The sequence below is a fragment of the Streptomyces sp. NBC_00076 genome (genome assembly GCF_045041235.1).
Taxonomy (GTDB): domain Bacteria; phylum Actinomycetota; class Actinomycetes; order Streptomycetales; family Streptomycetaceae; genus Streptomyces.
In genome coordinates, this window is record NZ_CP108242.1 from 8,560,715 (window position 1) to 8,674,914 (window position 114,200).

The 114,200-nt window shown below is 70.2% G+C and carries 102 protein-coding genes and 5 pseudogenes (1 of these 107 cut by a window edge); 68 read left to right on the plus strand and 39 right to left on the minus strand.

The features are described 5' to 3' along the window. Positions 1-160 precede the first annotated feature (160 nt). The 10 genes from OHA64_RS38415 to OHA64_RS38460 all read left to right on the plus strand — a co-directional run bounded on the left by OHA64_RS38415 (position 161) and on the right by OHA64_RS38460 (position 11,414). Positions 161-1,264 (plus strand): sensor histidine kinase, encoded by a 1,104-nt coding sequence (locus OHA64_RS38415; RefSeq protein ID WP_405621284.1) that lies wholly within the window; start codon positions 161-163, stop codon positions 1,262-1,264. Next, positions 1,261-1,923, plus strand: a complete 663-nt coding sequence (locus OHA64_RS38420) for a response regulator (protein WP_405621286.1) — start codon at positions 1,261-1,263, stop codon at positions 1,921-1,923. Before OHA64_RS38415 ends, OHA64_RS38420 begins: the two co-directional genes overlap by 4 nt. Positions 1,924-1,975: 52 nt before the next feature. After that, a complete protein-coding gene (locus tag OHA64_RS38425; protein WP_405621288.1) occupies positions 1,976-2,821 on the plus strand; it encodes a class I SAM-dependent methyltransferase in 846 nt (281 codons plus the stop codon). Positions 2,822-3,720: 899 nt separating this feature from the next. Beyond that, on the plus strand, positions 3,721-5,280 hold the full coding sequence (locus tag OHA64_RS38430) for an MFS transporter (protein ID WP_405609814.1): 1,560 nt from the start codon (positions 3,721-3,723) through the stop codon (positions 5,278-5,280). A 53-nt stretch (positions 5,281-5,333) separates the two neighbouring features. Beyond that, positions 5,334-5,831, plus strand: coding sequence for an FBP domain-containing protein (locus tag OHA64_RS38435; RefSeq protein ID WP_405621290.1), 498 nt, complete (start codon positions 5,334-5,336; stop codon positions 5,829-5,831). A gap of 90 nt (positions 5,832-5,921) precedes the next feature. Then, complete coding sequence (locus OHA64_RS38440) at positions 5,922-6,278, plus strand: hypothetical protein (RefSeq protein ID WP_405621292.1); 357 nt, start codon at positions 5,922-5,924, stop codon at positions 6,276-6,278. Between the two features lie 144 nt (positions 6,279-6,422). After that, positions 6,423-8,306, plus strand: coding sequence for a gamma-glutamyltransferase family protein (locus tag OHA64_RS38445; RefSeq protein WP_405621294.1), 1,884 nt, complete (start codon positions 6,423-6,425; stop codon positions 8,304-8,306). A 158-nt stretch (positions 8,307-8,464) separates the two neighbouring features. Further along, positions 8,465-9,307, plus strand: coding sequence for an inositol monophosphatase family protein (locus OHA64_RS38450; protein ID WP_405621296.1), 843 nt, complete (start codon positions 8,465-8,467; stop codon positions 9,305-9,307). A 188-nt stretch (positions 9,308-9,495) separates the two neighbouring features. Further along, entirely contained in the window at positions 9,496-10,905 is a 1,410-nt protein-coding gene (locus tag OHA64_RS38455) for a phytoene desaturase family protein (protein ID WP_405621298.1), read from the plus strand. Continuing rightward, a complete protein-coding gene (locus OHA64_RS38460) occupies positions 10,902-11,414 on the plus strand; it encodes an O-acetyl-ADP-ribose deacetylase (protein WP_405621300.1) in 513 nt (170 codons plus the stop codon). Before OHA64_RS38455 ends, OHA64_RS38460 begins: the two co-directional genes overlap by 4 nt. 181 nt (positions 11,415-11,595) lie before the next feature. Here the strand turns inward: OHA64_RS38460 and OHA64_RS38465 are convergent, their stop codons facing one another. Then, complete coding sequence (locus OHA64_RS38465; RefSeq protein ID WP_405621302.1) at positions 11,596-12,288, minus strand: LuxR C-terminal-related transcriptional regulator; 693 nt, start codon at positions 12,286-12,288, stop codon at positions 11,596-11,598. A gap of 247 nt (positions 12,289-12,535) precedes the next feature. Between OHA64_RS38465 and OHA64_RS38470 the strand changes: the two genes are divergently transcribed. The 3 genes from OHA64_RS38470 to OHA64_RS38480 all read left to right on the plus strand — a co-directional run bounded on the left by OHA64_RS38470 (position 12,536) and on the right by OHA64_RS38480 (position 18,589). Then, positions 12,536-16,432, plus strand: coding sequence for a glycoside hydrolase family 2 TIM barrel-domain containing protein (locus OHA64_RS38470; RefSeq protein ID WP_405621304.1), 3,897 nt, complete (start codon positions 12,536-12,538; stop codon positions 16,430-16,432). A gap of 172 nt (positions 16,433-16,604) precedes the next feature. Then, complete coding sequence (locus tag OHA64_RS38475; protein WP_405621306.1) at positions 16,605-18,101, plus strand: AlkA N-terminal domain-containing protein; 1,497 nt, start codon at positions 16,605-16,607, stop codon at positions 18,099-18,101. Beyond that, the gene (locus OHA64_RS38480; protein ID WP_405621308.1) at positions 18,098-18,589 is read left to right on the plus strand and encodes a methylated-DNA--[protein]-cysteine S-methyltransferase; all 492 of its coding nucleotides are present in this window, start codon (positions 18,098-18,100) and stop codon (positions 18,587-18,589) included. The genes OHA64_RS38475 and OHA64_RS38480 overlap by 4 nt, the downstream gene beginning before the upstream one ends. A 62-nt stretch (positions 18,590-18,651) precedes the next feature. On the opposite strand, the gene OHA64_RS38485 is transcribed toward OHA64_RS38480, so the two are convergent. Together OHA64_RS38485 and OHA64_RS38490 are read right to left on the minus strand one after the other, a co-directional pair. Then, positions 18,652-19,146, minus strand: coding sequence for an NUDIX domain-containing protein (locus tag OHA64_RS38485; protein WP_405621310.1), 495 nt, complete (start codon positions 19,144-19,146; stop codon positions 18,652-18,654). Between the two features lie 63 nt (positions 19,147-19,209). After that, a complete protein-coding gene (locus tag OHA64_RS38490) occupies positions 19,210-20,283 on the minus strand; it encodes an ADP-ribosylglycohydrolase family protein (RefSeq protein WP_405621312.1) in 1,074 nt (357 codons plus the stop codon). Between the two features lie 201 nt (positions 20,284-20,484). On the opposite strand from OHA64_RS38490, the gene OHA64_RS38495 reads away from it, so the two are divergent. Beyond that, positions 20,485-21,645: a glycerate kinase gene (locus OHA64_RS38495; protein ID WP_405621314.1), complete on the plus strand. Its 1,161-nt coding sequence runs from the start codon at positions 20,485-20,487 to the stop codon at positions 21,643-21,645. Between the two features lie 60 nt (positions 21,646-21,705). Here OHA64_RS38495 and pssA read toward each other — a convergent pair whose 3' ends face one another. The 9 genes from pssA to OHA64_RS38540 all read right to left on the minus strand — a co-directional run bounded on the left by pssA (position 21,706) and on the right by OHA64_RS38540 (position 32,733). Next, a complete protein-coding gene (pssA, locus tag OHA64_RS38500) occupies positions 21,706-22,518 on the minus strand; it encodes a CDP-diacylglycerol--serine O-phosphatidyltransferase (RefSeq protein ID WP_405624288.1) in 813 nt (270 codons plus the stop codon). Positions 22,519-22,540: 22 nt separating this feature from the next. Continuing rightward, on the minus strand, positions 22,541-23,197 hold the full coding sequence (locus OHA64_RS38505; RefSeq protein WP_405621316.1) for a phosphatidylserine decarboxylase: 657 nt from the start codon (positions 23,195-23,197) through the stop codon (positions 22,541-22,543). Positions 23,198-23,367: 170 nt separating this feature from the next. Continuing rightward, complete coding sequence (locus tag OHA64_RS38510; RefSeq protein WP_405621318.1) at positions 23,368-24,573, minus strand: acyl-CoA dehydrogenase family protein; 1,206 nt, start codon at positions 24,571-24,573, stop codon at positions 23,368-23,370. A gap of 2 nt (positions 24,574-24,575) precedes the next feature. Beyond that, positions 24,576-25,145: a MaoC family dehydratase gene (locus tag OHA64_RS38515; protein WP_405621320.1), complete on the minus strand. Its 570-nt coding sequence runs from the start codon at positions 25,143-25,145 to the stop codon at positions 24,576-24,578. 16 nt (positions 25,146-25,161) lie between these two features. After that, a complete protein-coding gene (locus OHA64_RS38520; protein ID WP_405621322.1) occupies positions 25,162-26,121 on the minus strand; it encodes an HpcH/HpaI aldolase/citrate lyase family protein in 960 nt (319 codons plus the stop codon). Beyond that, positions 26,118-28,145, minus strand: coding sequence for a protein meaA (locus tag OHA64_RS38525; protein WP_405621324.1), 2,028 nt, complete (start codon positions 28,143-28,145; stop codon positions 26,118-26,120). The genes OHA64_RS38520 and OHA64_RS38525 overlap by 4 nt, the downstream gene beginning before the upstream one ends. Positions 28,146-28,164: 19 nt before the next feature. Further along, positions 28,165-29,508, minus strand: coding sequence for a crotonyl-CoA carboxylase/reductase (gene ccrA, locus OHA64_RS38530; RefSeq protein ID WP_405621326.1), 1,344 nt, complete (start codon positions 29,506-29,508; stop codon positions 28,165-28,167). Between the two features lie 431 nt (positions 29,509-29,939). After that, positions 29,940-30,749, minus strand: a complete 810-nt coding sequence (locus tag OHA64_RS38535; protein ID WP_405621328.1) for a TetR family transcriptional regulator — start codon at positions 30,747-30,749, stop codon at positions 29,940-29,942. 178 nt (positions 30,750-30,927) lie between these two features. Further along, the gene (locus OHA64_RS38540) at positions 30,928-32,733 is read right to left on the minus strand and encodes a 3-hydroxyacyl-CoA dehydrogenase family protein (protein WP_405621330.1); all 1,806 of its coding nucleotides are present in this window, start codon (positions 32,731-32,733) and stop codon (positions 30,928-30,930) included. Between the two features lie 394 nt (positions 32,734-33,127). Between OHA64_RS38540 and OHA64_RS38545 the strand changes: the two genes are divergently transcribed. Further along, positions 33,128-33,706 (plus strand): adenylosuccinate lyase, encoded by a 579-nt coding sequence (locus OHA64_RS38545; RefSeq protein WP_405621332.1) that lies wholly within the window; start codon positions 33,128-33,130, stop codon positions 33,704-33,706. A 305-nt stretch (positions 33,707-34,011) separates the two neighbouring features. Here the strand turns inward: OHA64_RS38545 and OHA64_RS38550 are convergent, their stop codons facing one another. Beyond that, on the minus strand, positions 34,012-35,592 hold the full coding sequence (locus tag OHA64_RS38550; protein WP_405621334.1) for an alpha/beta hydrolase: 1,581 nt from the start codon (positions 35,590-35,592) through the stop codon (positions 34,012-34,014). Positions 35,593-35,738: 146 nt separating this feature from the next. Next, positions 35,739-36,776 (minus strand): Rv2578c family radical SAM protein, encoded by a 1,038-nt coding sequence (locus OHA64_RS38555; protein WP_405621336.1) that lies wholly within the window; start codon positions 36,774-36,776, stop codon positions 35,739-35,741. Between the two features lie 158 nt (positions 36,777-36,934). Between OHA64_RS38555 and OHA64_RS38560 the strand changes: the two genes are divergently transcribed. The 9 genes from OHA64_RS38560 to OHA64_RS38600 all read left to right on the plus strand — a co-directional run bounded on the left by OHA64_RS38560 (position 36,935) and on the right by OHA64_RS38600 (position 49,389). Further along, the gene (locus OHA64_RS38560) at positions 36,935-37,378 is read left to right on the plus strand and encodes an SRPBCC family protein (RefSeq protein ID WP_405621338.1); all 444 of its coding nucleotides are present in this window, start codon (positions 36,935-36,937) and stop codon (positions 37,376-37,378) included. Between the two features lie 151 nt (positions 37,379-37,529). Further along, positions 37,530-39,962, plus strand: a complete 2,433-nt coding sequence (locus OHA64_RS38565) for an MFS transporter (RefSeq protein WP_405621340.1) — start codon at positions 37,530-37,532, stop codon at positions 39,960-39,962. Positions 39,963-40,148: 186 nt separating this feature from the next. Then, positions 40,149-42,674, plus strand: coding sequence for a SpoIIE family protein phosphatase (locus OHA64_RS38570; RefSeq protein ID WP_405621342.1), 2,526 nt, complete (start codon positions 40,149-40,151; stop codon positions 42,672-42,674). A 199-nt stretch (positions 42,675-42,873) separates the two neighbouring features. Continuing rightward, a complete protein-coding gene (locus tag OHA64_RS38575) occupies positions 42,874-43,599 on the plus strand; it encodes a class I SAM-dependent methyltransferase (RefSeq protein WP_405621344.1) in 726 nt (241 codons plus the stop codon). Positions 43,600-43,725: 126 nt separating this feature from the next. After that, positions 43,726-44,559 (plus strand): M55 family metallopeptidase, encoded by an 834-nt coding sequence (locus tag OHA64_RS38580; protein ID WP_405621346.1) that lies wholly within the window; start codon positions 43,726-43,728, stop codon positions 44,557-44,559. Then, positions 44,552-45,856 (plus strand): M20/M25/M40 family metallo-hydrolase, encoded by a 1,305-nt coding sequence (locus OHA64_RS38585; protein WP_405621347.1) that lies wholly within the window; start codon positions 44,552-44,554, stop codon positions 45,854-45,856. Before OHA64_RS38580 ends, OHA64_RS38585 begins: the two co-directional genes overlap by 8 nt. Before the next feature lie 16 nt (positions 45,857-45,872). Next, entirely contained in the window at positions 45,873-47,825 is a 1,953-nt protein-coding gene (locus tag OHA64_RS38590; protein WP_405621349.1) for a prolyl oligopeptidase family serine peptidase, read from the plus strand. After that, positions 47,822-48,745: an LD-carboxypeptidase gene (locus tag OHA64_RS38595; protein WP_405621351.1), complete on the plus strand. Its 924-nt coding sequence runs from the start codon at positions 47,822-47,824 to the stop codon at positions 48,743-48,745. The genes OHA64_RS38590 and OHA64_RS38595 overlap by 4 nt, the downstream gene beginning before the upstream one ends. A gap of 77 nt (positions 48,746-48,822) precedes the next feature. After that, a complete protein-coding gene (locus OHA64_RS38600) occupies positions 48,823-49,389 on the plus strand; it encodes a GNAT family N-acetyltransferase (protein WP_405621353.1) in 567 nt (188 codons plus the stop codon). Positions 49,390-49,503: 114 nt separating this feature from the next. Here the strand turns inward: OHA64_RS38600 and OHA64_RS38605 are convergent, their stop codons facing one another. Further along, on the minus strand, positions 49,504-49,854 hold the full coding sequence (locus OHA64_RS38605) for a VOC family protein (RefSeq protein ID WP_405621355.1): 351 nt from the start codon (positions 49,852-49,854) through the stop codon (positions 49,504-49,506). A gap of 124 nt (positions 49,855-49,978) precedes the next feature. On the opposite strand from OHA64_RS38605, the gene OHA64_RS38610 reads away from it, so the two are divergent. From OHA64_RS38610 to OHA64_RS38620, 3 genes and pseudogenes are all read left to right on the plus strand, one after another. After that, the gene (locus OHA64_RS38610) at positions 49,979-50,509 is read left to right on the plus strand and encodes a phage holin family protein (RefSeq protein WP_405621357.1); all 531 of its coding nucleotides are present in this window, start codon (positions 49,979-49,981) and stop codon (positions 50,507-50,509) included. Positions 50,510-50,632: 123 nt separating this feature from the next. Continuing rightward, a pseudogene (locus tag OHA64_RS38615) lies at positions 50,633-50,944 on the plus strand (SDR family NAD(P)-dependent oxidoreductase); the annotation flags it as partial. Between the two features lie 193 nt (positions 50,945-51,137). Next, positions 51,138-51,581: a hypothetical protein gene (locus OHA64_RS38620; protein WP_405621359.1), complete on the plus strand. Its 444-nt coding sequence runs from the start codon at positions 51,138-51,140 to the stop codon at positions 51,579-51,581. A 27-nt stretch (positions 51,582-51,608) separates the two neighbouring features. Here the strand turns inward: OHA64_RS38620 and OHA64_RS38625 are convergent, their stop codons facing one another. Both OHA64_RS38625 and OHA64_RS38630 read right to left on the minus strand, forming a co-directional pair. Then, positions 51,609-52,700 carry an enolase C-terminal domain-like protein gene (locus tag OHA64_RS38625; protein ID WP_405621361.1) on the minus strand — a complete coding sequence of 364 codons (1,092 nt, stop codon included), beginning with the start codon at positions 52,698-52,700 and terminating at the stop codon, positions 51,609-51,611. Positions 52,701-52,716: 16 nt separating this feature from the next. Then, the gene (locus tag OHA64_RS38630; protein WP_405621363.1) at positions 52,717-53,679 is read right to left on the minus strand and encodes an LLM class F420-dependent oxidoreductase; all 963 of its coding nucleotides are present in this window, start codon (positions 53,677-53,679) and stop codon (positions 52,717-52,719) included. Between the two features lie 187 nt (positions 53,680-53,866). Between OHA64_RS38630 and OHA64_RS38635 the strand changes: the two genes are divergently transcribed. The 13 genes from OHA64_RS38635 to OHA64_RS38695 are packed head-to-tail and all read left to right on the plus strand — an operon-like array spanning position 53,867 to position 63,813. After that, positions 53,867-55,594, plus strand: a complete 1,728-nt coding sequence (locus OHA64_RS38635; RefSeq protein ID WP_405624290.1) for an FAD-dependent oxidoreductase — start codon at positions 53,867-53,869, stop codon at positions 55,592-55,594. Beyond that, positions 55,591-57,441, plus strand: coding sequence for a transketolase (locus OHA64_RS38640; protein WP_405621365.1), 1,851 nt, complete (start codon positions 55,591-55,593; stop codon positions 57,439-57,441). The genes OHA64_RS38635 and OHA64_RS38640 overlap by 4 nt, the downstream gene beginning before the upstream one ends. Continuing rightward, positions 57,438-58,367, plus strand: coding sequence for a non-homologous end-joining DNA ligase (gene ligD, locus OHA64_RS38645; protein WP_405621367.1), 930 nt, complete (start codon positions 57,438-57,440; stop codon positions 58,365-58,367). The genes OHA64_RS38640 and ligD overlap by 4 nt, the downstream gene beginning before the upstream one ends. Before the next feature lie 45 nt (positions 58,368-58,412). Further along, on the plus strand, positions 58,413-58,856 hold the full coding sequence (locus tag OHA64_RS38650) for a gas vesicle protein (RefSeq protein WP_405621369.1): 444 nt from the start codon (positions 58,413-58,415) through the stop codon (positions 58,854-58,856). Positions 58,857-58,914: 58 nt separating this feature from the next. Then, positions 58,915-59,349: a gas vesicle structural protein GvpA gene (locus OHA64_RS38655; protein ID WP_405621371.1), complete on the plus strand. Its 435-nt coding sequence runs from the start codon at positions 58,915-58,917 to the stop codon at positions 59,347-59,349. Continuing rightward, the gene (locus OHA64_RS38660; RefSeq protein ID WP_405621373.1) at positions 59,346-60,116 is read left to right on the plus strand and encodes a GvpL/GvpF family gas vesicle protein; all 771 of its coding nucleotides are present in this window, start codon (positions 59,346-59,348) and stop codon (positions 60,114-60,116) included. The genes OHA64_RS38655 and OHA64_RS38660 overlap by 4 nt, the downstream gene beginning before the upstream one ends. Before the next feature lie 7 nt (positions 60,117-60,123). Beyond that, positions 60,124-60,387 (plus strand): gas vesicle protein GvpG, encoded by a 264-nt coding sequence (locus OHA64_RS38665; RefSeq protein WP_405621375.1) that lies wholly within the window; start codon positions 60,124-60,126, stop codon positions 60,385-60,387. After that, on the plus strand, positions 60,384-61,085 hold the full coding sequence (locus tag OHA64_RS38670) for a DNA primase (protein ID WP_405621377.1): 702 nt from the start codon (positions 60,384-60,386) through the stop codon (positions 61,083-61,085). Before OHA64_RS38665 ends, OHA64_RS38670 begins: the two co-directional genes overlap by 4 nt. Beyond that, positions 61,082-62,227 (plus strand): SRPBCC family protein, encoded by a 1,146-nt coding sequence (locus OHA64_RS38675; protein WP_405621379.1) that lies wholly within the window; start codon positions 61,082-61,084, stop codon positions 62,225-62,227. Before OHA64_RS38670 ends, OHA64_RS38675 begins: the two co-directional genes overlap by 4 nt. Next, positions 62,227-62,562, plus strand: coding sequence for a gas vesicle protein (locus OHA64_RS38680; protein ID WP_405621381.1), 336 nt, complete (start codon positions 62,227-62,229; stop codon positions 62,560-62,562). The genes OHA64_RS38675 and OHA64_RS38680 overlap by 1 nt, the downstream gene beginning before the upstream one ends. Then, on the plus strand, positions 62,559-63,347 hold the full coding sequence (locus tag OHA64_RS38685) for a GvpL/GvpF family gas vesicle protein (protein ID WP_405621383.1): 789 nt from the start codon (positions 62,559-62,561) through the stop codon (positions 63,345-63,347). Before OHA64_RS38680 ends, OHA64_RS38685 begins: the two co-directional genes overlap by 4 nt. Further along, complete coding sequence (locus OHA64_RS38690; protein ID WP_356769898.1) at positions 63,344-63,532, plus strand: gas vesicle protein; 189 nt, start codon at positions 63,344-63,346, stop codon at positions 63,530-63,532. The genes OHA64_RS38685 and OHA64_RS38690 overlap by 4 nt, the downstream gene beginning before the upstream one ends. Continuing rightward, positions 63,529-63,813, plus strand: coding sequence for a gas vesicle protein K (locus OHA64_RS38695; RefSeq protein ID WP_405621387.1), 285 nt, complete (start codon positions 63,529-63,531; stop codon positions 63,811-63,813). Before OHA64_RS38690 ends, OHA64_RS38695 begins: the two co-directional genes overlap by 4 nt. Positions 63,814-63,924: 111 nt before the next feature. On the opposite strand, the gene OHA64_RS38700 is transcribed toward OHA64_RS38695, so the two are convergent. From OHA64_RS38700 to OHA64_RS38710, 3 genes are all read right to left on the minus strand, one after another. Further along, positions 63,925-64,095: a hydrophobic protein gene (locus OHA64_RS38700; protein WP_405621389.1), complete on the minus strand. Its 171-nt coding sequence runs from the start codon at positions 64,093-64,095 to the stop codon at positions 63,925-63,927. Between the two features lie 42 nt (positions 64,096-64,137). Next, positions 64,138-64,959 (minus strand): class I SAM-dependent methyltransferase, encoded by an 822-nt coding sequence (locus tag OHA64_RS38705; RefSeq protein WP_405621391.1) that lies wholly within the window; start codon positions 64,957-64,959, stop codon positions 64,138-64,140. A gap of 126 nt (positions 64,960-65,085) precedes the next feature. Continuing rightward, positions 65,086-66,615: a bifunctional phosphatase PAP2/diacylglycerol kinase family protein gene (locus tag OHA64_RS38710; RefSeq protein ID WP_405621393.1), complete on the minus strand. Its 1,530-nt coding sequence runs from the start codon at positions 66,613-66,615 to the stop codon at positions 65,086-65,088. 155 nt (positions 66,616-66,770) lie between these two features. Here OHA64_RS38710 and OHA64_RS38715 point away from each other — a divergent pair, with 155 nt between their 5' ends. Then, a complete protein-coding gene (locus tag OHA64_RS38715) occupies positions 66,771-68,390 on the plus strand; it encodes an ABC-F family ATP-binding cassette domain-containing protein (protein WP_405621395.1) in 1,620 nt (539 codons plus the stop codon). Positions 68,391-68,472: 82 nt separating this feature from the next. Here the strand turns inward: OHA64_RS38715 and OHA64_RS38720 are convergent, their stop codons facing one another. Then, positions 68,473-69,588 carry a Vms1/Ankzf1 family peptidyl-tRNA hydrolase gene (locus OHA64_RS38720; RefSeq protein ID WP_405621397.1) on the minus strand — a complete coding sequence of 372 codons (1,116 nt, stop codon included), beginning with the start codon at positions 69,586-69,588 and terminating at the stop codon, positions 68,473-68,475. A 57-nt stretch (positions 69,589-69,645) separates the two neighbouring features. On the opposite strand from OHA64_RS38720, the gene OHA64_RS38725 reads away from it, so the two are divergent. Continuing rightward, entirely contained in the window at positions 69,646-69,924 is a 279-nt protein-coding gene (locus OHA64_RS38725; RefSeq protein WP_405621399.1) for a DUF6158 family protein, read from the plus strand. Between the two features lie 61 nt (positions 69,925-69,985). Here the strand turns inward: OHA64_RS38725 and OHA64_RS38730 are convergent, their stop codons facing one another. From OHA64_RS38730 to OHA64_RS38750, 5 genes are read right to left on the minus strand one after another with little or no spacing between them, the layout of a single operon-like run. Continuing rightward, positions 69,986-72,085 (minus strand): catalase, encoded by a 2,100-nt coding sequence (locus tag OHA64_RS38730; protein ID WP_405621401.1) that lies wholly within the window; start codon positions 72,083-72,085, stop codon positions 69,986-69,988. Then, entirely contained in the window at positions 72,085-72,627 is a 543-nt protein-coding gene (locus OHA64_RS38735; RefSeq protein WP_405621403.1) for a type 1 glutamine amidotransferase domain-containing protein, read from the minus strand. Before OHA64_RS38735 ends, OHA64_RS38730 begins: the two co-directional genes overlap by 1 nt. 6 nt (positions 72,628-72,633) lie before the next feature. After that, positions 72,634-73,314, minus strand: coding sequence for a diguanylate cyclase (locus OHA64_RS38740; protein ID WP_405621405.1), 681 nt, complete (start codon positions 73,312-73,314; stop codon positions 72,634-72,636). Further along, positions 73,311-73,763 carry a CBS domain-containing protein gene (locus OHA64_RS38745; RefSeq protein WP_405621406.1) on the minus strand — a complete coding sequence of 151 codons (453 nt, stop codon included), beginning with the start codon at positions 73,761-73,763 and terminating at the stop codon, positions 73,311-73,313. Before OHA64_RS38745 ends, OHA64_RS38740 begins: the two co-directional genes overlap by 4 nt. Then, entirely contained in the window at positions 73,760-74,161 is a 402-nt protein-coding gene (locus tag OHA64_RS38750; RefSeq protein WP_405621408.1) for a DUF2795 domain-containing protein, read from the minus strand. The genes OHA64_RS38745 and OHA64_RS38750 overlap by 4 nt, the downstream gene beginning before the upstream one ends. 129 nt (positions 74,162-74,290) lie before the next feature. On the opposite strand from OHA64_RS38750, the gene OHA64_RS38755 reads away from it, so the two are divergent. Together OHA64_RS38755 and OHA64_RS38760 are read left to right on the plus strand one after the other, a co-directional pair. Then, positions 74,291-74,467, plus strand: coding sequence for a hypothetical protein (locus OHA64_RS38755; protein WP_405621410.1), 177 nt, complete (start codon positions 74,291-74,293; stop codon positions 74,465-74,467). Positions 74,468-75,415: 948 nt separating this feature from the next. Continuing rightward, complete coding sequence (locus OHA64_RS38760; RefSeq protein ID WP_405621412.1) at positions 75,416-75,604, plus strand: hypothetical protein; 189 nt, start codon at positions 75,416-75,418, stop codon at positions 75,602-75,604. Between the two features lie 687 nt (positions 75,605-76,291). On the opposite strand, the gene OHA64_RS38765 is transcribed toward OHA64_RS38760, so the two are convergent. Further along, positions 76,292-76,684 carry a transposase gene (locus tag OHA64_RS38765; RefSeq protein ID WP_405621414.1) on the minus strand — a complete coding sequence of 131 codons (393 nt, stop codon included), beginning with the start codon at positions 76,682-76,684 and terminating at the stop codon, positions 76,292-76,294. A gap of 687 nt (positions 76,685-77,371) precedes the next feature. Between OHA64_RS38765 and OHA64_RS38770 the strand changes: the two genes are divergently transcribed. From OHA64_RS38770 to OHA64_RS38790, 5 genes are all read left to right on the plus strand, one after another. Further along, positions 77,372-78,376, plus strand: coding sequence for a substrate-binding domain-containing protein (locus OHA64_RS38770; RefSeq protein ID WP_405621416.1), 1,005 nt, complete (start codon positions 77,372-77,374; stop codon positions 78,374-78,376). Then, entirely contained in the window at positions 78,376-79,452 is a 1,077-nt protein-coding gene (locus OHA64_RS38775; RefSeq protein ID WP_405621418.1) for an ABC transporter permease, read from the plus strand. The genes OHA64_RS38770 and OHA64_RS38775 overlap by 1 nt, the downstream gene beginning before the upstream one ends. Positions 79,453-79,457: 5 nt before the next feature. After that, on the plus strand, positions 79,458-80,375 hold the full coding sequence (locus tag OHA64_RS38780; protein ID WP_405621420.1) for an ATP-binding cassette domain-containing protein: 918 nt from the start codon (positions 79,458-79,460) through the stop codon (positions 80,373-80,375). Between the two features lie 129 nt (positions 80,376-80,504). Continuing rightward, entirely contained in the window at positions 80,505-81,503 is a 999-nt protein-coding gene (locus OHA64_RS38785) for a Gfo/Idh/MocA family oxidoreductase (RefSeq protein ID WP_405621422.1), read from the plus strand. A gap of 2 nt (positions 81,504-81,505) precedes the next feature. After that, entirely contained in the window at positions 81,506-82,591 is a 1,086-nt protein-coding gene (locus OHA64_RS38790; protein WP_405621424.1) for a Gfo/Idh/MocA family protein, read from the plus strand. 13 nt (positions 82,592-82,604) lie between these two features. Here the strand turns inward: OHA64_RS38790 and OHA64_RS38795 are convergent, their stop codons facing one another. Beyond that, complete coding sequence (locus OHA64_RS38795) at positions 82,605-83,600, minus strand: LacI family DNA-binding transcriptional regulator (RefSeq protein ID WP_405624291.1); 996 nt, start codon at positions 83,598-83,600, stop codon at positions 82,605-82,607. 213 nt (positions 83,601-83,813) lie between these two features. Between OHA64_RS38795 and iolC the strand changes: the two genes are divergently transcribed. The 11 genes and pseudogenes from iolC (at position 83,814) to aspA (ending at position 96,119) form a co-directional block, all read left to right on the plus strand. Continuing rightward, positions 83,814-84,767: a 5-dehydro-2-deoxygluconokinase gene (iolC, locus tag OHA64_RS38800; protein ID WP_405621426.1), complete on the plus strand. Its 954-nt coding sequence runs from the start codon at positions 83,814-83,816 to the stop codon at positions 84,765-84,767. Then, positions 84,757-85,629 (plus strand): aldolase, encoded by an 873-nt coding sequence (locus tag OHA64_RS38805; RefSeq protein WP_405621428.1) that lies wholly within the window; start codon positions 84,757-84,759, stop codon positions 85,627-85,629. Before iolC ends, OHA64_RS38805 begins: the two co-directional genes overlap by 11 nt. Further along, entirely contained in the window at positions 85,626-86,543 is a 918-nt protein-coding gene (gene iolB, locus OHA64_RS38810; protein WP_405621430.1) for a 5-deoxy-glucuronate isomerase, read from the plus strand. Before OHA64_RS38805 ends, iolB begins: the two co-directional genes overlap by 4 nt. Further along, complete coding sequence (gene iolD, locus OHA64_RS38815) at positions 86,540-88,417, plus strand: 3D-(3,5/4)-trihydroxycyclohexane-1,2-dione acylhydrolase (decyclizing) (RefSeq protein ID WP_405621432.1); 1,878 nt, start codon at positions 86,540-86,542, stop codon at positions 88,415-88,417. The genes iolB and iolD overlap by 4 nt, the downstream gene beginning before the upstream one ends. A gap of 29 nt (positions 88,418-88,446) precedes the next feature. Then, positions 88,447-89,943: a CoA-acylating methylmalonate-semialdehyde dehydrogenase gene (locus tag OHA64_RS38820; protein WP_405621434.1), complete on the plus strand. Its 1,497-nt coding sequence runs from the start codon at positions 88,447-88,449 to the stop codon at positions 89,941-89,943. A gap of 29 nt (positions 89,944-89,972) precedes the next feature. Further along, complete coding sequence (locus tag OHA64_RS38825; protein ID WP_405621436.1) at positions 89,973-90,923, plus strand: TIM barrel protein; 951 nt, start codon at positions 89,973-89,975, stop codon at positions 90,921-90,923. 9 nt (positions 90,924-90,932) lie between these two features. Beyond that, entirely contained in the window at positions 90,933-92,354 is a 1,422-nt protein-coding gene (locus OHA64_RS38830; RefSeq protein WP_405621438.1) for a sugar porter family MFS transporter, read from the plus strand. 23 nt (positions 92,355-92,377) lie between these two features. Next, the gene (locus OHA64_RS38835) at positions 92,378-93,394 is read left to right on the plus strand and encodes a Gfo/Idh/MocA family oxidoreductase (protein WP_405621440.1); all 1,017 of its coding nucleotides are present in this window, start codon (positions 92,378-92,380) and stop codon (positions 93,392-93,394) included. After that, positions 93,391-94,257 carry a sugar phosphate isomerase/epimerase family protein gene (locus tag OHA64_RS38840; protein WP_405621442.1) on the plus strand — a complete coding sequence of 289 codons (867 nt, stop codon included), beginning with the start codon at positions 93,391-93,393 and terminating at the stop codon, positions 94,255-94,257. The genes OHA64_RS38835 and OHA64_RS38840 overlap by 4 nt, the downstream gene beginning before the upstream one ends. A gap of 12 nt (positions 94,258-94,269) precedes the next feature. Further along, positions 94,270-94,581, plus strand: a pseudogene (locus OHA64_RS38845) (asparaginase); the annotation flags it as partial. A 41-nt stretch (positions 94,582-94,622) separates the two neighbouring features. Further along, the gene (aspA, locus tag OHA64_RS38850; protein ID WP_405621444.1) at positions 94,623-96,119 is read left to right on the plus strand and encodes an aspartate ammonia-lyase; all 1,497 of its coding nucleotides are present in this window, start codon (positions 94,623-94,625) and stop codon (positions 96,117-96,119) included. Between the two features lie 80 nt (positions 96,120-96,199). Here aspA and OHA64_RS38855 read toward each other — a convergent pair whose 3' ends face one another. Then, positions 96,200-97,660, minus strand: a complete 1,461-nt coding sequence (locus OHA64_RS38855) for an amidase (protein ID WP_405621446.1) — start codon at positions 97,658-97,660, stop codon at positions 96,200-96,202. A gap of 302 nt (positions 97,661-97,962) precedes the next feature. Further along, positions 97,963-98,139, minus strand: coding sequence for a hypothetical protein (locus tag OHA64_RS38860; RefSeq protein ID WP_405621448.1), 177 nt, complete (start codon positions 98,137-98,139; stop codon positions 97,963-97,965). Positions 98,140-98,337: 198 nt separating this feature from the next. Between OHA64_RS38860 and OHA64_RS38865 the strand changes: the two genes are divergently transcribed. Continuing rightward, positions 98,338-99,045 (plus strand): SDR family oxidoreductase, encoded by a 708-nt coding sequence (locus tag OHA64_RS38865; protein WP_405621450.1) that lies wholly within the window; start codon positions 98,338-98,340, stop codon positions 99,043-99,045. A gap of 66 nt (positions 99,046-99,111) precedes the next feature. Here the strand turns inward: OHA64_RS38865 and OHA64_RS38870 are convergent, their stop codons facing one another. Beyond that, a complete protein-coding gene (locus OHA64_RS38870) occupies positions 99,112-99,249 on the minus strand; it encodes a hypothetical protein (RefSeq protein WP_405621452.1) in 138 nt (45 codons plus the stop codon). A gap of 130 nt (positions 99,250-99,379) precedes the next feature. Between OHA64_RS38870 and OHA64_RS38875 the strand changes: the two genes are divergently transcribed. Together OHA64_RS38875 and OHA64_RS38880 are read left to right on the plus strand one after the other, a co-directional pair. Further along, positions 99,380-100,126 (plus strand): alpha/beta hydrolase, encoded by a 747-nt coding sequence (locus tag OHA64_RS38875; RefSeq protein ID WP_405621454.1) that lies wholly within the window; start codon positions 99,380-99,382, stop codon positions 100,124-100,126. A gap of 37 nt (positions 100,127-100,163) precedes the next feature. Further along, entirely contained in the window at positions 100,164-101,159 is a 996-nt protein-coding gene (locus OHA64_RS38880; RefSeq protein ID WP_405621456.1) for an IS630 family transposase, read from the plus strand. Between the two features lie 132 nt (positions 101,160-101,291). On the opposite strand, the gene OHA64_RS38885 is transcribed toward OHA64_RS38880, so the two are convergent. The 3 genes and pseudogenes from OHA64_RS38885 to OHA64_RS38895 form a co-directional block, all read right to left on the minus strand. Then, a complete protein-coding gene (locus OHA64_RS38885; protein ID WP_405624292.1) occupies positions 101,292-101,681 on the minus strand; it encodes a transposase family protein in 390 nt (129 codons plus the stop codon). Positions 101,682-101,702: 21 nt separating this feature from the next. Further along, positions 101,703-101,963: pseudogene (locus tag OHA64_RS38890) on the minus strand (ISAzo13-like element transposase-related protein); the annotation flags it as partial. 174 nt (positions 101,964-102,137) lie between these two features. Beyond that, on the minus strand, positions 102,138-102,518 hold the full coding sequence (locus OHA64_RS38895) for a hypothetical protein (RefSeq protein ID WP_405621458.1): 381 nt from the start codon (positions 102,516-102,518) through the stop codon (positions 102,138-102,140). Positions 102,519-102,592: 74 nt separating this feature from the next. Between OHA64_RS38895 and OHA64_RS38900 the strand changes: the two are divergent. After that, positions 102,593-103,361 (plus strand): annotated as a pseudogene (locus OHA64_RS38900) (transposase). Between the two features lie 108 nt (positions 103,362-103,469). Further along, a pseudogene (locus OHA64_RS38905) lies at positions 103,470-104,209 on the plus strand (IS701 family transposase); the annotation flags it as partial. 242 nt (positions 104,210-104,451) lie between these two features. Here the strand turns inward: OHA64_RS38905 and OHA64_RS38910 are convergent. Then, a complete protein-coding gene (locus OHA64_RS38910; RefSeq protein WP_405621460.1) occupies positions 104,452-106,551 on the minus strand; it encodes an RICIN domain-containing protein in 2,100 nt (699 codons plus the stop codon). Positions 106,552-107,508: 957 nt separating this feature from the next. On the opposite strand from OHA64_RS38910, the gene OHA64_RS38915 reads away from it, so the two are divergent. The 3 genes from OHA64_RS38915 to OHA64_RS38925 all read left to right on the plus strand — a co-directional run bounded on the left by OHA64_RS38915 (position 107,509) and on the right by OHA64_RS38925 (position 109,161). After that, the gene (locus tag OHA64_RS38915) at positions 107,509-108,588 is read left to right on the plus strand and encodes a LacI family DNA-binding transcriptional regulator (protein WP_405624293.1); all 1,080 of its coding nucleotides are present in this window, start codon (positions 107,509-107,511) and stop codon (positions 108,586-108,588) included. Further along, positions 108,548-108,727, plus strand: coding sequence for a hypothetical protein (locus OHA64_RS38920; RefSeq protein WP_405621462.1), 180 nt, complete (start codon positions 108,548-108,550; stop codon positions 108,725-108,727). Before OHA64_RS38915 ends, OHA64_RS38920 begins: the two co-directional genes overlap by 41 nt. 341 nt (positions 108,728-109,068) lie before the next feature. After that, positions 109,069-109,161 (plus strand): hypothetical protein, encoded by a 93-nt coding sequence (locus OHA64_RS38925; protein WP_405624294.1) that lies wholly within the window; start codon positions 109,069-109,071, stop codon positions 109,159-109,161. A 219-nt stretch (positions 109,162-109,380) separates the two neighbouring features. Here the strand turns inward: OHA64_RS38925 and OHA64_RS38930 are convergent, their stop codons facing one another. From OHA64_RS38930 to OHA64_RS38945, 4 genes are all read right to left on the minus strand, one after another. After that, a complete protein-coding gene (locus OHA64_RS38930; protein ID WP_405621464.1) occupies positions 109,381-110,259 on the minus strand; it encodes a hypothetical protein in 879 nt (292 codons plus the stop codon). Between the two features lie 104 nt (positions 110,260-110,363). Then, positions 110,364-113,165: a LamG-like jellyroll fold domain-containing protein gene (locus OHA64_RS38935; protein WP_405621466.1), complete on the minus strand. Its 2,802-nt coding sequence runs from the start codon at positions 113,163-113,165 to the stop codon at positions 110,364-110,366. Positions 113,166-113,317: 152 nt separating this feature from the next. After that, entirely contained in the window at positions 113,318-114,154 is an 837-nt protein-coding gene (locus OHA64_RS38940; protein ID WP_405621468.1) for a carbohydrate ABC transporter permease, read from the minus strand. Continuing rightward, positions 114,151-114,200 carry the end of a carbohydrate ABC transporter permease gene (locus tag OHA64_RS38945; RefSeq protein WP_405621470.1) on the minus strand. 907 nt of this gene lie beyond the right edge of the window, so 50 of the gene's 957 nt are visible here — the last part of the coding sequence; its start codon lies off the right edge, out of view — the gene reads right to left on this strand; the stop codon is at positions 114,151-114,153. Before OHA64_RS38945 ends, OHA64_RS38940 begins: the two co-directional genes overlap by 4 nt.

Genomic DNA, 114,200 nt, shown 5'->3' on the forward strand with positions numbered 1-114,200 from the left:
AGCGTGCGCCACGGGAGCGGGCGCGGTCGTCGTACCGCCGAAGACACCCGGCGCTGCGCCGACGGGGCGGCCCGATGCCCCTGACTACTCCGCCGGGAGTAGTCGGGGAGTTGTCCACAGGGCTGATTCCAGCGTCCGTGCCCGGCGCTACTGTGCGTGCATGAGCGGGCACTTGGTCACACGCAGGGATCTCGCCGACGCCGCCCTTGCGGTCGTGGTCGGCGCGCTGGTCCTGACCACGGCCGCGTACGACGCGGACACGACGGCCGTCGACTACGCGCTGATCGCGCTGGGTTCGGCGGCTCTGGCGTTCTACCGACCCGCCCCCCTGGCGGTGCTGGCCGTGGCCACCGCGACCGGCGTGGCCTACGTCCTGCACGCCCACCCCGGGCTGCTCGCCGCAGTGCCCGTCCTCGCCGCCGTGCACACGGCGTCCCGGGTGGGACACCGGGGCTGGGCCGCCGCCGCGAGCGGGATCTATCTGGCGGCCCATGTGGCGACGGGCCCCACGACGGGGGAGGTCGTGGAGAAGGCCGCGCTGTTCACGGGCTGGTTCCTGTGCGCGGTCGTCACGGGCCTCGCCGACCGGAACTGGCAGGCCTACCTGCGCCAGACGGAACAACGCGCCCTGGAGGCCGAACGCACCAGGGAGGAGGCGGCCCTGCGCCGCGCCGGAGAGGAACGCCTGCGGATCGCCCGGGAGTTGCACGACTCCCTCACCCACAGCATCTCGATCGTCAAGCTCCAGGCCGGTGTCGCCGTGCACCTGGCCCGCAAGCGGGGCGAGGAGGTGCCGCCCGCGCTGCTCGCCATCCAGGAGGCCGGCGGCGAGGCCATGCGTGAGCTGCGGGCCACGCTGGGGGTGCTGCGCACCGATGAACCGACCGGCACACCGGCCCAGCTCGTGGACCGCGCCCGGGCGGCGGGCCTCGCCGTCGAGCTGACGGTGAACGGGGACGAACGCCCCCTGCAGGCCACCCTCGAGAGGGCCGCGTACCGCATCGTCCAGGAGGCCCTCACGAACGCGGCCCGGCACGCGGGACCGGCCAAGGTGCAGGTCCAACTGGATTACGGGGAGCACGAGTTGACGATTCAGGTGGACGATGAGGGGGCGGCCGACCCGGCCTGCCCGCCGAAGCCGGGCACCGGCCTCACCGGCATGCGAGAACGCGTCACGGCCCTCGGCGGCACGTTGCACACCGGCCCGCGCGCAGAGGGCGGCTTCTCGGTGCGGGCCGAACTGCCGCTGGAGGCGGCCGGATGATCCGGGTGGCACTCGTCGACGACCAGGCGCTGATGCGCGCCGGGTTCCGTGCCCTGCTGGACGCCGAGGACGGCATCGAGGTGGTCGGTGAGGCGGCGGACGGTGCACAGGGAGTGGCCCTGGTGCGTGCCCACGCACCCGACATCGCCCTGATCGACGTCCAGATGCCGGTCATGACGGGCATCGAGGCGACCCGCCGTATCGCCACCGACCCCGCCCTCCGCGCTGTCCGCGTCGTGATCCTCACCAACTACGGCCTCGACGAGTATGTCTTCGAGGCCCTGCGGGCGGGGGCGAGCGGCTTCCTGCTGAAGGACACCGAACCCGCGGACCTGCTCCAGGCCATCGACGTGGTGGCCCGGGGCGAGGCACTGCTCTCCCCGTCGGTCACCCGGGCCCTGATCGGGGAGTTCGTCTCCCGCCCCCCGGACCGGACCACCGCCCCCGGCCTGGAACACCTCACCCGCCGCGAACGCGAGGTCACCGCGCTGGCCGCCCGCGGCCTCACCAACGAGGAGATCGCCGCGCACATGGTCATCAGCCCGTTCACGGCCAAGACCCACATCAGCCGCGCGATGACCAAGCTGGGGGCCCGCGACCGGGCCCAACTGGTCGTCTTCGCGTACGAGTCGGGGCTGGTGACGGCGCGCGGCACCTGACGCGGGGCAAAATCCGTTGCGTGCCGTGCACGGCGCTCAGCAATCTGAGGTGATGACGACCGACACGACAGGCGAGCAACAGCCCTCCGTGCACGAGGAGATCCTCGCCTACTACGCCCAGGGCAACGAGGACGCCCGCCTGCGGGAGGGCTCCGGACGGCTGGAGTTCTGGCGCACCCAGGACATCCTGCGGCGTCTGATGCCCGAGGCTCCCGCGCGGGTCCTCGACGTCGGCGGAGGCAGCGGCGTCCACGCCGAGTGGCTCGCCCGGGACGGGTACGAGGTCGATCTCGTCGACCCGGTGCCGCTCCACCTGGAACAGGCCGCCCGGCTGCCCGGCGTCACCGCCCGACCCGGCGACGCCCGGGCCCTGCCCGCCGAGGACGCCTCGTACGACGTGGTGCTGCTCCTCGGCCCGCTGTACCACCTGACCGAACGCGCGGACCGCGTACGGGCGTTGGCCGAAGCGCACCGGGTGGTCCGGCCGGGCGGGCCGGTGGTTGCGGCCACCATCAACCGGTTCGCCGGTCTGCACGACCTGCTGCGCCAGGAGCGCTACTTCACCCCTTGGCAGCGCGAACGCACCGACGCCGTCACGGTGGACGGCCGGAACCGTCACCACGGCGAGAACGACCTGTTCACCGTCGCCTACTTCGCCCGCCCCGAGGAGCCTTCGGCCGAGTTCACCGACGCGGGACTCACCGTGGAGGGCCAGTACGGCGTCGAGGGCCTCGCCTGGCTCATGGGCGGCGTCGAGGACTGGCTGGACGACCCGCAACGCCGCGAGGCCGTCCTCGCGGCGACCCGGCGCATCGAGTCCGAGCCGACACTTCTGGGAGTCAGTGGGCATCTGCTCACCGCGGGGAGGCGGGGGAGCGCCGGGCACCCCCGGTCATGAGGCCGGCCTCTTCGCGTACGCGCTGATCGCGGGCTCCAGCAACGCGGGTCTCGCCTGTGGGTCTCGTCTGCGGGAGCAACGAGAAACCCAGCGGCCGGACGCCCGAACTCCCGCGGGCAGGCCGGGGGTTCGGGATCCCGTCCGCCGAGCTACGCGCCCTGCCGCTTGACGGGGCGGCGGCCAGGCCGCATACGTGTCGGGGCTGCACCAGCAGCTGTCAGACATCGTCAACGGCTTCCCGCCCGTACTCCCGGCTCGGGGTTGGCACCACCTCTGCCCTCTGGGACTTCCACCCTCAAGCAATCACCCATGCTTGGCGCGTGTGCGCGCGGGCGGTCGGTAATTCCGGTCGCGCGGTGGCGTCGATGGGATAACCTGTCCGGAGATTTCGCGCGGCAGGTTCTCTGCCGCCCCGCTCGGCGCGCTCGGCGTCGACACGCACCGCGTGCCCTGCCCGGAAGGAGGCGAGAGACATGGACCGTGCTGAATGCGTTGCGGCCATAGTTGCCTCCGGCCGTGTGTCCTCCCTCCTCTGCGGCGCGCGGTAACTCTTCCCCCTTCTTGTTTCTTGTCTTCGGCATCTTCCTGAGATGCCGCGTCACGAGATGTCCTGGCCTGCGTGGTTCGTCGCCGCGCGGCCTGCGGGGGCGCGTGCCCGAAGACGGGCCCTTCTTTTGCTGGTCACCGTGATCTAGGCACTCTCCGCCTCACGACCAGCAAGAGCGCCGGCGTGAGTGACACGCAGCTGGTGAGGCAGGCCCCGGGTGCTGTCCGCGGTTCCCGCTGCCCCATCGCCATGCCGTGTCCCCGTGCTGCGTACACCGGCCCGTCGTCACCACTGCGACCGTCCCTGGCCGGCTGTCTCGACAGCACTTCGACACGAAACGTGCGTGATCGCCATGAGCAAGAAACGTCCCGGAGGGGAATCCACCCCTTCCACCCCTTCCACGGCCACCGACCGTTCCCCGGACCGCGAGGTTCCCGCCGCGACTCCCGCACCGGATCCGGAACCGGCACCGGATCCGAAGCGCTGGTGGGCGCTGGCCGTCATCGCCCTCGCCCAGCTGATGGTGATCCTTGACGGCACCATCGTGAACATCGCGCTGCCCTCCGCCCAGCACGCTCTCGGCATGTCGGACGCCGACCGGCAGTGGGTGATCACCGCCTACACGCTGGCCTTCGGCGGGCTGCTGCTGCTCGGCGGCCGGATCGCCGATCTGGTGGGCCGCAAGCGCACCTTCGTCATCGGCCTGGCCGGGTTCGCCGCGGCCTCCGCGCTGGGCGGCGCGGCGGCCGGTCCCGGGATGCTGTTCGCGGCGCGGGCCCTGCAAGGTGCGTTCGCGGCGGTCCTGGCGCCCTCGGCCCTGTCCCTTCTGACGACGACGTTCACCGACCCCAAGGAGCGGGCCAGGGCGTTCGGGGTCTACGGTGCGCTGGCCGGCGGCGGCAGCGCGGTCGGGCTGATCGTGGGCGGTCTGCTGACCGAGTACCTGAACTGGCGCTGGTCCCTGTACGTCAACGTGCCCATCGCGCTGGCCGCCCTGCTCGGCGCACCGGCCTTCCTGCGCGACCGCTCCGGCCGCCGGGGCGGGCACCTGGACGTGCCGGGCGCGCTGCTGGGCTGCGGCGGGCTCGTCGCCCTCGTGTACGGCTTCAGCGAGGCCGAACCCCGCGGCTGGACCAGCCCGTCGGTACTCACGCTGCTCGCGGCCGGCGTGATCCTGCTCGCCGCCTTCGTGTGGTGGCAGAGCCGCGCGGCGAGCCCGCTGCTGCCGCTGCGCATCGTCAAGGACCGTGTCCGGGCCGGATCGCTCGCGACGATGGGCTTGGCCACCATCGGCATGTTCGGCGTCTTCCTGTTCCTGACGTACTACCTGCAGGTCGTCCTCGGCTACCCGCCGGTGCGGACGGGCCTGGCCTTCGTGCCGATTTCGGCCGGCATCGTCATCGGCGCGACCCAGATCGCGGCCCGCCTGCTGCCACGCACGGCGCCGCGCACCTTGATGTCGTCCGGCATGGTGCTGGCCGCCGCCGGCATGGTGCTGCTCAGCAGCCTGACCGTGCATGCGCAGTACCTCTCGCACGTGCTGCCCGCCCTGCTGCTGCTCGGTCTGGGCATGGGCCTGACCTTCATGCCGGTCTACGCGACGGCCACCGCCGGCGTGCCCGCGCAGGACGCCGGTGTGGCCTCGGCAGTCCTCAACACCGTTCAGCAGATGGGCGCTTCGCTGGGCACCGTACTGCTCAACACCATCGCCACCGGCGCCACCAGCCGCTACGTCCACTCCCACGTGCACCATCCGGCCCACGGCGGCGCGACCCTCAACGAAGGCATGGTGCACGGCTTCTCCGTCGCCTACCGGTGCTCGGCGGGCGTCCTGCTGCTCGCCGCCCTGGTAGCGGGCCTCACCGTACGGCACAAGACGCCGAAGCACGCCGGAAACGACGCACCGGCCTAGCGAGCCGGGGTCGTGTCCCGCCACCGTCCACCTCACCCCTCGAAGGATCCTCCATGAAACCCCTGACCGAGCACGACATCCGCACCTCGTTCGTCAACTGCTCGAAGGGCGAGGCCAAACGCCTCCCCCTGCCCAAGAACCTGGCGGACCTCGACCACTGGGACGACCTGGACTTCCTGGGCTGGTTCGATCTGTCCGCGCCCGATCGCAGGTATCTCGTCGTCGAACGCGCCGATGAACTCGTCGGCCTGTCCCTGCGCTCCCCTTCCAACAACCGCGGCTTCCTGCGCCGCAGCCTGTGCTCGCTGTGCCTGACCACCCATCCCGGCAGCGGCGTCTCCCTCATGACCGCCCCCAAGGCAGGCCCGGCCGGCCGCGCAGGCAACTCGGTGGGCCTCTACCTCTGCGCCGACCTGGACTGCTCGTTGTACGTACGGGGCAGGAAGAAGGCGGCACCGGGCGGGCGCATGGAGGAGTCCCTCACTGTCGAGCAGCAGATCGAGCGCCTGCGCGACAACCTCGACGCGTTCGTGGAGCGGGTCTTCCACTGAGACCGACAGGGGCTCGACGGCCATCGTCGCCGAGCCCCCGTCCACTCCTTGTACGTGAAGATCGACGACGAGTTGGAGGCGTAGTGATGGATGGGCTGCCCACCGCAGTCGAGCGATGCCGAGCTGGTCACGCGCGCAGTCGCGCAGGCGCTGCTCGGCTTCCGCTCCGAGGCCCGGTGGCTGCGGTTCGCCCGCAAGAACCTCGCCGCGATGTTCCCGTACCCGCCGCAGCAGTCCGGGTACAACAAGCGGCTCAGGGCCGGGTTGCCGCTGTTCAAGAAGGCGATACGGCTGCTCGCAACGGACACGGACTTCTGGTTCGACAACCACTGGATCGTGGACTCCACACCGGTGGAGTGCGGCCGCTCCCGGCCGACGGTGAGACGCTCGGAGATGGTCGGCCGGGCCGGATACGGGTACTGCGCCTCCCGCACCCGCTTCTTCTGAGGGCTGCGCCTGTAGCGATCGATAACCTGCTGGGGGAGCGGGCGGAGGAGCGCTCCGGCCTGAACTCCCCAGATTCTTCACAGAATCGATCCTGAGCGCAGACCAGACCTGCCGACGCCGGTAAACAGCGAGGTGAGAGCCCACATGTTCACCACCCGACCCACCCTCCAGGGCACCTTCGGCATGGTGTCCTCCACCCACTGGCTCGCCTCGCAGTCGGCGATGGCCGTGCTGGAGGACGGCGGCAACGCCTACGACGCCGCCGTGGCGGGGGCGTTCGTGCTGCACGTCGTCGAGCCGCACCTCAACGGCCCCGCCGGCGAGGTACCGATCCTGCTGGCGCCGGCCGGAGGCGAGGTGCGAGTGCTGTGCGGACAGGGCGTCGCGCCGGCCGGGGCGAGCGTCGCGCACTACCGGGGACTCGGTCTGGATCTGGTCCCCGGGACCGGGCCGCTCGCCGCCGCCGTCCCCGGTGCCTTCGACGCCTGGATGCTGCTCCTTCGGGACCACGGCACGAAACCCCTTGCCGACGTCCTCAAGTACGCCATCGGGTACGCCGAAGACGGTCACGCGCCCGTGGAGAACGTCGGCGCGACCGTCGAGACGGTACGGGAGCTGTTCGAGACGGAGTGGACCACCTCGGCCGACGTGTACCTGCCCGGCGGCAAGGCACCCCGGCCCGGGGAGCTCTTCCGCAACCCCGCCCTCGCCGCCACCTGGAAGCGGCTGCTCGCCGAGGTCGCCGAGGCGGGAGGCCGGGAGGCGCAGATCGAGGCCGCGCGGGAGGTGTGGCGCACCGGCTTCATCGCGGAGGCGCTCGTACGGCAGACCTGGCGGCCCACCATGGACACCAGCGGCGAGCGGCACACCGGCACGCTCACGGCCACCGACCTCGCCGGCTGGTCCGCGACATACGAGGCACCGGCGACGTACGACTGGAACGGCTGGACCGTCTGCAAGGCGGGCCCCTGGAGCCAGGGGCCCGTTCTCCTCCAGCAACTCGCGCTGCTGCCGCCCGAACTGCCCCGGTACGGGTCCGCGGACTACGTCCACCTGCTGATCGAGGGCTGCAAGCTGGCCATGGCGGACCGGGAGGCCTGGTACGGGGACGCGGCCGAGGTGCCGCTCGACGCACTGCTGTCGGACGCGTACAACGCGGGGCGGCGGGAGCTCGTCGGAGAGAAGGCGTCGTACGAGGTGCGGCCCGGCAGCCCCGGAGGCCGCACCCCGCGGACGAGTGCCCTCGCGGGCCTGGTGATCGGCGACGAGACCGGGTCCGGTCCGCTGGGCGCGGGGGAGCCGACGGTCGCGGTCCATGACGTGCCCGGCATCGGTGAGCCCACCGTCGCCAAGCACCCCACGTCCCCGGTGCCGGGCGAACCCGAGTCAGAGCCCGAGCACGAGGTCGCCGCCGATGGGCGTACCCGTGGCGACACCTGCCACCTCGACGTCGTCGACCGCTGGGGCAACATGGTCGCCGCCACCCCCAGCGGCGGCTGGCTCCAGGCCAACCCCGTTGTGCCCGAGCTGGGCTTTCCACTGGGCACCCGGTTGCAGATGACCTGGCTGGAGGAGGGCCTGCCGAACTCCCTCGCCCCGGGCCGCCGCCCCCGCACCACCCTCACTCCCTCGATCGCCCTGCGCGACGGCATACCGGTGATGGCGTTCGGGACGCCCGGCGGGGATCAGCAGGACCAGTGGCAGCTGCACTTCTTCCTCGGGGTCGCGCTGCGCGCCCGGGTCCGCGGCGGACTCGATCTCCAGGGGGCGATCGACGCCCCGAACTGGCACAACGACAGCTTCCCCGGCTCCTTCTATCCGCGCGGCATGCGGCCGGGGAGCGTCACCGTGGAGGCCCGCACGGCCCCGGACGTCGTGGCGGAACTCCGCGGGCGCGGGCACGACGTGACCGTGGGCGCCCCCTGGTCGGAAGGACGCCTGTGCGCGGTCGCCAGGGACCCCGAGACCGGCATCCTGTCGGCGGCCGCGAACCCGCGCGGGATGCAGGGGTACGCGGTCGGCCGCTGAACCGGCCGCTGTACCCACCGCTGAATCGGCCGCCGTACCTGCCGCCGTGCCGGCCGCCGATCTCGTCGGCAGTGCCCGCACCTCGCTATTCATGGTGATTCCATCCGTTGTGCACCGGACGGGTGAGGATTGTCAGTGGCGCGTGCTCTCATGGAGCCATGATCGAAGAGACGGAAACCATCGACGAGTTTCTCGCCCGGCACTCCGCAGACGTGGAGGAGACCCTCCGCAAGGCGGCCGCGGCCGAGATCATGCCGCGCTTTTGCCGGCTCGCCGCGCACGAGGTCGACCAGAAGAGCGGCCCGCACGATCTGGTGACGGACGCCGACCGCAATGCGGAGCTGTATCTCGCCGAGGCGCTGGGCGGGCTGCTGCCCGGCTCGGTCGTGGTCGGCGAGGAGGCGGCGCACGCCGACCCCGCGTCCTACGAGGCGATACAGGGCGACACGCCGGTCTGGATCGTCGATCCGGTAGACGGCACACGACAGTTCGTGCACGGAGACCCCGGGTTCTGCACCCTGGTCGCCCTCGCCAGGCGCGGGGTCCTGCTCGCCTCGTGGACCTACGCCCCGGCCCGCGACCAGATGGCCACCGCCGTGCGCGGACAGGGCGCGTTCCTCGACGGCGAGAGGCTGACCTCCGGGGCCCCGGAGCCGGACCGTGACCTGCGCGTGGCCACCTCCCACCCGGACTACACGACCGACGAGGAGAAGCACGCCCTGCTGGGCCTGTGGACCGAGGGCGTGGCACCGCGCGCCTGCGGCTCGGCCGGCCTCGAGTACCTGGCGATCGCCCGGGGCGAGCTGGACGCCACCGCGTTCTCCTGGGAACTGGCCTGGGACCACGCGGCCGGCCTGCTCCTGGTGGAGGAGGCCGGCGGCGCCCACCTGACCCGAGCGGGCGAGCCGTTCCGCATCACCGGCCACAACACCCTCCCCTTCACCGCGGCCCGCGACGCGGCCACGGCCCGCCGGGTGGTGGAGCTGCTGAGGGCGCGGTAGCCGGCGGTCGCCGAAGGAGCGACCGGGGGAGGCGGCGGTGGCCGTCGGTCGCCGGACGAGCGGCAGCGCACGGTCACCGAAGACCCGGTCGCCCCGAGTGGTGCCCCGCGGCCCGGTGCTGTCGGGTCTCCGTCATATCCTGATCCTCACAGGCCACCGGCTGACGAAGGAGTCCGAAGGTGCCGTCGATGCTCGATGCGGTCGTGGTGGGTGCGGGACCGAACGGACTGACCGCTGCCGTGGAACTGGCCCGCCGAGGCTTCTCCGTGGCCGTCTTCGAGGCCCGGGACACCGTCGGCGGGGGAGCCCGCACCGAGGAGCTCACCCTCCCCGGCTTCCGGCACGACCCGTGCTCGGCGGCCCATCCGCTCGGCATCAACTCCCCGGCGTTCCGCGCGATGCCCCTTCAGCGGTACGGCCTGGAGTGGCTGCACGCCGACCTGCCCATGGCGCACCCCTTCACCGACGGCACCGCCGCCGTCCTGGCGCGGTCGGTCGGCGAGACGGCGGCCTCGTTCGGCCCACGCGACGCGGGCACGTACCGCAGGCTGGTCGAGCCCTTCCTGCCCAAGTGGGACACCCTGGCCCGGGACTTCATGTCCCTGCCGCTCACCGCGCTGCCCCGCGACCCGGTCACCCTCGCCCGCTTCGGCCTCGTCGGCCTGCCCCCGTCCACCTGGCTGACCCGCCGCTTCCGCGACGAGCGGGCCAAGACCCTGTTCGCCGGTCTCGTGGCCCACGTCATGGCCCCGCTGGGCGGCTTCGCCACCGGCGCGATCGGCCTGGTCTTCGCCCTCGCCGCGCACGCCCGCGGCTGGCCCGTGGCCCGTGGAGGCTCCCAGTCCATCTCGGACGCGCTCGCCGCCTACCTCGAGGACCTCGGCGGCGCCGTCCACACCGACTACGAGGTCAAGCGGCTCGACGATCTGCCGCCCGCGCGCGCGTACGTCTTCGACACCTCACCCACCGCCCTGGCCCGCATCGCCGGCTTCGGCACGTACTACGCGGGCTATCGGTACGGCCCCGGCGTCTTCAAGGTCGACTACGCGCTGGACGGCCCCGTCCCGTGGACCGCGCCGGAAGCGCGCAGGGCCACCACCGTGCAGATCGGCGCCGACTGTGCCGAGATCGGCAGCGCCCTGCGTGCGGCGTCCCGGGAGGGCCGCGCACCCGACAAGCCGTTCATGATCACCGTGCAGCCCAGTGTCGTCGACCCCGGCCGGGCGCCGGCCGGCAAGCACGTGTTCTGGGCCTACGGTCATGTCCCCAACGGCTGGACCGGAGACCTCACCGACGCCATCGAGCGCCAACTGGAGCGGTTCGCCCCGGGCTTCCGCGATCGCGTCCTCGCCCGCGCGACCGCCGGACCGCCCGAACTCGCCGCCCGCAACGCCAACTACGTCGGCGGCGACATCGCCTCCGGAGCGGTCTCCGGACTCCAGGTCCTGCTGCGGCCCAAGCTCTCCCTGTTCCCGTACGGCACCCCGCACCCGGCCGTCTTCATCTGCTCCTCGGCCACTCCACCCGGACCCGGCGTGCACGGCATGTCGGGCCACAACGCGGCGAAGGCCGTCTGGAGGAGGCTGCGCCAGACATGACCGCCATCACCCTCGTCCAGGGCGACATCACCCGGCAGCACGCCGACGCCATCGTCAACGCGGCGAACTCCTCGCTGCTCGGCGGAGGCGGCGTCGACGGCGCCATCCACCGCCGGGGCGGCCCCGCGGTCCTGGCGGACTGCCGCAAGCTACGCGCCTCGCACTATGGGAGAGGCCTCGCCACCGGCCGGGCGGTCGCGACGACGGCGGGTGAGCTGGACGCGCACTGGGTGATCCACACCGTCGGCCCGCGGTTCAGTCAGGAGGAGGACCGGTCAAAGCTGCTGGCCTCCTGTTACCGCGAATCGCTGCGGGTGGCCGACGAGTTGGGCGCCCGCACGGTCGCCTTCCCGGCTGTCTCCGCCGGCATCTACGGCTGGCCGATGGACGACGCCGCCCGGATCGCCGTCGAGACGGTGCGGACCACTCGGACGGACGTCGAAGAGGTGAGGTTCGTGCTCTTTGACGACCTGGCCTACGAGGCGTTCGCCCGGCAGGCCCAGGTCTGACGCTCGTCCGTATGGGATGCGGGGCACACTCCTCGACATTGACCGGACCGACGCCTGACGGCCCGGCTGCGGCCCACCGGCGCGGACCGGCGCCTCCAGGGCCCCCGCCGACGTGCGCCGTCCACGAAACAGCAGTCCACGAAGCAGCCGTCCACGAAGCCGCCCTCCAAGAAGCGGGCGTTCAGGCGGCGACGGACAGAGGCGGGGCCGCCATCCGCAGGGGCGTCACGGTGGGCTGTACCAGGCCGTTCTCGTAGGCGAAGGGCACCAGTTGGACCCGGGCGCGGGCGCCGATCTTGGTGAGGATGTTGCTGACATGGGACTTCACGGTCGTCGGGGCGATGTGCAGCCGCTCCGCGATCTCGGCGTTCGACCAGCCGGCGGCGACCGCGGTGACGACGTCGCGCTCCCGCCCGGTGAGCGTGCCCAGCCCGTGCGCCTGCTCGGCTGTCCCGACGGGGCGTCGGCTGCGGACGGCGTCGATGAGTTCGCGGGTCAGACCGGGGGAGATGACCACGTCACCGGTGGCCACAGTGTGCACCGCCGAGGCCAGTTCGTCGGGCGTGACGTCCGGGAGGACGAATCCGCCGGCCCCGGCGCGCAGCGCGGCGTAGGCGTCCGCATCGTCGCCGGAGGAGCTCAGGAGGAGCACGCGGGACGCGTGGGAGATACGGCGAACGGTCTCGATCCCGCCGGTGCCGAGACCGGAGCCGTCCATGACGACGACATCCGGGCGGAGCCGGTCGCTCATCCGGACCGCCTCGGCCTCGTCGGCCGTTTCCCCGACGACGGTCAGACCGGGCTGGGCCGACAGGAGCATGCGCAGACCGAGTCGCTGCAGGGACTGCTGATGCAAGACGAAGACGGTGACCATGCTCGCCCCTTCTGAACGAAACGGTTTCGTTCACTCGAGAGAAGAATAACGCTCGGGGTTATCGAAACGGCACCGTTTCTTGTGTGGCCTGCATCACAGTCGAATAGGTGCCGGGCATCGTCAGCCAAACAGGACCGCACAAAGTCCGACAGGATCATTGCTTCGGTTGTGTGCGAGTTCTAGGGTTTCCTGGCTGACGCACCCTCAGTCCGCGCACCCCCACCGTCGCACCGAGGAAGGCCCCGCCATGCCGCACCCGCACGTGCCCCACGCCGACCGACCGCTCGTCAGCCGTCGCCGTCTCCTGGAGGGAGGTGCCGCCGTGTTCGGTGCGCTCGCCCTCTCCGCGTCACCCGGCCTCGCGCACGCGGCCGGCCGACGCGCGGCTGTGGACGGCACCCCGGAGTGGAACGGCAACATCGCCGTCTTCCGGCTGGGCGCCGAGCCGCCGCACAGCACCCTCATGCCGTACCAGGACGTCAGACAGGCGCTGGCCGCCGACCGCACCCGCTCGCCCTACCGTCTCAGCCTCGACGGCAACTGGAAGTTCGCCTACGCCGACCGCCCCGACGACCGCGACGTCGACTTCCACCGCACGGACCTGGACGACGGGGACTGGGACACCATCCCCGTCCCCTCCGCCTGGCAGTTGCACGGCTACGACCGCCCGATCTACGTCAACATCACCTACCCGTGGTGGGGCCCCAACGGCCAGGGCGAGGAGGCGCAGCCACCGGCCGCCCCCACCCGCCACAACCCCGTCGGCCAGTACCGGCGCACCTTCACCGTCCCGCGCGACTGGGACGGGCGGCGGACGTTTCTGCACTTCGAGGGCGTCAAGTCCGCCCACTACGTATGGATCAACGGGCAGTTGGTCGGTTACCACGAGGACTCCTACGACCCCGCCGAGTACGACATCACCAAGCACCTCAAGCCGGGCACCAACCAGATCGCGGTCGAGGTCTACCGCTACTCCGACGGCGACTGGCTCGAGGACCAGGACATGATTCGGCTGAGCGGCATCTTCCGCTCGGTCCACCTCTACTCCACGCCCGCCGTGCACCTGCGCGACTTCAAGCTGGACACCCCGCTGAGCGACGACTACAAGGCGGCCGAGCTGTCGGTCACCGCGAGCGTGCGCGACTACGGCGGCAAGGGTGCCGGTCAGTACTCCGTCGAGACCCAGCTGTACGACGCCGGCGGGCACCCGGTCTGGTCCCGCCCGTTGCAGCAGACCGTCGCACTGGACGCCGGCGACGAGACGACCGTACAGGCCGCGAAGGCCGTGCCCGCGCCGCGCCTGTGGTCCGCCGAGCACCCCAACCTCTACACCGCCGTCCTGCGCCTGCGCGACCCGTCCGGCAAGGTGATCGAGACCCTCTCCCACCGTGTCGGTCTGCGTGAGTTCGCGCTCAAGGACGGGCTGATGCGCATCAACGGCAAGCCGGTGTCCTTCCGGGGTACCAACCGGCACGAGATGCATCCGGAGCACGGCTCGGCGCTCACCCGCGCGGACCTCCTCGAGGACATCGGCATCATCAAACGGCTGAACATCAACAGCGTCCGCACCTCGCACTACCCCAACAATCCGCTGTGGCTGGAACTCGCCGACGAGTACGGCCTGTACCTCGTCGACGAGACCAACCTCGAGACCCACGGCATCCGCGACGAGTACCCCGGCAACCACGCCGACTGGACCGAGGCGTGCGTGGCCCGCGCCCAGAGCATGGTCCACCGCGACAAGAACCACGCCTCGGTGGTCATCTGGTCGCTCGGCAACGAGGCGGGCGGCGGCAGCACCTTCAACGCCATGCACGACTGGATCCGCTCCTACGACACCACCCGCGTCATCCAGTACGAGGGCGACGACCGCCCGGGCATCAGCGACATCCGCTCCGAGATGTACGACAGCCCCTCCCGCGTCGAGGCACGGGCGAAGGACACGAGCGACACCCGGCCGTACGTGATGATCGAGTACTCCCACGCGATGGGGAACTCCAGCGGCAACTTCAAGAAGTACTGGGACCTCGTCCGCCGCCACGACGTGCTCCAGGGCGGCTGGATCTGGGACTTCGTCGACCAGGCCCTGAGCTGGCCCACCCCGACCCGCAAGCTGCTCACCGAGTCCGGCCCAGGCGCCCTGAGAGGCGAGGTCATCGCCCCCAGCGGCACCTTCACCCGCGACAAGGGCGTCTTCGGCGGTACCGTCTTCGCCCGTGACGCGAGCCTCGATCTCACCGGCTCGCTGACCCTGGAGGCCTGGGTCACCCCCCACGTCACCGGCTACCACCAGCCCGTCCTCGCCAAGGGCGACACCCACTACGCCCTCAAACAGACCGACAGGAACCTGGAGTTCTTCATCTACGGCGACGGCCAGTGGGTGACCGCGAGTTGGGCGCTGCCGGACGACTGGACCGGCCGCGAGCACCACATCGCCGGAGTCTTCGACGCGCAGGCCGGCACGCTGACCCTCCACGTCGACGGCTCGGTCCGCGCCACCCGAACCACCACCCGGCGTCCGAGCACCAACACCGCGCCGCTGGCCCTGGCCACCGACGTCGACAACCCGACCCGCGAGTTCAGCGGCACCATCCGGCGGGCGCACGTGTACGCGCGGGCTCTGAGCGCGAGTGAGCTGGCCTCCGGCAGCCGTGGCCCCGGTGACGACGGCGTGCGGTTCTGGTTCGACGCCGCCACCGTCGGCCTCACCGAGAAGCGGCCCCGCGAGAGGACGTTCCTCGCCTACGGCGGCGACTGGGGCGACAACCCCAACGACGGAGCCTTCGCCGGCGACGGCATCATCACCGCCGACCGCGGCCACACCGGCAAGGCCGCCGAGGTCAAGCAGATCTACCAGGAGATCAACGCCGCGCCCACGTCCGGTGAGGCGGTCACCGCGGGACGCGTCACCCTCACCAACGAGTACCTGTTCACCAACCTCCGTGAGTTCGACGGCCGTTGGCGACTCCTGGCCGACGGCAAGGTCGTCCAGCGCGGCAGACTGAGCCGCGATCAGCTGGACGTCCCGCCGCTGTCCAGCAAGGACATCACGGTCCCGGTGCGGGTGCCGGCGCATCCGGCGCCCGGCACGGAGTACTTCCTGCACCTGTCCTTCACCACCAAGGAGCCCACCAAGTGGGCGAAGGCCGGCTTCGAGACGGCGAAGCAGCAACTCCCCGTCACCGCGACCAGCCCCGCCGTGACACCCGTACCGCTGGAACGCGTGCCGACGCTGCGCCACGAGGACGGCGACAAGGCCGTCACCGTCCGGGGCGAGGGATTCTCCGTCACCGTCGACAAGAGCAGCGGAACCATCACGTCGTACGAGGCCCGCGGCGTTCGCCTGATCACCTCGGGACCGGTGCCGAACTTCTGGCGGGCGCCCACCGACAACGACCGGGGCAACGGGCAGCACACCCGCAACCAGACCTGGCGCGACGCGGGCGCTCGGCGCAAGGTCACGGACGTCGGTGTGCGCGCCCTGCGCGACAAGGCCGTCGAGATCAAGGTCAGCGGCACCCTCCCGACGACCGTCGAGTCGACGTACACCACCACCTACACCGTCTTCGGCAACGGCGAGATCAAGGTGGACAACACCCTGCACCCCGGGGCTACTTCACTGCCGTACATACCCGAGGTCGGCACCCTGCTGTTCCTGCCGTCGCGCCTGGACCGCCTGCACTACTACGGCCGCGGTCCCGAGGAGAACATGTGGGACCGCAACAACGGCACCGACGTGGGCCTGTACTCCGGCACCGTCGCCGACCAGCGGACCTCCTACCTGCGCCCGCAGGAGAACGGCAACAAGACCGACGTCCGCTGGGCCGCCCTGACCGGCCGGGACGGCGTCGGACTGCTGGTCAGCGGGGAGCCGCTGATCGAGGTCAGCGCCTCGCACCTGACCCCGGAGGACCTGTCGGTGGGGGCCCGCCACGACTACCAGCTCACACCTCGTGACGAGGTCGTACTCCGCCTGAATTACCGTCAGATGGGCGTCGGCGGCGACAACAGTTGGGGGGCGCACACCCACGACGAGTACAAGCTCTTCGCCAACCGTGACTACGCCTACACCTACCGGCTGCGCCCGACACGGGACGTCGACGGGGCGACGGCGGCCTCGCGGCGGCCGACGGCGACGGAGTGACCACGCGGCGGTCCGGGACACCGACGAGACGGTGTCCCGGAGCGCCGTACGCCCTCCCGGGCCCGGCGGCTGTTCGTGCGGAACACCGCTCGAACCGGCCGGGTCCAGGACAGCCGAGGACCATGTCGGATTCTCGCCAGCGCGCCTCCTTCGTATGTCCGATGCTGGAGGCATGCAGAGGGGAATGCACACCGACACCGAGCGCTGCGTGCGCGCCGTGCAGTCGAAGGACGCACGGTTCGACGGCTGGTTCTTCACCGCCGTCCTGACCACCCGCATCTACTGCCGGCCCAGCTGCCCGGTCGTGCCGCCCAAGCCCGAGAACATGACCTTCCACCCGAGCGCGGCGGCCTGCCAGCAGGCCGGCTTCCGGGCCTGCAAGCGCTGCCGCCCCGACACCAGCCCGGGCTCCCCGGAGTGGAACCAGCGCGCCGACCTGGTGGCCCGGGCGATGCGGCTGGTCGCCGACGGGGTCGTGGACCGCGAGGGCGTGCCCGGACTCGCCGCCCGGCTCGGCTACAGCAGCCGGCAGGTCGAACGTCAGCTGCTCGCCGAACTGGGCGCCGGCCCGCTCGCCCTTGCCCGCGCCCAGCGCGCCCAGACCGCGCGCCTGCTCATCGAGACGACCCCGCTGCCGATGGCTCAGATCGCCTTCGCCGCCGGGTTCTCCTCCATCCGCACCTACAACGACACCGTTCGTGAGGTCTTCGCCCTCTCCCCGACCGAACTGCGCGCCCGGGTTCCGAGGAAGAACGCCCCGGCCGCCCCCGGCGCACTCGCCCTCCGGCTCCCCTTCCGCGCCCCCCTGAACCCCGACAACCTCTTCGGTCACCTCGCGGCGACCGCGGTCCCGGGCGTGGAGGAGTGGCGGGACGGCGCCTACCGGCGCACGCTGCGACTGCCGTACGGCCACGGCATCGTGGCGCTCACCCCACGGCCGGACCACATCGCCTGCCGCCTCACCCTCAGCGACCTGCGGGACCTGACCGTCGCCATCAGCCGCTGCCGCCGAATGCTCGACCTGGACGCCGACCCGGTCGCGGTCGACGACCAGCTGCGCACGGACCCGGTCCTCGCGCCGCTCGTCGACAAGGCCCCCGGCCGACGGGTCCCGCGCACGGTCGACGAGGCGGAGTTCGCCGTTCGCGCGGTGCTCGGCCAGCAGGTCTCGACGGCTGCGGCCCGCACCCACGCGGCCCGCCTGGTCACGGCGTACGGCGAACCGGTGGACGATCCCGAGGGGGGCCTCACCCACCTCTTCCCGTCCCCCGAGGCGCTCGCCGCCCTCGACCCCGAGTCACTCGCGATGCCGCGCACCCGCCGCACCACGTTCACCACCCTGGTGGGCCAACTCTCCGACGGCACCCTCAACCTGGGAGTGGAGAGCGACTGGACCCGGACCCGTGCCCAACTCCTCGCGCTCCCCGGCTTCGGCCCCTGGACGGCCGACGTCATCGCGATGCGCGCCCTCGGCGACCCGGACGCCTTCCTCCCGACCGACCTCGGAATCCGCCGCGCCGCACAGGAGGTGGGCCTGCCCTCGACCCCGGCGGCACTCACGGCCCGCGCGGCGGCCTGGCGGCCCTGGCGGGCGTACGCGGTCCAGTACCTGTGGGCGACCGACAGCCACCCGATCAACTTCCTTCCCGGACAAGGACGTTCGCGATGAGTACGACGAAGCAGCACACCGTGATCGACAGCCCCTACGGCCCATTGACACTCGTCGCCGACGACGGTGTCCTGTGCGGCCTCTACATGACCGACCAGCGCCACCGCCCCGCCGAGGAGACCTTCGGCACCCGCGCCCAGACCCCCTTCGCGGCGGCCGAGGAAGAACTGGAGGCCTATTTCGCGGGCGAGTTGAAGGAGTTCACCCTCGAACTCGGCCTGCACGGCACCCCGTTCCAACGCAGCGTCTGGAACCACCTCAGGAAGATCCCGTACGGCGAGACCCGCACGTACGGTGAACTGGCCGACGCCCTCGGCAACCCCACGGCCTCCCGAGCGGTGGGGCTCGCCAACGGCAGGAACCCGGTCGGCATCATCGTGCCCTGCCACCGCGTCGTCGGCGCGAACGGCGGTCTCACCGGATACGGCGGCGGCCTGGACCGCAAGCAGCGCCTGCTGGACTTCGAGAGCGGGGCGGCGCTGTTCTAGACCGGGTGGGGCGGGCGGGCCCGGCCGTGGGCCGAGGCCCGCCCGTCGTGCGGCTGTCCCGGTCAGCTCACCCGGTGTCCGTTCTCCAGCTCCGCCGTCCCCGAGCCCTCCGTCAGGACGTCCAGCGCGGTCACGACACGGCGGCCCAGGGAGCCCGGCAGGTACTCGGCGAGCTCCTCGCGCGGGACGAGCCGCCAGGACAGCAGTTCCTCCTCCTGGAGCCGGATCGCCTTGAACTCGTCCTCGTCGAGCACTCCGCCGTCGTACAGGTACGCCACCAGCGGTGGCCGGCCCGCCCCGTGCACCCAGTCCACCGCGAGCAGCCGCCCGAGCTCGCGGTCCAGGCCGATCTCCTCCACGGTCTCCCGGCGCGCCCCCTGGCGCGGGGTCTCGCCGTCGTCGGACTCGATCGTGCCGCCCGGCAGCGCCCACCCCTCACGGTAGTTGGGCTCGACGAGCAGCACCCGCCCCTCCGCGTCGCGGAAGAGGGCGGCGGCCCCGGCGAGCACCCGGGGGAGTCCCGCGATGTAGGCGGCGAAGTCTTGAGTGGTGGTCATTGAGGAAGGGTATCCAGCTTCCCCGGCCGCTCCGGTCAGCCGCGGCCCCGTCCTCGGCGCCCGTCATGGCTCCGTCTCCGCCAACTGCACCGTCCGCCGCGCCAGTTCACTGATCCGTACCCCGTCGAAGCCGAACACCGCGCTGCGTACCGTGTCCTCCAGCGGATCCTTCCACTGCTCCGGGATGGCCTGAGCCCCGGCCAGCACCCCGGCCACCGAGCCCGCGGTCGCGCCGTTGGAGTCGGTGTCCAGGCCGCCGCGCACGGTGAGCGTGATGGTGCGGGTGAAATCGCCGTCGCCGTACAGGAGTCCTGCGGTCAGGACGGCGGCGTTCGGGACGGTGTGGATCCAGCCGAGCCCGGCGGTCTCCTCGGCGGCCGTGCTGAGCGTGTCCTCCCAGGTCATCCGGGTGGCGTGGAGCGAGAGGACACGGCGCACGGTACGGGCCAGGCGGCTGCTCGCCGGGACCACGGCGAGTGCCTGATCGACGGCGTGGCGCACCGTGCCGGACGTGAACGCCGCCGCGATCAGCGCCGCCGCCCACATGGCGCCGTACACACCGTTGCCGGTGTGGGACAGCACCGCGTCCCGGCGGGCGAGCGAGGCGGCTCGGCGCGGCGCGCCCGGGCAGGTCCAGCCGTAGATGTCGGCCCGGATGAGGGCCCCGATCCACTCCTGGTACGGATTGTCGTACGTCGCCGTCAGCGGCGGTTTCAGCCCGTTGGCGAGGTTGCGGTACGCCGCCCTTTCGGCGGTGAAGGTCTGCCGGTACGGCAGCCGCAGCAGCCACAGGTCGCCGACCTGCTCGGTGCTGAAGCCGAAGCCGTGGGTCTCCAGCAGGTCCAGGCCGAGGATGGCGTAGTCGATGTCGTCGTCACGGCAGCTGCCGTGGATACGGCCGCGGACGCACTCGCGCCACTCCGGACGCAGCTCGAAGCCGTCGCTCTCGCCGACGGGCTCGGGCAGGTAGTCGGTGAGCGGCAGGGCCGCGGCCTGTCGCAGATAGTGGTCGATCCGGTCCCGCGTCCACAGGTCGCCCTGCTCGACCGGCTTGCCGAGCATGTTGCCCGCGATCCGGCCGAGCCAGCCCCCGAGGACGCGGTCGGGGAGCTGCGGCTCAATGCCCACAGGGGTCATATCTACCGTCTACCCGATTCCGGGGCGCCCGCGCGCGGTTCCGGTGCCGCGCACTGCGTGCCACCCGGCCGGCACAGCGCGCCCCCAGGCCTGTTTCAGGGGCCGGTCGGTGCATGACGCCGGGGTCGTCCTGCGGTTAAGGTCGCAGCGGCGCGACTGGCCTTGACGTGCGTGGGGCCTGAAGAGCAAGGGGAAGACAAGGTGGCGGACGCTGCAGGGAACAAGGCCCGGGCGACAGCGCGGGTACTCATCGCCGCGGACAAGTTCAAGGGCTCGCTGACGGCCGTACAGGTCGCCGAGCGGATCACGGCCGGACTGCGCGGGGTCCTGCCGGACCTCGCGGTGGAGGCGCTGCCCGTCGCCGACGGCGGCGACGGAACGGTGGACGCGGCGGTCGCCGCCGGGTTCGATCGACGCGAGGTCCGGGTCGCGGGGCCGCTGGGCCAGGAGGTGACGGCCGCTTTCGCGCTGCGCGGGGACACGGCCGTCGTGGAGATGGCGGAGGCGAGCGGGCTGCAGCGGCTGCCCGCGGGCGTCTTCGCACCGCTGACGGCGTCCACGTACGGCTCCGGCGAACTGCTGCGGGCCGCGCTGGACGCGGGCGCGCGGACGATCGTCTTCGGGGTCGGCGGCAGTGCCACCACGGACGGCGGCGCCGGCATGCTGTCCGCGCTCGGCGCGCGGTTCGTGGACGCGGACGGGGAGCCGGTGGCGCCGGGCGGCGGCGGTCTCGCCGACCTGGCCTCGGCCGATCTGTCCGACCTGGACCCACGGCTCGCGGCCGTGGAGTTCGTGCTCGCGAGCGACGTCGACAACCCGCTGACCGGTCCGAAGGGCGCGCCGGCCGTCTACGGCCCGCAGAAGGGCGCCTCGCCGGACGACGTGAAGGCGCTGGACGAGGCGCTCGCGCACTACGCGAAGGTACTGGAGCGCGCGGTCGGCGCGAAGGCCGCCGAGTATGCGGGCTCGCCGGGCGCCGGCGCGGCGGGCGGCATCGGCTACGGCGCACTGCTCCTCGGCGCCCGCTTCCGCCCCGGTATCGAGATCATGCTCGACGTCCTGGGCTTCGCGCCCGCGCTGGAGTACGCGACGCTGGTCATCACCGGCGAGGGGTCCCTGGACGAGCAGACGCTCCACGGCAAGGCTCCGGCGGGCGTCGCGGCGGCGGCACGCGCGCAGGGCAAGGAGGTCGTCGCGGTGTGCGGCCGGCTCGCCCTGCAACCGGAGGCGCTCGGCCGGGCCGGTATCCGGCGGGCGTACCCGTTGACCGACGTCGAGCCGGACGTCGCGAAGTGCATCGCGGACGCGGGGCCGATCCTGCAACGGGTCGCGGAACAGATCGCCCGCGACTTCCTGACCTGACCCCGCACCTGCGAAGGGCCCCGAACCGAATGGTCCGGGGCCCTTCGCGAGCGTGAGCGTCTACGACTGGGCCGCCCGCGCCTCACGTCGGTTGCCACGGAAGTTGTTCACCCGGCGAGCCGTGGCGAACAGCGGGATGACCGCCCCCATGACCAGCTGCAGCGCACAGCCCGTCTGCAGCAGCAGCTGTCCGCCCGGCGCGTCGAACGCCCAGGCCGCCAGCAGCCCCATGGACAGCACGATCCACGAGAGCATCGCCACCGCGAGGCGACCCCGCGGCTTCGGGTACTCCACCCGGCTCACCATCAGCCACGCGGTCCCCAGGATCGCGAGGAGCGTCGCCACGAAGGGCAGCTCCAGCAGCACGATCGAGACCACCGTCAGCGCCCCGAACGGCGACGGCATGCCCTGGAACGTGCCGTCCTTCACGGTGACGCACGAGAAGCGGGCAAGCCGCAGCACCACCGCCAACAGCACAACGACCGCGCCCACCGCCGCGACCCGCTCATGCGCGTCCCTCGCGACCATGCCGTACACGAGCACGAAGTACGCGGGCGCCAGACCGAAACTGATCAGATCGGAGAGATTGTCCAGCTCCGCGCCCATCGGCGACGACCGCAGCTTGCGGGCGACGAGACCGTCGAACAGGTCGAAGACAGCCGCGCACAGCATCAGTATGACGGCCGTGGCAGCGCTGTTGCGGGCCATGCCCGAATCGTCACCCGTGAGGTGCGGGATCAGGATGCCGGTGGTGGTGAAGTACACCGCCATGAAGCCGCACGTGGCGTTGCCGAGGGTGAGGGTGTCCGCTATTGAGAGGCGGAGAGAGAGGGGCATCTCCTCTTCGTCGTCCACCTCGTCGGCCTCGGGCACCCAGCCCGCTTGGGTCTCGGGATCAACCACGGTCAATGCGAGTCACCCCAGCCACGGTCTTCTGGCCCACCTCTACCGCGACCTCCACGCCCTCGGGCAGGTAGATGTCGACACGAGAGCCGAAGCGGATCAGCCCGACCCGGTCGCCCTGCTCGACCTTGGTGCCCTGAGGCACGTACGGAACGATACGACGGGCCACCGCGCCGGCGATCTGGATCATCTCGATGTCACCGAGTTCGGTGTCGAAGTGCCAGACGACGCGCTCGTTGTTCTCGCTCTCCTTGTTGAACGCCGGAACGAACCCACCCGGGATGTGCTCGACCGACGTCACCGTGCCGGAGAGCGGCGCCCGGTTGACGTGGACGTTGAGCGGGCTCATGAAGATCGCGACGCGGGTGCGGCCGTCCTTCCACGGCATGATGCTCTGCACCACACCGTCGGCGGGCGAGATGACCCGGCCCTGGGTGATCTCGCGCTCGGGGTCGCGGAAGAACCACAGCATGCCCGCCGCGAGCGCGGTGGCGGGCACGGCCACGGCCTTGGCCGCGCCGGAGCGGCGGGACCTGGCCAGGCTGAGGGCTGCGGTGGCGACGGTCGGGAGAAGCCACGGCGAGGCTCCGCGCGCCAGGCGTACGCCTGCCAGGCTGTCGCGAGGTGCAGAGGTTTGGCTGTGGGGCATGGATGACCTTCGTAGCGGATGATGCCGCACTGCAACGGGGGACGGCGGCTTTCCCGGGATGGTACCGGTCGCGGGCCACAACTGGGCAAGCCAGGAAGCTGAGTCGGCGGCTGAACAGCGTTCACGGGGTGTGATCTTCTTCTCGAAGAAAACACCCCCAACCAGGATATCTAGCCCTGCAGCCGATACTCTTCGAGCAGCCTGCGACCGATGATCATTTTTTGGATCTCGGCGGTACCTTCACCGATCAGCAGCATCGGAGCCTCACGGTAGAGGCGCTCGATCTCGTACTCCTTGGAGAAGCCGTAGCCGCCGTGGATCCGGAATGCGTCCTCGACGACCTCCTTGCAGTACTCGGAGGCGAGGTACTTCGCCATCCCTGCCTCAAGGTCGTTACGTTCGCCGGAGTCCTTTTTGCGAGCCGCGTTCACCATCATCGCATGGGCTGCCTCGACCTTGGTAGCCATCTCGGCCAGTTTGAACTGGATGGCCTGGTGCTGGGCGATCGCCTTGCCGAAGGTGTGTCGCTGCTGGGCGTACGAGACACCCAGCTCGAAGGCACGCTGGGCGACGCCGCAGCCACGTGCCGCCACGTTGACGCGGCCGACCTCCACGCCGTCCATCATTTGGTAAAAACCTCGGCCGGTGGTGCCGCCGAGCACCCGATCGGCCGGAATGCGCAGGCCGTCCATGATGAGCTCGGTGGTGTCGACACCCTTGTAGCCCATCTTGTCGATCTTCCCGGGGATGGTGAGGCCGGGGCGGACCTCTCCGAAGCCGGGCTCCTTCTCGACCAGGAAGGTCGTCATCGACTTGTGGGGCGCGGTCCCCTCCGGGTGTCCTTCGTCACTTCGGACGAGAACGGCGACCAGATTCGACGTACCGCCGTTGGTGAGCCACATCTTCTGACCGTTCAGGACGTACTCGTCGCCGTCCTTGACCGCCTTGGACGTGATCGCCGAGACGTCCGAACCCAGGGCCGGCTCCGACATCGAGAAGGCGCCGCGGATGTCACCGGCCGCCATCCTCGGCAGGAAGTGCTCCTTCTGCTCCTGCGTTCCGTGCTGCTTGAGCATGTACGCCACGATGAAGTGGGTGTTGATGATGCCGGACACCGACATCCAGCCGCGGGCGATCTCCTCCACGCACAGCGCGTACGTCAGGAGCGACTCGCCGAGACCGCCGTACTCCTCGGGGATCATCAGCCCGAACAGGCCCAACTCCTTGAGCCCGTCCACGATCTGCTGCGGGTACTCGTCGCGGTGCTCCAGCTCGGTCGCGACCGGGATGATCTCCTTGTCCACGAAGCCGCGGACGGTGGACAGGATCTCCTGCTGGATGTCGGTCAGACCGGCGGTCTGGGCGAGTCGCGCCATGGCTACTTCTCCTGCTCGCTGAGCTCAGAACCGGGGGTGTCGCCCCGCAGGGGCGTCGTTTGAGGGTGGTGGTGGGAGACGGGCGGGCGGCCGGGCTGCTCGCCGCCGCGCTCCTTGATGTAGGTCTCGGTCGGCACCATCACCTTGCGGCGGAACACGCAGACCAGCGTGCCGTCCTGCTTGTAGCCCTTGGTCTCGACATGGACGATGCCGCGGTCGTTCTTCGACTTCGACGGCCACTTGTCGAGCACGGTCGTCTGGCCGTAGATCGTGTCGCCGTGGAAGGTGGGCGCCACGTGCTTGAGCGACTCGATCTCCAGGTTGGCGATCGCCTTGCCGGAGACGTCCGGCACGGACATGCCGAGCAGCAGCGAGTAGATGTAGTTCCCGACGACGACGTTCTTGCCGAAGTCCGTCGTCTTCTCCGCGTAGTTGGTGTCCATGTGGAGCGGGTGGTGGTTCATGGTGAGGAGACAGAAGAGGTGGTCGTCGTACTCCGTGACCGTCTTTCCCGGCCAGTGCTTGTACGTCGCCCCGACCTCGAACTCCTCGTAGGTGCGCCCGAACTGCATCGCGCTCAGCGCCTTTCTAGTCGGTGGGGATCTCGAACTTGCTGGTGCGCTGCATTCCGGCGGCGCGTCCCTTGCCGGAGATGACCAGGGCCATCTTGCGGCTGGCCTCGTCGATCATCTCGTCGCCGAGCATCGCCGAGCCCTTCTTGCCGCCCGCCTCGGAGGTGTAGTAGTCGTACGCGTCCAGGATCAGCTCGGCGTGGTCGTAGTCCTCCTGCGAGGGCGAGAAGATCTCGTTGGACGCCTCGACCTGGCCCGGGTGCAGCACCCACTTGCCGTCGAAGCCGAGCGCGGCGGCGCGGCCCGCGACCTCGCGGTAGCCGTCGATGTTGCGGATCTGCAGGTAGGGGCCGTCGATCGCCTGGAGGTTGTTGGCGCGGGCGGCCATCAGGATCTTCATCAGGATGTAGTGGTAGGCGTCCGCCGGGTAGCCGGGCGGCTGCTCGCCCACGACGAGGGACTTCATGTTGATCGATGCCATGAAGTCGGCCGGACCGAAGATGATCGTCTCGACGCGCGGCGACGCCTGCGCGATCTCGTTGACGTTGTTGAGGCCCTGCGCGTTCTCGATCTGCGCCTCGATGCCGATCTTCCCGACCTCGAAGCCCATGGTCTTCTCGATCTGGGTCAGCAGGAGGTCGAGGGCCACGACCTGCTGGGCGTCCTGCACCTTCGGCAGCATGATGCAGTCGAGGTTGGGGCCGGCTCCCTCGACGACCGTGACGACATCCCGGTACGTCCACTCGGTCGTCCAGTCGTTGACGCGTACGACCCGCGTCTTGCCCGTCCAGTCGCCCTCGTTGAGGAACTTGACGATGGTGTGCCGCGCCTCGGGCTTGGCGAGCGGCGCGCACGCGTCCTCCAGGTCCAGGAAGACCTGGTCGGCGGGGAGGCCCTGTGCCTTCTCCAGGAAGCGGGGGTTGCTGCCCGGCACGGCGAGGCAGGAGCGCCGTGGACGAAGACGGTTGACTGTCATGCGGGGACCTCCAGGGGGTCGAGCTTGTTCGCTTTCCGGATCTCGTCGACGATGCGGCCGATGATTCCGGTGATGTCGAAGTCCTTCGGGGTGAACACCGCGGCCACTCCGGCTGCCCGCAGTTGTTCGGCGTCACCATTCGGGATGATGCCACCGGCGATCACCGGAATGTCTGTGGCACCGGCCACACGCAGCCGTTCGAGCACGTCCGGGACCAGCTGGGCGTGCGAGCCGGAGAGGATCGACAGGCCCACCGCGTGCACGTCCTCGGCGAGGGCCGCGTCCACGATCTGCTCCGGCGTGAGGCGGATGCCCTGGTAGACCACCTCGAAGCCGGCGTCGCGGGCCCGCACGGCGATCTGCTCGGCCCCGTTGGAGTGCCCGTCCAGGCCGGGCTTGCCGACCAGGAAGCGCAGCTTGCCGACGCCCAGGTCCTTGGCCGTCACGTCCACCTTTCGGCGCACCTCGGACAGGGCCGAGCCCTCTTCGGCGGGAACCGCGACCGGCGCCGACGAGACACCGGTCGGTGCCCGGAACTCGCCGAACACCTCCCGCAGCGCCCCGGTCCACTCACCGGTCGTGACGCCCGCGCGGGCGCACTCCAGGGTGGCCTCCATGAGGTTGTCGGTGCCCTTGGCGGCCTCCTTCAGCTTCTCCAGCGCCTTGCAGGGGCGCGGGTGGTTGAAGGGCGGCTGATAGCGGGTGTCGCGCCAGTTCTGGAGCGAGGCGATGACCCGGGCCTCGACGGCCGGATCGACCGTCTGGATGGCCGTGTCGAGGTCGGCGGTCAGCGGATTGGGTTCGGTCGTCTCGAAGATGTTGACACCGATGATCTTCTCCTGGCCCGACTCGATACGGCCCCGGCGCTCGGCGTGCGAGGAGACCAGCTGCGACTTGAGGTAGCCGGACTCCACGGCGGCCATCGCGCCGCCCATCTCCTGGATCCGCTCGATCTCCGTGAGCGACTCCTCGACCAGCTCGCCCACCTTGGCCTCGATGACCTTCGAGCCCTCGAAGATGTCGTCGTACTCCAGCAGATCGCTTTCGTGGGCGAGTACCTGCTGGATGCGCAGCGACCACTGCTGGTCCCAGGGCCGGGGCAGACCCAGCGCCTCGTTCCAGGCGGGGAGCTGGACGGCACGCGCGCGGGCGTCCTTCGACAGGGTCACCGCGAGCATCTCCAGCACGATCCGCTGGACGTTGTTCTCCGGCTGCGCCTCGGTCAGGCCGAGCGAGTTGACCTGGACGCCGTAACGGAAGCGCCGGTGCTTGGGGTCCTCGATGCCGTACCGCTCACGGGTGATCTTGTCCCAGATGCGGCCGAAGGCGCGCATCTTGCACATCTCCTCGACGAAGCGGACTCCCGCGTTCACGAAGAAGGAGATACGGCCGACCACGTCGCCCATGCGCTCCTGCGGCACCTGGCCGCCGTCCCGGACGGCGTCGAGCACCGCGATCGCCGTGGACATCGCGTACGCGATCTCCTGGACCGGAGTGGCGCCCGCCTCCTGCAGGTGGTAGCTGCAGATGTTGATCGGGTTCCACTTCGGGAGGTGGGAGACCGTGTACGCGATCATGTCCGTCGTCAGCCGGAGCGAGGGCCCCGGCGGGAACACGTGCGTGCCCCGGGACAGGTACTCCTTGACGATGTCGTTCTGGGTCGTGCCCTGGAGCTTGGTGACGTCCGCGCCGTGCTCCTCGGCGACGACCTGGTAGAGCGCCAGCAGCCACATGGCGGTGGCGTTGATCGTCATCGAGGTGTTCATCTGCTCCAGGGGGATGTCCTGGAACAGCCGGCGCATGTCACCGACGTGCGCGATCGGCACGCCGACCCGGCCCACCTCCCCGCGGGCGAGGATGTGGTCGGAGTCGTAACCGGTCTGCGTCGGCAGGTCGAACGCGACCGACAGGCCGGTCTGGCCCTTGGCGAGATTGCGCCGGTACAGCTCGTTGGACGCCTCGGCCGTGGAGTGACCGGCATAGGTCCGCATGAGCCACGGCCGGTCCTTCTGGCGCTCAGTCATCTGTGAACCTCCGCTTTCCTCAGATGTTCCGGAAGCGGTTGATGGCGTCGACGTGCTGGGCACGCTTCTCCGCGTCGCGCACGCCCAGGCCCTCCTCGGGCGCCAGGCACAGGACGCCGACCTTGCCCTGGTGGAGGTTGCGGTGCACGTCGTAGGCGGCCTGGCCGGTGTCCTCCAGGGAGTACACCTTCGACAGGGTGGGATGGATCTTGCCCTTCGCGATCAGCCGGTTGGCCTCCCAGGCCTCGCGGTAGTTGGCGAAGTGCGAGCCGATGATCCGCTTCAGGGACATCCACAGGTAGCGGTTGTCGTACTCGTGCATGTACCCCGAGGTCGAGGCGCAGGTGGTGATGGTGCCGCCCTTGCGGGTGACGTAGACGGAGGCGCCGAAGGTCTCGCGGCCGGGGTGCTCGAAGACGATGTCGATGTCCTCGCCGCCGGTGAATTCGCGGATGCGCTTCCCGAAGCGCTTCCACTCCTTCGGGTCCTGGGTGTGCTCGTCCTTCCAGAACCTGTAGTCCTCGGCGTTGCGGTCGATGATCGCCTCGGCGCCCATCCTGCGGCAGATGTCGGCCTTCTGCTCGCTGGAGACGACACAGATCGGGTTGGCGCCGCCGGCCAGCGCGAACTGGGTGGCGTAGGAGCCGAGTCCGCCGCTGGCGCCCCAGATGAGGACGTTGTCGCCCTGCTTCATGCCGGCGCCGTTGCGGGAGACCAGCTGCCGGTAGGCGGTGGAGTTGACCAGGCCCGGGGCGGCGGCCTCCTCCCACGACAGGTGGTCGGGCTTGGGCATCAGCTGGTTGGACTTGACGAGCGCGACCTCGGCGAGGCCGCCGAAGTTGGTCTCGAAGCCCCAGATGCGCTGCTCGGGGTCGAGCATGGTGTCGTTGTGGCCGTCGCTGGATTCCAGCTCGACGGAGAGACAGTGCGCGACGACCTCGTCACCGGGCTGCCAGGCGTTGACGCCGGGGCCGGTGCGCAGGACGACGCCCGCGAGGTCGGAGCCGATGATGTGGTACGGCAGGTCGTGGCGCTTGGTGAGCTCGGAGACCTTGCCGTAGCGCTCCAGGAACCCGAAGGTCGACAGCGGCTCGAAGATCGAGGTCCACACGGAGTTGTAGTTGACCGAGGAGGCCATCACGGCCACCAGGGCCTCACCCGGGCCCAGCTCGGGCAGCGGCACCTCGTCCAGGTGCAGCGACTTGCGCGGGTCCTTCTCGCGGGTCTGCATGCCCGCGAACATCTCCGTCTCGTCCTTGTGCACGGTGATCGCGCGGTACGACTCGGGGAGCGGCAGAGCGGCGAAGTCGTCCGGCGTCGAGTCCGGCGACTGGATCGCGTCCAGGATGTCCTTAACGGTCACGGTGTTGCCTCCGGCGAATGGCGTCCTGAGGGAAGACGCTGAGGGTTACGTCGGTGCTGCTGAGGGTTGGTTGAGAGGTGCCGTCGGTTCGGCGGATGGTGCAGTTCGGCAGCGCGTTGTGGCGCGGGAGGTTGCCTGTGACGCAGGCGTCCGGGCGGGCAGACCAAGGTTTGCTGGGACAGCCGACGTACGAATGGTCTCTGCACGCCGGCCGCCCGGACAACTTCAAGGTATGACACCGCGTGTCACCTCGCAAGGCACTGAGTGCCAGAACTTACTCTCACATGAAATCTTTACGTAACAAATGAGCGATGATCGATCGAACGGCCCGTGAAAGGTGCCTGAAAAGCGCCCCTGACATGGCAAAACGGCCACCCCGGAGGGTGGCCGTGATCACAGCGGTACAGCGTCTCTCGGCGGTGCAGCGGGACTCAGCGGTCCCTGAGTGCCTCCTCGATGGTCCGCATCACCTGGTCGAGCGGGGCGTCCGTGCGGGCGACCGTCACCAGCACCTCGCCGTGGGTGGAGACCGTCGCCGCGGTGGGCTTGGCGGGCGTGCTGCGCCCGGCCCCGATGCCGGACCCGAACGTCTTCCGTACGATCGCGAAGGCGTGGTCCAGCTGTGCCTCGACGTCCCCCTGTCCGCCGGCCCGCAGCCAGCGCCGCAGCACATGGTTGTGGGCGGTGACCACGGCGGACGCGGCGACCTCCGCCAGGAGCGGGTCGTCGTTGGCGTCGTCGTCGTGCGCGTGCTCGTCGAAGTGGCCGAGGAGGTAACGGGTGAAGAGCCGCTCGTAGCGGGCCACCGACGCGATCTCCGCCTCGCGCAGGGTGGGCACCTCGCGCGTGAGTGTGTACCGGGCGACCGAGATCTCCGGCCGGGCCGCGTACATCCGCATGACCTCCTTGATGCCGCGGCACACCGTGTCGAGCGGGTGCTCGTGCGCGGGGGCGGCGTTGAGGACGGCCTCGGCCCGGATCAACGTGTCGTCGTGGTCCGGGAAGATCGCCTCTTCCTTGGAGCGGAAGTGACGGAAGAACGTGCGGCGGGCCACCCCGGCCGCGGCCGCGATCTCGTCGACGGTGGTCGCCTCGTACCCCTTGGTCGCGAACAACTCCATCGCTGCGGCCGCCAGCTCTCGGCGCATCTTGAGCCGCTGGGCGGCGGCGCGGCTGCCGGCGGCGCTCTCCGGTGCGTCGGGCGTGGCTGGGGTACGTGCGGACTTGGCGGGCTGGGACATGACCCGAACGTACTGCATGTGCGCAGCCTGCTGCGCCTGTCCGGGGGTCCCCCCGCCCCGGGCGGGCGGGGGAGTGCCGGGCCACGCGGGCGGGGCAGGGCTGCCGGGGTCCAGCAGCCCGCCCCAGTCCGTGTCCGTGTCCGAGTCCGTATCCGTTCCGAACCGGTCGCCCGGCCGGTCAGCGGCGGGCATATTCGCGGAAGCCCCGGCCCGTCTTGCGGCCGAGGCAGCCCGCGGCCACCAGGTGCTCCAGGAGCGGCGCCGGGGCCAGGCCCGGGTCGCGGAACTCGCGGTGCAGGACCTTCTCGATGGCCAGGGAGACGTCGAGCCCGACGACGTCCAGGAGCTCGAAGGGGCCCATGGGGTAGCCGCCGCCCAGCTTCATCGCCGCGTCGATGTCGTCGAGGGACGCGTAGTGTTCCTGCACCATCTTGATCGCGTTGTTGAGGTACGGGAACAGCAGGGCGTTCACGATGAAGCCCGCACGGTCCCCACAGTCGACCGCGTGCTTCTTGATCCTGACGCAGACCTCGCGAACCGTCGAGTGGACGTCGTCGGCCGTCAGCACCGTACGGACCACCTCGACCAGCTTCATCGCCGGTGCCGGGTTGAAGAAGTGCATGCCGATCACGTCCTGCGGACGCGAGGTCGCGCGGGCGCAGGCGACGACCGGCAGCGAGGATGTCGTCGTGGCCAGCACCGCGCCCGGCTTGCAGACCTTGTCCAGGGTCGCGAACAACTGCCGCTTGATCTCCAGGTCCTCGGCGACGGCCTCCACGGCCAGATCGACATCGGCGAACGCGTCGTACGAACCGGCCGCGGTGATCCGGTCCAGGGTCTGCGCGGCGGCCTCCGCGGTCAGCCGGCCCTTGTCGACGGAGCGTGCGAGCGACTTGCCGATCCGGGCCTTGGCGGTCTGCGCCTTCTGCTCGCTGCGGGCCGCGAGCACGACCTCGTAACCCGCCTTGGCGAACACCTCGGCGATACCGGACGCCATCGTGCCGGAGCCCGCGACGCCGACGGAGCGGACGGTTCGGCTGGGAGCGTCGAGGCTGCCGGACAGCGGTGTCAGGGCGTCCGGCACGACCGTCTCGCTGCCGGGAGCCTCGTACGTGTAGAAACCGCGGCCCGACTTGCGGCCGGTCAGTCCCGCCTCGCTGAGCTGCTTGAGGATCGGGGCGGGGGCGTGCAGGCGGTCGTGGGACTCGGCGTACATGGCCTCCAGGACCGTGCGTGCGGTGTCGACGCCGATCAGGTCGAGCAGGGCGAGCGGGCCCATGGGCAGCCCGCAGCCGAGCCGCATCGCGGCGTCGATGTCCTCCCGGGAGGCGTACTTCGCCTCGTACATCGCGGCGGCCTGGTTGAGATAGCCGAACAGCAGCCCGTCGGCGACGAACCCGGGCCGGTCGCCGACCGCGACCGGTTCCTTGCCGAGTTCCAGCGCCAGGTCGGTGACCGCGGCGACGGCCTGGGGCGCGGTGAGCACCGACGAGACGACCTCGACCAGTTTCATCGCCGGCGCCGGGTTGAAGAAGTGCAGGCCCAGCACGCGCTCCGGGCGGGCCGAGTCGGCGGCGAGCCGGGTGACGGACAGGGCGTTGGTGCCGGTTGCGAGAATCGTCTCGGGCCGCACGATCTGGTCGAGCTCACGGAAGACCTGGTGCTTGATCTCGTACGACTCCGGGACCACCTCGATGACCAGGTCGGCGTCGGCCGCCGCACGCAGATCGGTGGACGTACGGACCCGGCCGAGCGCGTCGGCGCGCTCCTGCTCGGTCAGCCGGCCGCGCTCCACAGCACGGGCGGTCGCGCTCTCCAGGCCGGCGAGGGCCTTGGCGGTCGCCGCCTCGCTGAGGTCGATGCCGATGACGTCGCGGCCGGCCTTGGCCAGGACCTCGGCGATGCCGGTGCCCATGGTGCCGAGACCGATCACGGCGACGGTCTTCAACGGGGACAGAGGGGTGTCGGACAGGGGAGTGGCCATCGCGGACTCCAGGAATGAGGGTGACGACTGGAAGCGAGCCCGGTGCGCCGGAGGAACGCGGCCGAAGCCGAAAACCACGGGCGCACCGGGTGCGGAGAAGGAGTGCGGGTGTTGCCGGGCTGCGAGCGCACACGCCCGGTGCCGTGCAGAGGGGCGTGCACACGCCCCACAACGGCGGAACCGACCGGCCCTGTCCCGGGGCCGAGTCGTACTCGGGTACGCGATGTACCGAACCGACTGCTCTCGGAGTGGCTGCGTCACCAGGCCACCACGAACAGATCTACGAGTGGGTAACTCGCTCGTATGAGCTTAACTCGTGGGTAACGAGCGCGCCAGCCCCCGAGTTTGTGATGTGCGTCCCGGCCGCAGGGCGACGCCCCTAATCTCGGATCCCATGGACGAAGAGTTGCGATCACTCACGGAACGCTTACGGCAGGAGGCAGGGGCCTCGGCCGGGTTCGACCGACTGGCGGCGACCGAGGGCCTCGACGACCTGGCAGACGTGCTCACCGCGCCCGGACAGCCACTGTGGGCCAGGGAGCTGGCCGCGTTCCGGCTCGGGTCGGCGGGCGACCGGCGGGCCTTCGAATCCCTCGTCCTGTTCCTCAACCACCGCGACCCGCCGCGCTGCGCCGCCGCCGCCCACGCCCTGGCCCGCCTCGGCGATCCCCGCACCGCCCGCGCGGCCGCCGCCCTGGCCACCAACGAACTACGCGTCGCCTACGCCCTGCACCCGGTGCGCCTCCTGGTGGACCTGCGCGCCCCCGAGGCCGTGCCCGCGCTCATCACCACCCTGGAACGGCGGCTGCGCCCCCACGACCCGTACCGGCGGGTGGCACTCGCCTGCGTGGAGGGGCTCGGCACGCTCGGCGACACCCGGGCCAGGCCGGTCCTCAACGAGGCACTGGCCCACCCGGTGCTCGCCGAGGCGGCCGTGCATGCGCTGGCCCGGATCCCCCGGCAGCGGCGCTGAGGCGTTGGTGCGCCGGCAGCTTCGGGTATCGCAGTCGAGGCCGCCGAGGTACGACTGGGCCATCAGCCCGCGGTACGCGCTGCGCCAGCCACCGACGCGGATCTCCGCCACGCGTGCGCAGTCGGGGAGTGTCATGTCTCGTACCCGGACGACCGTCACCGGCGGATCGCCGCCCCCGCGAACAGGTCGGCGGGGGCGACTTGGGCCGGGGCGGACATCCTCGTCAGCTCACTCATGCGTCCATGGTGGACCACGGGTCTGACGCCGCCCCGGCAGGTCGCCCCCGCCGGACCTTCAGGAGGTGCTCAGCCGCGGAAGCCGAGCATGCCGTGCAGGATCGAGCCGTGTGCCGACGGCGACGCCGACGTGGCCGCGGTCAGCGGCTTGGGGTCGGGCAGCTTCTGGCAGACCGCGTCGGCCTCACCGTGACCGCGCGGCACCGTGCCGTCGGTCAGGTACGCGGACAGGTACGCGTCCAGGCAGCTGTTCCCGCTGAGCGTGATGCCGTGGTTCCCGCCGCCTTCTTCGACCACCAGGCTGGAGTGGGCCAGCTTCCGGTGGACCGTGACGCCGCCCTCGTACGGGGTGGCCGCGTCGTTCGTCGCCTGGAAGAGCAGTACCGGCGGCAGTTTGCTGTTGGCGATGTTCACCGGCTTTTGCGACGTGGTCGGCCAGAACGCGCACGGTGCGTTGTACCAGGCGTTGTTCCAGGTCATGAACGGGGCCTTCTCGTACACCGCCCAGTTGTCCTTGCGCCACTGGTTCCAGTCGCGTGGCCAGGCGGCGTCACGGCACTGCACCGCGGTGTAGATGCTGTAGCCGTTGTCCCCGGACGCGTCGACGGTGGCGAAGTTCTCGTACGCCTCGACCAGCGGGTCGGCGTTCCTGTCGTTCACGTACGCCGCGAACGCCTCGGCCAGGTAGGGCCAGTAGCCGTTGTAGTAGCCGCCCGGAATGAAGGTGTCCTCCAGTTCGGAGGCGCCCACCTTCCCGTCGGCCGGCTTCTTCGCCAGGGCCGCGCGCATCGCGTACCACTTGGCCTCGATCTTCTCCGGATCGGTGCCGAGCTTGTACGTGGCGTCGTACTTGGCGATCCAGGACATCAGGGCCCGGTGGCGGTCGTTGAAGGCGTGGTCCTGGTCGAGGTTGTCGTCGTACCAGACGCCGGTCGGGTCGACGATCGAGTCCAGGACCAGGCGCCGCACCCGCTCCGGATAGAGCTTCGCGTAGACCGCGCCGAGGTAGGTGCCGTAGGAGTAACCGAAGTAGTTGATCTTCTTCGCGCCGAGGGCCGCGCGGATCGAGTCCATGTCCCGCACGGTCTGGACCGTGTTGATGTACGGCAGGACGTCCGCGTACTTCTTGCCACAGGCGGCGGCGAAGGACTTGGCGCGCTTGAGGTTGGCCTTCTCGATCGCGGGCGTGCTCGGCACCGAGTCGGGCCGCACCGGGTTGAAGTAGCCGGGCTTGCAGTCCAGAGCGGGCTTGCTCGCGCCCACTCCGCGCGGGTCGAAGCCGATGACGTCGTACTGTGCCGCGACCGACTTGGGCAGCGCGGACGCGACGAAACCGGCGAGCGTCAGACCGCTGCCGCCGGGACCGCCGGGGTTGACCAGCAGTGGGCCCTGGTACCTCTTCGCGGTGTGCGGGACCCGCGACAGGGCGAGGGTGATCTGCTTCCCGTGCGGCTTCGCGTGGTCGAGCGGCACCTTGAGGGACGCGCACTGGAGCGTCGGATAGTCGGAGGTGCCGCACTTCTTCCAGGTGGGCTTGGCGGCTTGAGCGGTTTCCGCACTGTGCGGGGCGCTCGCGTCGGCCGGGACGGCCGTGAAGGTCCCGGCCACGACGACGGCGACACCGCACAGCACGGCTGCGCGTTTTCTCATTCAGTCCTCACAGGACGGAGGGACACGGAGGGGCTTCGAACCGAAAGGGTCGCGGTCCCCGCCGCATCGTCCCGGAAAGCCGAACTGGAAGAACGCGTTCTGCCCATACTTGACCCGATTGGGTCGCGGTAAGCGCTCGGATGCTCTCAGATCAATGAGAGTTGCGTCGGTTCGGACGGGTCGGGCTGTTCCGGCTCGGGCTCCGGCAGCCGACGTGGCATCCCCGCGCGCGTGGGGCCGATGCCGTACTCCTCGGCCAGCTCGTGGACCTGACGGGTGATCCGGCGCTGGTACCACTTCGGGGCATAGGAGCCGTCCGCGTACAGCCGCTCGTAACGACGCACCAGATACGGGTGCTCGCGGGCCAGCCAGGCCATGAACCACTCGCGGGCACCGGGACGCAGATGGAGCACCAGCGGGTTCACCGACGTCGCCCCGGAAGCCGCGATCGCGCGTACGGCGTCCCGCAGTTGGGCCGGTGAGTCGCTCAGGAACGGGATCACCGGCGCCATCAGGACCCCGCACGGGATGCCGTGTTCACTCAGCGTCCGTACGACCTCCAGGCGCCGCTCCGGTGCCGGGGTGCCCGGTTCGACGGTGCGCCACAGCTCGGGGTCGGTGAAGCCGACCGAGACCGAGATGCCGACGTCGGTCACCTCGGAGGCCCGGGTCAGCAGGTCCAGGTCGCGCAGGATCAGCGTGCCCTTGGTCAGGATGGAGAAGGGGTTGGCGTGGTCGCGCAGGGCGCCGATGATGCCCGGCATCAGGCGGTAGCGGCCCTCGGCGCGCTGGTAGCAGTCGACGTTCGTGCCCATCGCGATGTGCTCGCCCTGCCAGTGGCGGGAGCCGAGCTGGCGGCGCAGCAGGTCCGGCGCGTTCGTCTTGACCACGATCTGGGAGTCGAAGCCGAGACCCGTGTCGAGGTCCAGATAGCTGTGGGTCTTGCGGGCAAAGCAGTACACGCACGCGTGTGAGCAGCCGCGATACGGGTTGACCGTCCACTGGAAGGACATCCGCGAGACCGCCGGAACGCGGTTGATGATCGACCGGGCGCGGACCTCGTGGAAGGTGATCCCGCGGAACTCGGGCGTGTCGAAGGTGCGGGTGGTCACCGCGTCGGCGCCGAACAGCGCGGCGTCCGCCCGGCTGTGTTCGCCGGAGTCTGTGAGGTTCTCCCAGCGCATGAGGCCTCCTCGGTAGCACTGCTGCGAGAATAGAACACCTGTTCGCGTGATCGTGCAAGGGCCGTTTCCGATCGCTTCCGGGACCCCGATTTGGGTGCCCGAGGGCCGGGGTGGTTGGCTTGCCCCAACCCCGAGCACTCAGGTCCTGGAGGAAGTCAATGGCGCAGGTCGAGGCCACTACGGAGCGGGTCGTCGCGGCGGACGCGGAGAAGGTGTTCGACGCCCTCGCCGACTACACCGGCACACGCGCGAAGCTGCTGCCCGAGCACTTCAGTGAGTACGAGGTGCGCGAGGGCGGCGACGGGGAGGGCACCCTCGTCCACTGGAAGCTCCAGGCCACCAGCAAGCGCGTGCGCGACTGCCTCCTGGAGGTCACCGAGCCCACCGACGGCGAGCTCGTCGAGAAGGACCGCAACTCCTCCATGGTCACCACCTGGCGGGTCACCCCGGCGGGGGAGGGGAAGTCGAGGGTGGTCGTCACCACCACCTGGCAGGGCGCCGGCGGCATCGGCGGCTTCTTCGAGAAGGCCTTCGCGCCCAAGGGGCTCGGCCGGATCTACGACGCCATGCTCGACAAGCTGGCCACCGAGGTCGCGAAGTAGGTCCAACCGGCCACTCGCGACAGGGAATTGGCTCCTCACCGGTTCGAGTGGAACTCCGTTCGGACCGGCATGACGCCGTAACTCGTCGTGCTTGTTCGTAGTTGTCGCTTATTGCGGGAATTACTGACAGGTGCGACGAGGGGAGCGGTTCGTGGGCGGAACGACTCTGGTGCAGGACCAACCGGTCACGGCACCCCTCCCGGACGATCCGCCCCCGACAACCGCCACCGCGACGGAACTCAGCCCACGACGCGTGCGGTTGGTGTTCTGCGGCCTGATGCTCGCGCTGCTGCTCGCCGCGCTGGAGCAGATGATCGTCGCCACCGCGCTGCCGAGGATCGTCGGCGAACTGCACGGCCTGGACCGGATGTCCTGGGCGGTCACCGCGTATCTCCTCACCGCCACCATCGGACTGCCGATCTACGGCAAGCTCGGCGACCTGTACGGCCGCAAGGGCGTCTTCCAGTTCGCGATCGTCGTCTTCGTCGTCGGCTCCGCGCTCGCGGGCCGGGCGCAGACCATGGACCAGTTCATCGCCTTCCGCGCGGTCCAGGGTGCCGGCGCCGGCGGCCTCATGATCGGCGTGCAGGCGATCATCGCGGACATCGTTCCGTCCCGGCGGCGCGGGCGCTACCTGGGCGCGATCGGCGCCGCCTTCGGGGTCGCCTCCGTCGCCGGCCCGCTCCTGGGCGGCTACTTCACCGACCGGCACGACTGGCGGTGGTGCCTCTACTTCAACGTGCCCTTCGGTCTCATCACCCTGGCCGTCGTCACCGTCGTACTGAAGCTCCCGAAGCCCGAGAGGACGGCGCGCTTCGACGTCCTCGGCGCGCTGTTGCTCGCCGTGGCCTCCACCTGCCTGGTGCTGCTGACCAGTTGGGGCGGCACCGAGCACGCCTGGGGCTCGCGCGTCATTCTGGGCCTCGGGGCGGGAGCGGTGGCCGCCACCCTCCTGTTCCTCCTCGTCGAGCACGTCGCGGCCGAACCCCTCATCCCGCTCAGGCTGTTCAGGGACTCCGTCTTCGTCGTCACCGGCCTGATGGGCCTCGTGGTCGGGGTCGCCCTGTTCGGCGCCGCCACCTATCTGCCGACCTTCCTGCAGATGGTCGACGGGGCCTCCGCCACCGAGTCCGGTCTGCTGATGCTCCCGATGATGGGCGGCATCGTCTGCGCCTCCATCATCTCGGGACAGCTCATCAGCCACACCGGGCGCTACAAGTTCCATCCGGTCCTCGGCGCCGCGCTCACCGCGACCGGCATGTGGCTGCTGTCCCGCCTGGACGTCGACACACCCCGGCTGCACTACAGCATCTGGATGGCCGTCCTCGGCGCCGGCATCGGCATGGTGATGCCGGTGCTCGTCCTCGCCGTGCAGAACTCCGTACGCCCCGCCGACCTCGGCACCGCCACCAGCGCCACCAACTACTTCCGCCAGATCGGCGGCAGCGTCGGCGCCGCGGTCTTCGGCACCCTCTTCGCCGACCGGCTCACCCACGCCCTGCGCGAACGGCTCCCCGCGCACGCGGGTGCCGGGCTGCCCGACCCCCAGTCCGTCACCCCGCAGCTCGTGCACACGCTTCCCCCGGCGCTGCGCGACGGCTACATCCGGGCCTACGCCGACGCCATGCCGAGGATCTTCCTCTACCTGGTACCCGTGCTCCTCCTAGGTCTGCTCCTCGCCTTCTTCCTCAAGGAGAAACCGCTGGTGTCGCTCGACGCCCCGGTCGCCGAGCCGGAGACCGCGCGGCCGAACGCCACCGTCCCGCAGGCCCGCCCCCACCCTCCCGGCGAGGGAACCCCCCACTCGCGGAGTTCGCCGTATGCCGCCCCAGCCCCCGTGCGCGGCACGGTGCGGCGCACCGACGGCACCGCCGTGCCCCGCGCGGCGCTCACCCTGATCGACGTCGCCGGGCAGCAGACGGGGCGGGGCGCGAGCGGCGAGGACGGCCGGTACGCACTGTCCACAGCGGGCTTCGGCTCGTACGTCCTGATCGCCGCGGTCGGCGGGCACCAGCCGCAGGCGGTCTCCGTGACCGTCGGCGAGCGCCCCGTCGAACTGGACATCGTCCTCGGCGGCGCCGGACGCCTCGCCGGGTATGTGCTGACCGCGGAAGGCATCCCCGTGCCCGGGGCCGCCGTCACCCTCACGGACGCGTGCGGCGAGGTCGTCGCCACCACCCGCAGCGGCGGCGAGGGCGGCTATGTCATCACCGAGCTGGTGGCCGGCGAGTACACCCTCGCCGTCGGCGCTCCCGCCTTCCACCCGGTCGCGCTGCCCGTCACCGTCCAGACCTCCCGGGAGACCCGCCAGGACGTCGAACTCGCGGGCGGCGCCGTGCTGCGCGGCACCGTGCGGGCGACCGGCGGGCGGCCCGTCGAGGACGCGCGGGTGACCCTGCTGGAAGTGGGCGGCAACGTCGTGGACAGTCTCACCACCGGCCCGGACGGAACCTTCCGGTTCGTCGACCTGTCCTTCGGCGAGTACACCGTCATCGCCGCGGGTTACCCGCCGGTCGCCACCGTGCTCCAGGTCGCCGGCGCGGGACGCACGGAGCGCGATCTCCAGCTGGGGCACGAGGGCTGAAGACCGCTTGGCACTTTCCCCTCCGCGATGAGTCGTCCCAGCTCAGGGTGGGGGCGCGGGGGCGTGCGCCGGTGTGTTTCGGTGCCACCAATTCCCGTATTGCCGCACATCGTGACGGGACGACGCCGTACGGTGGTGACGGCAGCACAGATCTTGCGGAGCCGTGGGGGAAAGAGGGCCTGGGCCATGGACCGTGGCACCGACAGGGACACTCCTCCCAGCCCCGGAGCTGGGAACGGGAGGGCGGACACCACCGAGGCCGGGCGCATCCCGTTGGCCGTGGTCGTGGTGGACCGCGACGGCCTGGTGTCCCACTGGAGCACCGGCGCCCGACGCCTGTTCGTCGTGGCCAAGGAAGAGGCGATCGGCCGGCCGGCCGTCGACCTGCTGCCCGTCTCCGGAGCGCTGCCCGAGAGGCCCGAGGAGGACGAGGGCGCGCCCTTCGGGCCGTACGCGGTCGATGACAACCTCGGCCCCGACCTCGAGTCGTCCCTGGACGGGGCGCTGTCCTATCCGGCCGCCGGGCGCGCCCGGCTCACCGTGCCCGGGAGCGAGCGCGGCGAGAAGGGGGACGCCTCGCCCGAAGGGTGGCGGCGGGTCGATGTCCTGTGGTGGGCCTACCCGTTGGTCGGGCCCGGGCGGGAGCGGTTGCTCGTCCTCGCCGCGGACGCCCGTGGGTTCCCTCGGGGTGACGCCCACGAGGGCACGGTCGTCGAGCGGATCGCGCCCGCCTTCGCGCTGCACACCGACTTCCCCGGCGCCGACGAACTCGCCCGCCGGCTCCCCGAGATCCTGCCCAGCATGAGCGTCGAGGAGAGCGCCCGCATCGCCGCGCAGGTCCTCGAACTGGGCTACCCGATCCTGGAGTTCAGCCAGAACGACCGGGTGCCCGTGACCCCCGACTGGGGTGTGGCCCGGCGCGCCGAGCGCAAGGCCCGCCAGGAGCGGGCGGCGCGCGCCGTCGCGGCCGGAGAACCCCTGTCGCGGGAGCTCGCCGACGAGGTCGAGGACCTGGAGTACACCGCCGTAAGGGAACGACTGGAGTTCCTCAACGAGGTGAGCGGACGCATCGGCACCTCGCTCGACCTGTCCCGCACCATCGTCGAGGTCAGCAAGGCCGTCGTGCCCCGCTTCACCGACGTCGCCGGCACCTATCTGCGGGAACAGGTCGTCGCCGGCGAGGGGTTCCCGGACGGCGTTCCGGACACCACCACCATGTGGCACCGGGTCGCCCTGGAGCACACCGACGAACCCGGCCGCTGGGACGACGTCGTGCCGGTCGGCGAGGCCATGCCGTTCCCGGCGCACACGCCGTTCTTCCAGTGCATGACCAGCGGCGAACCCGTCCTGGTGCCCCGAATCAGCGAGGAGATGGGCCACGCCATCGCCTCGCAGTTCGAGAAGCGGGACATCCGGCCCCTCATCACGGGCCGCTCCATGCTGATCGTGCCCCTCAAGGCACGCCATGTGGTGCTCGGCTTCATGATCCTGCTGCGGCACCCCGAGCGCGTCGAGTTCAACGACATGGACCGGGTGACCGGAGCCGAACTCGCCGCCCGCGCGGGCCTCGTGCTCGACAACGCGCGCATGTACACCTACCAGGAGTCCGTCGCCGAGACCCTCCAGGACAGCATGCTGCCGCACATCCCGCCGCACATGGCGGGCTGCGACATCGCCACCCGCTATCTGCCCGGCACACTCCTCGGCCGGGTCGGCGGCGACTGGTTCGACTCCGTGAAACTGCCCGGCGCCCGTACCGCCCTCGTTGTCGGCGACGTCATGGGGCACGGCCTCAACTCCGCCGCCATGATGGGCCAGTTGCGGACGGCCGTACAGACCATGGCCGCTCTCGACCTGCCGCCCGCCCAGCTGCTGCGCAACCTCGACGACCTCGCCCAGCGCCTCGGCGACACCTACCTCGCGACCTGCCTCTACGCCGTCTACGACCCGATCGCGAGCGAACTGCACATCGCCAACGCCGGGCACATCCCGCCCGTTCTGGTGCGGGCCGGGAACGGCGCCAGTGAGTTGCTGGACCTGCCCACGGGTGCGCCCATCGGTGTCGGCGGGGTGCCCTTCGAGGCGGTGCGGGTGCGGGTGGCGCCCGGCGACCGGCTTGTGATGTGCACCGACGGGCTCGTCGAGGTGCGCGGCGAGGACATCGGCGTAGGACTGGCGACGCTGTGCGAGTCCGCCGCGCATCCGGCCGCGTCCATGGACGATGCCTGCGACACCATCATCCGCGCCCTCGCCGCGACGTTCTCCGAAGCGGGCCGCGGTGGCCGCAAGGACGACGTGGCCCTGCTGATGACCCGCCTCAACGGCATCGAACCCGACGATGTCGCCGAGTGGCGACTGCCCCTGGACCCGGCCGGGGCCGGCCGGGCCCGCGCGGCGGTCCGCGAGCAGCTCCACGAGTGGGGGCTCGCCGGGCTGGCCGATCCCGCCGAGCTGATGGTCAGCGAGATCGTCACCAACGCCCTACGGCACTCCCACAGCCGGCCCGTCGACCTGCGTCTGGTGCGTGGCGACACCCTGCTGTGCGAAGTGGACGACGACGACCATGATCTGCCGACCCTGCTGAACGCCGACCCCGGGGGCGAGTCGGGGCGCGGTCTGCGCGTGGTCAGCACCCTCGCACGTGAGTGGGGGGCCAGCCGGACCAAGGCCGGCAAGACCGTCTGGTTCGAGCTGACACTGCCGCGGCGCTGACCCGCTCCGTGGCACCCGCGGCGCCCGGAGCGCGACGGGCGCGTGGGGTGCGCCAGGCCCCTCGGGGCGCACGCCGGCGCATCCGTGTCGAAGGAGCCGTGAAGGAACGCGCCGAGCGCTTGTGGCTGCGAACGGCGCGCGATACACCGGACTGGCCCGTCATCTGAGGCGGGCGGCCGGCGCACTCCGGGGAGGGGTCATGAGCGTGACGAGTCGGTACCGGGAGGCCTGGGAGGGCTTCTGGAGTGAGGCTCCCGGGGAGCAGGGGGCGGTGTTCTGGGACGCGGAGCCGGTCCTGACCGCCGGTGTCCATCTCGCCCTCTTCGAACCCCACCTGGCCGACCACGGCCTGCCGATGCTCGACCTCGGCTGCGGCAACGGGACCCAGACCCGCTTCCTGGCCGACCGTTTCCCCCACGTGATCGGCGCCGACATCTCCGCCGCCGCGCTCGACCACGCACGGCGCGCGGACCCGGCGGGGCAGGCGCGGTACCGGTTGCTGGACGCCGCCGAGAAGGGCGCGGTGCAGACGATGCACGCGGAACTCGGCGACACCAACGTCTACATGCGAGGTGTGCTGCACCAGGCCGACCCGGAGGACCGACAGACACTGGTGGACGGCATCGCCGCACTCGTCGGGGAACGGGGCCGGACTTTCCTCGTCGAGCTGTCCGAGGCCGCCAAGCCCGTCCTGCTCGGCCTCGCGCGGAACGCCGAGGGTCCGCCGCCCAAGCTGGCGCCGGTCTTCCGGCACGGCATAGCCCCCGGCGAGGTCGCCGACGACGCGATCCCCGGGTACCTGAACGCGGCCGGGCTGACCGTCCTGGCGAGCGGTGAACTGCCGCTCACCACCACGGAGTACCGGCCCGACGGCACCCGGATCGAACTGCCGTCGAGGTGGCTGGTGGCGGGACGCCCGACCTGACCCGTCCCGACCCGAACCGTGCGTGCACCGGACCGGGATGTCGACCGCGGAGTTGCCCCCACGGGATCTGCGCGGACACCCGCGCTTCCTGGCCGCTGCCCCTCGCGGCGCGTAACGTGACGAGGCATGAAGATCCTTATCAGCGCCGACATGGAGGGCGCCACCGGGGTGACCTGGCCGGCCGACGTGCTGCCGGGGACCCCGCAGTGGGAGCGGTGCCGCTCGATGTTCACCTCGGACGTCGACGCCGCCGTGCGGGGATTCTTCGACGGCGGCGCCGACGAGGTCCTCGTCAACGAGGCCCACTGGACCATGCGCAACCTGCTCCTCGAACAGCTCGACGAGCGGGCCGAGATGCTCACCGGCCGCCACAAGTCGCTGTCCATGGTGGAAGGCGTGCAGCACGGCGACGTGGACGGCATCGCCTTCGTCGGCTACCACGCGGGCGCCGGCATGGAGGGCGTCCTGGCGCACACCTACCTCGCCAACTCCATCACCGGCGTCTGGCTGAACGACGTACGGGCGAGCGAGGGCCTGCTCAACGCGCGGGTCGTCGCCGAGTACGGCGTACCCGTCGTCCTGGTCACCGGCGACGACGTGGCCTGCGAGGACGCGCTCGGCTACGCCCCCGAGGCGCTGAAGGTCGCCGTCAAGGACCATGTGTCGCGGTACGCGGCCGTGTGCCGTACGCCCGCCAGGACCGCCGCCGACATCCGGGCGGCGGCGAAGGCGGCCGCGTCCCTGGCGATCCGTCAGGAACCGGTGCGCGGGGGGCCGTTCACCGTCGCGCTGGAATTCGACGCGGCGCACCTCGCGATGGCCGCCACCGTCGTGCCGGGCGTGATCGGCGTCGGCGAGCGGAAAGTGTCGTACACCAGTGCCACCATGTACGAGGGAATCCGCACCTTCAAGGCGGTGACCACGATCGTCTCGGCCGCCGTGGAGGAGCAGTATGGCTGACCAGCAGGCCCTGGACGAGGTCGTCGAGTTCACCTCGGACCTCATCCGCCTCGACACCACCAACCGGGGCGGCGGCGACTGCCAGGAGCGGCCCGCCGCCGAGTACGCCGCAGCCCGGCTCGCCGAGGCCGGCCTCGAGCCCACCCTTCTGGAGCGCGCCAAGGGGCGTACGAACGTGGTCGCGCGGATCGAGGGCACCGACCCGTCGGCCGACGCGCTGCTCCTGCACGGTCATCTGGACGTGGTGCCCGCCGAGGCCGTCGACTGGAGCGTCCACCCCTTCTCCGGGGAGATCCGCGACGGGGCCGTCTGGGGGCGGGGCGCGGTCGACATGAAGAACATGGACGCGATGATCCTCGCCGTGGTGCGGGACTGGGCGCGGCACGGCGTACGGCCCCGGCGGGACATCGTCATCGCGTTCACCGCCGACGAGGAGGCCAGCGCCGAGGACGGCTCCGGATTCCTCGCCGACGAGCACCCCTACCTGTTCGAGGGCTGCACGGAGGGCGTCAGCGAGTCGGGGGCGTTCACCTTCCACGACGGGAGCGGGCAGGAGCTGTACCCGATCGCGGCCGGTGAGCGCGGCACCGGCTGGCTGAAGCTGACCGCCCGCGGACGCGCCGGACACGGCTCCAAGGTGAACCGTGAGAACGCCGTCACCCGGCTCGCCGCCGCCATCACCCGGATCGGCGAGCACGAGTGGCCGCTGCGGCTCACCCCGACGGTGCGCGCCGCGCTCACCGAACTCGCCGCGCTCTACGGCATCGAGGCGGACCTGACGGACGTGGACGGGCTGCTGGAGAAGCTCGGCCCGGCGGCGAGGCTCGTCGAGTCCACGGTACGCAACAGCGCCAACCCGACCATGCTGGACGCCGGTTACAAGCTCAACGTGATCCCGGGCGAGGCCGTGGGCCACGTGGACGGGCGCTTCCTGTTCGGCGCCGAGGACGAGTTCCGCGCGACCCTCGACCGGCTCACCGGCCCCGACGTGGAGTGGGAGTTCCAGCATCGGTCGGTCGCCCTCCAGGCGCCGGTGGACTCGGTGACGTACGCGAGGATGCGGGCCGCCGTCGAGGAGTTCGCGCCGGAGGGGCACGTGGTGCCGTACTGCATGTCCGGAGGGACGGACGGCAAGCAGTTCTCGCGGCTCGGGATCACCGGATACGGATTCACACCGCTGAAGCTCCCGGAAGGCTACGACTACCAGGCCCTCTTCCACGGAGTCGACGAGCGCGTGCCCGTCGAGGCGCTCCACTTCGGCGTCCGTGTCCTCGACCGCTTCCTGCGCACCGCCTAGACACCCGGGGGAATAAGTGCGGACGTCGGCCTACGGTTCCTGGCCCTCACCCATCGACGCGGCACTCGCCGCCGCGCACGACGGGCGCCCCGAGTACGTGGGGTTCGTCGGCGACGAGGTGTGGTGGACCGAGCCCCGGCCCACCGAGGGCGGGCGGCGCACCCTGGTCCGGCGGCGCGCCGACGGTACCCAGGAGCCCGTACTGCCCGCCCCGTGGAACGTGCGCAGCCGGGTCATCGAGTACGGCGGACACCCCTGGGCGGGTGCGGTGGTGGACGGCGAACCGCTCGTGGTGTTCGTGCACTTCGCCGACCAGCGCCTGTACCGGTACCGTCCGGGCGGCGAACCGCTCCCGCTCACCCCCGTCTCCCCGGTCGGCGGCGGACTGCGCTGGGCGCAGCCGCAGATGCGTCCGGAACGCGGTGAAGTGTGGTGTGTGCTGGAGGAGTTCACCGGCGAGGGCCCCGGCGACGTACGACGCGTCCTGGCCGCCGTACCGCTGGACGGCTCGGCCGCCCAGGACCGGACCGGGGTACGCGAACTCACCGACGACCGGCACCGGTTCGTCGCCGGACCCCGACTGTCGCCCGACGGGCGGCGGGCGGCCTGGCTGGCCTGGGACCACCCGCGGATGCCGTGGGACGGCACGGAACTCGTCGTCGCCGAGATCGGCGCGGACGGCACCTTCGGTCCGGCGCGGACGGTGGCGGGCGGGCCGACGGAGGCCATCGCCCAGGTGGAGTGGTCGGCGGAAGGCCGTCTGCTGTACGCGAGCGACCGCAGCGGCTGGTGGAACCTGTACTGCGACGACGAGCCCCTCTGCCCGCGGGAGGAGGAGTTCGGCGGACCGCTGTGGAAGCTCGGGTCCCGCTGGTTCGCCCCGCTGGACAGCGGTCTCATCGCCGTCGTGCACGGCTGCGGTGCCACCACCCTCGGGATCCTCGACCCGGAGACCGGCGAACTCGTCGACACGGCCGGGCCCTGGACCGAGTTCGCGCCGGACCTCGCCGCACGCGGACAGTCGGTCGTCGCGGTCGGGGCCAGCCCCCGCAGCGCGTACGAGGTGGTCGAGCTGGACGCCCGGGCCGGCCGGGCCCGGGTGATCGGCGCCCCGCACGACGACGCCGTGGACCCCGCGTTCTACCCCGAGCCGCAGATCCGTACGTTCACCGGCCCGGCCGGACGCGAGATCCACGCCCACATCTACCCCCCGCACCACCCCGGCCGCACCGCGCCCGACGAGGAACTGCCGCCGTACGTGGTGTGGGCGCACGGCGGCCCCACCGGACGCGCGCCGCTCGTCCTCGACCTGGAGATCGCCTACTTCACCTCCCGCGGCATCGGGGTCGCCGAGGTGAACTACGGCGGTTCCGCCGGGTACGGCCGGGACTACCGCGACCTGCTGCGGGAGCAGTGGGGTGTGGTGGACGTCGAGGACTGCGCGGCCGTCGCGCTGGCCCTGGCCGACGAGGGCACCGCGGACCGTGACCGGCTGGCGATCCGCGGCGGCAGCGCGGGCGGCTGGACCGCGGCCGCCTCGCTCGCCACGACCGACGTCTACGCCTGCGGCACGATCCTCTACCCGATCCTCGACCTGGTCGGCTGGGGCACGGGGGAGACCCACGACTTCGAGTCGCGGTACCTGGAGACCCTCATCGGGCCGTACGCCGAGGTCCCCGGCCGGTACACGGAGCGATCGCCCACCGAGCACGCCGACCGGATCACCGCCCCGTTCCTGCTGCTGCAGGGCCTGGACGACGTGATCTGCCCGCCCGCCCAGTGCGAGCGGTTCCTCGCCCGGATGGCGGGCCGGAGGGTGCCGCACGCGTACCTCACCTTCGAGGGGGAGGGCCACGGCTTCCGCCGGGCGGAGACCACGATCCGGGCCCTGGAATCCGAACTCTCCCTGTACGCCCAGGTCTTCGGGCTGAACGTGCCCGGCATCCCGACATTGGAGCTCACCTGGTGAAGGAACTCCACCGGCCGTCACGGCTCGCCCCCGGCGCCCGCGTGGCCGTCGTCGCGCCCAGCGGGCCGGTGCCCGAGGAGCGGCTGCAGTCCGGGCTCGACGTGCTGCGCGGCTGGGACCTCGACCCGGTGGTGGCACCCCATGTACTGGACCGGCACCGGGAGTTCCGCTACCTGGCGGGCACCGACGCCGACCGCGCCGCCGATCTGCAGAGCGCGTGGTGCGACCCCGCCGTGGACGCCGTGCTGTGCGCGCGGGGCGGGTACGGGGTGCAGCGGATGGTCGATCTGCTCGACTGGGAGGCGATGCGGGCCGCCGGACCGAAGGTGTTCGTCGGGTTCAGCGACATCACCGCACTGCACGAGGCCTTCGCCCGCCGCCTCGGCCTGGTCACGCTGCACGGCCCGATGGCGGCCGGCATCGACTTCGTCAAGAACGCCCACGCCCAGGAACACCTCAGAGCCACCCTGTTCGCCCCGGAGACGGTCCGCACGATCACCTCCGGCGGCACGGCCCTGGTGCCCGGCCGGGCGGCGGGCGTCACCCTCGGCGGCTGCCTGAGCCTGCTCGCCGCCGAACTCGGCACCCCGCACGCCAGGGCCGGCGCGCACGGCGGACTGCTCTGCCTGGAGGACGTGGGCGAGGAGACCTACCGCCTGGACCGCTACCTCACCCAACTCCTGCGCGCGGGCTGGCTCGACGGGGTCCGCGGGGTGCTGCTCGGCTCGTGGGAACGGTGCGAGGCGTACGACGGCGTGCGCGCGCTGCTCACCGACCGGCTGGGGAGCCTGGGCGTGCCCGTCGTGGAGGAGTTCGGGTTCGGACACTGCGAAGGGGCGTCGACGATCCCCTTCGGTGTCGCGGCCGAACTCGACGCCGACGCGGGCACGTTGACGCTGCGGGAGCCGGCGCTGAGCTGATCCCGCCGCACCGTGGTGAGCGCGCCGGGGGACGCCGGTTCCGCCAGTGGCGGGCCACTGAGCCGTAGGGTGGCGGGGTGCCTCATCATGCTTCCCGCTATCTCGCCGAGGGCCCCCGAGTGGGCATACGCCACTTCACCCATGAGGACCGCGCCGAGTTCACCGCCCGGGCGCGGGAGAGCAAGGAACTGCATCACCCGTGGCTCTTCCCGCCGGACAGTTCCGCCGCGTACACCGCGTACACGGGGCGACTGATCGATGACCCGACCAAGGCCGGGTTCCTGGTGTGCGAGAAGGCTCCCGAGTCGGGCGACGCCGGGGCCATCGCCGGGTTCGTCAACATCAACAACATCGTCGAGGGCGGTTTCCAGTGCGGGGCGCTGGGTTACGGGGCCTTCGCGCACGCCGCCGGGCGCGGACTGATGCGGGAGGGGCTCGACCTGGTGGTCGGGTACGCGTTCGGACGGATGCGGCTGCACCGGCTGGAGATCAACGTGCAGCCCCAGAACGCCGCCTCCATCGCGCTCGCCCGCGCCTGCGGGTTCCGGCTGGAGGGCTTCTCCCCGGCCATGATCTTCATCGACGGGGCCTGGCGGGACCACGAGCGGTGGGCGCTCACGGTGGAGATGCGCGATTCCGGCTGATCCCGGAGCGGAGCGCCCGGCCGGGATCGGTGAGGAGTTCCCCGCCGACGCGGACCGCGGTGCGGAGCGTTTCGCGAGGCCCGGAGTATGGAGGGCCCCGCGAGGCCGGCACCGCTATGCGCCGCCGCGGTCCGCGTACTCGTACACCACTCCGTCCGGATGCATCGCGATCAGGTTGCGGCCCCCCGGTGTCGCCAACGGGCCCGCGATGATGCGGGCGCCCAGTTCCGACAGCACCCGGTGGGTTTCGTCGACGTCCTTGACGGCGATCGTCGCGGCGACCTTGCGCAGCACCTCCAGCTGGGCCTCGGGCCCGCTCATCAGCAGGAAGCAGCCGACCGCGGCGACCTGGACGCCGCCGCGTTCGAAGCGGAGGGCAGTGCCGCCCGCGAGGCGCTCGTAGAAGGGGACCGCGGTCTCCAGGTCGTCGACGCAGATGCGCAGCGTGGCTCCCAGAATGTCCATGCGATGAGCCTAGTTGGGACGGCCCGGGGAGTGAGATCCGTTCACCTGATCTCCTCGCCACGGCCGCCCCGGCCGCACTGAGCCGACGGCGTTACGCGGCCGCGGCCCGGGGTACCCGGCGGCAATGGACCGCTTGGATCACCTGGAGCATCTGGACAAGCATCTGGTCGACGAGCTGGCGCAGGTCGCGCGGGAGACCGTGCGGGACGAACTGCGCGAGCAGACCCGCAGGCAGCGCCGTAGGGCCGTGCTGTACGCCGCGTCCGGCACCGTCGCCCTGTACGCGGGCGCGGCCCTCGCGCTCGCGGTGGGACTGGCGCTCGCCGTGGCGCTGCCGGGCTGGGCCGCTGCCCTGATCACCGCGGCGATCCTGGCCGTCGTGGCCTATGCGCTGCGCGGGGCCGCCCGGCCGACGGCGTCCTCCGCGTCCCCGTCGGCCCCTGCACACGACGCCGGGTTCGCCACGGGCGGTGGGCAGCACGCAGCCGCCGGCGGGATGCCACCCATGCCGCCGGGTGCCGCGGACATGCCGTACCCGCCGATGCCGCCCGTCGCGCCCCGGGCGGGCGCACCCGCCCCCGGTCCGGCCGAGACGGGGACCGCGCCGCCGCGCCCCGATGACAGTGACCCCGGGCAGCCGCACCACCGGGCGTGATGTGTGGTGCGCGACATGCGTAAGGGACCGCTCTTGAAGGGCGGGTTCTCGAAGGACGGGTTGTCCAAGGGCGCGTTGGGCGCTTTGTCCAGGGGTGCTCTCTCGCAGCGTGGCAGGACCGTCGTGGTGACCGGCGCCAGCGGTGGGGTGGGCCGGGCCACGGCCGTCGCCTTCGCCGCCCGGGGCGCCAGGGTCGCCCTGCTGGCCCGGGGGCGCGAGGGCCTCGCCGGCGCGGCGGACTAGGTGCGGCGGGCCGGCGGTGAGGCGCTCGTCGTCACCGTGGACACGGCCGACGCCAAGGCCGTCGAGGACGCCGCCCAGCAGGTCGCCGACGCGTTCGGACACATCGACGTCTGGGTCAACAACGCCTTCAGCGGGGTCTTCGCCCCGTTCACGGAGATCACCCCGGACGAGTTCCGGCGGGTGACCGAATTGAATCCTCCCCCGGCTGATGCAGGGGGATTCCTGGCTCACGCAGCCTGCGGGTCAGCGACCCGACAGGTCTTCCACGATCAACACCAGCCGGGTTGAAACCAGCCCGGTTTGGTACGGCGAAGCTTGGAGGTGCATGTGCTGTCTTGGCTCTCGATCAACACGGTGTACGCGCTTGGTTCTCGCAACGCACGGCGTGCAGTTTACCCGACCACGTGGATTCCTCCCCGGCCTGAAGGCCGAGGCATCCTCGGAGGAACCCGGTGACCTACCTGGGTCGGCGGGTCGACGGTGGCCACCCTGCTCGCCAACGCGGTGGACCGGGTTCGCCGCGCAACAGGACGAGGCGCAGCAACAGGGTGAGCGCCAGAACGAAGGCCAGGACGAGCGCCAGGAACTCGAGGGCGGGAAGTACGGCGGCCCCGGCAACCTGTGGGCTCCGGCCGACGGACCGCACGGACGGGACTTCGGGGCGCACGGCCGTTTCGACGACGAGGCGGTGTCGGACAGCCCCCAGGACTGGGTGTCGCGGAACCGGGCACGGATGGGCGCGGGGGCGCTGGCCGCGGCGGGCCTGGGCGCCCTGGTGACGGCCGGGCTGCGCCGTGGTCGTGGCCGTGACCACGTGGCTTCTTCTTGAGGACCGACGTCACCCGGCCTGCGCGACTCACCCCACCCGGTACTCCTCCACGTCCTCCGTGCGCAGTGCCAGCCCATGGCCCACTCCCCGTACCGGCCGCACCACGCCCCCCGTCGGATCCAGCGCCCCGTCGAAGAACATGTCCTCGATGCGGACGTGGTCGTGGAACCACTCCAGATGGCGGATGTTGGGGAGGGACGCGGCCGCGGCGGCGTGGACGTGCGGGGCACAGTGGGCCGAGACCTCCAGGCCGTGGGCGTGCGCGAGGGCCGCCGCCCGCAGGAACTCGGTCAGGCCGCCGCAGCGCGTCGCGTCGATCTGGAGGCAGTCGACCGCGCCGGCCCCGATCATGCGGGCGAAGTACGGGAGGTCGTAGCCGTACTCGCCTGCCGTCACGTCGCACACCACCGCGTCCCGGACCAGCCGCAGACCGGTGAGGTCGTCCGAGGACACCGGTTCCTCGAACCAGCCGACACCGTGCTCGGCGAGCGCGTGCCCCACGCGGATCGCCTGCTTGCGGTTGTAGGCACCGTTGGCGTCGACGTACAACTCCGCCTCGTCGCCGACGACATGGCGTGCCGCACGGACCCGAGCCAGGTCGCGGGTGACCGAGCGGCCCCAGTCCTCCCCGATCTTGATCTTGACGCGGGGGATCCGCTGTCCGTGCACCCAGCCGTTGAGCTGCGCGACCAGATGGGTGTCGTGGTACGTCGTGAAGCCGCCGCTGCCGTACACCGGAACCGTCTCGCGGGCGACGCCCAGGAGCCGGGCCAGCGGAAGTTCGAGCAGACGGGCCTTGAGGTCCCACAGGGCGATGTCGAGGGCCGAGATGGCGCAGGCCGCGATGCCGGGCCGGCCCGCGTTGCGCACCGAACGGCACATCGTGTCGTGCAGCGCGGGAATGTCCCAGGCACTGCGGCCCTCGACGAGTGGACCGAGGTGCCCGTGCAGGAGGTCGCCGACCGCCGGGGGACCGTACGTCCAGCCCGTGCCCGTCGCACCGCCCGCGCTCACCTCGGCGATCACCACGGTCGTGGCGTCCCAGGCCAGCGTGCCGTCCGCCTCGGGACCGTCGGTCGGCACGGTGTACACGGACACGACGGGTCGCTTCAGTCGCATCGCCTTGCCCGGGCTCTCAGGAGACCTGCTGGAGCTGGGGCAGCACCTTCGTACGGTAGAAGTCGAAGAATCCGCGCACGTCGGGGCCGATCTGGTTGACGTAGACCCGGTCGAAGCCCGCGTCGGCGAACTGCTTCAACTCCGCGACGTGCTCCTCCACGTCGTCTCCGCACACCCGGTTCTCCCGGACCATGTCCTCGGTGACCAGCGTCTGTGCCTGCTCGAAGTGCTTGGGGGAGGGCAGCACCTGGTTCAGCTCCCCGGGCAGCTGCTCGTTGGCCCACAGCCGGTGGACGGTCCGTACCGCCTCGTCCTTGTCGGTGTCGTAGCAGACCTTGGTGCCGCCGCTGACGAGCTTGCCGCCGCCTCCGCCCTTGCGGTACTGCTCCACCATCGACGCTTCCGGCATCATCGTGATGTAGCCGTCGCCGACCCGGGCCGCCAGCTTGGTCGCCGCGGGGCCGAAGCCGGAGATGTCGATCGGGACAGGCTCGTCGGGGACGGTGTACAGGCGGGCGTTCTCCACCGTGTAGTGCGGGCCGTTGTGGTTGACCTCCTCGCCGGTGAACAGCCGGCGCATGACCTGGATGGCCTCCTCCAGCATCTCCAGACGGACGTGGGCGGGCGGCCAGGCGTCGCCGAGGATGTGCTCGTTGAGCGCCTCACCCGAGCCGACGCCGAGCCGGAAGCGGCCGTTCGTCATCACCGCGCTGGTCGCCGCGGCCTGCGCCACCACCGCCGGGTGGGTGCGCACCGTCGGACAGGTCACCGCCGTCTCGACCGGCAGGGACACCGCCTCGGTCAGGGCGCCGATCACCGACCACACGAAGGGGCTCTGGCCCTGCGCGTCGTTCCACGGGTGGAAGTGGTCGGAGATCCACAGCGAGTGGAACCCGGCCTGCTCGGCCATCCGCGCCTGCTCGATGAGCTCCGCGGGACCGTACTGCTCGCACGAGAGGAAATAGCCGTACTCGGGCATGGGGGATGTGCCTCCACGGGGTGGACGGGTGGTTCGCCGACCCGAGTACCCGGCGGTCCGGACGGAAACCGGGTGCGAGGGGCGGCGGACCGGCGGGCGGACGTTTGGGTGCCCCGGCCAGGGGGACGCGGAAGTCTCCCGAGGTACGCGACAGCCCCGGAGGCGAACCGTGAGTCGACCCCGCATCGTGATCGTCGGTGCCGGCTTCGCCGGGTACCGGACGGCCCGAGAGTTGTCCCGGATGTCCCGCGGCAAGGCCGACATCACTCTGCTGAACCCGACCGACTACTTCCTGTATCTGCCCCTGCTGCCCCAGGTCGCGGCCGGGATCCTGGAACCGCGCCGGGTCACCGTCTCCCTCTCCGGCACCCTGCGGCACGTCCGCCTGGTGCTCGGCGAGGCCGACGGCATCGACCTGGACGCACGGACCGTTCATTACGCCGACCCCGAGGGCGGCGAGGGCACGCTGTCGTACGACCGGCTGGTGCTGGCCGTCGGCAGTGTCAACAAGCTGCTTCCGATACCCGGGGTGGCCGAGCACGCGCACGGCTTCCGCGGCCTGCCCGAGGCGCTGTACCTGCGCGACCACGTGACCCGCCAGATGGAGCTGGCCGCGGCGGACGACGACCCGAAGAGTTCTGCCGCGCGCACCACCTTCGTGGTGGTCGGCGCCGGCTACACCGGCACCGAGGTCGCCGCGCAGGGGCAGCTGTACACCGACGCACAGGTGCGCAAGCACCCGCTGAGGGAGGGCATGCGGCCGCGCTGGATCCTCCTCGACGTGGCGCCGCGGGTGCTGCCCGAGCTGGACGAGCATCTGTCCCGCACCGCCGACCGCACGCTGCGGGAGCGGGGCGTGGAGGTGCGCATGGGGACCTCCGTGAAGGAGGCCACCTCCGACGGAGTCCTGCTCACCGACGGCGAGTTCGTGGCGACGCGATCCCTCGTGTGGTGTGTCGGCGTACGGCCCGATCCGCTCGTCGAGGGCACCGGGCAGCCGCTGGAGCGCGGGCGTCTGATCGTCGATCCCTACCTGCGGCTCCCGGGGCGTCCCGAGGTGTTCGCGTGCGGGGACGCGGCCGCCGTACCGGATCTGAACACCCCCGGGGAGTACACGCCGATGACCGCGCAGCACGCGTGGCGGCACGGCAAGGTCGCGGCGCGCAATGTCGCCGCCTCGCTCGGCGTCGGCGAACGCCGTCCCTACCGCCACAAGGACCTGGGGTTCGTCGTGGACCTGGGCGGCGCGAAGGCCGCCGCCAACCCGCTCGGCATCCCCCTGTCGGGGCCCGCGGCCGGGGCGGTCACCCGCGGTTACCACCTCGCGGCGATGCCCGGCAACCGCGTCCGGGTCGCCGCGGACTGGCTGCTGGACTCCGTACTCCCGCGCCAGGCCGTCCAGTTGGGCCTCGTACGGTCCTGGTCGGTGCCGCTGGACACCGCGTCGCCGGAGCTGGCCCGGGTGCCGCACGACCAGAAGCGGGAAACGGTCTCCGGGCCCGGCGCGGCCGTGCCCGAGGACGTGTCCGACGGGCCTGAGGGCGGCGCCGACCACCAGACGATCGACGCGCCGACGCCTGAGGTGGCGCGGGAGGGGTCCGACGCCGAGGGGACCGAGGTGCCCTCGGACAGCGAGTCCGACGCTGAGCCCGGTGAACCCGGTGGGGGCGTCGACTACCAGACGATCACCTCGCCGACGCCTGACGTGGCGAAGGAGGGCCCTGACGCCGAGGAAACGGGAAGCCGATCCGACGCCGAGCCTGCCCAGAACCAGCCGGGCTCCGAGCCCGCCAAGAACCAACCCGGCGGCGAACCCGTCGGCAACCAACCCGGCGGTGAGCCCCACGAGGCTCCCGGCCCCGTCAAGCGGACCGACGGCACCCCCGAAGGCACTCCCGCGGAAGGAAACTCATGAACACCGGTGAACTCGTCGAACTCGCCCAGCAGTTGCGCGTGGACAGTGTGCGCGCCTCGGCCGCCGCGGGCTCCGGGCACCCCACGTCCTCGATGTCCGCCGCCGACCTGATGGCCGTACTCCTCGCGAACCACTTCCGCTACGACTTCGACCGCCCCGCCCACCCCGGCAACGACCGCTTCGTGCTGTCCAAGGGCCACGCCTCACCCCTGCTCTACTCCGCCTACAAGGCGGCCGGGGCCGTCGACGACGAGGAACTGCTCACCTTCCGCGAGCTCGGCAGCCGGCTCGAAGGACATCCGACGCCCCGGCGACTGCCCTGGGTCGAGACGGCCACCGGTTCGCTCGGGCAGGGACTGCCCGTCGGCGTCGGCATCGCGCTGTCCGGGAAGCGGCTGGACCGCACCGGCTACCGCGTCTGGGTGCTGTGTGGCGACAGCGAGATGGCCGAGGGATCCGTCTGGGAGGCCGCCGAGCACGCGGGCCACGAGCACCTCGACAACCTCACCGTGATCGTCGACGTGAACCGGCTCGGCCAACGCGGCCCGACCCGGCACGGCCACGACCTCGACGCGTACGCCCGCCGCTTCCAGGCCTTCGGCTGGCACACCGTCGAGGTGGACGGCCACGACGTCGACGCGATCGACCGGGCGTACGGCGAGGCGGAGTCCACCAAGGGGCAGCCGACCGCGATCCTCGCCCGCACCCTCAAGGGCAAGGGCGTCGAGTCCGTCCAGGACCGCGAGGGGCTGCACGGCAAGCCGCTGCCGGAGGCCGACGAGGCGATCGCCGAACTCGGCGGCCCCCGCAGCATCCGCGTCGAGGTGCACGAGCCGCAGGCCACCCGCATGCTGCACGCCGTACCGGCCGGACACCTCGAACTGCCCCGCTGGGACAAGGGCGGCGACGACGTGGCCACCCGCAACGCCTTCGGGCAGGCGCTCGCCGCGCTCGGCTCCGGACGCGGTGACGTCGTCGCCCTCGACGGCGAGGTCGGTGACTCCACCCGCGCGGAGTTCTTCGCCAAGGAACACCCCGACCGCTACTTCGAGTGCTACATCGCCGAGCAGCAGATGGTCGCCGCCGCCGTCGGCCTCGCCGCGCGCGGCTGGGTGCCGTACGCCTCCACGTTCGCGGCGTTCTTCACGCGCGCCTACGACTTCATCCGCATGGCGTCGATCAGCGGCTCCGGCATCAACCTCGTCGGCTCCCACGCGGGAGTGGCGATCGGGCAGGACGGGCCCAGCCAGATGGGTCTGGAGGACCTGGCGATGATGCGGGCGATCCACGGCTCGACGGTGCTGTACCCGTGCGACGCCAACCAGACCGCGCGCCTCGTCGTCGAGATGGCCGGCCTGGAGGGCGTCCGGTATCTGCGCACCTCGCGCGGCGAGAGCCCGGTGATCTACGGCCCCGACGAGGAGTTCCCGATCGGCGGCAGCAAGGTGCTGCGCTCCTCCGACCGGGACCGGATGACGATCGTCGCCGCGGGCGTGACGGTGCCCGAAGCGCTGGCCGCCGCCGAGGCACTGGACGGCCAGGGCATCCAGGTCCGGGTCATCGACCTGTACTCGGTCAAGCCCGTCGACCGGCTCACCCTGCGCCAGGCCGCCGAGGAGACCGGCTGCCTGCTGACCGTGGAGGACCACCACGAGGAGGGCGGCATCGGCGACGCCGTCCTCGACGCGTTCACCGACGGCCGGCCGGTGCCGCGCCTGGTGCGCCTCGCCGTCCGTACGATGCCGGGCTCGGGCTCCCCGGAGGAACAGCTGCACGCCGCGGGCATCGACGCCGAGTCGATCGCGGCGGCCGGGAAACTGCTGGCGGAGGAGGCGGTCGTGCGGTGAGCGCCGATCGTCCACGCACGGTCCGGGCGGGTCGGCACACGGTGGAGGTGCACCGCCCGGACAAGGTGCTCTTTCCCGGGGGCGACGGCGCGAAGGAGTACACCAAGGCCGACCTGGTCGACTACCACCGGTCCGTCGCCCCCTTCATGCTGCCGCATCTGCGCGGTCGCCCGCTGATGGTGGAGCGCCACCCGGACGGCATCGACGGCGCGCGCTTCATGCAGAAGAACACCCCGGAGAACTACCCGGAGTGGATCACCCGCGTGGAGGTCGCCAAGGAGGGCGGCACCGTCTGCCACACCGTGTGTGACGACACCGCCACCCTGCTGTACCTCGTCGATCAGGCCGGCCTCACCCTGCACCGCTGGCTGTCCCGGGTCGACAGTGTCGAGCGGCCCGACCGGATGGTCTTCGACCTCGACCCCTCGAAGGACGACTTCGAGGCGGTGCGGGAGGCGGCCCGGCTGCTGGGCGAGCTGCTGAACGAACTGAGGCTGCCGTCGGCGCTGATGACCACGGGCTCGCGCGGCCTGCACGTGGTGGTGCCGGTCGACGGCCGTCACGACTTCGACGAGATCCGCGGGTTCGCCCGGGACATCGCCGACACCCTCGTCGCCGGCCACCCCGACCGGCTCACCACCGCCGCCCGTAAGAAGGACCGCGGCGACCGCCTCTACCTGGACATCCAGCGCAACGCCTACGCCCAGACCGCGGTCGCCCCCTACACGGTCCGCGCAAAGCCGGGCGCCCCCGTCGCGACTCCGCTGACCTGGGAGCAGCTGGACGATCCCGGCCTCGACGCCCGCCGCTGGACCGTTGCCGACGCCGTCGAGCAGGCCCGCACCGATCCGTGGGCCGACATCATGCGCAAAGGCCGCGCACTGGGACCGGCCCGCCGGCGCCTCGACGCGTTGATGTCCTCCTGAAGGTTTGGCCAAGGGACGAGCGGCCACCCGGAGTGAGAGGTGGCCATGTCGAACACAAGAAACACATCACAGTCACAGCGTTCACAGGACGCTCCCGTACGCAAAGCGTCCTCACGGCGCTCGTCCGAAGACCAGCACTCGTCCGAAGACACGGAACGCGACACCGAGCAGCAGGACACCGGACGGCGCGCCGAGCCCCGCGAGGCGCGCCCCCGGAGGCCGAGCACCATGGACGTGCTGCGCGACGCGCGCGCCCAGCTCGGGGAGCTGACCGGTATGCCCGCCGAGAACGTGTCGTCCTTCGAGCGCACCGAGGACGGCTGGGCGCTGGAGGTGGAGGTCCTGGAACTCTCCCGGGTGCCCGACACGATGAGCCTGATGGCGAGCTACCAGGTCGAACTCGACCCGGACGGACAGCTCACCGGCTACCGGCGCGTTCGCCGTTACGAGCGCGGACGGGCCGACGCACATCGGCAGGGCGGCCGCTAGGCCGTCCGCCCGTACATCCAATCGCCCATCAACCCACAGACAAGGAGGCGCGGTCGACATGACCGTTGTCCCGGCCCAGCAGAGCGGTGGCGGAGGCGGCAGCAGTGGCCTCTACGACGTTCTGGAACTCGTCCTCGACAGGGGTCTCGTCATTGACGCGTTCATACGGGTCTCCCTGGTCGGCATCGAAATCCTGAAGATCGACATCCGGGTCGTCGTGGCCAGTGTCGACACCTATCTGCGCTTCGCCGAGGCGTGCAACCGGCTCGACCTGGAGGCCGGACCGCGCAAGGACCCGGGCCTGCCCGACCTGGTCGGCGAGATCACCGAGTCCGGTGCCCGCGGCAAGTCCAAGGGAGCGCTGTCCGGCGCCGCCGAGACCATCTCCGGTGCCTTCAAGCAGGCGCGCGAGGAGGGGCAGGCCGAACGGTCCGAGTCCCGGCCGCGTGCCCGTAAGGCGACGGCATCGCGCAGGAAGGAGGAAGAGGAGTGAGCACGTACGTCTACGGCATCACCGCCGTGTCCCATCCTGCGCTGCCGGACGGCCTGGGAGGTGTCGGCGACCCACCGCGGTCCGTGCGCATCCTGGAGGAGGGCGAGCTGGCGGCCGTCGTCAGTGACGCCCCCGAGGGACTGCGCCCCAAGCGCAGGGACCTGCTCGCTCACCAGAACGTCCTGAGCGAGTCGGGCGCGGACGGCTGCATCCTGCCGATGCGGTTCGGCAGTGTCGCCCCGGACGACGGCACCGTCACCGCGGTCCTCGCCGAGCGGGCCGACCACTACAAGGAGCGGCTGCGGACTCTCGACGGCAAGGTCGAGTACAACGTCAAGGCGACCCACGACGAAGAGGCCGTCCTGCATCGCGTGATGTCCGAGAACCCGGAGATCCGCACTTTGACCGAGGCCAACCGGCAGGCGGGCGGCGGCAGTTACGACCAGAAGCTGCATCTCGGCGAGATGGTCGTCGCCGCCGTGAAGGCCCGTGAGGCCGAGGACGCCGTCTCGCTGCAGCAGGCCCTGGAACCGCTCGCCGACGCGACCAGTGTGGGCCCGGAGTCCACCGGCTGGCTGGCCAACGTGTCGTTCCTGGTGGATCGCGACTCGGCCGCCCATTTCCTGAACGAGGTGGAGCAGATCCGCAAGGACCATCCTCACCTGGACCTGCGCGTCAACGGCCCGCTGCCGCCGTACAGCTTCGTCGACCCCGGACCCGCGGAGCCCGCGGGCACCACGGTCGGCCAGGACAGCGCGAGGGAGTGAGGAAGCCGTGGGGCTGATCGGAGAGGTGCTGCTGCTGCCGTTCGCGCCAGTACGCGGCACCGGATGGGTGCTCAGACAGGTGGTCGACGAAGCCGAACGCCTCTACTACGACCCGGCTGCGGTCAGGGCCGAACTCGCCCAGCTGGAGGAGCGGTTGGAGGCGGGCGAGATCGACGACCAGGAGTTCGACCGACAGGAGGACGAACTTCTCGACCGACTGGAGATCGGCCTGCGCGGTGGCGCGGGGACTGGCGACGGGACGGCACGATGAACCGAACGGGATTGGGCCTCGCGATAGGGGCCGGATACGTCCTCGGACGTACGAAGAAGATGAAGCTGGCGTTCGCGGTGGGTTCCCTCGTGGCCGGCAAGAAGATGAACCTGACCCCGAAGGGGATCGCGGAGCTCGTCTCCCAGCAGCTGCAGAACAACCCGCAGTTCAAGGAGATCGGCGACCAGTTGCGCCAGGATCTGCGCGGGGTCGGCAAGGCGGCCTCGGGCGCCATGGTCGAACGCCAGATGAACGCGCTCGCCGACCGGCTGCACGGCCGTACCGACCAGGTCCGCGACCAGCTGGAGGGCGTGGTGCCGGGCGAGTCGGAGTCCGAGGACGACGAGGAGCCGGAAGAGGCGACGGCCGAGGACGAGAACGCCGAGGAAGACCTTCCCGAAGAGGACGAGGAACCGCGGGCGGAGGAGGACGAGGAGGACGAGGAGGACGACGAGGACGAGGAGGAGCCGGAGCCGCCGCGCAAGGAGGCGGCGAGGAAGACCGCCAGGAAGGCACCCGCCCAGAAGGCGCCTGCGAAGAAGGCGCCCTCGAAGAAGACCGCGGCGAGCAAGGCACCGGCCAAGAAGACGGCGGCCAAGAAGTCCGCCGCGAAGAAGACGGCCGGAAGGAAGACGGCATCGGCCGGCGGAGCCCGCCGGGCCGGTGGACGACTGCCGAAGGGCGGCGGTGACCGATGACCGAAACTCTCGGAAACGCACGAGACGGAGCCGGCAAGGCGGCCGGCAAGGCGACGAACAACCCGCTCACCGGCCTCGCCCAGAGCGAGGCCGCCGACCGGCTCAAGGCGGAGGTGCAGGAATACCTCGCGGCCCAGGCCCAGCGCGCGCTGGTCGGCGCCGGCCGCAAACTCGGCGAGACCACGGGCAAGTTGAACGACATAGCCGAGGGCAACAGCCCCGGGTTCGCCAAGCTCGCCCTCGACGGCGGCCGCAAACTCGCCGAGGGCAAGGGGCCCGTGCGGAGCGCGCTGGAAGTCGGCGCCTCCCGCGCCAAGGACAGCGTGAAGGGCGCGTTCAAGAACCTCGGCGGCGGTGGCAAGGGCAAGAAGAAAGGGGCGGGCGGGAAGCCCACCGTCATCATCGAGTACGTCGACGTCGGCGTTCCGCTGCGCACGGCCTACGACCAGTGGACCCAGTACCAGGACTTCAGCACCTTCGCGAAGGGTGTCAAGAGCGCGAGCAAGGCCGACGACACAAACTCCGACTGGCAGCTGAAGGTCTTCTGGTCCAGCCGCAGCTGGAAGGCCACGACCACCGAGCAGGTGCCGGACGACCGGATCTCGTGGACGACCGAGGGCGCCAAGGGCAACACGAAGGGCGTCGTCTCGTTCCACCGGCTCGCCGACAACCTCACCCGCGTCCTGCTGGTCATCGAGTACTACCCCTCGGGCTTCTTCGAGAAGACCGGCAACATCTGGCGCGCCCAGGGCCGCCGGGCCCGGCTCGACCTCAAGCACTATGTCCGCTTCATCACGCTCAAGGGTGAGGCGGAGGACGGCTGGCGCGGTGAGATCCGCGACGGCGAGGTCGTCCAGGAGCACGAGGACGCCGTGGCCGAGGAAGAGGAAGCCGCCCAGGCGGACGAGGACTCCGCCGAGGGCTCGGCCGAAGAGGACGACGAGGCGTACGAAACCGACGCCGAGGACGAGGAGGAGGGCCCGTACGCCGAGGACGAGCCCGCCGAGGCGGACGAAGCCGAGGACGCTGAGGACGAGTACGCCGAGGACGAGGACGCGGAAGACGCGGAGGAGCCCGAGGCCGAGGCCGCGGAGGACGAGCAGGAGTACGAGTACGCCGACTCCGATCGTAGGAGCCGATAATGAGCACCCCCAGCCGCCTGCCCGAGCCCTACGGCCAGGGCGGCGGCTCCAACCTCGCCGACATCCTGGAACGGGTGCTCGACAAGGGCATCGTGATCGCCGGTGACATCCGGATCAACCTGCTCGACATCGAACTCCTCACGATCAAGCTGCGGCTGATCGTCGCCTCGGTGGACAAGGCGAAGGAGATGGGCATCGACTGGTGGGAGGACGACCCGGCGTTGTCCACCCGGGCCCGGCGTGACGAACTCACCCGGGAGAACGCCGAGTTGCGGGAACGACTCGCACGCCTTGAGCAACTCGAGCCCACCCGGGCCGAGGAGGAGCCCTCATGACCGGACTGCGGTATGTGTACGCCGTCTGCCGCCCCTTCGACACCCCTCTGCAGGCCCAGTTGACGGGGGTGGCCGGCGATCCGCCCAGACTGCTGCGTCACCACGGTCTGATCGCCGTGCTCAGCCGTGTGCCGGAGCGGGACTTCGCCGAAGAACCGCTCCACAGGCATCTGGAGGACCTGGACTGGCTGACCGCGACCGCTCGCGCCCACCAGGGCGTCATCGACGCGCTCACCGTCGTCACCACCCCGCTGCCGTTGCGGCTCGGCACCGTCTTCCGCGACGACAGCGGGGTGCGCGTGATGATGGAGGAGCGCGAGGACGCCTTCCGACGCACCCTCGACCGGCTGCACGGCAGGGTCGAATGGGGCGTCAAGGTGTACGCCGAGACGGAAGCCGCGGGCAGCGCGGACCAGGCCGCCGACGCCGACGGAGAGGCGCGGGCGGACAAAGCCATGTCGGGCCGCGACTATCTGCGTCGGCGGCGCATGCGTGTGCGCTCGCGCGAGGAAATGTGGCAGCAGGCGGAGGCCTTCGCGAGCGGACTCCACGAGAAGCTCTCCGGATACGCCGAGGATTCCCGGCTGCACGCCCCGCAGAATCCCGCTCTTTCCGGCGCCTCGGGACAGAACGTGCTCAACGCCGCCTATCTCGTGCCGCGCTCGGGTTCCGAGGAATTCGTGGAAATGGTCGACCGGACGAAGGACGAGACCCCGGGAATGCGCGTGGAGCTCACCGGCCCCTGGGCCGCCTATTCCTTCGCGGGCGAGGAGGAGATCCGGTGACGGTGATCGAGCGCCGCGAGGTCGCCCTGGTGGACCTTCTCGACCGGCTGCTGGCCGGCGGTGTCGTCATCACCGGGGACATCACCCTGCGCATCGCCGACGTCGACCTCGTCCGTATCGACCTGAACGCGCTGATCAGTTCGGTGAACGCGCAGGTCCCGTCACCGTGGGGGGAGTCGTCGTGACCGAGCGCCGGAACCGGCTGGACCTCGAACCCGACACCGTCGAGCGGGACCTGGTCAAACTCGTGCTGACCGTGGTGGAACTGCTGCGTCAGCTCATGGAACGCCAAGCGCTGCGCCGCTTCGACGAGGGCGACCTCGACGAGGAGCAGGAGGAGCGCATCGGGCTCACCCTGATGCTGCTCGACGACCGCATGGCCGAACTGCGTGATCGCTACGGACTGCGGCCCGAGGACCTCAATCTGGATCTCGGGCCGCTCGGACCGTTGCTTCCCCGGGAATGAATCCCGGTCCCTTCCAAAAATCCGAAAAAAAATCCAAAAATGGATCCCGGTCGCCGACTGTCGGCAACCGGGATCCATTTCGTTTCCGGGATTTCCGGGATTCGGGTTAATTCACCACCTGTACCAGCGACCCCTGCCTCCACCCGAGGTGGTACCCCGCATCAGGAAGCCCAGAAGCCATAGCACGAGAACAACCAGTGCAATCCACCACAGCAGTTTTACCGCGAAGCCGGCACCGAAAAGAATCAGCACCAGCAGCAGGACCAGCAGAATCGGAACCATAGTGTGAACCTCCTGCATTCCTAGTTTCCCGGAAACGGGGATTCAGACTTGCTTTCGGCACAGAATCTCTCCGTGCAGCACACTGAACCACCCGTCCTCCCGCGCGCCCCATTCCCGCCAGGCCTCCGACACGGCCCGCAGCCGCTCGCCGGTGGCGTGACCGCCCTCCGTGGCCCGCTCCGCGTAGTCGGAGGCCACGGTGCGCTCCGCCCACAGCCCGCTCCACCAGGCCCGTTCCTCGGCGGTGGCGAAGGTCCAGGTGCTGGAGGTGGCCGTGACGTCCGTCAGACCCGCCTCCAGCGCCCAGGACTTCAGCCGGCGCCCGGCGTCCGGCTCACCGCCGTTGGCTCGGGCCACCCGGCGGTACAGGTCGAGCCAGTCGTCCATGCCCGTGGACGCGGGATACCAGGTCATCGCCGCGTAGTCGGAGTCGCGGACCGCGATGAACCCGTTCGGCCTCGTCACCCGCCGCATCTCGCGCAGCGCCCGCACCGGGTCGCCGACGTGCTGGAGCACCTGATGGGCGTGGACCACGCAGAAGGTGTCGTCCGGGAAGTCCAGCGCGTGCACGTCCGCGACCGCGAAGGTGACGTTGGTCAGGCCGCGCTCGGCGGCCGTGGCCCGGGCCCGGTCCAGGATGCCCGGCGCGTGGTCGACGCCGGTGACCTGCCCGTCGGGGACCAGTTCCGCCAGGTCGGCGGTGATGGTGCCAGGACCGCAGCCGATGTCCAGGATCCTCATGTGGGGCTTCAGCGAACCGAGCAGGTAGGCCGCCGAGTTGGCGGCGGTGCGCCAGGTGTGCGACCGCAGCACCGACTCGTGGTGCCCGTGTGTGTAGACGGCGGTCTCCCGTGCCTCGGACATGACTGATCCCCTCTCGGCGCACCGGCGCTCACCGGGGCCCCACGACCCCTCCGGCGGTACGCGTCACCGTACGCCCGCATGTCGCATGTTGAGACCCTGCGTCTTACTATACGGACTGACAGGTGATCAGGATGGCGACACGGGGCGGTAGACGGTGAGGGCCTGGGGCAGCTTCTCCAGCGTCACCTCGCCGTCCGCCTCGATGACTTCGCCGTCGTAGGCCAGCAGCGTGCCCGGCTCGACGCCCGCCAGATGCAGACGGCCGACCTGGACCGCCGCGGGTGCGGGACGGGGGTACCTGCCGCTCGAGCGAAGCCGGGAGTGGGGGAGGGGCAGCGGACCCGCGAGGGCGGCGGCGAGCAGCCGTGCGGCGGGCCGGCGCCCGCCGTGCACGATCCGCACGTCGAACTGCCCGTCGGCGAGGTCGAGACGGCGGCCGGGGGTGAGGCCCATCCGGTGGTAGGTGCCGTTGCCGACGAACAGCAACCACAGCGGGCCTGCCTCGCCCCGGAACTCGGCCTCCAGAGGATGCCGGTCGGCCCGCACCACGCGCAGCGCGGCGAGCACCCCGGCAGGCCAGCCGCCGATCCGCGACGACCAGCGCTCCCGCTCGCGCACCAGCTCGGGATACACACCCAGACTGAAGGTGTTGAGGAAGACGCCTTCCTGCCCGCCGCCGGTGAACCGGCCCACGTCCACCCGTACGCCCTCGCCCTCCTGGACGGCCCGGCTCAGATCGCGGACGCCCTCCACGCCGAGGTCGTAGGCGAAGTGGTTGAGCGTGCCTCCGGGCAGCACCGCGAGGGGCAGGTCGTGGCGCAGCGCGATCTCGGCGGCGGTGTTGACCGTGCCGTCGCCGCCGCACACCCCGAGCACCCGGGCGCGGGCCGCCGCCTTCTCCAGCTCGGTCCGGATGTCGGCCGGGTCGCACTCGACGACCTCCGCTCCGGGCAGGCTGTCCCGCAGCCCGCGAACCCGGTCGGCGCTGCCCGAGCCGGTGTTCGCGACCATGACCAGCCCCTCGCCGTCGGGCAGCGCGGGCACCCCGGCGCGCGGCCGCGCCGGCGGCACGACCTGGGCCCGGGTCGGCACCAGTGCCCGTACGGCGAACGCCGCACCCACACCAAGCGCCGCGCCGGCCAGCACGTCGCTCGGGAAGTGGGCGCCGGTGTACACGCGGGACGCGGCCACCGAGAAGGCCACCGGCGCCACCACCGCGCCCCAGGACGGCGATTCCAGGGCGACCCCGGCGGCGAACGCGGCCGCCGACGCGGAGTGGCCGGACGGGAACGACGTGGTGATCGGCTGCCGCTTCAGCCGACGGCTCAGCGGCACCGGATCCAGCACCGGCCGCGCCCGGCGCACCGAGCGCTTGCCGAGGGTGTTGATGGTCAAGGAGGCCAGGCTCAGCGAGGCCAGGCCGCGCCCGGCCGCCCGGCGGGCCCGCGGGGTGCGGCTCGCGGCCATCGCGGCCGCCGTGGCGAACCACAGCACCCCGTGGTTCGCGCTGCGGCTCAGCCGCGGCAGGACGCGCTCGGCGCCGGGCCACCTGCGCCCGGCGGCGAACTCGAACACCCGGTAGTCGAGGACGGGCAGCCGGCCGAGCAGGTGACGGGGGCCGGGCTTCGGGACAGTGAGGTCGACATCTGGACTCATGCACCTGCGGGTACCCCGGCCCGCTCGGACCCTGTACGGCCCCATTCGACCAGGCCCGGCGCGCTCCCACCCGGCCCGTGCGGACGGCCCCGTGCGCCGGGCCGGAGGGAAACCGGTTTGTCGGGGCGGGTCCCGGCACCGCAGACTGGCTCCTCATGGGACATCTGGAAGCCGCGCACCTCGAGTACTACCTCCCCGACGGGAGGGCGCTGCTCGGCGATGTGTCCTTCCGGGTGGGCGAAGGGGCCGTCGTGGCCCTTGTCGGACCCAATGGCGCCGGCAAGACCACGCTGCTGCGGCTGATCTCCGGCGAGCTGAAACCGCACGGCGGGACCGTCACCGTCACCGGCGGCCTCGGCGTGATGCGGCAGTTCGTGGGCTCCGTACGGGACGAGACGACCGTACGGGACCTGCTCGTGTCGGTGGCGCCGCCCCGCGTCCGCGAGGCCGCGCGCGCCGTCGACCAGGCCGAACACGGCATCATGACCGTCGACGACGAGGCCGCTCAGATGAGGTACGCGCAGGCCCTCTCCGACTGGGCCGAGGCGCGCGGCTACGAGTCCGAGACGCTGTGGGACATGTGCACCACGGCCGCGCTCGGGATGCCGTACGACAAGGCGCAGTGGCGTCAGGTGCGCACGCTGTCCGGCGGTGAGCAGAAGCGGCTGGTCCTGGAGGCCCTGCTGCGCGGCACCGACGAGGTGCTGCTGCTCGACGAGCCCGACAACTATCTGGACGTGCCCGGCAAGCGCTGGCTGGAGGAGCGGCTGAAGGAGACCCGCAAGACGGTCCTGTTCGTCTCCCACGACCGCGAGCTCCTCGCCCGCGCCGCCGAGAAGATCGTCTCCGTCGAGCCGAGCCCCGCGGGCGCCGACGCCTGGGTGCACGGCGGCGGCTTCGCCACCTACCACGAGGCCCGCCGCGAACGCTTCGCCCGCTTCGAGGAGCTGCGCCGCCGCTGGGACGAGAAGCACGCCCAGTTGAAGAAGCTGGTGCTCAGCCTTCGCCAGGCGGCCTCCATCAGCCATGAGCTGGCCTCCCGCTACCAGGCCGCCCAGACCCGCCTGCGCAAGTTCGAGGAGGCGGGACCGCCGCCGGAGCCGCCGCGCGAGCAGGACATCACGATGCGCCTGAAGGGCGGCCGGACCGGAGTGCGGGCCGTCACCTGCGAGGAACTCGAACTCACCGGCCTGATGACCCCCTTCGACCTGGAGGTCTTCTACGGCGAGCGGGTCGCCGTCCTAGGCTCCAACGGCTCCGGCAAGTCGCACTTCCTGCGGCTGCTGGCCGGCGACACCGTGGCGCACACGGGCCGGTGGAAGCTGGGCGCCCGCGTGGTGCCCGGACACTTCGCCCAGACGCACGCGCACCCGGAGCTGGAGGGTCGTACGCTCCTCGACATCCTGTGGAAGGAGCACGCCCAGGACCGGGGCGCGGCGATGTCCAGGCTGCGCCGCTACGAGCTGACCAACCAGGCCGAGCAGGCCTTCGAGCGGCTCTCCGGAGGCCAGCAGGCCCGCTTCCAGATCCTGCTCCTCGAGCTCCAGGGCGTCACCGCCCTGCTGCTCGACGAGCCGACCGACAACCTCGACCTGGAGTCCGCCGAAGCCCTTCAGGAGGGTCTGGAGGCCTTCGACGGCACGGTCCTCGCCGTCACCCACGACCGCTGGTTCGCCCGTTCCTTCGACCGCTTCCTGGTGTTCGGCAGCGACGGCCGGGTCCGCGAGACGGCGGAGCCCGTGTGGGACGAACGACGCGTCGAAAGGGCCCGGTAACCCGCAGGTCACCGGGCCCGGCCCGACACATGGCGGGCCTGTCACGAGCACGCCGGGCTTACGTCCCGCGCGCGTCGTGGACCTACTTCCAGCGCAGCAGGGCGCCCATTCCGCCCACCGGCGTCTCCGTCTCCTCGGCCGCCGGGGCCGGGGTCACCGAGAGCACCGGGGCGCCCGTCGCGACCGCCGACCGGATCAGCGCGTCGTCCGCACGGGCCGACCAGGAGTGCTGCTCGCCGAGGATCTTCAGATCCGTCCGGCGCATCGCCAACTGGTCCGGTTCCTCGCCGATCCACACCTCCCGGTGCGCGTCGGGGCCGTCCGGGCGCATCAGCAGCTCCTCGATACGGTGCTCACGCGCCGCCTCGACCAGCGCGGGCACGCCCTCCACCGCTCCGGCGCGGCCGTCCTCGCCGGGCTCGCGGGAGGCCAGGAACCGCTCCAGCTCACGCTCGGCCCGCTGCCGTACGTGCGCGACGAGGGCCTGTTCCACGTCCTCGTCCAGCAGCCTGCTGCCGGCACCGTGCGGAGCCTCCACGACCAGGTCGCGCAGCCGCTTGGGCAGCCGGTCGTGCACGGCACGCTGCTCCCGGTCGTCACCCACCAGGACCACGAGGTCGGCGCGGGTCTCCTCCTGACAGACGGCGAGCGCGTCCGCGATCTCGGCCGCGTTGTGCTCCCAGGTGTTCTCCACCCGGAGCTGGAAGTGCCGCTCCGACCAGTCCGCCGAGCTCGTACGGTGTATGGGGTACTGGCGGCCGGTGACCGTGCCCGCGTCCTGTCGGCCGAGGCCGGCCCGCAGCTCGAAGTCGGCGCCCTTGCGGTCGACGTACGCCACCACGCAGACCGGGTCCTCGCCGGCCAGCTCCAGCAGTGGAGCGGTGTGCGGCAGCGGCGCCCACAGCGCACGGTCGCCGTCCGGGGCCCGGGTCAGCGGCGGATCCAGGACCACCTCTCCGGCCCGTGCGAACAGGGCCCGACCATGCGGTTCGGAGGAGTGCTTCAGGTCCTCCAGTGCCTCCCGCACGGCCCGGCACGTCTCCTCGTCGGCGCCCTGCCGGGACAGCTCCCGGGACAGCGCCACGGCCGTCAGATGTCGTTCATGGGCCGTGTCCTCCGTATGCCGGGAGGTGCTGACGTAGACGGAGGCCCAGGGGCCCGGATGTTCGTAGAGTGGATGTAGAAAGGCGAGATCCATCGTTCTCTCCCGGATTCCGCTCGGGGGTAGTGCGTGCCGGGCGGGTACCCGAACCGTATGAACGAACACGACGAGCGGGGCCCCACAATGACCGGAGTCGAACCCAGTCAGCTGGACGACCAACAGCTCATGAAGGAGCTGGAGACCATCCACCGCACGCGGCACGACACACTGCTGTACGCCTCGAACGACGCGCTGCGGGCGCACAACGACCGCATGGCGCAGCTCGAGGGCGAGTTCCTGCGCCGCAACCCGAACCGCCCGGTGGCCGCGGGCCGCACCCGCGAAGGCGCACGGGAACGGGGAAGCGGAGAGTCGGCGACTCCCCGCTCCTGAACCTTCGGAAATCCCTCGGCCTGATCGTTTGCCCAGACCTACGGCCCGGTCGGCCCGTCGGTCAGCGACGTACCGGCGGCCGGTTCCAGTGCCGGTGCGCGGCCACGGCCGTCACGAACTCCCGGGTGAACTCCTCGCTCGCGGCACCCGGCGAGGTGTCCGACACCACGCCCTGGTCGGCGACCACCCGGTGGAACTCGGTGGACAGGTGCAGCCCCTCCGGTTCCAGCGCCGACAGGATCCCGACGCCCGAGCCGAGCGCGCCGACCGGCTTGCCGTGCCGATAGGCGTCCCGGACGAAGCGCATCGCGTCCGGATCGGCGGTCGTCCCGGGTGTGCCCACCGGCCCGCCCGGCAGCAGGACGGCGTCGTACAGCACCGAGGCCACGGTGGGCAGCGCACGGTCGACCGTGTACCGCTCGCCGTCGGCGCCCGCCACCGTGCCGTCCGTGGCCGCCAGCGCCTCCACGATCGCCCCTTCGGCCGCCAGCACCTCCCGGACGGACGCCACCTGTTCGGGGTCGACGCCGTCGGTGACCAGAACCGCGATCTGCCGGGTGCGGATCGATCCGTCGCCCCGCACCTGCTCCAGGCTGAGGGCGGGAGACGACCCCTTGGACGCGCTGACCTTCTCGGTCGGCTCCGGCACCCCGATGCCGGCCGCCACCTTGGCCGCCAACTCGCCGTCGACCTTGGCAAGTTGCTCGACCGTGCGGGTGCGGACCGTCATCGCGTCGACCTTGCCGAGCTCGAACCGGAAGGCGTCCACGATGTGTTGCTTCTCCCAGTCCGCCATGCTGTTCCAGAACAGCGCGGGCTGACTGTAGTGGTCCTGGAAGCTCGGGCTGCGCCGCCGGATCTTGTGTCCGTCGACGCGTTCCGCGTAGTGCGTGTACGCCGACCCGTCCGCACCGGCGTGGGCCGGGCAGCCGCCGCCGAGCGAGTTCGGGAAGTAGTTCGTGCCCCGGTGGATCGCGCTCTGGTGGTAGCCGTCGCGCTGGTTGGTCCGCACCGGCGCCACCGGACGGTTGACCGGCAGCTGGGCGAAGTTGGGGCCGCCCAGCCGGATCAACTGGGTGTCCAGGTAGGAGAAGTTGCGGGCCTGTAGCAGCGGGTCGTTGGTGAAGTCGATCCCGGGGACGACGTTGGCGGTGTGGAAGGCGACCTGCTCGGTCTCCGCGAAGAAGTTCTCCGGGTTGCGGTCCAGCACCATCCGGCCGATCGGCCGGATGGGCACCTGCTCCTCCGGGATGAGCTTCGTGGCGTCGAGCAGATCGAAGTCGAAGGCGAACTCGTCCTCCTCCGGCACGAGTTGGACACCCAGCTCCCACTCCGGGTACTCGCCCGCCTCGATCGCGTCCCACAGGTCGCCCCGGTTGAAGTCCGGATTACGGCCCTGGCACTCCTGCGCCTCGTCCCACACCAGCGAGTGCACACCGAGGCGCGGCTTCCAGTGGAACTTCACGAACGTGCCGCGGCCCTCGGCGTTCACGAACCGGAAGGTGTGCACGCCGAAGCCCTGCATCATGCGGTAGCTGCGGGGGATCGCCCGGTCCGACATCAGCCACATGATCGCGTGCAGCGTCTCCGGCTGGAGCGACACGAAGTCCCACAGGGTGTCGTGCGCGGAGGCGCCGGTCGGGATGTCGTTGTGCGGTTCGGGCTTCACCGCGTGCACGAAGTCGGGGAACTTGATGCCGTCCTGGATGAAGAAGACCGGGAAGTTGTTCCCGACCAGGTCGTAATTCCCCTCCGACGTGTAGAACTTGGTCGCGAAGCCGCGCACGTCCCGCACGGTGTCCGCCGAGCCCTTCGGCCCCTGCACCGTCGAGAACCGCACGAACACCGGGGTCCGCACCGCCGGATCCTGGAGGAACGCGGCACGGGTGAACTCCGCGCACGACTCGTACGGTTCGAAGTAGCCGTAGGCGCCCGCGCCCCGGGCGTGCACCACCCGCTCCGGGATCCGCTCGTGGTCGAAGTGGGTGAGCTTCTCCCGGAAGTGGAAGTCCTCCATCAGCGTCGGCCCGCGTTCACCGGCGCTCAGCGAGTCGTCGGTGTGGTCGACCTCCACACCCTGGTCGGTGGTGAGCGGTCCGGCGGCCGGGTCGTCCGCGTGAAACCTCTCGCTCTGGCGCTGCTTGTGGTCTGCGGGGTCCATCAGGCGGCCTCCTCGGCGAACACGTCAAGGAACGCCTCGCAGAACGCCTTGAGGTCGTCCGGCCTACGGCTGGTGACCAGCTTGTTGGAGCCGTGGTCGCAGATCTTCACCTGCTCGTCCACCCAGGTGCCGCCCGCGTTGCGGATGTCCGTCCGCAGGCTCGGCCAGGAGGTCAGTACCCGGCCCCGGACGACGTCCGCCTCGACCAGCGTCCAGGGGGCGTGACAGATCGCTGCCACCGGCAGGCCCCGCTCGAAGAAGTCCCGGACGAACGCCACGGCCTTCTCGTCCATCCGCAGGAGGTCCGGATTGGCCACGCCGCCCGGCAGGACCAGCCCGCCGAAGGAGTCGGCCGACGTCTCGCCCACCACCTCGTCCACGGGGAACGTGTCCGCCTTGTCGAGGTGCTCGAAGGCCTGGATCCGGCCCGCCTTCGTCGAGACGAGCACCGGTTCATGGCCCGCGTCCTTCGCCGCCTGCCACGGATCGGTGAGCTCGATCTGCTCGACACCTTCGGGTGCCGTCAGGAACGCAATGCGCATGATGGTTCAACGACCTTTCCTGAAAAGCTTCTTGGGGCGCGGCGCCCGCCAGCGGGCCTCGTCGCTCGCGCCCTTCTTCCTTGCCCTGGCCGCACGCCGACAGCGCAGCAGCTCCTCGCCGTACGGCAGCAGCACACAGACACCGATCGCGGCGCCGATGCCGGCGAGATAGCCGGGCGACAGCGGCCGCCGACGCGGTACCAGCCGCCAGGCTTCCGGGTCGTCCCGGCCGCCTCGCAGGAGCGACTTCACCTGGTCGGCGTGCAGGCACATCAGCGAGGCCAGCGCACCGAAGGGCAGCGACTCCAGAAAGCTGTGGATGTGCTGCTCGACGGGCTTGACCTCGCGGTCGCTGTCGACGGCCGTGCGTACGTCCCACAGCGCGGTGGCCTCGTGCACGGCGGCCCCGCCCAGCTGCACGCTCAGCAGCAGCGGATTCACCTCGTAGCGCAGGGTCAGCGCGATGGGGAGGCCGACCTCGGCCATCATGAGTGAGTGGATCAGGGACTCCTTGGTCCCCGCGGTGTCCTCGATACGGGTGCGCCGGTGCATCGCCCAGTCGGCGAGACCGGGCACGAACCAGCTGGGCAGCAGCCCGTACAGCAGGTAACGGGTGGTCGCGTCGCCGACGTCCACGGTGGTGCCGGTGGCGGCGATGTCGGCGGCCTGGTCGCGGAGCCGGCTCACAGCACCTCCCGTCCGTCCCCGCCGCGCTCCTCGCCCGGCTCGGCCCGGCTGATGTCGGCGAGCGTCGAGTCCGGGTCCTGCGCCTCGGCGAGGTCACCGAGGCTCACCACCCCGACCGGCAGCCCGTCCTCGACCACCGGCAGCCGTCGCACGGCGTGCGCCCGCATCAGCGCGACCGCCGCCGACACCGGGTCGTCGGGAGCCACCAGTACCGGGTCGGGAGTGCACACGGCCTGGGCGCTCACGGTCAGCGGGTCCGCGCCGTCGGCGACGGCGCGGACCGCGATGTCCCGGTCCGTGAGCACGCCGACGACGTGCTGCCCGTCGGCCACCAGGACGTCGCCGATGTTCTGGGCGCGCATCAGCTGCGCCGCCTCGACCAGCGAGGCGTCCGGGCGGACGGCGACCACGCCGGCCGTCATCACGTCCTTCACGAACTCGGCCGTCATTGCCGGTCTCCCTCCGGGGCGGTGCCCGGCCCACGGGTCAGTGCCCGCGCGAGTTCCTCGAGATTGGCGTGGCGCTCCTTGCGCGGCATCCGACCCATGGCCTCGATGAGGGCGTCGGGCGCGTTCTCCTGGCGCAGGACGTGCGCCAGGTCGCCGGTGCTCGCGGGGAACGAGTGGCGGCCCAGGTGGCGGGCCAGCTCCAGCCGGACCGCTTCCAGCGACGCCCCGGCGCGCGGTGACACCGGGCCGCCCGCGATCTCCGGATCGTCGTCGGCGGTCGGTTCGGGGTCGTTCCACTCCTCGGCCCGGGTGGGGTGCCCGGACCGCAGCAGACCCTGCAGTTCGTGCTTCATCTCGTCGTCACGGTGGCGGCTCAGCCGGTCGCTGCCTCGCTGCATGTCTCCCTCCACATCTTCGGGGTCCGCACCGCGTACCCGAGGACCGCGGGCCGACACGGGGTTTGCGCCCCCGATGCCGGGAGACCCGGCTCGCACCCTCCGCGCACATTTCCTGCAGAAGGACAGGCCATGGCGTTGCTCGCTGTGATGATTCCGCTCCTCATGCTCGGCGTGATGCTGGCTCTGGGCCGCTACGAGGAGGTGCTGCTGCCCGGGGACGAGGCCGACCAGTACGAACCGGCCGCCGCCCCGCCCGCGGTGCCTTCTGTCGGACGAGGGAAAAGAGTTCAGTCGGCGGGGCGGTGACCTGGGGACTGAACTCTTTTCCGCGTAGCCGTGATCGCTGATCTGCGCACCGATCAGTTCAGTGCGCAGACGTGTGCCAGGCCAGGCTGTCGCGTAGCAGCCCTCGCTCACCGAGGGCTCTGAAGAGAGTAGGAGGCATCATGTCGCTTTGCGCCAGTGACACTTTCGGCGGATCGAAAGCCCACGAGCGTGGGAGGTCCCTAATCCTTTGCTGCGCGAGTTCGGCGAACCTTTCAGCTTTGGCGCGGTAGTCGCCTCCGGTGACGAGCTGGAGCCCTAGATGGATCGCACCTGCGATCAACAGCGGGTTAGCGGAGCCGCTGTCAACCGAGGTTCCTAGACCGTAGAGGTCATAGGGGGCGATGTTTTCTGCGGCTGCGCTGGCGATGGCGGGGTCCGCGCCGTGAGCCAGGAAGCGAGGGCGGTTGCGGCTGGGGCGGGCAGACGTGTGTGGAAGCGCCACCAGCCCGCGCGCATCGACTCTGCTGTGGTGGTGCCCCAATCCTCGGTATAGGCGGGCGCCTCGAGCGGATCGCCAGCGGTAAGGCGCTGCCAGACCCAGGCCGCGGCATGGCGCCGTCGCTGAGGAGTGACAGCCATCCCAAGGGGCCGGAAGACGGGAGTGAGAGCGCCGTTGGGGAGTACGCACAAGTCGGCGAGGGTGGCTCTGCGCGCGGCGTAGTCGACCAGCCCGCGCCCCTGAAGTCGCTCGGCGACCACTCTCACCGTCTTCCAGAACGAGTCCGGGTCTGAGATTCGCTGGACAACTCGGGTGGCGGCACGCGCGGCCTTGTCACTGTCCATGCCCAGCACTGCGGCCGCCTGCGGCCAACTGGAGGCACCTGCCAGCCGGGCAAGAGCCAGGGCGGTGAAGCGTCTTCCCCACAGCGGACTGGTGCCGGGCAGATGGGCGGCCACCAGGTCACCGTAATCGGCAGCGTCAACGAGATGAGGAACGTGACAGGGGCTGATGCCCACGGGCGTGACCGCTACGAGGGCGCCGACGACACGCGAAGGACGCGGGGCGACAACAGCCGTCATCTGGTCCAGGACAGCGGGGCGGCGCATCCTGCGAAGCCGGTCCCCGACACCAGCGGCCCGCTGAAGATCCGCCATGCGCCGGGCCCAGGGAGCTAGCAAACGTGCACCTCTGTCAGGGTCGGGAACGTCGAGGACCGTAGAAGCGAGCGTCAGGTAGGCCAGGGCGTGGGCGGAGGTTGGAGGCATTGCTCCGAGGTGACTCGCGCTTCCGCTGCGAGTGCTTTCACGCCGCTGACGGTCATCCGCGACCGCTTGGGCCATGAAGCCGGTAAACATTAAGACGAGCCCGAGCCCGGAGGCGCTCGCACCGCCCGAGCGGATGGTCATTGCGAGGCGGTCGGCCTCCTCCGCAGTGCCGTCCGCGTCGGTTACGAGTTCCGGGAGGACCTGGTGCAGCGCGTGCTGCGCGCTGAGCGGGCGTCCGGCCGTCTCGTGCTCGATCGCCAGGCCGATGTACTTCCGGGCGATGCAGAGTCGCTTGTGCACGTCGGCGGGCCCACGAGCCCCGGCCCGGACGACCACCTCTTGAACCTCGAAACGGTGGAGGCACGCAAGAGTCCTGTGGGCCTGCCACGTCGGATCCAACCAGCGGTGGGCCCTCGATGTTTGTGCCGAGCGGCCAGACGGCGGCTCATCAGCGTTCTCATCGACCACAGGATGCCGGTTCCGCCGGCTTCGGTGCGCCGCTCGTAGTCACGGCCCAGACGCCGGCTGGGCAGGAGCCAGGCAAAGATTCTTTCCACGACCCAGCAGCGGGGCAAGACCGGAAAACCGGCGACGTCGTCACTGCGGCGGACGACGTCGAGGACGAGGCTGAGATGCCCGGCGGTCCAATCCTCGAGGTGGCCGGTGTAACCGCCGTCGGCCCAGACCCGCGACAGCCGCCGCAAGCGGGTCTTCGCCGTTGCCAGCAAGATCCGGGCGGCGTCCAGGTCGGTCGTGGAGGCCGACCGAGCGCGTCGAGACTCCCTGCACGTATGCCTCCATCACCACGGCGAACAACGCCTGGTCGATCCGCCGCCGGCGTTCCAGCAGCGACGGGAAGAACGGCCCGCTCCGCACCTTCGGGATCTTCAGGTGCAGGTCACCGGCCTGCGTGGTCAGCGCCCTCTCCCGGTGGCCGTTGCGCCACGTCGTGCGCGTCTCGGACTGCTCACGAGGCCCGGCACCGATCACATCGGTGGGCCTCGACCTCGATCAGCTCCCGCAGGATGCGCTCGGACACCACTCTAATTGCTTCAACTCCATCGGCCCGACGGAGTGACTCCCGCAGCCGCATCGACTCAGACCGGGGCAAGGCCATCGCGTGCTCCTCCGGTTGAACCGCCCGTTCACCAGGGAGAACTTGCGCGATGGCCTGCCCTTGTTCAGGGAACATGCACCGCCAGCGGATGCACGCCCCGGGCAGACACACCCGGCCTTCTGGGCCCCTGCCCGGCTTCATGGGACCCGATCCGCCGCCGAAGTCGAGCCCGGTTGCCTGCGGGATGCCGCCGCCCTGCTGAACGCATAGGGTCCTCGCCCCCGAGTTGCCCACCCGCGTGGTGGGTGCCGCCCGTCGGTGGCGGGATTCGTGCGTGAATTTCATTCGGGACACTTTGTTGGTACGTCCTGACATACCCGTTGACATCCGTGCGGGGCGGCTCCATAGTCTCTCCAACTAGAGCGCGCTACTAAAGCGCTCCAGTCTCTGAACAGGTGGTCCACACCTACGACCGCCGCAGAAGTGCCGTCACGCACGACACATACATGCCATCCGCGCGCCGCCTCGTTTCTCGGTGATCAGGGATCGACCACCGACGTCGGACGCGCTTCCGCTCATCACCGACTCCACCCCGACGAGCACAGCGAGGTGCAAGGGACATGCACAGAAACCACCGAGCCGCGGTCCTCACCGCTACCGTCCTGGCCGGAACCCTGCTGGCCGCCGGCTGTTCCAGCAGCTCGGGCGGAAAGAAGTCCGAGGAAGGCAACGCGGCCGCCTCGGCGGGCAAGGCCACTACCCCGCGTATGACGGTGGCCATGGTCACCCACGCCTCCCCCGGCGACACGTTCTGGGACCTGGTCCGCAAGGGCGCCCAGGCCGCGGCCGCCAAGGACAACATCAAGCTTGTCTACTCCAGCGACCCAAACGCGGGCAACCAGGCCAACCTGGTCCAGAACGCCATCGACCAGAAGGTCGACGGCATCGCCCTGACCGCCGCCAAGCCCACCGCCATGAAGGACGTCGTGGCCAAGGCCGCCGCGGCCGGCATCCCCGTCGTCGGCTTCAACTCCGGCGTCGGCGACTGGAAGAAGCTCGGCATGCTCGAGTACTTCGGCCAGGACGAGAACATCGCGGGCCAGGCCTTCGGCCAGCGCCTGAACCAGCTCGGCGCCAAGCACGCCCTGTGTGTAATCCAGGAGCAGGGGCAGGTCGCCCTGGAGGCCCGCTGCGCCGGCTTGAAGAAGGGCTTCAGCGGCAAGACGGACATCCTTTACGTCAACGGCACGGACATGCCGTCGGTGAAGTCGACGATCACCGCCAAACTCAAGCAGGACTCGTCCATCGACCAGCTGGTCACCCTCGGCGCCCCGATCGCCCTGACGGCGGTCCAGTCGTTGTCCGATGCTGGCAGCAAGGCCAAGCTCGCCACCTTCGACCTCAACAGGGACCTGGTGAAGGCCGTCCAGGACGGCAAGGTCGAGTTCGCCGTGGACCAGCAGCCGTATCTGCAGGGTTACCTCGCCGTCGACGCCATCTGGTTGTACAAGACGAACGGCAACTTCAGCGGCGGCAGTACCGCGCCCGTCCTCACCGGCCCGGCCTTCATCGACAAGACCAACGTCGACACGGTCGCCAAGTTCGCCGCGAACGGGACCCGGTGATGAGCATGGCCCAGCACGCCGAGCCGGCGGTGAACACACCGCCGGCCCCCGGCCCGAAGGAAACCGACGGCAGGACCATGCAACGTACCCTCACGCTGAGGGCGCTGGCCAGGCCCGATGTTGGCGTCTTTCTCGGCGCCGCCGCCGTGTACGTGTTCTTCCTGATCTCGGCGCCGCCCGTGCGCGACGCCGGCTCGATGGCGAACATCCTCTACCAGTCGTCGACCCTCGGCATCATGACTGTCCCGGTGGCGCTGCTGATGATCGGCGGCGAGTTCGACCTGTCGGCCGGCGTCGCTGTGATCACCTCCGCCATCACCGCGAGCATGCTCAGCTACCAACTGACCATGAACGTCTGGGTCGGCGTGATCGCCGCCCTCCTCGTCTCCCTGGGCATCGGCTTCCTCAACGGTTGGCTCGTGGTCAAGACCGGCCTGCCCAGCTTCCTGGTCACCCTGGGGTCCTTCCTGATCCTGCAGGGCGTGAACCTCGCGGTGACCAAGCTCGTCACCGGCAACGTCGCCACCGACGACATCAGCGACATGGACGGCTTCAACAGCGCCAAGAAGGTCTTCGCCTCCAGCTTCGACATCGGCGGCGTCCAGGTGAAGATCACCATCTTCTGGTGGCTGCTGTTCGCCGCGATCGCGACCTGGGTGCTCTTGCGCACCAGGTACGGCAACTGGACCTTCGCCGTCGGCGGCAACAAGGACAGCTCGCGAGCCGTCGGCGTGCCGGTGGCCTTCACCAAGATCTCGCTGTTCATGCTGGTCGGCTTCGGCGCCTGGTTCATCGGGATGCACAACCTCTTTTCCTTCAACACCGTGCAGTCCGGCGAGGGCGTGGGCCAGGAACTGATCTACATCTCCGCGGCGGTGATCGGCGGGTGCCTGCTGACCGGCGGCGCCGGCAGCGCGATCGGACCGGTCTTCGGGGCGTTCATGTTCGGCATGGTCCAGCAGGGCATCGTCTACGCCAACTGGAACCCGGACTGGTTCAAGGCCTTCCTCGGCGTGATGCTGCTCGGCGCCGTCCTGATCAATCAGTGGGTCCAGCGCACAGCGGCCCGGAGGTGACCCCTATGACGAACCACGCAAGCGGCACCCACGGTGCCGTCCTCGCCCCCAATGTCCCCGACGACGCCGACCGCCTGATCGTCCAACTGCGTAACGCAGGCAAGGCCTACGGCAACATCCGAGCCCTGCACGGCGTCGACCTCGCCGTGCGCCCCAGCCAGGTCACCTGCGTCCTGGGCGACAACGGCGCCGGCAAGTCCACCCTGATCAAGATCATCTCTGGGCTGCACCAGCACACAGAGGGTGAGTTCCTCGTCGACGGCGAACCGGTGCACTTCACCACCCCGCGCGAGGCCCTCGACAAGGGCATCGCCACCGTCTACCAGGACCTGGCCGTGGTCCCGCTGATGCCGGTGTGGCGCAACTTCTTCCTCGGCTCCGAGATCACCAAGGGCCCCTGGCCGATCCGCCGCCTCGACATCGAGCAGATGAAGCAGACGGCCGACCACGAGCTGCGCGAGATGGGTATCGTCCTGGACGACCTCGAACAGCCCATCGGCACGCTCTCCGGCGGCCAGCGCCAGTGCGTCGCGATCGCCCGCGCCGTCTACTTCGGCGCCCGCGTCCTGATCCTGGACGAGCCCACCGCAGCCCTGGGTGTCAAGCAGTCCGGCGTGGTGCTCAAGTACGTGGCCGCCGCCCGCGACCGCGGCCTGGGCGTCATCTTCATCACCCACAACCCGCACCACGCCTACATGGTCGGCGACCACTTCAGCGTCCTGCGCCTGGGCACCATGGAACTGTCCGCCGCCCGCGACCAGATCACCCTCGAAGAACTCACCAACCACATGGCCGGCGGCGCCGAACTCGCCGCGCTCAAGCACGAGCTCTCCCAGGTCCGCGGCGTCGACACCGAAGCCCTCCCCGAAGAGGCAGACCTCACCGCACCCGTGGCCGCCAACGGCGAGGCGACCGCGCCCTGACAACGGCGCACGCGTCAACTGTCCACACATGCCAGGTGGGCGTCCACGGTCCGGCCACGAGACGTCGCTCCCAGGCCACCTGGCCGAAGGCGCCCACCGACATCCAAGGGAACAGGGGAAAAGCCTCGCATGAGCACCGTACGCGTCGGAGTGATCGGCGCCGGCAACATGGGCGCCGATCACGTGAACACCCTGCACCGTCATGTCTCCGGGGCCGCGGTCACCATGGTCGCCGACACCGACCAGGAACGGGCCGCCACCGTCACGGACCCCGTACCCGGAGCGCGTGCGACCGATGACCCCTATGGCCTGATAGCCGACCCGGCGGTCGACGCCGTCGTCATCGCCTCGCACGACACCACCCACGCCGATCTGACCGTCGCGGCTGTACGGGCCGGGAAACCCGTGCTGTGCGAGAAGCCCCTCGCCCCCACGCCGGCCGAGTGCGTCCGTGTCGTACGAGAGGAGCGGCACATGGGCGGGCGGCTGATCTCGCTGGGTTTCATGCGCCGCTTCGACCCCGCGTACACGGAGCTCAGGGATGCGATCGCGGATGGTGTCTGCGGGTCGCCTCTGCTGTTGCACTGTGTCAGCCGCGGGGTCTTCTCAGCTCCCGGTGCCACGGACGAGCTCAGCATCACCGGGTCGGCCGTCCACGAGTTCGACACTGTGCCCTGGCTGCTCGACTCTGCAATCGAGGAGGTGAGTTGGCACGCCGGCCGCTCCACGAGCACGGCCACTGGCCTGCGCGACCCGCAACTGATGCTGCTGCGCACCGCCGGCGGCGCGCTGACCACCGTCGAGGTGTTCCTCAACGCCGGTTACGGCTATGACATCCGCTGCGAAGTGGTGGGCGAGCGCGGCACTTTGGCCCTGGCTCACCCCGCGCGCGTCGTCACCGACGTCGCCCGTGCTCGGTCCCGCGGCTACCCGGCCGACTGGCGCCCCCGGTTCGCCGACGCCTACCGCCTCGAACTCCAGACCTGGATCGACGCGGTCGCCTCCGGCACGCCCTCTCCCCTCGCGACCGCGGACGACGGCCTGGTGGCGAGCGCGGTGGCAGAGGCCGTCATCACGTCCATGAAGAACGGGGGCCGCAGCGTCGCCGTCCGGGTCCCGGAGGTCTGAGCATGCCCGCCTTTCCCACCGCCCTTCCCGCTCCGCGCACTCCGGCGTCGATGGAAGCGCCCGTGCTGCGCTGGGGTGTTCTGGGCACCGGCTGGATCGCCGAACGCTTCATCGCCTCCGTCCAGCGCCACACCCGCCAGATTTTTACGGCCGTCGCGTCGCGTGACGGCGCCCGCGCAAAGGAGTTCGCGGGCCGCCACGGCATCCCGCACGCCTATGGCTCCTACGAGGAGCTGGCAGCCGCGGCGGACGTCGACGTCGTCTACGTTGCCACGGAGCACACCGCCCACCTCGACTGCGCCCGGATCTCCCTCATGGCCGGCAAGCACACGCTCGTAGAGAAGCCGCTCGCGCTCAACGCCTACCAGGCCGCGGAGATCGCCCGACTGGCCACGGAGCGCGGCCTGTTCTGCGCCGAGGCGTTGTGGACCTTCTTCCTGCCCAGATTCGACGTCGTACGGCAGATCCTCGGCGCCGGTGTCCTCGGTGGCATCCGCACCGTGCTGGCCGACCACGGCGAGCACTTCGCGGGCGGCCACCGCATTCTCCGCCCTGATCTGGCCGGCGGGCCCCTCCTCGACCTGGGCACGTACCCGGTCTCCTTCGCCGTGTCGGTCCTCGGCGAGCCGGTGGAAGTGCAGGCTTTCGCCCAGCCCCACCCGGCGGGCGTCAACGGCCAGACCGCCGCCCTCCTCCGCGACGCGGACGGCGGCCAGGGCATCGTCCACACCACGCTGTTCAGCGACACGCCCACCACGGCCACGGTCGCCGGAACCCATGCCACCCTGAGCCTGTCGGGCCCCTTCTACCAACCAGGCGAGGTGCTCCTCACCCCGGCCGGCGGCGGGACACCGCTGTCGTACGGCGAAGCGCGCACCGCACACGACGCCCTGCACTTCGAGGCGGCGGAGGTGGCCCGATGCATCGGCGCCGGACGGCTCCAGACGCCGCTCCGGCCGCTGGACGACTCCGTGTCCACACTTCGGGTGATGGACGAGATCCGCCGAAGGTGCGGTATCTCCTTGCCCGACGAGGACTCAGGAGCGGTCCGGGGAGAGGCGGCACCCCAGCCCCCACCGGCGGCCTGACCGCCGCACGGCATCAGCGCTTCGTCGGCGGCCCGCTGGTCCCCCGTACCACCAGCTTCGGCTCCACCACGGCCTCCCGCGGCTCGCGTTGAGGATCCTCCAGGCGTTCCACCGCGAAGCGGACGGCGTGCTCGGCCATGAGTCCCGCGTCCTGGCGCACGGTGGTCAGCCCGATCGGCATCAGGTGGGAGAGATGGCTGTCGTCGTAGCCGACCACGGACATGTCGCGCGGAACCTCGACGCCCGCGCGGGTCAGGGACATCAACAGGCCCATCGCGCTGCGGTCGTTGCCCGCCAGGACCGCCGACGGCAGCGGGCGCCCCTCCTCGCGCTCCGTCAGCAGCAGACGCCCGGTCTCGATGCCGGACTGCTCGGTGTGCTCGCCGGGGATGACACGTTCCTCGGCCTCCAGGCCATGGCGGCGCATCGCCGCCCGGTAGGCGCGCCGCCGTTCGGCCGAGCCGGGGCCGCGCCCGCCGTCGACGTGCACGATCCTGCGGTGTCCCAGCTCCACGAGGTGGTCCATCGCCTGGCGCACCCCCTTGGCCTCGGCGGAGTGCACGAAATCCACCTGCGCATGCGCGACCCTGCGGCTGACGGAGACCGCGACCGTGCGGCGCCCCAGTTCGGCCAGGAAGTCGGGTTCGGCGAAGGAGCCGAGCAGGATCACCGCCTCGCAGCGGTGACTGAGCAGCGCTTCCACGGCCTTCTCCTCGCTGCGGCCCGAAGTGGCGCCGGAGAGCAGGACCTCGTAGCCGAGCCGCTCGGCCTCGGGGTAGATCCCCTCGATCAGGTTGGTGTGGAAGGTCTGCTGGACGGTGAACATCACGCCGAGCGTGCGGCTGCGGCCACGCGCCAGCAGCCGGGCCGCGCTGTCGGGCCGGTAGCCGATCTCGTCGGCGACCCGCAGCACCCGCTGCCTGGTCTCCTCGCTCGCGCCCGGCTGGTTGCGGAACACGATCGAGACGAGCGCCCGCGATACGCCGGCCTTCGCGGCGACGTCCGCCATCGTGGGCCGCTGCTTGCCCGATGCATCCACCGTGAATCCACCCTCCGACGCCGCCCACCCTGGCGGTGATCAAGAAATCTTCTGGCAACAACCTATTGACATGACATTTGAACTGGGGTCATCGTACTTGCACTAGAGCGCGCTAGTAGAGCGCGGCAGGAACTCACCCGCAACAGCTCACCGGCGTCTCCGGAACGAAGGGAAACCAACGTTATGCCGTTCGAAGTGCTGACCATGGGCCGCGTGGGAGTGGATGTGTACCCGCTCCAGACAGGCGTGGGGCTGGCCGAGGTCACCTCGTTCGGCAAGTACCTGGGCGGCAGCCCGACCAATGTCGCGGTGGCCGCGGCGCGCTACGGGCGTACGGCCGCGGTGATCACGAAGACCGGCCGGGACCCGTTCGGCGGCTTCGTGCGCACCGCGCTGGCCGGCTACGGCGTCGACAGCCGCTTCGTCGGTACGTCGGACATCGCGCCGACCCCGGTGACGTTCTGCGAGATCTTCCCGCCGGATGATTTCCCGCTGTACTTCTACCGCCTGCCCAAGGCGCCCGACCTGGACATCGCCGCCGGTGAGCTGGACCTGGGCGCGGTCCGGGACGCGGTGGTCTTCTGGATGACGGGCACCGGGCTGAGCGAGGAGCCCAGCCGCTCGGCCACGCTGGCCGCGCTGGAGCGCCGGGCGAAGGCGGGCACGACGGTGTTCGACCTGGACTGGCGGCCGATGTTCTGGGCCGACCCCGCCCGGGCGCGGACGTACTACGCCGAGGCGCTGCGGCACAGCACGGTGGCGGTCGGCAATCTCGACGAGTGCGAGGTCGCCACCGGCGAGCGCGAACCCTACGCCGCCGCGAACGCCCTGCTGGCCGCGGGCGTGGAGCTGGCGGTGGTCAAGCAGGGCCCGAAGGGCGTACTGGCCATGGACCGCAGCGGAGCGGTCGCCGAGATCCCCCCGATGCCGGTCGACGTGGTCAACGGCCTCGGTGCCGGTGACGCCTTCGGCGGTGCCCTGTGCCACGGTCTGCTCTCCGGCTGGGACATGAGCCGCACGGTGTCCTTCGCCAACGCCGCCGGTGCCCTCGTCGCCGGCCGTCTGTCCTGCTCGGACGCCATGCCGACCGAGGCTGAAGTCATTACCAAGCTCGATGAGGTGACCCGTGCAGTCTGAGAAGCTGAGCCGGATCGTGTCCGCCCGCGTGGGCGACCCCGGCGCCATCGCGGCCGCCGCGGCCCGCCGTATCAGGGCCCCGTCGCTGCTGGGCGAGCACGGCAAGGCGATGATCATCGCGGCCGACCATCCGGCACGGGGCGCGAACGGTGTCGGCTCCGACCCGACCGCCATGGCCGACCGCTTCGAACTCCTCGACCGGTTGTGCACCGCCCTGGAACGCCCTGGGGTGACTGGGGTGTTGGCCACCGCCGACATTCTCGAGGACCTCCTGCTGCTCGGCGTCCTCGACGGCAAGAGCGTCTTCGGTTCCATGAACCGGGCCGGGCTCGCGGGTTCGGTGTTCGAGATCGACGACAGGTTCACCGGCTACGACGCCGAGACCATCGCCGCGATGGGCTTCGACGGCGGCAAGATGCTCACTCGCGTCGCCCTCGACGACCCGGCCACCCCGGGCGCCCTGTCCGAGACCGCGCGCGCCGTCAATGAACTCAATGACCGTCGACTCATCGCCATGGTCGAGCCGTTCATGTCGGCATGGAAGGACGGCGGGATCCGCAACGACCTGTCGACGGACGCCGTCGTCAAGTCCGTCACGATCGCGTCCGGGCTGGGCCGGCGTACCGCCTACACCTGGCTCAAGCTGCCGGTCGTCGCCGGCATGGAGCGCGTCCTGGCCTCCTCGACCCTCCCGGCGCTGCTGCTGGGTGGTGAGGTGACCGACCCGGAGGCGGCGTTCGCCTCCTGGGGCAAGGCGCTCAAGCAGCCCACCGCGCAGGGCCTGGTCGTAGGCCGTTCCCTGCTCTATCCGGCGGGCGGCGACGTGGCCGGAGCCGTCGACAAGGCGGTGAGCCTGCTGTGAGCGACACCAGCAAGTACCACCTGCCCAGGGGCACTTCCGCCGACGGGCCCTACGACCTCCTGGTCACGCCCGAGTCGGCGGGCTGGGGATACTCCGGCCTCAGGATCCTGACCCTGAGGCCGGGCCAGGCACACGCCCTGTCCACCGGGGACTCCGAGTTCCTGGTCCTGCCACTGACCGGCTCCTGCACCGTCACCACGGACGCCAGGATCTTCGAACTCGAAGGAAGGACCGGTGTGTTCGCCTCGGTCACCGACTTCGCCTATCTGCCTCCCGAGACGGAGGCCCTGATCAGCAGCGCACAGGGAGGTCTGTTCGCGCTGCCCTCCGCCCGTACCGAGCGGAGCTCACTCTCCGCTCGGTACGGGCCCAAGGAGGACGTGCCCGTAGAGCTCCGCGGCTCGGGGGCGTGTTCGAGGCAGGTCAACAACTACTGCCTGCCCGCCACCTTCGACGCCGAGCAGCTACTGGTCTGCGAGGTGCTCACACCCGGCGGCAACTGGTCGTCGTATCCGCCGCACAAGCACGACGAGGCGCGGCAGGACGTGGAGTCGGAGCTGGAGGAGATCTACTACTTCCAGGTCGCGGGAGACGGGAACGGCTTCGGCTACCTGGGGGTGCCCCCGCGCGAGCGAAGCCGAGCGTGGGGGAGGGTCTACGGCACCGCCGAGCGGCCCATCGACGTGCTCGCCGAGGTCCGCTCCGGTGACACCGTCCTCATCCCGCACGGCTGGCACGGACCGTCCATCGCCGCGCCCGGCTACGACCTCTACTACCTCAACGTCATGGCCGGCCCCGGCCAGGACCGCGCCTGGCTGATCTGCGACGACCCCGCCCACGGCTGGGTCCGCACCACCTGGGAGTCCCAGGACATGGACGACCGGCTTCCCTTCGAAGGACTCACGCAGCGATGAACACCGTCCGGCTGACCACCGCGCAGGCTCTGGTGCGCTTCCTCGCGAACCAGTACAGCGAGCGCGACGGGCAGGAACAGCGGCTCATCCCCGGGGTGTGGGGCATCTTCGGCCACGGCAACGTGGCCGGGATCGGGCAGGCCCTCCTGCAGGCCGCCACCACCGGCGAGGCGGATCTGCCCTACTACCTGGCCCGTAACGAGCAGGGCATGGTCCATGCCTCCGTCGCCTACGCGAAAATGCGCGACCGGCTGGCCACCTTCGCCTGCACCGCCTCCACCGGCCCCGGCTCCACCAACATGATCACCGGTGCGGCACTGGCCACCACCAACCGGATCCCCGTGCTGCTGCTGCCGTCCGACATGTTCGCCACCCGCGCCGCCGACCCGGTGCTGCAGCAGCTGGAGGACACCCGCGGCGGCGACGTCACCGTCAACGACACCTTCCGCGCAGTCTCCAAGTACTTCGACCGCATCTCGCGCCCCGAGCAGCTGATCCCGGCCGCCCTGGCCGCGATGCGGGTGCTGACCGACCCGGTGGAGACCGGGGCCGTCACGCTCGCGCTGCCGCAGGACGTGCAGGCCGAGGCCCACGACTGGCCCCTGCCCCTCTTCCGGCGGCGGGTGTGGCACGTGGGCCGCCCGGTCCCGGAGCCGGCCGCCGTCGAGCGGGCCGCCCGCCTGCTGCGCGGCGCCCGCAAGCCGCTCATCGTGGCCGGTGGGGGTGCCGTGTACTCCGGTGCGGAGACCGCGCTGCAGGCGTTCGCGGAAACCACCGGCGTCCCGGTCGCCGACACCCACGCCGGCAAGGGCGCCGTCCCCTGGGACCACCCGTGCGCGGTCGGGGGCATCGGCTCGACGGGGTCGTACGCGGCGAACGAGCTCGCGAAGGAAGCCGACGTCGTCCTCGGCATCGGCACCCGCTACTCCGATTTCACCACCGCCAGCCATACCGTCTTCGCCCACCCGGACGTCACCTTCGTCAACCTCAACGTGGCCCGCCTGGACGCCGTCAAGCACTCTGCCGAGCCGTTGGTCGCCGACGCCCGCCTCGGCATCCAGGCCCTCGCCGGTGCGCTCACGGACTGGGAGGTCGACCCGACATACCGCGAGCGCACCCGCCACCTCATCGCCCGCACCAGGGAGATCGAGGACCGGTGCTTCACCATCGGCCACGGACCGCTGCCCGCCCAGACCGAGATTCTCGGCGCGCTCAACTCCGTGCTCGACGAGCGCGCTGTGGTCATCAACGCGGCCGGCTCCATGCCCGGCGACCTCCAGCAGCTGTGGCGTGCGAGCGACCCCAAGGCGTACCACGTCGAGTACGCCTACTCCTGCATGGGCTACGAGGTCGCGGCCGGTGTCGGCGCCAAGATGGCCGATCACTCCCGCGAGGTCGTCGTGCTGGTCGGTGACGGCTCCTATCTGATGATGGCGCAGGAGATCGTGACCATGGTCTCCGAAGGCCTGAAGGTCATCATCGTCCTGGTCCAGAACCACGGCTTCGCCTCCATCGGCGCCCTGTCCGAGTCGCTCGGCTCGCAGCGGTTCGGCACCAAGTACCGCTACCGCAACGGCGATTCAGGACAGCTCGACGGCGACGTGCTGCCGGTCGACCTGGCCTCGAATGCCTCCTCCCTGGGCGCGGACGTCCTGCACGCCACCTCGGTCGAGGAGTTCCGCTCCGCGATGGAGAAGGCCAAGGCCGCCACCCGCACCACCGTCGTGCACGTCGAGACCGACCTCTACGGGCCCAACCCGCCCGGCCACGGCTGGTGGGACGTCCCGGTCAGCCAGACCTCCGCCCTGGAGTCCACTCGCAGCGCGTACGACACCTACGCCGCCCACAAGACGACCCAGCGCCACTACCTGTAAGACCCGTCCCCGCAAAGGAAACCCGCACCGTGAAGACCATCGAGCACTGGATCAACGGCTCCCCCAACCCGGGCTCCGCTTCCGACACCCAGCCGGTGTTCAACCCGGCCACCGGACAGGAGCAGGCCCAGGTCGTCCTCGGCGGCGCCACCGACGTCGACACGGCGGTCCAGGCGGCCTCCCGCGCCTTCGAGACCTGGTCGGAGTCGTCCCTCACCCAGCGCACCCAGGTCATGTTCGCCTTCCGCCAGTTGCTGGTGGAGCACGAAGAGGAGCTGGGCCGGATCATCTCCGCCGAGCACGGCAAGACGGTCGACGACGCCCGCGGCGAGATCACCCGCGGCCGTGAGGTCGTGGAGTTCGCCTGCGGCCTCGGTGACGTCCTCAAGGGCAGCTTCTCCGACCAGGTCTCGCGTGGCGTGGACGTGCACAACTTCCGCCAGCCGCTCGGCGTGGTGGCGGGCATCACCCCCTTCAACTTCCCCGCGATGGTGCCGCTGTGGATGCACCCCATCGCCATCGCCACCGGCAACACCTTCATCCTCAAGCCCTCCGAACGCGACCCCTCGGCGGCGAACTTCGTCGCCGAGCTGTACAGGAGGGCAGGTCTTCCGGACGGCGTCTTCAACGTCGTGCACGGCGGCAAGGAAGCGGTCGACGCCATCCTCACCCACCCCGGCATCGAGGCCGTCTCCTTCGTCGGATCGACGCCGATCGCCAAGTACGTGCACGAGCAGGCCACTTCGCACGGCAAGCGGGTCCAGGCCCTCGGCGGCGCCAAGAACCACGCCGTCGTTCTCCCGGACGCGGACCTGGAATTCGCCGCGAACCACATCACCGCCGGCGCCTACGGCTCCGCCGGTGAGCGCTGCATGGCCGTCTCCGTGGCCGTCGCGGTCGGCGACGCCGCGGACGGGCTGGTCGAGGTCCTGGAGCGCAAGGCCCGCGAGGTGAAGGTCGGTCCCGGCGACGTGCCCGGCACGGAGATGGGCCCCCTGGTCACCAAGGCCGCCCAGGAGCGTGTCGAGAACGCAGTCGGCACCGCGGCCACCCAGGGCGCCACCTTGGTCGTCGACGGGCGTGGGCTGAAGGTCGACGGCCACGAGGAGGGCTTCTTCACCGGCCCGTCCCTGCTCGACCACGTCACCGCTGAGATGGACGCCTACAAGGAGGAACTGTTCGGGCCGGTCCTTGCCGTCGTGCGCGTCCAGTCACTCGACGAAGCGATCGCGTTGATCAACGCCAACCCCTACGGCAACGGCACCGCCCTGTTCACCGCCTCAGGCGAGGCCGCCCGCCGATTCCAGCGCAACATCCACGTCGGCATGATCGGCATCAACGTCCCCGTGCCCGTCCCGATGTCGTACTACTCCTTCGGCGGCTGGAAGGACTCCCTCATCGGCGACAACCCCATCCACGGCTCCGAGGGCATCCGCTTCTACACCCGCCCCAAGGTCGTCACGACCCGCTGGCCCCAGCAGAGCCACAGCGTCGCCGCGGGCTTCAACTTCCCCACCTCCAACTGACCCCCGCTCCCTCCACCGAAGGACACGCCATGGCAACGGCGCCATCCCCGCTCCGCACGACCGCCGGCAACCTGTGCCTGGGCTCCGCCCCCGACTCCTGGGGCATCTGGTTCCCCGAGGACGAGCACCAGGTGCCGTACACCCGCTTCCTCGACGAGCTGGCCGCGGCCGGGTACCAGTGGCTGGAGCTCGGACCCTACGGCTATCTCCCCACCGACCCACAGCGGCTGAAGGCGGAGCTGGACGCCCGCGGGCTCCGGGTCTCCGGCGGCACCGCCTTCGGCGCACTGCACCGGCCGGAAGCCTGGGACGACATGCTCACCCACGTCCGCCAGGTCGCCACGCTGACGGCTGCCGCGGGCGCCCACCACCTGGTCCTGATCCCACCGATGTACCGGGACGAGAAGACCGGCGCGTTCACCGAGTCGCCCGAGCTGACCGCCGAGCAGTGGGCGGGCTTCGGCAAGGCCGCCGACCGGCTGGGCAAGGTACTGCTCGACGAGTACGACATACGCCTCGTCATCCACCCTCACGCCGACAGCCACATCCAGACCCAGCCGGAGATCGAACGGCTGCTGAACGAGTCGGACTCGCGCTACACCAACCTCTGCCTGGACACCGGGCACGTGGCCTACGGCGGCGGGGACAACCTCGACCTGATCCGCCGCTTCGGCGAGCGCGTCGGCTACGTCCACATCAAGCAGATGGACCCGGCCGTGCTCGCCCAAGTGGCCGCCGAGGACCTGTCGTTCGGCGAGGCCGTCAGGCGCGGAGTCTGTGTGTCACCCCCGGCCGGTGTGCCGAACCCCTCCGACGTGGTGACCGAACTGGCGAAGCTGGCCGCCGAGTTGTTCGTGATCGTCGAGCAGGACCTGTACCCGTGCGCTCCCGAGGTGCCGCTGCCCATCGCGGTCAGCACGCGTGAGCATCTGGCGGGCTGCGGGCTGACGGGCTCCCGACGCCCGAACCTCGACCGATAGGAGGTGGCCATGGACGTCAGGGACGACGCAACTCAAGCCCCCACCCGCACGAACGACGCCCCGCCCGCCGTCTCCCGGCGGCTGCGCGTCATCACCGTCATCGCCACCTTCGGCGGCCTGCTCTTCGGCTACGACACCGGCGTCATCAACGGCGCCCTGCCGTACATGACCGACGACCTCGATCTGACCGCGGTCACCGAAGGCATGGTCACCAGCTCACTGCTCCTCGGCGCGGCTCTGGGCGCGATCACCGGCGGCCGCCTGTCGGACGCGCGCGGACGACGCCGTACGATCCTCACCCTCGCCGTGATCTTCTTCGTCGGCGCGCTGGGCTGCACGCTCGCGCCGAACGTCGCGGTCATGGTGGTGGCCCGGTTCGTACTCGGCCTCGCGGTCGGTGGGGCCTCGGTGACCGTGCCCGTCTACCTCGCCGAGGTCTCCCCCGCCGAACGGCGCGGCGCACTGGTCACCCGCAACGAACTGATGATCGTCAGCGGGCAGTTGCTGGCCTTCACCTCGAACGCGGTCATCGCCCAGGTCGGAGGTGAGTCCGGCGGAGTGTGGCGCTGGATGCTCGTGCTCGCCACCATCCCGGCCGTCGTGCTCTGGTTCGGCATGCTGGTGATGCCGGAGAGCCCACGCTGGCTCGCCTCCAAGACCCGCTTCAGCGAGGCTCTCGACGTGCTCAAGCAGGTGCGCTCCCAGCAGCGGGCCGAGGCCGAGCTCGCCGAGGTGTCCGCGCTCGCCGTGAAGGAGGAGCAGGAGAAGCTGGGTGGCTGGCAGGACATGCGGTCCACACCATGGCTGCGCAAGCTGATGTTCGTCGGCTTCGGCATCGCGATCGTGCAGCAGATCACCGGCGTCAACACGATCATGTACTACGGCACCCAGATCCTCACCGACGCCGGCTTCGCCGCCGACAGCGCGCTGACCGCGAACATCGCCAACGGCGTCATCTCGGTACTGGCCACCTTCGTCGGCATCTGGCTGCTGGGCCGGGTACCTCGTCGGCCGATGCTGATGACCGGTCAGATCGGTACCACCTCAGCCCTGTTGCTCATCGGGGTGTTCTCGCTGATGCTTCCGTCCGGCGACGGCCGGGCGTACGCCGTGCTCGCGATGACGGTGACCTTCCTCGCCTTCCAGCAGGGCGCGATCTCCCCGGTGACCTGGCTGATGCTCTCGGAGATCTTCCCGATGCGCATGCGCGGGTTCGGGATGGGGATCGCGGCCGTGGTGCTGTGGCTGACCAACTTCGCGATCGGCCTGGTCTTCCCGTCCCTCGTCTCCGGGATCGGAGTCTCCAACACCTTCTTCCTCTTCGTTGTGGCAGGCGTCTTCTCGTTCACCTTCGTCAAGCTCTACGTCCCCGAGACCAGGGGCCGCACCCTCGAAACCCTCGAAGCCGAACTCCGGGCGCGCTTCTCCTAGTCGGACCCAGTTAGGAAACGATCATGACTGTACGTGTAGGTGTCATCGGCGCCGGCTGGATTGGCAAGGAGCACATCCGGCGTCTCACCGACACCGTCACCGGCGCCCGCGTCACCGCGGTCACCGACATCGACGCCGCCCGCGCCGCGGAGGCAGCGGCGCCGGTCGGCGCCCGAGTGATGCCCGACGGCGCTGCCCTGATCGCCGCGGACGACGTCGACGCCGTGCTCGTGACGTCCTGGGGCCCGACCCACGCCGAGCACGTGCTGAACGCGATAGCCGCCGGGAAACCGGTGTTCTGCGAGAAGCCCCTCGCGACGACCGCCGAGGACTGCCTCAAGATCGTCGAGGCCGAGGTCGCGCACGGCCGCCGCCTGGTCCAGGTCGGCTTCATGCGCCGCTACGACGCCGGATACCGGAAGATGAAGCAGGTCATCGACTCCGGCCGGATCGGCGAGCCGCTGATCGTGCACTGCGCCCACCGCAACCCGACCGTCCCCGAGTCGTACGTCTCCTCGATGGCCGCACTCGACACGGCCGTGCACGAGGTGGACGTGCTGCGCTGGCTGCTGGACGACGAGATCGTCTCCACCCAGGTGCTCACCCCGCGCGCCACGAGCAAGCGGTTCGCGCACCTCAAGGACCCCCAGATCATGCTCTTCGAGACCGCCAAGGGCGTCCGGATCGACCTGGAGGTCTTTGTCAACTGCCAGTACGGCTACGACATCCAGTGCGAGGCCGTCGGCGAGGAGGGGCTGGTCCGGCTGCCGGATCCGGCAGCCGTCGGTGTCCGCGTCGCCGCCCAGCACAGCACAGAGGTACTCACGGACTGGGTGGGCCGCTTCGCGGACGCCTTCGACACCGAGTTCCGCGAGTGGATCACGAACGTGACGGCCGGCAACGAGCCCACGGGCCCGTCGGCCTGGGACGGCTACGCCGCGACCGTCATCACCAGCGCGACCGCCGAGGCCCTGGAGTCGAGCCGCGTCGTCGCCACGGACCTCAAGCCCCGTCCCGCCTTCTACGGATGTGCCGCGTGAAGATCGCCCTCGACCCGTACATGCTCCGTGCCTTGTCCATCGACGACATGGTGCGCACGGTGGCCGAACTCGGCTACGAATACATCGAGTTGTCGCCGCGTGACGACTTCATGCCGTTCTTCCTCCACCCGCGGGCGGACGACGAGCGCATCGCCGAGCTGAAGAACGCCCTGCATACGCACGGCGTGAAGCTGTCCTCCGTGCTGCCGCTGTACAAGTGGTCCTCGCCCGACGAGACCGAGCGGCAGGCCGCCGTCCGGTACTGGAAGCGGATGATCGAGATCACCGCGGACCTGGAATGTCCGCTGATGAACTCGGAGTTCAACGGGCGCCCGGAGCGCGCCGCCGAGAGCGAAGCCGCGTTCTGGCGCTCCCTGGAGGAACTGCTGCCGCTGTTCGAGCGCGAAGGCATCGCTCTGAACCTGGAAGCCCACCCCGACGATTTCTGCGAGGAGAACACCCCCGCCGTCGACCTGGTCCGCGCCATCAACAAGCCCTGGGTGAACTACCTCTACTGCGCACCGCACTCCTTCCATCTCTCCGGGGCGGACCCGACGGCGGACATCGCCGCGATGATGCGCTACGCGGGCGACAAGCTCCAGCACGTCCACATCGCCGACTCTTTCAATCACAAGGGTTCCAGCGGCCTGCGCTACATCCTCAACCCGCCCGGCACCCCTGCCCGCATCCACCAGCACCTCGACATCGGCCAGGGCGAGGTCGACTGGGACGCCTTTTTCGGCACCCTGCGCGAGCTGCACTTCGACGGCGTCGCGGCGGCCTGCGTCTTCGCCTGGGAGGAACGGGCGCGCGAGTCCTCGGCGTTCATGCTCGACCGGATCACCAAGGAACTCGCGGCGTAGTCCCTCGCGCGGAGTCCGACAGCGCCTGAGGTCCGCCTCCGCACGCAGGGCACTCCCTCAGTGGCGTGTCCGGGCGGCTACGGCGTTGCGGCGGTCGCCGCCCTCCCGGACGGCCGGTCCGTCGCCGTGAAGATCGCCGACGGCGCCGACCGGGCCCGCGTCCCGGTCACCGCGGCCGCCCTCGCCCGAGCCGGCGTCGACCCGGCGGCGCTCACCGAGTTCGCGGGCCAGCCGCTGCTCGGCGGCGGCCGTCCCGTCGGCCGGGTCCGCCCGGTCCGTGCACTCGACCCGGTCATCCCCTCCGTCACGCACAGCCCCGTCTGACTCCGCGTACAGCCTCGTCCGAGAGAAGGGCCCGCTCAGCCATGACCGCCGCAGCCACCCGCAACGAACACGACTTGCTCGGCGACCGTCACGTCCCCGCCGAGGCGTACTGGGGCATCCACACCCTGCGCGCCACCGAGAACTTCCCCATCACCGGCACCCCGATCTCCGCCTACCCGCACCTGATCGACGCCCTCGCCGCCGTCAAGGAGGCCGCCGCCCTGGCCAACCTGGAGCTGGGGCTTCTGGACGCGAGGAAGGCCGCCGCCATCGTGGAGGCATGCCGCGAGATCCGCGACGGCAAGCTGCACGACCAGTTCGTCGTCGACGTCGTCCAGGGCGGCGCCGGCACCTCGACCAACATGAACGCCAACGAGGTCGTCGCCAACCGGGCGTTGGAGCTGCTCGGCCACGCCAAGGGCGAGTACGGGCACCTGCACCCCAACGAGGACGTCAACCTCGGCCAGTCGACCAATGACGTCTACCCGACCGCCGTCAAGATCGCGACGGTCTTCGCGGTACGTGGCCTGCTCGAGGCGATGTCCGTACTGCAGGACGCGTTCGCCCGTAAGGCCGTCGAGTTCCACGACGTGCTCAAGATGGGCCGCACACAGCTGCAGGACGCGGTGCCGATGACGCTCGGTCAGGAGTTCTCCGCGTACGCCGTCATGACCGACGAGGACCGCAGCCGTCTCGCCGAGGCCGTCGAGCTGATCCATGAGATCAACCTGGGCGCCACGGCGATCGGGACGGGGCTCAACGCCCCCGCCGGATACGCCGAGTCGGCCCGCCGCCACCTCTCCGCGATCACCGGACTCCAGCTGGTCACCGCGGCCAACCTGGTCGAAGCCACCCAGGACTGCGGCGCGTTCGTCCAGATGTCCGGCGTGCTCAAGCGGATCGCCGTCAAGCTCTCCAAGAGCTGCAACGACCTGCGCCTGCTGTCGTCAGGACCCCGCGCGGGACTCGGAGAGATCAACCTGCCGCCCGTGCAGGCCGGTTCGTCCATCATGCCCGGCAAGGTCAACCCGGTGATCCCCGAGGTCGTCAACCAGGTCGCCTTCGAGGTGATCGGCAACGACGTCACCATCACGATGGCCGCCGAGGCCGGACAGCTCCAGCTCAACGCCTTCGAGCCGATCATCCTGCACTCCCTGTCGGAGTCCATCACCCACCTGCGCGCCGCCTGCCTCACCCTCGCCGAACGCTGCGTGGACGGCATCACCGCCAACACCGAGGCGCTGCGGGCGAGCGTGGAGAACTCCATCGGCCTGGTGACCGCCCTCAACCCGCACATCGGTTACACCGCTGCCACCGACATCGCCAAGGAGGCGCTGAACAGCGGTCGCGGAGTCGCCGAACTCGTCCTGGAGAAGGGGCTGTTGCCGTCCGCGACCCCGGCCCTGGACTTCGACCAGGAGGTCGCCGCCTCCGAGTCCGCGCACGGTGACCGCAACGCGGCCCTGGCCCACTTCATGGCGGCCTACGGCAACATCGACAACCCGATCCCGGTCCTGCTCGACCAGCACTTCCGGTAGTGCCCGCGTCCGACAGGGGCAGGGCGCCCGCCAACTCCGAGCGGACATGGCTCTTTCATCTCCTGGTGGTGTGCGGGTGGTCAGGCGCGGAAGCTGGGCGGTGGCTCGAAGCCGGGCACGTGCTCGGCGAGGTGGCCTGCGAGCTCGATCACGGTGCGGTCCTCGAGGTACGGGCCGATGATCTGCAGGCCGACGGGCAGCCCGTCGCCGCGCGTGCGGCCGATCGGCACTGACGCGGCGGGTAGGCCGAGTAGATTGGCGATGCCGACCCAGCTCACGAGGTCCCAGTACGGTCGCGTCAACCCGTTGACCTCGATCACACGCGCGTCCATGTCTGGCGACTGGTCGTGCGGGATCGCCGGCAGCGACAGGACCGGGCACACGAGCACGTCGTAGTCTCGGAAGAAGCTGGCCCATCGGCGGCGCATCTGCCAGCGCTCCTCGTCGGCACGCAGCCAGTCGCGATGACGCTGGACGAAGCCGCGCAGGTGGCGTGCGCTGACGTCGTCGGCAGCAGGTGGAAGCTGCGCCAGCCCTGCGTCGATCCCTGCCACCTCCTCGTCGGCCAGTCCGGGCGAGAGCGCCCCCATCAGCAGCTGCCGGTAGAGGCGGTCCGACGCCTCCAGTGCGACCGGGCCGGGGCGCCGTTCCACGCGAGCGCCCGCGCGCTCGAGCGCGCCGACTGCGTCCTGGAGCAGCTCCAGGACCGTGGCGTCAACCGGAGCCCACGGGTCGTCCAGCCACGCGGCGACACGGAAACCCGCGAGTTCTCGCCTGCGTGGAGGCGGCAGCTCGAGCCGCCAGGCCGGGCGGTCCTCCTCGGTCGGTCCTGCGAGCACGTCGAGCGCCAGTTCGAGGTCGTCGGCGCTGCGCGCGAGCGGGCCGGCGGCCACCAGGTCCCTCGGCGCGAACACCCCCGGATGTGACGAGTGACCGCGCTGCGAGACGACGCCCCGGGACGGCTTGAGGCCGTAGACGCCGCACGCGTGGGCGGGGTTGCGGATCGAGCCTGCGATGTCGCTGCCGAGTTCGAGCCCGGCCAGGCCCGCCGCCACCGAGGCGGCCGAACCACCCGACGAGCCGCCTGGCCCGCGCGACAGGTCCCAGGGGTTGCTTGTCGTGCCGTAGACCTCGTTGAACGCTTGGCCCTCGCGGCACCAGATCGGCAGGTTCGTCTTGCCGAACACGACGGCGCCCGCTGCGCGCAGCCGTGCGACCGCAGCAGCATCGTGACTCGACACGTTGTCGGCGAGCGCGGGAGCGCCGCAGGTCGTGCGCATGCCGACCGCCTCGAAGCACTCCTTGACAGTCATCGGGAGCCCGTGCAGCGGGCCGAGCGAGCGGCCGGCAGCGATCGCCTCGTCGGCGGCGCGGGCTGCCTCGCGCGCTCGCTCTTCGTCCAGCACCACGACTGCGTTGATCGTGGGGTTCAGGCGCGCGACGCGCTCCAGGTAGTAGTCGAGCAGTTCGCTGCTCGACAGCTCCTTGCGGGCCAGCGCCGCGACGAGGCGCGTCGCCGACGCGAACGCGAGGTCGCTCATGTTGCTCTCCTCATGTTGGTGGTGTTCGGGGTGGGATGCCCGGATGCCCAGGGCGATGGGGTGTGGCTGATGAGGCCTGTAGTCGACTCCTGCAGGCCGACACGGGAGCAACCTGGACTTCCTGATCGTCTTCAGGGGCTCGCAGGTGAGCCGCGAATCCCACTGACCTGGCGTCAGCGGTGGAGTCCAGGGCACCCGGCTTACGACGCCAGGCCAGTGGGGCACCGCTGTTGTTCGCTGCGGCCGGGTTGGCGGCCGTCGGCCGGGTTCTGGACCTCCTGTCCGGATCTTCGGGCCCCTGGTCAGCGACACCCCCGCAGGGCCGTGCGGAGGGTGTCGGCTCGTTCGTCGGGGAAGCCGCCGGGACGGGCGGTCTCGTAGGCGAAGACGACTTGTGATTCGAGGTGTGCGAAGGCCATGCCTCCGCCGAGGCCGTAGGTGCCCGTGCCGGCCATCACCCTGCCGGGAGCGCTGACCATGAACCCGGTGCCCCAGCGATTGTCTTCATCGGGGCCGAGACAAAGGTGGCCCTTCGGAGCGAACCAGCCGCGCGTCGTCGAGTTCCGTCGCCGTCATGCGCCCAGTGAACACCGTCGGCCGCGCATGTGCCTGGTACTCGTAGTCCCAGGAAGAAGGGGCTTCTGGCTGATCGTGCCGCGGCGCCGGAGGCTGGACGCATGACGACAACACTGATCACCGGAGCCAACAAGGGCCTCGGCCACGAGACCGCCCGCCAGCTCATCGCCGCAGGTCACACGGTTTACGTGGGTGCCCGCGACGCCGAGCGCGGACGCCGGGCCGCCGAGCAGTTGGGCGCACGGTTCGTCCTCCTCGACGTCACCGACGACGCCACGGTCGAGACCGCGGCCAAGACCATCGCGGCCGACGGCGGCCTCGACGTACTGATCAACAACGCCGGAATCGCGAGCAGGGCCGACGCCCACAGTGTGCCCACCGCCGAGACCGTGACCGCCGACCAGATGCGGAACACCTTCGAGACGAACGTCTTCGGCGTCGTCCGCGTCACCCACGCCTTCCTGCCCCTGCTGCAGCGCTCGGCCGCACCGGTCGTGGTCAACGTCACCGGCGGCCTCGCCTCGCTGACCAACCTCTCCGACCCCGAGCATCCCACGCACTTCTACCCGGGCGTCGCCTACCCGGCGTCCAAAACCGCGGTCAACATGCTCACCGTGCAGTACGCGAAGGCGTTCCCGGACATGCGGATCAACTCCGTCGAGTCCGGCTTCATCAAGACGGACCTCAACGACAACACCGGCACGCAGACCGTCGAGCAGGGCGCCGAGGTCATCGTCCGCCTGGCGCAGATCGGTCCCGACGGCCCGACCGGGGGCTACTTCGACGCCGACGGTCCGCTGCCCTGGTAAGTCACAGTCGTAGCAGCCGGGGCGCCATGCCCTCCGCGCGCAGCAGCGCCCCGGCACAGCGGGTGTTCAGTGGAACCCGATCCCGCCCAGCACCTGCCGGCAATACCGGGCCGCGGCCAGCGCGGCCAGACCGGCCGCCGCCTCGGCCGGCAAGGAACCCAGCCCGTCCTCCGCGACGGCGAGTCCAGTACCCGGCCACCACAAGGCACCTGGACCTTGAACGCTCGCACTACCTGCTCCTTCTTGATCAGCAGCAGGAAGCCACAGAGCTACACCCAAAGAACCGTCGAACCGGCTGCTTCGTACCACGACTCGCAGCCTGAGAGGGAGCCTCATGACAACGTCGTCTGCCCGCAGGGACCCGGCAGCTTCACCGGATCTACTCCTCGTGCACGGTGCATGGCATGGCCCGTGGGCCTGGGACCTACTGCTCCCGAAACTCCCCGGTACCGTGCGCACGGTGGCTCTACCGTCCTGCGGAAGCGACGTCAGTGCGCTGGGCGGCTTCGCCGAGGACGTCGAAGCGATCAGAACCGAATTGGCGAAGAGCGCCGACAGGCCCACCGTCGCCGTGGCCCACTCGGGCAGTGGCCTCTCAACGACGCAGGCGGTGTGCGGGCAGCGGCACGTCGTCGGCGTCGTGTACGTGGCCGCACTCGTGGCCGATGTCGGCCAGCGCGTGTCCGACCTGTTCACCGGCCCGCCGCCGACCTGGTGGGATCTGCATCCGGAGGAAGCGTACGTCGACGCGCTCACTCCACTGCCCGTCTTCTACAACGACGTGCCCACGGACATCGCGGAGTCCTGTGCCGCTCGGCTGGAACACCAGTCCCTCGCCGGAGATCAGGTGATGCTGACCGACGCCGCGTGGCGTCACATGCCGACCACCTACATCGTCTGTGACAAGGACCGCGCCGTCCTACCGTCCGTTCAGGAGCAGATGGCGAAACACGCAGTCCGGGTCCACCACCTGCCAAGCGGGCACTCGCCGTTCCTGTCGATGCCCGACGAACTCGCCGCGGTGATCAGCCGCGAGAGTGAGGAGTTCATGCGCGCCGGCACAGATCAGGAAGCTTATTGATCCGAAACGGTAAGCGTTCTGGGTCGTTGAATGCTGTGTGAGTGAACTGGTGCTTGATGCACGGCAGTTGTCGCCGTCGGCGCAGGAAGCGTTGCGGCTGCGGGCGGTGGCCGCGCTGGTGGAGGGCCGGGACGGCGAGGACGTCGCGGCGGTGTTCAAGGTCTCGCTCAAGGCGGTGGACGGCTGGTGGATGAAGTGGCAGGCCGGTGGGCGTGAGGCGCTGACCGCGCGTCCGCGTGGGCGGCGCGTGGGTGAGCATCAGGTGCTGTCCGGGGCCGAGCAGGCGGCGGTGCGGCAGGCGATTTTGGATCACTTGCCGTGTGACCTGGGTCTTCGTGGTCAGTTGTGGACGCGTGGCCAGGTGGGTGAGCTGATCGCGAAGCTGTATCGGGTGCGGATGACCGAGCCCGGGGTGGGCAATTATCTGCGGCGCTGGGGACTGTCGTTCCAGCGGCCCGACAAGCGCGCGGTCGAGCAGAACCCGGAGGCGGTGCGGACCTGGCTGGAGGTGACATGGCCGGCGATCCGGGCGACGGCGAGGGCCGAGAACGGTGAGGTGCTGTTCGCCGACCAGGTCGGCATCCGTTCCGATCAGGCCACCGGTCGCACCTGGGGCGAGAAGGGCCCGCGCCGCACCGGCAACCGGTTCTCCGTGAATGCGATGTCCGCGATCAGCACGAAGGGCCGGATGCACTTCATGGTGTTCACCGAGACCTTCGACGCGAAGGTCATGTACCGCTTCCTCGACCGGCTCATCGGCCACTTCGACCGCAAGATCCACCTCGTGGTGGACGGTCACTCCGCACACCGCTCCCGCGTGGTCCGCACATGGCTGGCCAACCACGCCGACAGGATCGAGCTGCACTTCCTGCCCTCGTACTCGCCCGAACTGAACCCCGACGAACTCGTCAACGCCGACCTCAAACGAAGCCTGCCCATGAGCAGCAGGGCCCGCAACCAGGCCCAACTCGCAGCCGAGACCCGCAGGTTCTTCCATCGCCGCCAGCGCCAGCCCCACATCGTCCGCGGTTAATTCGGCGGCCCCCACGTCCGCTACACCCTCGAAGAGAACCCTTTGAGTTTCTGATCAATAGGGCGTGCAGATCTTTAACTCGTCTTTTTGACCTTGGTTTGGGTGGGGTTGGAAACGAGGAACATTGCGACGTCATTCGGTGTGCGGAAACGGGCGGTGGGCGTTGATGCGGTGTCCGTGGGCTTCCAGGAGCGGGTGAACTTCCTGTTTCGCGCGGCTGATGGTCGGGGCGGTGACGCCGAAGAGTTGGCCGAGGAGATCCATGGTGGCGAGTTTGCGCAGGTGGAGCACGGTGGCCAGGATCCGCTCGGCTGGGGTGAGTTTGGCCTTGGCGCCTGTGCCAGGAGCTGCCAGGCGTTCGTGACCGCGACGTGTGCGGAGCGTCTGCTCTCGCTGTAGCTCCAGCGCGGGAGTCAGTGTGGCGATGAGTTCGTTGAGTTGTTGGCGGGTCATACCGGTCAGTGCCGGGTCCTGCAGTGAACGCGGCGTCGGGCGATGCGGCTCGTCCGCCGTGCTGTTCATTGGCGTCGCGTCCAGCGGATGCTGGGGGTGGAGCGTGTAGTTCCAGTCGCCGTGGAAGCGGTGCCGGGTGATCGGCAGGGCGGCGATCTCGTCGTCGCTGACCTGGATGCCGGTGGGGTACGCGTTGGTGTCGAGTTCGGCGTGCACGGTCAGGCCGGTTTTGGTGGTGGTCGCCGCGATGCTCTCGACGATGACTTCGTGGCTGGTCAGGGGCCTTCCACGCCAGTTCATGGTGATGTGGGAGAACAGCCGGTGCTCGATCCGGTTCCACTTCGAAGTCCCGGACAATGCCGTTGCTTGAAGGGCGAAGCAATTCGATGCGGTGACCGCCGGGGTGCTGGTTCGTTGACCGGACATGCATCCATGGATCGGGTTATCCGATGAGGTCCGGCTCGGGTTGCTCACCTAAGCGTTGTCCCGTAACTGCTGGTCATCTCGACGGGGGACGCCGCCCGGTCAGCCGAAGATGAGCTCGACGTCCTTGTCCCGACAGAGCCTCATGACGGTGACCAGCTGGCTGGCGTCACCGATGCGCCGTTGGAGAACCGGATCACTGTCATCGTGTTGTCGCTGGTCGATGATTGCTTCCAGTCGGGGCAGCATGGCCGCGCATTGAGCGGGCGTGAGGTCGGGGCCGTCGTCTGGATGATCGAGTAGCGGTTCCAGCGTGGTGGAGACACTGCTCCACGGACGGCCTCCGCCGAAGCCATACATCTCGTCGAGGGTGAATCCCTCCGCCTGGGCCAACCACTTCCTGAACATGCTGAAGCCGCTGTAGGACCAGGAGATGTCCGGGCTGGTCACGTTGCCATCTCCGGGAAAGAGCACGAGCCCCATCAGTCCTCCTTGCTTGCCCAGTGCCCCAGGATCAGTTGCAGGGAGGAGTGTCGGCAACTGAAATGATCTGCAGCATGGCTGGTGTGATCACGGCGTCGGAGCCGTCCTGGATAGCACCGTTCACTGGGCTGAGTCCGCGTCAGTTCGGCAAGCTGATCACAGCGTTGCGGCGCGAGGGCGCCGACCCGGTGCGCAAGGGCCGACCCTGGAGCCTGCCACTGGAGGACCGCGTGCTGTTGGTCGCCGCGTCTGGCGGACGAACCTGACGCTGCGCCAACTGGCGCCGCTGTTCGGGATATCCAAGTCCGCGGCGACCGCATCATCGACCACCTCGGACCTGCGCTCGCCCTCCAGCCTCGCAAACGGTTCCGCAAGGACACCGTGCTGATCGTGGACGGCACCCTGGTGCCCACCCGCGACCATCGGGTCGCCGAGCAGTCGAAGAACTACCGCTACTCCACCAACCACCAGGTCGTCATCGACGCCGACACCCGGCTCGTCGTGGCCGTCGGCCGGCCACTGCCCGGCAACCGCAACGACTGCAAGGCGTGGGAGCTGTCCGGCGCGAAAGATGCCGTCGGCCGCACCACGGTCATCGCGGACGGCGGCTACCGCGGCACCGGCCTGGTCATCCCGCACCGACGCGAGCGCGGCCAGGCCGAACTCCCGGCATGGAAAGACGAACACAACGCCTCCCACCGCAAGGTCCGCGCCCGCGTCGAGCACGCCTTCGCCCGCATGAAGACCTGGAAGATCCTCCGCGACTGCCGTCTCAAGGGCGACGGCGTCCATCACGCCATGCTTGGCGTCGCCCGGCTGCACAACCTCACCCTTGGCGGGTGACCTAGGAACGACAGGCCATCCAACATGCCAGAGATCATTTACGGGACAACGCTTAGTAGGACTCCGTTAGGTCTGTCTCGCGATCCTGATTGGAGGCATGTTGGGGGTGTGGACGTACATGAGGTGAACCGTGCCCGAGCGCAGTTGGCGTTATTCGTAGCCGACGTGTTCGCGTCGGTGCCGCGCAAGGATCAGCGGGCGAAGGGCGACTGCTATCTGCGGGGCTGATGCTGGACGGACGGCGGAAGTCGATCCAGCCGATGGCGGAGCGGCTGCCGGACGGCAACGAGCAGAACCTGCAGCAGTTCGTGAACCAGTCGACCTGGGATCCGGTGCCGGTGCGACGGCGGATCGCGGAGCGGATGGTGCTGAGAATCGGCCCGGATGCCTGGGCGGTCGATGACGTGTCGTTCCCCAAGGACGGCCGGATGTCGGTGGCGGTCGCGCACCAGTACTGCGGGGCGCTGGGCAAGCAGGCCAACTGCCAGGTCGCGGTGAGCGTGCATGCGGTCTCCGATACTGCCTAGTGTCCGCTGCAGTGGCGGTTGTTCGTGCCCAAGGAGTGGGCGGACGATGTCGTGCGGCGGCAGAAGACCGGGATGCCGCGGGAGGTCGGGCACCGGGAGAAGTGGCGCCTGGCCCTGGACATCTTCGACGAGTTGGCCGGGTGGGGTCTGGTGCCGCCGGTGGTGGTGGCCGACGCCGGCTACGGGCGGAACGCCGACTTCCGCGACGGCCTGCACGGCCGGGGCATCGGATATGTCGTCGCGGTCCGTTCGGACGTGAGGGTCCACCCGCACGGGGTGCGGCCCATCGCCCCGGCTTGGTCTACCAGATCCTCGACGCCATCCAGGACCTGCTGAACTGCTGGACCGGCACCCCGCCTTGGTCGCCGTGGCGTGTCCGCCCCCGGGAGGAGCCTTCGAGGGATGTGGGAAGCTGATCGACGACCCCGAGCACGGGGTGCCGATCGGGAAGCATCGGGAGGGGCGCGGCGGCCGTCTCGTTCACCGAGTAGCAAATGAATCGGCGGACGGACCGGAGAATCCGGTCCGTCCGCCGATCGGGAACGAACGGCGTCGTCAACCCCTCAGTTGAGAGTCCACTTCTGGTTGGTCCCGCCGTTGCACGTCCACAGGTCGATCTTCGTCCCGTTGGCGGTGCCGCCGTTGACGGCGTCGAGGCAGAGGCCGGACAGGTTGTTGGTGATGGTGCCGTTGGTGTTGACGGTCCACTTCTGGTTGGTGCCGCCGGTGCAGTCCCAGATGATGACCTTCGTGCCGTTGGCGGTGCCGCTGTTGTCGGCGTCGAGGCACTTGTTGCCGTAGACCACGAGCTCGCCGCGTGACGTGGACGTGAAGGTCTGGTTGTGTCCGCCGACGCAGTCCCAGAAGGCGGGCTGGGTTCCGTTGGTGATGGTGTTCTTGGCGAGGTCGAGGCAGCGGTTGGAGCCGACCCCGATGATCTCGTTGCCGTTGGTGCCCGCGATGTCCTGAAGGAGGACGGCGTCGAGGTTGGGCGCCCAGCCGGAGCTGTTGGAGAACTTCAGGGTGCTGGTGGAGCCCTTGGCCATGCCGACCAGCACGGAAACGGTGCCGGGGGTGGTCCAGGAGCCGGTCGGCGGGAACGAGACCACCGTGGGCTGCTGGCCGTTGACCTGGAGCGTCGCCTTACGGGCGGTGCTGTCACCGTTGACGTAGCCGATGGTGGCGAGCTTCACGCCGGAGGCTGAGGCGTTGACGTTGTTGAACGTCAGGGTGTTGGCGGAGCCGTTGCCGATCCAGTCGACCAGCGAGCCGTTGGAGCAGGAGGCGCAGGTGGTGTTGGCTGCGGTACCGGCAAGGGTGTTGGAGGAGGACTCCGCCTCGTAGGTGGTGCCTGCGGCCTCGGTGCCGGAGACGGTGAGCAGCACCGCTTCGCCGGCCGGGACGCTGGTGGTGTAGCTCGTCGCAGAGTTGCCCGCGTCGGTCGCCGTCCATACGTTGCGCACGGACGCGGAGGCCGTGGTCAGTCCCATGTCGGCCCAGCGGGCGGTGATGGAGGCGGCGGAGGAGGTGCGGTTGAGCAGCAGCACGGCACGCTTGCCGGTGCCGGACAGGACCTTGCTGTAGACCTGCAGGCCCTTGGTGTCCTCGGCGACCTTGACGCCCTGGAGGCCGCGGGCGTCCTGGTCGATGGCGATGAGCTCGGGGTTGTTGAGGATCGACGCGGTGGTGGAGCTCATGGTGGTGAGGTCGTTGCCTGCTATCAGCGGGGCGCCGGAGATCGCCCACAGGCTCATGTGGGTGCGGTTCTGGGCGGCGGTGAAGCCGTTCAGGCCGACCATCAGCATGTCGGGGTCGTTGTAGTACCCCGTGTGCTGGGAGGAGGGGTGCAGCGCCTTGTCGAAGTTGGCCAGCATGTTGGCCGTGGAGGGGCTGGCGCCATGGAGGATGATGTCGGTGCTGGTGCGCCACATCGGGGCCGTGCCCGCGCCCCAGTTCCAGGGGTTGCCGGTGCCCCATTCGCAGAGCGACAGGACCAGCTTGTGGCCGGTGATCGCGGCCGCGGCGTCGTTCGCGGCGCTGATCGCCTTGTACGTGGTCTCCTGGTCGAGGCCTTCCGCGTTGCCGCCGCACCAGTCGATCTTGACGAAGTCGAAGCCCCACTCCTGGAAGGTCTGCATGTCCTGCTGGTAGTGGCCCTCACTGCCGGTGTTGGGCGCCGCGGGCCTGGTCGTGGGGAAGTAGTAGCCGCAGCCCTGCTTGCCCGCGTCGGTGTAGATCCCTGCCTTCAGGCCCTTGCTGTGGATGTAGTCGGCCATGGCTTTCATGCCGCCGGGAAACAGGCTCTCGTCGGTGACGATCTTGCCGTTGCTGTCGCGGGCGCCCTGCCACCAGCCGTCGTCGAGGTTGACGTACTTGTAGCCGGCGGCGGCCATGCCGGACGAGACAAGCGCATCGGCCTGAGCCTTGATGGTGTTGGAGTCGATGCTGCTGGCGAAGGTGTTCCAGGAGGCCCAGCCCATCGGTGCCGGCGGAACCGCGACCTGGTTGGTGGTCACCGCGACCGGCCCGGTCCGGCCGAGGTCCGCCGACGGTGTCCGGCCACCGCCCATGGCCACAAGCCCGGCGAGAGCCAGGCTGAGGATCAACGCCTGGACGACGACAGGCCTTATCCAGTGGGTCAGGGAGGTTCTCCCGAATGACATGGAATCAACCCTTTCTCAATGCGAATGAACGACATCAGAAGCGGATGTACGGGCAGCACCTGTTTCAGGTGTGCGCCAAGAGGTTGGACAGTTGGGTGTGTGAAGTTCGCCCGATCCGGGTCGACGGGCGCCCGACCGCCGTACGGGCGGTGGATGCCGCCGTCACGTGCCGCCGCAGTGCACGCGCCTCCGCGCCCGGAACCGGCTCCTCGCGTTCAGTTGTTCGGCCGTCGGGCTGGACGGAACGGGCAGAGGTATCGGTCGGTGAGCCCGGGGAGCCCGCTACGGGGCGGAAATGTTACCGTTCACATTTTTGGACTCCGCGAGACTCGGCGACAGACGGGTCTGGCAGGGGAAGGGGCGGGAAACCTTGTGCCACGGTCAAGCAGAGGTGGAGTTTCTGCAGGTGGACCCCTACGCGCTTCCGGCGTCGGACGTTAACGCGCCGGTGACGCAGGAGTAGTGTGAACGGTAACATTTGGCTCCCGCAATACTCCGCTTGGAACTTTCTCCTGGCGTCCCGTCAGGAGAGGCGGTCGGGAAGCTTCCAGGCCGCGCCGACGGTGGCCTCGAGCCCGTGGGTAACGGTCTCAGCAGTGCGCCGAACGGCGGGAGCAAGCGCCCGCGGCGACATGGTGGTTGGTCAGGTGGCTCGGCTCGGAGCGGTCGAAGAAGATCATCACCGCTGCGGGTACGGTATGGCCGTCGATCCCGACTTTGATCGGTGACTTCGTGGCCTGGTGGATGAAGAGGGGAGTGGACGTCAGCACTTCCTCCGAGGGCACCACGATCGGATACTCGCTGATCACCTCCCCGCCCACGTGCAGCGTGAAGGTGCTCTCCCCCTTCGACCCTGTCCGGTTCGGCCGGCAGACCTCGGAGGAAGCCGCCGACAACGAGAACACCTGGTCCAACGACGCCGTCACCGCCCCCAGTTCCGACGAGGAGCCGTCCACCATGCAGGAAGCGACCCCCGCCCCCCGCTCCGGCGAGGGACCACAGGCTCCTAGGACCGTGAGCATCCGGGACATCGCCAAGGAGGCGGGTGTCTCCCATCAGACCGTCTCCCGGGTCGTCAACGGCCACCCCCGGGTCAAGGAGTCGACCCGGGCCCGGGTCCTGGACGTCATCGCCGAGATGGGCTATACGCCCAACCGGATGGCCCGGGCACTGGCCGGCGGTGCGGTGCGCTCGGTGACCGTGCTGACCTCCGATACCTCCTTGTACGGCGCCGCGGCGACCCTGAAGGGCATCGAGGAGGCGGCGAGGGCGGCTGACTTCGCGGTCGGGATCAGCGTGCTCGACACCGGCTCGGCCCAGCAGCCCGCGGATGTCGCGCGCCGGGTCAGTCGGCCGGGGGAGGCGGTGCTGGTGATCGCCTTCGACGCAGCGGGCGTAGGGGCGTGGCAGGCACTTCCGGCCGGGTTCCCGGCAGCGGCAGCGGTGGAACGGCCCGAGGACGGCCGCCCCGGCGACCGGCCCCAGCTCTGGCTGGACGACCGGGCGGCCGCCGCCCAGGCCACCCGCTACCTCCTCGGCCTCGGGCACGAGACCGTGCACTACCTGGCGATCCCGTCCTCCACCACCCGCGTCGGCCAGCGCACCGAGGGCTGGCGCGACGCCCTGCGGGCGGCCGGCAAGCCCCTCCCGGAACCGATCGAGGCCGGCTGGAGCCCTCGCTCCGGCTACCTCGTCGCCCGCTCACTGCTGGCCGACGCGTCGGTCACGGCCGTGCTCTGCGGCAACGACGACCTGGCACTCGGCGTACTCCGCGCGGCCAGGGAGGCGGGCCGTGAGGTGCCGGGCGACCTGAGCGTGGTGGGCTTCGACGACGCCCCCCATTCCGCCTACGCACACCCCGCCCTGACCACCGTCCGCCTCGACTTCGAAGGTCTCGGCCGGGGCTGCTTCGGCCTGCTCCACCGGCTCCTCGAGCCCGATAACGCCTCGGCCCTGCCCCTCTGGGCCGAGCCGGAGCTGATCGTGCGGGAGAGCAGTGGCCCGGCCCCGTCACGGCGGGATCGGCCCAAGGGCTGAACTCTTCGACCGACCACCAGAGACGCCGTGCCTGGAGCCCTCGCCGATCGGCGACTCCTACTCGATCGAGTCGCTGGACTCCAAGGGCAACCTCGTGGTCAACAGCGCCGCCGGAGTCGTGCTGCTGCGCTGGGGTTAGGGCTTCGGCAGGACCCCGCCGGTCCACGACCTGCTACCCGCGTCTCCCGGCGAGGTCCTGCGCGGAGTGGGCTCGGGCCGCTTCGTCGACGTGCTCGGCTTCAGCACGGCCAACGGCACCCGTCTCGACCATTGGACTGCAACGCCGGCGGTAACCAGTCCTGGAACTGGGACACGGACAAGCAACTCACCGTCTACGGCAACAAGTGCATGACGGTGGGAGGCACCGGAGCCACGGCGGGGGACCCCGGGTCATCACCGACTGCACCGGCGCGTCGGCACAGCAGTGGAACGTGAACGCGGACCTCTCCATGACCAGCGTCGCAAACTGCGGCGCTCTGCCTGGACGCGGCCGGAGCGGGCACCGGCAACGGCACGTCGGTCGACGTCTGGTACTGCAACGGCGGCAGCAACCAGCAGTGGACCAGGAACTGACGCCGGCACCTGTTGCCTCGGCCATTGACTCGGAGCACTGACTCGACACTGATCGGAACCGTCAGCGCCGTCGCGCTTCGCCCTAGGGCGAGGCCGGCGGCGCTCCGGTGCTCGCGCGGATCACCAGCCGGGCCGGGACCGAGGCCCTGTCGATCCGGGTTGCCCGGTGCCAATGAGGAGGCCTTGCACTTGTGCGGCCGCCGCGGAGATGTCGGTAGATCAGGTGACCGGGACGGCGTCGAACACGCTGTGGTACCTGCGGACGTGAGCCGATCCTGCGAGGCGTTCGATCAACGCCCGGTAGCGGTCCAGGACGTACGCCTGGCGGACCTCTTCGTGTGCAGAGGCGAACGACTGGTGCGGGAAGTCGCCGCGGTGGGCTGTGAAGTAGGACCTGAGGGCGCTGTCCGGCGTGGTGATGGCCCGCGTGTCGGTGAGCCTGTCCCGGAGGGCGGCGGCGAGGTTGTTCAGGACGTAGGTGAAGTAGTTCGACTCGGTGTACTGCACTGGGCCGTAGATGACCTGGTGAGCGGCTACGGCATTTCGGCGACGGGCGTTCTCCCTCTCCCAGTTGTGCAGGAAGGAGCCGTACCCGGAATCCGCCACCAGACCGTCCTGGTGGGCCAGGTTCAGCTCGACGGTGGCCCGGGTGACGTCGGCGAGTGCCCGCTCGCGGAGGTATGAGGCGGGTGTCTGGCCATCGTGGGGAGTGGTCCAGAAGTGAGGGCCGTCCGCGGTGCCGAACTTCTGCCGGAAGTGGGTGAAGGTCGCGGCTCTCTCCTGGCCGAGGTAGAGGGCGAACTCCCGCACCGGAATGTGCTGGCCGTCGATCGTGGCCACGACGGCCGTGGCCGGTGGAGCCGGTTGAGTCGGTGGCCGGCCGTGCCGCATGGCGGGCAGCAGGACCGCTGCGGTGATGGCGGCCGCAGCCACCAGCGCGGCAACGGTGATCAGCCAGAGCGGCACGCTACGGCGTGCCGTGACCGCCCGGGCTGCCGGGCGGGCGGAGGCGGCTGTGCGGCGTCGGCCGCTGCGGCTGCCGCGCGGACGGTCTTGCGCCGGGTTCCGGGGCCGGTGCCGGTGCGTCGATGTGCTCATCGCCGACTCCTCTCTCGTGGGGCCGTCCGAAGGGGGACGGGCGCCCGACCCGGAACACCTGCCTTTGTGCCCCGGGCGGGCACCCGTCCTGTCCCGCCGCTGGTTCAGCCGGCGGCGAGGGTCTGGATCTCAGCGGTGCTGAGAACCCTGTTGTAGAAGTGGACGTCGTCGATCTGGCCGTTGGTGAAGTCCACCGGTCCCTGGTTGTAGGTGCCTGCGCCGATGAGGGTCGCGCCGTTCGCCTTCCAGGGGGAGGTGAACGACGTGCTGCCCTGGAGGGTGCCGTTGACATACAGCGAGATCGTCTGTGCGCTGCTGTCGTACACGCCGAGGACGTGGTACCAGGTGCCCGTCGTTGCCGCGGAGCCGGCCATCACTGATGTGGCCGTGGACGCGTTCGCGTCGGAGGCCCGGGTGACGAAGGTGAACTTGCCTCCTGACAGTTGCAGGTAGAAGGGGCTGACCTTGCCGCCGACGAGGCTGGCGAAGGTCTGGTTGTTGCCGCTGACGGAGTTGAGTTTCACCCAGGCACCGACCGTGTAGCTCTGGCTGGTGTCGATGACCGAGGAAGGGATGACCGCCATGGTTACGGCGGTGCCGTCGAAGCTGAGTGAGTCGCTGCCGATCTTGCCGCTGCCCGCCCAGGTGGCGTTGCCCTCGGTGTAGCCGTCGTCGGTGTTGCCGAGCACGTTGGTGAGGGTCTGGCCGCTGCCCTCGTCGAGCTGGTAGTAGCCCGCGGCGCCGGTCCCGAGGGCGTACGCCTCACGGACGGTGATCGCTCGGGGGATCATGCGCACGTCGTCGATGGCCCCGTTGGCGAAGTCGACGTTCGCGCCGTTCCACTTGGCCCGCCCGATCGTGGTGTGGCCGGTGGCCTTCCACGGTGAGGAGAACGTCGTGGTGCCCTGGAGTTGGCCGTTGACGTACAGCGCGATGGTGTGGGCGCTGTTGTCGTACACGCCGGTCAGGTGGTACCAGGTGCCGATGGCGGGTGTACCGCCGGTGACCTGCTTATACGTGGCGCTGGTCGAGTCGGAGCTGCGAACGGTGAAGGCGAACGTGCCGCCCGACAGCTGGAGGTAGAACGGGCTGATGGTCGTGCCGTCGATGCTCGCGTAGGTCTGGTTGCCGGTGAGGCTGTTCGGCTTCACCCAGGCGGAGACCGTGTAGCTGCCGCTGGTGTCGAGGGCTGTGGTGGGGACGTCCAGCCAGGAGTTGCTCGCGCCGGTCAGGCTGACGGCGCCCGCGCCCACCTTGCCGGTCGTCCACGAAGCCCCTGCCTGCAGCGTGCCGTTGTTGGCGCCGCCGGTCAGGTCGGCGGTGGCGGTACCGGAGCCCTCTTCCAGCGGCCAGTACGCGCCCGCGTGGGCCGTGGGGCCGGAGACGGCCGGGCCGTTGTACGCGCCGATGTTGGGCGCTGCGGTGGCGGAGACGGTGTTGCCGAAGTAGTCCTTGCCGCCGTTGCCGGAGACGACCGCGCCCGCGCCGAGGGCGGGCGAGCCGCTGCGCAGTTTGTAGACCGCCGCGGAGGACCGGCCCGTTCCACCGGCGCCCGGGTTCACGAACAGCGGGTCTGCGGTGATCTTCGCCGAGTCGGCCGGTTCGCCGGCGGGATGGTTGCCGTAGAACAGGTTGTGGGTCCAGCTCGTTCTGGTGGTGGAGTAGCCGCCGGTTCCCAGCTTGTAGATGATGTTGTTCGAGAAGGTGACCGTGCTGTTCGGGGTGCCGCCGGTCACACCGCCGTTGTCGCCCTCGCCCATGTAGATCGTGTTGTTGTACACCTGGGCGGTGGTGTTGCTGTCGACGCCGCCCATGCCGGGGAAGACCGCGTTGGACGCCCCGTCGTTCTGGCTGATGTTGTAGCGGATCACCGAGCTCTTCGCGCCGAAGCCGCTGCGGCAGCACCACTCCGTGAAGCCGAACGGGTTGTCGTGGCTCCAGTTGTACTGGATGACGGTGCCGGTGTTGTTGTTGTCGATGTCGAAGGCCTGGCCGTCGACGAAGTTGCGGTACTGGCGGGAGACCTCGTTGTTCTGGAACACCGCGTTGGTGGTCCACCCGTTCCACAGGCCGGCGCCGGAGTAGCGGTAGCCGTTGTCCGTGGCGACGTTGTTCTGGATGACCGGTGAGGCGCAGAAGACGCAGACGATGTCGTTGCCGCCCATGTCGGTGAGCGTGTTGCCGTCGATGACGACGTTGGTGGTGTTGATGTTGTGGTTCAGGCCCACGAGTGAGCCGATGTAGATGCCGCCGGCGTCGTCGCGCGTCAGCGTGTTGTTGCTGATCTGGACGTCGTCCCAGCCGCTGGTGGTGTTGTTGTCGGTGACGTCGAAGGCGATGCCGGAGGACTGGCTCGGCTGGACGGGGTTCTGGACGTTCGCCCAGTATCCCTTCACGTCGTGGATGTTGTTGTTCAGGATGTGGATTCCGGCGAGGATCCCGGTGGTGTCGTTCTCCAGCTGGATGCCGCTGCGCAGCGCCGCGCTGGCGGCCGGATTGGTGATCTCCAGGTTCTGGATGGTCCAGTACTGCTGGTCCTTGAGGTAGATGGTGGCCGCGGCACCCCCTCCGTTGAGGATGGGAGCGGCACCGGATCCGTAACTGGCGATCACGATCTGATTCCCGGAGGCGCCGGATCCCTGGGGCTGGAGTTCGCCGGTCCAGGAACCGCCGGCCTGGAACAGGATCTGGTTCCCGGCCGTGAACGTCGTCGAGTTGACGTTCGCGAGCGTCTTCCAGGGGGTGCTGGTGCCGCATCCGTCGTTGCTGTCGCTGCCGGACGACGACGAGATGTAGTACGTGGTGCAGGTCGCCGCATGGGCGGTCGTGCTGGGAACGAGCACCAGTCCCAGCGTGGCAGCCGCGCTGCCCAGGGCCGCCATGAGGCGGCGTGGCCATCTTCGCATTGCGTTCCTCTTCGAACGGAGCGGATGAGTGAGGTGGAGCAGACCGGTGCGTACGCCGTGCCGGACGCTGCAGGGAGGAGGGTGCGCCGAACGCGCCGGTCGATCAGGGAGGCGGCGGCCAACTGGCCGGAGGCAGGAAGCGGTTGCCGCCCTCAGCCCTTGACGGCGCCGCTGAGCAGGCCGGACATGATGTGCCGCTGGACCGCGACGAAGAAGACCACCATGGGGACCAGGGCCATGACGCTGAGGGTCAGGAAGGCCGGCCAGTCGACCTGGAACTGCCCGACCGAGGTGTAGACCTCCAGCACGATCGTGCTCTTGCCGGGGTCGCTGAGGTACACGTTGGGGGTGAAGAAGTCGTTCCAGATCCACATCGTCTGGAACACCGCGACGGTGGCCAGGATGGGCCGGATCAGCGGCAGCACGATTCGCCAGAAGATCTGCCCCGGACCGCAGCCGTCCAGCCGGGCGGCTTCGATGACCTCGAACGGCAGGGTTGCCATGTAGCCCTGGATGACGAACCAGCAGAAGATCGATCCGGCGCTGTAGACCAGGACGAGACCGTTCAGACTGTTGACCAGGCCCAGTTTGACGAAGATCTGGTAGACGGGGATGAGCGTGGACTGGGTGGGTACGACGAACGCGAGCAGCAGGAGCTTGCCGAAGCGCCGGTTGAACCTGGTGGGGCGGATCGTCAGGGCGTAGGCGGCCATGGCGCCGATCAGCACCATCAGGGCGACCGAGAACACCGTGACGTAGAGGGTGTTCGCGAAGGCCGCCGCGACGGGGACCTGGTTCAGGACCCGGCGGTAGGTGGAGAAGTCCGGTGCGGTCGGCAGTGCCAGCGGTGAACCGGTGGTCTGTGCCTGCGTCTTGAGGGTGTTGACGAGGACGTAGTAGAAGGGCAGCGCCATCACCGCGGAGAGGGGCAGCATGTAGGCGCTGGTGAGCCAGCCCCGAGTGCGCAGCCGGGAGAGGATCGCCGTCACCGGAACCTCCTTTCCAGCCTGCGGGTCGCCGAGAGCTGGAGGGACA

Bases quoted from the DNA above. Each gene is read 5' to 3' on its own strand.
- OHA64_RS38415 (WP_405621284.1), top strand. From the start codon at position 161: ATGAGCGGGCACTTGGTCACACGCAGGGATCTCGCCGACGCCGCCCTT.
- OHA64_RS38420 (WP_405621286.1), top strand. From the start codon at position 1,261: ATGATCCGGGTGGCACTCGTCGACGACCAGGCGCTGATGCGCGCCGGG.
- OHA64_RS38425 (WP_405621288.1), top strand. From the start codon at position 1,976: ATGACGACCGACACGACAGGCGAGCAACAGCCCTCCGTGCACGAGGAG.
- OHA64_RS38430 (WP_405609814.1), top strand. From the start codon at position 3,721: ATGAGCAAGAAACGTCCCGGAGGGGAATCCACCCCTTCCACCCCTTCC.
- OHA64_RS38435 (WP_405621290.1), top strand. From the start codon at position 5,334: ATGAAACCCCTGACCGAGCACGACATCCGCACCTCGTTCGTCAACTGC.
- OHA64_RS38440 (WP_405621292.1), top strand. From the start codon at position 5,922: ATGGGCTGCCCACCGCAGTCGAGCGATGCCGAGCTGGTCACGCGCGCA.
- OHA64_RS38445 (WP_405621294.1), top strand. From the start codon at position 6,423: ATGTTCACCACCCGACCCACCCTCCAGGGCACCTTCGGCATGGTGTCC.
- OHA64_RS38450 (WP_405621296.1), top strand. From the start codon at position 8,465: ATGATCGAAGAGACGGAAACCATCGACGAGTTTCTCGCCCGGCACTCC.
- OHA64_RS38455 (WP_405621298.1), top strand. From the start codon at position 9,496: ATGCTCGATGCGGTCGTGGTGGGTGCGGGACCGAACGGACTGACCGCT.
- OHA64_RS38460 (WP_405621300.1), top strand. From the start codon at position 10,902: ATGACCGCCATCACCCTCGTCCAGGGCGACATCACCCGGCAGCACGCC.
- OHA64_RS38465 (WP_405621302.1), bottom strand. From the start codon at position 12,288: ATGGTCACCGTCTTCGTCTTGCATCAGCAGTCCCTGCAGCGACTCGGT.
- OHA64_RS38470 (WP_405621304.1), top strand. From the start codon at position 12,536: ATGCCGCACCCGCACGTGCCCCACGCCGACCGACCGCTCGTCAGCCGT.
- OHA64_RS38475 (WP_405621306.1), top strand. From the start codon at position 16,605: ATGCAGAGGGGAATGCACACCGACACCGAGCGCTGCGTGCGCGCCGTG.
- OHA64_RS38480 (WP_405621308.1), top strand. From the start codon at position 18,098: ATGAGTACGACGAAGCAGCACACCGTGATCGACAGCCCCTACGGCCCA.
- OHA64_RS38485 (WP_405621310.1), bottom strand. From the start codon at position 19,146: ATGACCACCACTCAAGACTTCGCCGCCTACATCGCGGGACTCCCCCGG.
- OHA64_RS38490 (WP_405621312.1), bottom strand. From the start codon at position 20,283: ATGACCCCTGTGGGCATTGAGCCGCAGCTCCCCGACCGCGTCCTCGGG.
- OHA64_RS38505 (WP_405621316.1), bottom strand. From the start codon at position 23,197: ATGCCCCACAGCCAAACCTCTGCACCTCGCGACAGCCTGGCAGGCGTA.
- OHA64_RS38510 (WP_405621318.1), bottom strand. From the start codon at position 24,573: ATGGCGCGACTCGCCCAGACCGCCGGTCTGACCGACATCCAGCAGGAG.
- OHA64_RS38515 (WP_405621320.1), bottom strand. From the start codon at position 25,145: ATGCAGTTCGGGCGCACCTACGAGGAGTTCGAGGTCGGGGCGACGTAC.
- OHA64_RS38520 (WP_405621322.1), bottom strand. From the start codon at position 26,121: ATGACAGTCAACCGTCTTCGTCCACGGCGCTCCTGCCTCGCCGTGCCG.
- OHA64_RS38525 (WP_405621324.1), bottom strand. From the start codon at position 28,145: ATGACTGAGCGCCAGAAGGACCGGCCGTGGCTCATGCGGACCTATGCC.
- OHA64_RS38535 (WP_405621328.1), bottom strand. From the start codon at position 30,749: ATGTCCCAGCCCGCCAAGTCCGCACGTACCCCAGCCACGCCCGACGCA.
- OHA64_RS38540 (WP_405621330.1), bottom strand. From the start codon at position 32,733: ATGGCCACTCCCCTGTCCGACACCCCTCTGTCCCCGTTGAAGACCGTC.
- OHA64_RS38545 (WP_405621332.1), top strand. From the start codon at position 33,128: ATGGACGAAGAGTTGCGATCACTCACGGAACGCTTACGGCAGGAGGCA.
- OHA64_RS38550 (WP_405621334.1), bottom strand. From the start codon at position 35,592: ATGAGAAAACGCGCAGCCGTGCTGTGCGGTGTCGCCGTCGTCGTGGCC.
- OHA64_RS38555 (WP_405621336.1), bottom strand. From the start codon at position 36,776: ATGCGCTGGGAGAACCTCACAGACTCCGGCGAACACAGCCGGGCGGAC.
- OHA64_RS38560 (WP_405621338.1), top strand. From the start codon at position 36,935: ATGGCGCAGGTCGAGGCCACTACGGAGCGGGTCGTCGCGGCGGACGCG.
- OHA64_RS38570 (WP_405621342.1), top strand. From the start codon at position 40,149: ATGGACCGTGGCACCGACAGGGACACTCCTCCCAGCCCCGGAGCTGGG.
- OHA64_RS38575 (WP_405621344.1), top strand. From the start codon at position 42,874: ATGAGCGTGACGAGTCGGTACCGGGAGGCCTGGGAGGGCTTCTGGAGT.
- OHA64_RS38580 (WP_405621346.1), top strand. From the start codon at position 43,726: ATGAAGATCCTTATCAGCGCCGACATGGAGGGCGCCACCGGGGTGACC.
- OHA64_RS38585 (WP_405621347.1), top strand. From the start codon at position 44,552: ATGGCTGACCAGCAGGCCCTGGACGAGGTCGTCGAGTTCACCTCGGAC.
- OHA64_RS38605 (WP_405621355.1), bottom strand. From the start codon at position 49,854: ATGGACATTCTGGGAGCCACGCTGCGCATCTGCGTCGACGACCTGGAG.
- OHA64_RS38610 (WP_405621357.1), top strand. From the start codon at position 49,979: ATGGACCGCTTGGATCACCTGGAGCATCTGGACAAGCATCTGGTCGAC.
- OHA64_RS38625 (WP_405621361.1), bottom strand. From the start codon at position 52,700: ATGCGACTGAAGCGACCCGTCGTGTCCGTGTACACCGTGCCGACCGAC.
- OHA64_RS38630 (WP_405621363.1), bottom strand. From the start codon at position 53,679: ATGCCCGAGTACGGCTATTTCCTCTCGTGCGAGCAGTACGGTCCCGCG.
- OHA64_RS38640 (WP_405621365.1), top strand. From the start codon at position 55,591: ATGAACACCGGTGAACTCGTCGAACTCGCCCAGCAGTTGCGCGTGGAC.
- OHA64_RS38650 (WP_405621369.1), top strand. From the start codon at position 58,413: ATGTCGAACACAAGAAACACATCACAGTCACAGCGTTCACAGGACGCT.
- OHA64_RS38655 (WP_405621371.1), top strand. From the start codon at position 58,915: ATGACCGTTGTCCCGGCCCAGCAGAGCGGTGGCGGAGGCGGCAGCAGT.
- OHA64_RS38670 (WP_405621377.1), top strand. From the start codon at position 60,384: ATGAACCGAACGGGATTGGGCCTCGCGATAGGGGCCGGATACGTCCTC.
- OHA64_RS38675 (WP_405621379.1), top strand. From the start codon at position 61,082: ATGACCGAAACTCTCGGAAACGCACGAGACGGAGCCGGCAAGGCGGCC.
- OHA64_RS38680 (WP_405621381.1), top strand. From the start codon at position 62,227: ATGAGCACCCCCAGCCGCCTGCCCGAGCCCTACGGCCAGGGCGGCGGC.
- OHA64_RS38685 (WP_405621383.1), top strand. From the start codon at position 62,559: ATGACCGGACTGCGGTATGTGTACGCCGTCTGCCGCCCCTTCGACACC.
- OHA64_RS38700 (WP_405621389.1), bottom strand. From the start codon at position 64,095: ATGGTTCCGATTCTGCTGGTCCTGCTGCTGGTGCTGATTCTTTTCGGT.
- OHA64_RS38705 (WP_405621391.1), bottom strand. From the start codon at position 64,959: ATGTCCGAGGCACGGGAGACCGCCGTCTACACACACGGGCACCACGAG.
- OHA64_RS38710 (WP_405621393.1), bottom strand. From the start codon at position 66,615: ATGAGTCCAGATGTCGACCTCACTGTCCCGAAGCCCGGCCCCCGTCAC.
- OHA64_RS38715 (WP_405621395.1), top strand. From the start codon at position 66,771: ATGGGACATCTGGAAGCCGCGCACCTCGAGTACTACCTCCCCGACGGG.
- OHA64_RS38720 (WP_405621397.1), bottom strand. From the start codon at position 69,588: ATGGATCTCGCCTTTCTACATCCACTCTACGAACATCCGGGCCCCTGG.
- OHA64_RS38725 (WP_405621399.1), top strand. From the start codon at position 69,646: ATGAACGAACACGACGAGCGGGGCCCCACAATGACCGGAGTCGAACCC.
- OHA64_RS38730 (WP_405621401.1), bottom strand. From the start codon at position 72,085: ATGGACCCCGCAGACCACAAGCAGCGCCAGAGCGAGAGGTTTCACGCG.
- OHA64_RS38735 (WP_405621403.1), bottom strand. From the start codon at position 72,627: ATGCGCATTGCGTTCCTGACGGCACCCGAAGGTGTCGAGCAGATCGAG.
- OHA64_RS38745 (WP_405621406.1), bottom strand. From the start codon at position 73,763: ATGACGGCCGAGTTCGTGAAGGACGTGATGACGGCCGGCGTGGTCGCC.
- OHA64_RS38750 (WP_405621408.1), bottom strand. From the start codon at position 74,161: ATGCAGCGAGGCAGCGACCGGCTGAGCCGCCACCGTGACGACGAGATG.
- OHA64_RS38755 (WP_405621410.1), top strand. From the start codon at position 74,291: ATGGCGTTGCTCGCTGTGATGATTCCGCTCCTCATGCTCGGCGTGATG.
- OHA64_RS38760 (WP_405621412.1), top strand. From the start codon at position 75,416: ATGAGGAACGTGACAGGGGCTGATGCCCACGGGCGTGACCGCTACGAG.
- OHA64_RS38770 (WP_405621416.1), top strand. From the start codon at position 77,372: ATGCACAGAAACCACCGAGCCGCGGTCCTCACCGCTACCGTCCTGGCC.
- OHA64_RS38775 (WP_405621418.1), top strand. From the start codon at position 78,376: ATGAGCATGGCCCAGCACGCCGAGCCGGCGGTGAACACACCGCCGGCC.
- OHA64_RS38780 (WP_405621420.1), top strand. From the start codon at position 79,458: ATGACGAACCACGCAAGCGGCACCCACGGTGCCGTCCTCGCCCCCAAT.
- OHA64_RS38785 (WP_405621422.1), top strand. From the start codon at position 80,505: ATGAGCACCGTACGCGTCGGAGTGATCGGCGCCGGCAACATGGGCGCC.
- OHA64_RS38790 (WP_405621424.1), top strand. From the start codon at position 81,506: ATGCCCGCCTTTCCCACCGCCCTTCCCGCTCCGCGCACTCCGGCGTCG.
- OHA64_RS38795 (WP_405624291.1), bottom strand. From the start codon at position 83,600: ATGGCGGACGTCGCCGCGAAGGCCGGCGTATCGCGGGCGCTCGTCTCG.
- iolC (WP_405621426.1), top strand. From the start codon at position 83,814: ATGCCGTTCGAAGTGCTGACCATGGGCCGCGTGGGAGTGGATGTGTAC.
- iolD (WP_405621432.1), top strand. From the start codon at position 86,540: ATGAACACCGTCCGGCTGACCACCGCGCAGGCTCTGGTGCGCTTCCTC.
- OHA64_RS38825 (WP_405621436.1), top strand. From the start codon at position 89,973: ATGGCAACGGCGCCATCCCCGCTCCGCACGACCGCCGGCAACCTGTGC.
- OHA64_RS38830 (WP_405621438.1), top strand. From the start codon at position 90,933: ATGGACGTCAGGGACGACGCAACTCAAGCCCCCACCCGCACGAACGAC.
- OHA64_RS38835 (WP_405621440.1), top strand. From the start codon at position 92,378: ATGACTGTACGTGTAGGTGTCATCGGCGCCGGCTGGATTGGCAAGGAG.
- aspA (WP_405621444.1), top strand. From the start codon at position 94,623: ATGACCGCCGCAGCCACCCGCAACGAACACGACTTGCTCGGCGACCGT.
- OHA64_RS38855 (WP_405621446.1), bottom strand. From the start codon at position 97,660: ATGAGCGACCTCGCGTTCGCGTCGGCGACGCGCCTCGTCGCGGCGCTG.
- OHA64_RS38860 (WP_405621448.1), bottom strand. From the start codon at position 98,139: ATGGTCAGCGCTCCCGGCAGGGTGATGGCCGGCACGGGCACCTACGGC.
- OHA64_RS38865 (WP_405621450.1), top strand. From the start codon at position 98,338: ATGACGACAACACTGATCACCGGAGCCAACAAGGGCCTCGGCCACGAG.
- OHA64_RS38875 (WP_405621454.1), top strand. From the start codon at position 99,380: ATGACAACGTCGTCTGCCCGCAGGGACCCGGCAGCTTCACCGGATCTA.
- OHA64_RS38885 (WP_405624292.1), bottom strand. From the start codon at position 101,681: ATGAACAGCACGGCGGACGAGCCGCATCGCCCGACGCCGCGTTCACTG.
- OHA64_RS38895 (WP_405621458.1), bottom strand. From the start codon at position 102,518: ATGGGGCTCGTGCTCTTTCCCGGAGATGGCAACGTGACCAGCCCGGAC.
- OHA64_RS38910 (WP_405621460.1), bottom strand. From the start codon at position 106,551: ATGTCATTCGGGAGAACCTCCCTGACCCACTGGATAAGGCCTGTCGTC.
- OHA64_RS38915 (WP_405624293.1), top strand. From the start codon at position 107,509: ATGCAGGAAGCGACCCCCGCCCCCCGCTCCGGCGAGGGACCACAGGCT.
- OHA64_RS38930 (WP_405621464.1), bottom strand. From the start codon at position 110,259: ATGAGCACATCGACGCACCGGCACCGGCCCCGGAACCCGGCGCAAGAC.
- OHA64_RS38935 (WP_405621466.1), bottom strand. From the start codon at position 113,165: ATGCGAAGATGGCCACGCCGCCTCATGGCGGCCCTGGGCAGCGCGGCT.